At 66.9% G+C, this 84,197-nt stretch carries 87 protein-coding genes and 1 other RNA gene (1 of these 88 only partly in view); 44 read left to right on the top strand and 44 right to left on the bottom strand.

Annotated elements, in window-relative coordinates:
• Positions 1–313: hypothetical protein (locus AC1DVA_RS06690; RefSeq protein ID WP_476805439.1), on the top strand; the 313-nt coding region annotated here is incomplete at its 5' end.
• Positions 314–773: 460 nt separating this feature from the next.
• On the opposite strand, the gene terL is transcribed toward AC1DVA_RS06690, so the two are convergent.
• The 4 genes from terL to AC1DVA_RS06670 all read right to left on the bottom strand — a co-directional run bounded on the left by terL (position 774) and on the right by AC1DVA_RS06670 (position 6,137).
• A complete protein-coding gene (terL, locus tag AC1DVA_RS06685) occupies positions 774–2,204 on the bottom strand; it encodes a phage terminase large subunit (RefSeq protein WP_476805438.1) in 1,431 nt (476 codons plus the stop codon).
• Positions 2,197–2,592 carry a DUF5681 domain-containing protein gene (locus AC1DVA_RS06680; RefSeq protein WP_476805437.1) on the bottom strand — a complete coding sequence of 132 codons (396 nt, stop codon included), beginning with the start codon at positions 2,590–2,592 and terminating at the stop codon, positions 2,197–2,199. Before AC1DVA_RS06680 ends, terL begins: the two co-directional genes overlap by 8 nt.
• A complete protein-coding gene (locus tag AC1DVA_RS06675) occupies positions 2,582–4,030 on the bottom strand; it encodes a site-specific DNA-methyltransferase (RefSeq protein ID WP_476805436.1) in 1,449 nt (482 codons plus the stop codon). Before AC1DVA_RS06675 ends, AC1DVA_RS06680 begins: the two co-directional genes overlap by 11 nt.
• A gap of 760 nt (positions 4,031–4,790) precedes the next feature.
• A complete protein-coding gene (locus AC1DVA_RS06670) occupies positions 4,791–6,137 on the bottom strand; it encodes a nucleotide sugar dehydrogenase (RefSeq protein WP_476805435.1) in 1,347 nt (448 codons plus the stop codon).
• Positions 6,138–6,485: 348 nt separating this feature from the next.
• On the opposite strand from AC1DVA_RS06670, the gene rfbB reads away from it, so the two are divergent.
• The 8 genes from rfbB to AC1DVA_RS06630 all read left to right on the top strand — a co-directional run bounded on the left by rfbB (position 6,486) and on the right by AC1DVA_RS06630 (position 13,847).
• Positions 6,486–7,541: a dTDP-glucose 4,6-dehydratase gene (gene rfbB, locus AC1DVA_RS06665; RefSeq protein ID WP_476805434.1), complete on the top strand. Its 1,056-nt coding sequence runs from the start codon at positions 6,486–6,488 to the stop codon at positions 7,539–7,541.
• Positions 7,542–7,555: 14 nt separating this feature from the next.
• Positions 7,556–8,113 carry a dTDP-4-dehydrorhamnose 3,5-epimerase gene (gene rfbC / locus AC1DVA_RS06660; protein WP_476805433.1) on the top strand — a complete coding sequence of 186 codons (558 nt, stop codon included), beginning with the start codon at positions 7,556–7,558 and terminating at the stop codon, positions 8,111–8,113.
• The gene (gene rfbD, locus AC1DVA_RS06655) at positions 8,113–9,006 is read left to right on the top strand and encodes a dTDP-4-dehydrorhamnose reductase (protein WP_476805432.1); all 894 of its coding nucleotides are present in this window, start codon (positions 8,113–8,115) and stop codon (positions 9,004–9,006) included. Before rfbC ends, rfbD begins: the two co-directional genes overlap by 1 nt.
• 3 nt (positions 9,007–9,009) lie before the next feature.
• Positions 9,010–9,882 carry a glucose-1-phosphate thymidylyltransferase RfbA gene (rfbA, locus tag AC1DVA_RS06650; RefSeq protein WP_476805431.1) on the top strand — a complete coding sequence of 291 codons (873 nt, stop codon included), beginning with the start codon at positions 9,010–9,012 and terminating at the stop codon, positions 9,880–9,882.
• 84 nt (positions 9,883–9,966) lie between these two features.
• On the top strand, positions 9,967–11,007 hold the full coding sequence (locus AC1DVA_RS06645) for an NAD-dependent epimerase (RefSeq protein WP_476805430.1): 1,041 nt from the start codon (positions 9,967–9,969) through the stop codon (positions 11,005–11,007).
• A 347-nt stretch (positions 11,008–11,354) separates the two neighbouring features.
• On the top strand, positions 11,355–11,801 hold the full coding sequence (locus tag AC1DVA_RS06640; RefSeq protein ID WP_476805429.1) for a hypothetical protein: 447 nt from the start codon (positions 11,355–11,357) through the stop codon (positions 11,799–11,801).
• 86 nt (positions 11,802–11,887) lie between these two features.
• Positions 11,888–12,925, top strand: coding sequence for an MraY family glycosyltransferase (locus AC1DVA_RS06635; protein WP_476805428.1), 1,038 nt, complete (start codon positions 11,888–11,890; stop codon positions 12,923–12,925).
• The gene (locus AC1DVA_RS06630; RefSeq protein ID WP_476805427.1) at positions 12,918–13,847 is read left to right on the top strand and encodes an NAD-dependent epimerase/dehydratase family protein; all 930 of its coding nucleotides are present in this window, start codon (positions 12,918–12,920) and stop codon (positions 13,845–13,847) included. The genes AC1DVA_RS06635 and AC1DVA_RS06630 overlap by 8 nt, the downstream gene beginning before the upstream one ends.
• On the opposite strand, the gene AC1DVA_RS06625 is transcribed toward AC1DVA_RS06630, so the two are convergent.
• From AC1DVA_RS06625 to AC1DVA_RS06615, 3 genes are all read right to left on the bottom strand, one after another.
• Entirely contained in the window at positions 13,771–15,726 is a 1,956-nt protein-coding gene (locus AC1DVA_RS06625) for an SDR family NAD(P)-dependent oxidoreductase (protein WP_476805446.1), read from the bottom strand. The genes AC1DVA_RS06630 and AC1DVA_RS06625 overlap by 77 nt on opposite strands.
• A 64-nt stretch (positions 15,727–15,790) precedes the next feature.
• A complete protein-coding gene (locus tag AC1DVA_RS06620) occupies positions 15,791–16,387 on the bottom strand; it encodes a TetR/AcrR family transcriptional regulator (RefSeq protein ID WP_265051051.1) in 597 nt (198 codons plus the stop codon).
• Between the two features lie 193 nt (positions 16,388–16,580).
• Positions 16,581–18,062, bottom strand: coding sequence for a cobyric acid synthase (locus tag AC1DVA_RS06615; RefSeq protein WP_476805426.1), 1,482 nt, complete (start codon positions 18,060–18,062; stop codon positions 16,581–16,583).
• A 369-nt stretch (positions 18,063–18,431) separates the two neighbouring features.
• Here AC1DVA_RS06615 and AC1DVA_RS06610 point away from each other — a divergent pair, with 369 nt between their 5' ends.
• Positions 18,432–19,580, top strand: a complete 1,149-nt coding sequence (locus AC1DVA_RS06610; RefSeq protein WP_476805425.1) for an aminotransferase — start codon at positions 18,432–18,434, stop codon at positions 19,578–19,580.
• 19 nt (positions 19,581–19,599) lie between these two features.
• On the opposite strand, the gene AC1DVA_RS06605 is transcribed toward AC1DVA_RS06610, so the two are convergent.
• The 7 genes from AC1DVA_RS06605 to hisF form a co-directional block, all read right to left on the bottom strand.
• Positions 19,600–20,907 carry a hypothetical protein gene (locus AC1DVA_RS06605; RefSeq protein WP_476805424.1) on the bottom strand — a complete coding sequence of 436 codons (1,308 nt, stop codon included), beginning with the start codon at positions 20,905–20,907 and terminating at the stop codon, positions 19,600–19,602.
• 213 nt (positions 20,908–21,120) lie between these two features.
• Entirely contained in the window at positions 21,121–21,471 is a 351-nt protein-coding gene (locus tag AC1DVA_RS06600) for a RidA family protein (protein WP_476805423.1), read from the bottom strand.
• Positions 21,472–21,541: 70 nt separating this feature from the next.
• Positions 21,542–21,997: a YqaA family protein gene (locus AC1DVA_RS06595; RefSeq protein WP_476805422.1), complete on the bottom strand. Its 456-nt coding sequence runs from the start codon at positions 21,995–21,997 to the stop codon at positions 21,542–21,544.
• A 41-nt stretch (positions 21,998–22,038) separates the two neighbouring features.
• On the bottom strand, positions 22,039–22,566 hold the full coding sequence (locus tag AC1DVA_RS06590) for a DUF1697 domain-containing protein (protein WP_476805421.1): 528 nt from the start codon (positions 22,564–22,566) through the stop codon (positions 22,039–22,041).
• A gap of 16 nt (positions 22,567–22,582) precedes the next feature.
• The gene (coaA, locus tag AC1DVA_RS06585) at positions 22,583–23,557 is read right to left on the bottom strand and encodes a type I pantothenate kinase (protein WP_265054957.1); all 975 of its coding nucleotides are present in this window, start codon (positions 23,555–23,557) and stop codon (positions 22,583–22,585) included.
• An 85-nt stretch (positions 23,558–23,642) separates the two neighbouring features.
• A complete protein-coding gene (locus tag AC1DVA_RS06580; protein WP_476805420.1) occupies positions 23,643–23,963 on the bottom strand; it encodes a phosphoribosyl-ATP diphosphatase in 321 nt (106 codons plus the stop codon).
• A 1-nt stretch (position 23,964) separates the two neighbouring features.
• Positions 23,965–24,729 (bottom strand): imidazole glycerol phosphate synthase subunit HisF, encoded by a 765-nt coding sequence (gene hisF / locus AC1DVA_RS06575; RefSeq protein WP_265051057.1) that lies wholly within the window; start codon positions 24,727–24,729, stop codon positions 23,965–23,967.
• Positions 24,730–24,828: 99 nt separating this feature from the next.
• On the opposite strand from hisF, the gene AC1DVA_RS06570 reads away from it, so the two are divergent.
• Positions 24,829–25,617: a transporter substrate-binding domain-containing protein gene (locus tag AC1DVA_RS06570; protein ID WP_265051058.1), complete on the top strand. Its 789-nt coding sequence runs from the start codon at positions 24,829–24,831 to the stop codon at positions 25,615–25,617.
• A gap of 189 nt (positions 25,618–25,806) precedes the next feature.
• Here the strand turns inward: AC1DVA_RS06570 and hisA are convergent, their stop codons facing one another.
• From hisA to argB, 7 genes are all read right to left on the bottom strand, one after another.
• Positions 25,807–26,541, bottom strand: a complete 735-nt coding sequence (gene hisA / locus AC1DVA_RS06565) for a 1-(5-phosphoribosyl)-5-[(5-phosphoribosylamino)methylideneamino]imidazole-4-carboxamide isomerase (RefSeq protein ID WP_476805445.1) — start codon at positions 26,539–26,541, stop codon at positions 25,807–25,809.
• Positions 26,529–27,185, bottom strand: a complete 657-nt coding sequence (hisH, locus tag AC1DVA_RS06560) for an imidazole glycerol phosphate synthase subunit HisH (RefSeq protein ID WP_476805419.1) — start codon at positions 27,183–27,185, stop codon at positions 26,529–26,531. Before hisH ends, hisA begins: the two co-directional genes overlap by 13 nt.
• Entirely contained in the window at positions 27,182–27,670 is a 489-nt protein-coding gene (locus AC1DVA_RS06555; protein WP_476805418.1) for a DUF2628 domain-containing protein, read from the bottom strand. The genes hisH and AC1DVA_RS06555 overlap by 4 nt, the downstream gene beginning before the upstream one ends.
• A 9-nt stretch (positions 27,671–27,679) precedes the next feature.
• Complete coding sequence (gene hisB / locus AC1DVA_RS06550) at positions 27,680–28,267, bottom strand: imidazoleglycerol-phosphate dehydratase HisB (RefSeq protein WP_265051061.1); 588 nt, start codon at positions 28,265–28,267, stop codon at positions 27,680–27,682.
• Positions 28,268–28,472: 205 nt separating this feature from the next.
• Positions 28,473–29,669, bottom strand: coding sequence for an O-succinylhomoserine sulfhydrylase (locus AC1DVA_RS06545; RefSeq protein ID WP_265051062.1), 1,197 nt, complete (start codon positions 29,667–29,669; stop codon positions 28,473–28,475).
• Positions 29,670–29,788: 119 nt separating this feature from the next.
• Positions 29,789–30,529 (bottom strand): pyrimidine 5'-nucleotidase, encoded by a 741-nt coding sequence (locus AC1DVA_RS06540; RefSeq protein WP_476805417.1) that lies wholly within the window; start codon positions 30,527–30,529, stop codon positions 29,789–29,791.
• 263 nt (positions 30,530–30,792) lie between these two features.
• The gene (argB, locus tag AC1DVA_RS06535) at positions 30,793–31,689 is read right to left on the bottom strand and encodes an acetylglutamate kinase (protein ID WP_265051064.1); all 897 of its coding nucleotides are present in this window, start codon (positions 31,687–31,689) and stop codon (positions 30,793–30,795) included.
• A 180-nt stretch (positions 31,690–31,869) separates the two neighbouring features.
• Here argB and AC1DVA_RS06530 point away from each other — a divergent pair, with 180 nt between their 5' ends.
• Positions 31,870–32,052 (top strand): YegP family protein, encoded by a 183-nt coding sequence (locus AC1DVA_RS06530; RefSeq protein WP_476805416.1) that lies wholly within the window; start codon positions 31,870–31,872, stop codon positions 32,050–32,052.
• A gap of 8 nt (positions 32,053–32,060) precedes the next feature.
• On the opposite strand, the gene AC1DVA_RS06525 is transcribed toward AC1DVA_RS06530, so the two are convergent.
• From AC1DVA_RS06525 to rpmH, 6 genes are read right to left on the bottom strand one after another with little or no spacing between them, the layout of a single operon-like run.
• Positions 32,061–32,435, bottom strand: a complete 375-nt coding sequence (locus tag AC1DVA_RS06525) for a DUF423 domain-containing protein (protein WP_476805415.1) — start codon at positions 32,433–32,435, stop codon at positions 32,061–32,063.
• Positions 32,436–32,442: 7 nt separating this feature from the next.
• Positions 32,443–33,108 carry a ribosome biogenesis GTP-binding protein YihA/YsxC gene (yihA, locus tag AC1DVA_RS06520; RefSeq protein ID WP_476805414.1) on the bottom strand — a complete coding sequence of 222 codons (666 nt, stop codon included), beginning with the start codon at positions 33,106–33,108 and terminating at the stop codon, positions 32,443–32,445.
• Between the two features lie 9 nt (positions 33,109–33,117).
• Entirely contained in the window at positions 33,118–33,750 is a 633-nt protein-coding gene (locus AC1DVA_RS06515; RefSeq protein WP_476805413.1) for a CatB-related O-acetyltransferase, read from the bottom strand.
• 56 nt (positions 33,751–33,806) lie between these two features.
• Positions 33,807–35,684 carry a membrane protein insertase YidC gene (gene yidC / locus AC1DVA_RS06510; RefSeq protein ID WP_476805444.1) on the bottom strand — a complete coding sequence of 626 codons (1,878 nt, stop codon included), beginning with the start codon at positions 35,682–35,684 and terminating at the stop codon, positions 33,807–33,809.
• 51 nt (positions 35,685–35,735) lie between these two features.
• On the bottom strand, positions 35,736–36,164 hold the full coding sequence (gene rnpA / locus AC1DVA_RS06505; RefSeq protein ID WP_265051068.1) for a ribonuclease P protein component: 429 nt from the start codon (positions 36,162–36,164) through the stop codon (positions 35,736–35,738).
• A gap of 54 nt (positions 36,165–36,218) precedes the next feature.
• Positions 36,219–36,353 carry a 50S ribosomal protein L34 gene (gene rpmH, locus AC1DVA_RS06500; protein ID WP_038364779.1) on the bottom strand — a complete coding sequence of 45 codons (135 nt, stop codon included), beginning with the start codon at positions 36,351–36,353 and terminating at the stop codon, positions 36,219–36,221.
• Between the two features lie 230 nt (positions 36,354–36,583).
• On the opposite strand from rpmH, the gene ffs reads away from it, so the two are divergent.
• From ffs to recR, 4 genes are all read left to right on the top strand, one after another.
• Positions 36,584–36,680: signal recognition particle sRNA small type (gene ffs / locus AC1DVA_RS06495), an RNA gene on the top strand.
• A gap of 89 nt (positions 36,681–36,769) precedes the next feature.
• Positions 36,770–38,635: a DNA polymerase III subunit gamma/tau gene (locus tag AC1DVA_RS06490; protein WP_476805412.1), complete on the top strand. Its 1,866-nt coding sequence runs from the start codon at positions 36,770–36,772 to the stop codon at positions 38,633–38,635.
• Positions 38,636–38,656: 21 nt separating this feature from the next.
• Positions 38,657–38,977 carry a YbaB/EbfC family nucleoid-associated protein gene (locus AC1DVA_RS06485; protein WP_265051070.1) on the top strand — a complete coding sequence of 107 codons (321 nt, stop codon included), beginning with the start codon at positions 38,657–38,659 and terminating at the stop codon, positions 38,975–38,977.
• A 107-nt stretch (positions 38,978–39,084) separates the two neighbouring features.
• Positions 39,085–39,690, top strand: coding sequence for a recombination mediator RecR (gene recR, locus AC1DVA_RS06480; protein ID WP_476805411.1), 606 nt, complete (start codon positions 39,085–39,087; stop codon positions 39,688–39,690).
• A gap of 3 nt (positions 39,691–39,693) precedes the next feature.
• Here the strand turns inward: recR and AC1DVA_RS06475 are convergent, their stop codons facing one another.
• The gene (locus AC1DVA_RS06475; protein WP_476805410.1) at positions 39,694–40,392 is read right to left on the bottom strand and encodes an outer membrane protein; all 699 of its coding nucleotides are present in this window, start codon (positions 40,390–40,392) and stop codon (positions 39,694–39,696) included.
• 179 nt (positions 40,393–40,571) lie between these two features.
• On the opposite strand from AC1DVA_RS06475, the gene AC1DVA_RS06470 reads away from it, so the two are divergent.
• From AC1DVA_RS06470 to AC1DVA_RS06460, 3 genes are all read left to right on the top strand, one after another.
• Positions 40,572–41,621: a YihY/virulence factor BrkB family protein gene (locus AC1DVA_RS06470; protein WP_265051073.1), complete on the top strand. Its 1,050-nt coding sequence runs from the start codon at positions 40,572–40,574 to the stop codon at positions 41,619–41,621.
• Entirely contained in the window at positions 41,621–42,853 is a 1,233-nt protein-coding gene (locus AC1DVA_RS06465) for an NAD(P)/FAD-dependent oxidoreductase (RefSeq protein WP_476805409.1), read from the top strand. Before AC1DVA_RS06470 ends, AC1DVA_RS06465 begins: the two co-directional genes overlap by 1 nt.
• 118 nt (positions 42,854–42,971) lie before the next feature.
• Positions 42,972–43,841, top strand: a complete 870-nt coding sequence (locus tag AC1DVA_RS06460) for a VOC family protein (protein WP_476805408.1) — start codon at positions 42,972–42,974, stop codon at positions 43,839–43,841.
• A 6-nt stretch (positions 43,842–43,847) separates the two neighbouring features.
• On the opposite strand, the gene AC1DVA_RS06455 is transcribed toward AC1DVA_RS06460, so the two are convergent.
• The 6 genes from AC1DVA_RS06455 to AC1DVA_RS06430 form a co-directional block, all read right to left on the bottom strand.
• The gene (locus AC1DVA_RS06455) at positions 43,848–44,300 is read right to left on the bottom strand and encodes a GNAT family N-acetyltransferase (RefSeq protein WP_265051076.1); all 453 of its coding nucleotides are present in this window, start codon (positions 44,298–44,300) and stop codon (positions 43,848–43,850) included.
• Complete coding sequence (gene cysK, locus AC1DVA_RS06450) at positions 44,297–45,268, bottom strand: cysteine synthase A (RefSeq protein WP_265051077.1); 972 nt, start codon at positions 45,266–45,268, stop codon at positions 44,297–44,299. Before cysK ends, AC1DVA_RS06455 begins: the two co-directional genes overlap by 4 nt.
• Before the next feature lie 81 nt (positions 45,269–45,349).
• Positions 45,350–45,802: an RrF2 family transcriptional regulator gene (locus AC1DVA_RS06445; RefSeq protein ID WP_476805407.1), complete on the bottom strand. Its 453-nt coding sequence runs from the start codon at positions 45,800–45,802 to the stop codon at positions 45,350–45,352.
• Complete coding sequence (dut, locus tag AC1DVA_RS06440) at positions 45,799–46,272, bottom strand: dUTP diphosphatase (protein ID WP_476805406.1); 474 nt, start codon at positions 46,270–46,272, stop codon at positions 45,799–45,801. The genes AC1DVA_RS06445 and dut overlap by 4 nt, the downstream gene beginning before the upstream one ends.
• Positions 46,273–46,276: 4 nt before the next feature.
• Positions 46,277–47,554, bottom strand: a complete 1,278-nt coding sequence (locus AC1DVA_RS06435) for a phosphopantothenoylcysteine decarboxylase domain-containing protein (protein WP_476805405.1) — start codon at positions 47,552–47,554, stop codon at positions 46,277–46,279.
• Positions 47,555–47,647: 93 nt separating this feature from the next.
• The gene (locus AC1DVA_RS06430) at positions 47,648–48,115 is read right to left on the bottom strand and encodes an Lrp/AsnC family transcriptional regulator (protein WP_265051081.1); all 468 of its coding nucleotides are present in this window, start codon (positions 48,113–48,115) and stop codon (positions 47,648–47,650) included.
• Positions 48,116–48,275: 160 nt separating this feature from the next.
• On the opposite strand from AC1DVA_RS06430, the gene AC1DVA_RS06425 reads away from it, so the two are divergent.
• The 3 genes from AC1DVA_RS06425 to AC1DVA_RS06415 all read left to right on the top strand — a co-directional run bounded on the left by AC1DVA_RS06425 (position 48,276) and on the right by AC1DVA_RS06415 (position 50,810).
• Positions 48,276–49,301, top strand: a complete 1,026-nt coding sequence (locus tag AC1DVA_RS06425) for an ABC transporter substrate-binding protein (RefSeq protein WP_265051082.1) — start codon at positions 48,276–48,278, stop codon at positions 49,299–49,301.
• 73 nt (positions 49,302–49,374) lie between these two features.
• Positions 49,375–50,058 (top strand): ABC transporter permease, encoded by a 684-nt coding sequence (locus AC1DVA_RS06420; RefSeq protein WP_476805443.1) that lies wholly within the window; start codon positions 49,375–49,377, stop codon positions 50,056–50,058.
• Positions 50,034–50,810, top strand: a complete 777-nt coding sequence (locus tag AC1DVA_RS06415; protein ID WP_476805404.1) for an ABC transporter ATP-binding protein — start codon at positions 50,034–50,036, stop codon at positions 50,808–50,810. The genes AC1DVA_RS06420 and AC1DVA_RS06415 overlap by 25 nt, the downstream gene beginning before the upstream one ends.
• A 131-nt stretch (positions 50,811–50,941) precedes the next feature.
• Here the strand turns inward: AC1DVA_RS06415 and AC1DVA_RS06410 are convergent, their stop codons facing one another.
• Complete coding sequence (locus AC1DVA_RS06410) at positions 50,942–51,790, bottom strand: SDR family NAD(P)-dependent oxidoreductase (protein ID WP_476805403.1); 849 nt, start codon at positions 51,788–51,790, stop codon at positions 50,942–50,944.
• Positions 51,791–51,978: 188 nt separating this feature from the next.
• Between AC1DVA_RS06410 and AC1DVA_RS06405 the strand changes: the two genes are divergently transcribed.
• Together AC1DVA_RS06405 and AC1DVA_RS06400 are read left to right on the top strand one after the other, a co-directional pair.
• The gene (locus AC1DVA_RS06405) at positions 51,979–54,147 is read left to right on the top strand and encodes a protein-disulfide reductase DsbD family protein (protein WP_476805402.1); all 2,169 of its coding nucleotides are present in this window, start codon (positions 51,979–51,981) and stop codon (positions 54,145–54,147) included.
• A 29-nt stretch (positions 54,148–54,176) separates the two neighbouring features.
• On the top strand, positions 54,177–54,812 hold the full coding sequence (locus AC1DVA_RS06400) for a thioredoxin family protein (RefSeq protein WP_476805401.1): 636 nt from the start codon (positions 54,177–54,179) through the stop codon (positions 54,810–54,812).
• 205 nt (positions 54,813–55,017) lie between these two features.
• Here the strand turns inward: AC1DVA_RS06400 and AC1DVA_RS06395 are convergent, their stop codons facing one another.
• Positions 55,018–56,223: a penicillin-binding protein activator gene (locus tag AC1DVA_RS06395; RefSeq protein ID WP_265051088.1), complete on the bottom strand. Its 1,206-nt coding sequence runs from the start codon at positions 56,221–56,223 to the stop codon at positions 55,018–55,020.
• Between the two features lie 184 nt (positions 56,224–56,407).
• On the opposite strand from AC1DVA_RS06395, the gene rsmI reads away from it, so the two are divergent.
• The 3 genes from rsmI to gshB all read left to right on the top strand — a co-directional run bounded on the left by rsmI (position 56,408) and on the right by gshB (position 58,717).
• Positions 56,408–57,316 (top strand): 16S rRNA (cytidine(1402)-2'-O)-methyltransferase, encoded by a 909-nt coding sequence (rsmI, locus tag AC1DVA_RS06390; protein ID WP_476805400.1) that lies wholly within the window; start codon positions 56,408–56,410, stop codon positions 57,314–57,316.
• Positions 57,313–57,708, top strand: a complete 396-nt coding sequence (locus AC1DVA_RS06385; protein WP_476805399.1) for a YraN family protein — start codon at positions 57,313–57,315, stop codon at positions 57,706–57,708. The genes rsmI and AC1DVA_RS06385 overlap by 4 nt, the downstream gene beginning before the upstream one ends.
• A 70-nt stretch (positions 57,709–57,778) precedes the next feature.
• Positions 57,779–58,717 carry a glutathione synthase gene (gene gshB, locus AC1DVA_RS06380; protein WP_476805398.1) on the top strand — a complete coding sequence of 313 codons (939 nt, stop codon included), beginning with the start codon at positions 57,779–57,781 and terminating at the stop codon, positions 58,715–58,717.
• A gap of 139 nt (positions 58,718–58,856) precedes the next feature.
• Here the strand turns inward: gshB and AC1DVA_RS06375 are convergent, their stop codons facing one another.
• A complete protein-coding gene (locus AC1DVA_RS06375) occupies positions 58,857–59,639 on the bottom strand; it encodes a HesA/MoeB/ThiF family protein (RefSeq protein ID WP_265051092.1) in 783 nt (260 codons plus the stop codon).
• A gap of 167 nt (positions 59,640–59,806) precedes the next feature.
• Here AC1DVA_RS06375 and AC1DVA_RS06370 point away from each other — a divergent pair, with 167 nt between their 5' ends.
• From AC1DVA_RS06370 to AC1DVA_RS06325, 10 genes are all read left to right on the top strand, one after another.
• Positions 59,807–60,808 (top strand): BMP family lipoprotein, encoded by a 1,002-nt coding sequence (locus AC1DVA_RS06370; protein WP_265051093.1) that lies wholly within the window; start codon positions 59,807–59,809, stop codon positions 60,806–60,808.
• A gap of 31 nt (positions 60,809–60,839) precedes the next feature.
• Entirely contained in the window at positions 60,840–62,363 is a 1,524-nt protein-coding gene (locus AC1DVA_RS06365; RefSeq protein ID WP_476805442.1) for an ABC transporter ATP-binding protein, read from the top strand.
• Complete coding sequence (locus AC1DVA_RS06360; protein ID WP_476805397.1) at positions 62,360–63,460, top strand: ABC transporter permease; 1,101 nt, start codon at positions 62,360–62,362, stop codon at positions 63,458–63,460. Before AC1DVA_RS06365 ends, AC1DVA_RS06360 begins: the two co-directional genes overlap by 4 nt.
• A 208-nt stretch (positions 63,461–63,668) precedes the next feature.
• Entirely contained in the window at positions 63,669–64,643 is a 975-nt protein-coding gene (locus AC1DVA_RS06355; RefSeq protein ID WP_476805396.1) for an ABC transporter permease, read from the top strand.
• Between the two features lies 1 nt (position 64,644).
• Positions 64,645–65,055, top strand: coding sequence for a cytidine deaminase (locus AC1DVA_RS06350; protein WP_476805395.1), 411 nt, complete (start codon positions 64,645–64,647; stop codon positions 65,053–65,055).
• Positions 65,056–65,094: 39 nt separating this feature from the next.
• Positions 65,095–65,907 (top strand): purine-nucleoside phosphorylase, encoded by an 813-nt coding sequence (locus AC1DVA_RS06345; protein ID WP_476805394.1) that lies wholly within the window; start codon positions 65,095–65,097, stop codon positions 65,905–65,907.
• A 3-nt stretch (positions 65,908–65,910) separates the two neighbouring features.
• On the top strand, positions 65,911–66,669 hold the full coding sequence (deoC, locus tag AC1DVA_RS06340) for a deoxyribose-phosphate aldolase (protein WP_476805393.1): 759 nt from the start codon (positions 65,911–65,913) through the stop codon (positions 66,667–66,669).
• Positions 66,670–67,995: a thymidine phosphorylase gene (gene deoA / locus AC1DVA_RS06335; RefSeq protein WP_476805392.1), complete on the top strand. Its 1,326-nt coding sequence runs from the start codon at positions 66,670–66,672 to the stop codon at positions 67,993–67,995. It begins immediately after the preceding gene.
• Positions 67,992–68,936 (top strand): 2-hydroxyacid dehydrogenase, encoded by a 945-nt coding sequence (locus AC1DVA_RS06330; protein WP_476805391.1) that lies wholly within the window; start codon positions 67,992–67,994, stop codon positions 68,934–68,936. The genes deoA and AC1DVA_RS06330 overlap by 4 nt, the downstream gene beginning before the upstream one ends.
• A gap of 99 nt (positions 68,937–69,035) precedes the next feature.
• On the top strand, positions 69,036–70,400 hold the full coding sequence (locus AC1DVA_RS06325; RefSeq protein ID WP_476805390.1) for an esterase-like activity of phytase family protein: 1,365 nt from the start codon (positions 69,036–69,038) through the stop codon (positions 70,398–70,400).
• Between the two features lie 164 nt (positions 70,401–70,564).
• Here AC1DVA_RS06325 and AC1DVA_RS06320 read toward each other — a convergent pair whose 3' ends face one another.
• The 4 genes from AC1DVA_RS06320 to nth form a co-directional block, all read right to left on the bottom strand.
• Positions 70,565–71,383, bottom strand: coding sequence for an ATP-binding cassette domain-containing protein (locus AC1DVA_RS06320; protein ID WP_476805389.1), 819 nt, complete (start codon positions 71,381–71,383; stop codon positions 70,565–70,567).
• Positions 71,384–71,393: 10 nt separating this feature from the next.
• Positions 71,394–72,698 (bottom strand): sugar ABC transporter permease, encoded by a 1,305-nt coding sequence (locus AC1DVA_RS06315; RefSeq protein WP_476805388.1) that lies wholly within the window; start codon positions 72,696–72,698, stop codon positions 71,394–71,396.
• Positions 72,691–73,737: a D-xylose ABC transporter substrate-binding protein gene (gene xylF, locus AC1DVA_RS06310; protein ID WP_476805387.1), complete on the bottom strand. Its 1,047-nt coding sequence runs from the start codon at positions 73,735–73,737 to the stop codon at positions 72,691–72,693. Before xylF ends, AC1DVA_RS06315 begins: the two co-directional genes overlap by 8 nt.
• Before the next feature lie 141 nt (positions 73,738–73,878).
• Positions 73,879–74,580 (bottom strand): endonuclease III, encoded by a 702-nt coding sequence (gene nth, locus AC1DVA_RS06305; RefSeq protein ID WP_476805386.1) that lies wholly within the window; start codon positions 74,578–74,580, stop codon positions 73,879–73,881.
• 20 nt (positions 74,581–74,600) lie between these two features.
• Between nth and AC1DVA_RS06300 the strand changes: the two genes are divergently transcribed.
• The gene (locus AC1DVA_RS06300; RefSeq protein WP_476805385.1) at positions 74,601–75,128 is read left to right on the top strand and encodes a DUF2244 domain-containing protein; all 528 of its coding nucleotides are present in this window, start codon (positions 74,601–74,603) and stop codon (positions 75,126–75,128) included.
• 6 nt (positions 75,129–75,134) lie between these two features.
• Here AC1DVA_RS06300 and AC1DVA_RS06295 read toward each other — a convergent pair whose 3' ends face one another.
• Positions 75,135–75,737, bottom strand: coding sequence for a class I SAM-dependent DNA methyltransferase (locus tag AC1DVA_RS06295; RefSeq protein WP_476805384.1), 603 nt, complete (start codon positions 75,735–75,737; stop codon positions 75,135–75,137).
• Positions 75,738–75,948: 211 nt separating this feature from the next.
• Here AC1DVA_RS06295 and AC1DVA_RS06290 point away from each other — a divergent pair, with 211 nt between their 5' ends.
• Positions 75,949–76,848: a methylated-DNA--[protein]-cysteine S-methyltransferase gene (locus AC1DVA_RS06290; RefSeq protein ID WP_476805441.1), complete on the top strand. Its 900-nt coding sequence runs from the start codon at positions 75,949–75,951 to the stop codon at positions 76,846–76,848.
• A 2-nt stretch (positions 76,849–76,850) separates the two neighbouring features.
• Here the strand turns inward: AC1DVA_RS06290 and AC1DVA_RS06285 are convergent, their stop codons facing one another.
• Both AC1DVA_RS06285 and AC1DVA_RS06280 read right to left on the bottom strand, forming a co-directional pair.
• Positions 76,851–78,488: a hypothetical protein gene (locus AC1DVA_RS06285; protein ID WP_476805383.1), complete on the bottom strand. Its 1,638-nt coding sequence runs from the start codon at positions 78,486–78,488 to the stop codon at positions 76,851–76,853.
• A 155-nt stretch (positions 78,489–78,643) separates the two neighbouring features.
• On the bottom strand, positions 78,644–79,822 hold the full coding sequence (locus AC1DVA_RS06280; protein ID WP_476805382.1) for a fumarylacetoacetate hydrolase family protein: 1,179 nt from the start codon (positions 79,820–79,822) through the stop codon (positions 78,644–78,646).
• A 198-nt stretch (positions 79,823–80,020) separates the two neighbouring features.
• On the opposite strand from AC1DVA_RS06280, the gene ugpB reads away from it, so the two are divergent.
• From ugpB to AC1DVA_RS06255, 5 genes are all read left to right on the top strand, one after another.
• Entirely contained in the window at positions 80,021–81,346 is a 1,326-nt protein-coding gene (gene ugpB / locus AC1DVA_RS06275; protein ID WP_265051110.1) for a sn-glycerol-3-phosphate ABC transporter substrate-binding protein UgpB, read from the top strand.
• A gap of 75 nt (positions 81,347–81,421) precedes the next feature.
• On the top strand, positions 81,422–82,303 hold the full coding sequence (ugpA, locus tag AC1DVA_RS06270) for a sn-glycerol-3-phosphate ABC transporter permease UgpA (protein WP_476805381.1): 882 nt from the start codon (positions 81,422–81,424) through the stop codon (positions 82,301–82,303).
• Positions 82,303–83,052 (top strand): creatininase family protein, encoded by a 750-nt coding sequence (locus AC1DVA_RS06265; RefSeq protein ID WP_476805380.1) that lies wholly within the window; start codon positions 82,303–82,305, stop codon positions 83,050–83,052. The genes ugpA and AC1DVA_RS06265 overlap by 1 nt, the downstream gene beginning before the upstream one ends.
• A complete protein-coding gene (gene ugpE / locus AC1DVA_RS06260; RefSeq protein ID WP_265051113.1) occupies positions 83,052–83,900 on the top strand; it encodes a sn-glycerol-3-phosphate ABC transporter permease UgpE in 849 nt (282 codons plus the stop codon). Before AC1DVA_RS06265 ends, ugpE begins: the two co-directional genes overlap by 1 nt.
• Positions 83,901–83,907: 7 nt before the next feature.
• Positions 83,908–84,197, top strand: the 5' end (the start) of a protein-coding gene (locus AC1DVA_RS06255) for a sn-glycerol-3-phosphate import ATP-binding protein UgpC (protein WP_476805379.1). It continues 790 nt past the right edge of the window; only the first 290 of its 1,080 coding nucleotides appear in the window; its start codon is at positions 83,908–83,910; the stop codon falls past the right edge of the window.

The raw sequence follows: 84,197 nt of genomic DNA, 5'->3' as shown, positions 1-84,197 counted from the left end.
ATTCGAGCGCTTGCCGAAGGGCGCTTGGGTGATCCGCGGGTATGCCATCGATCTCGCCGCGCCGGATCTTGCCGCGCATTTCGCGATCCGCCAGAACGGCAAGATACTCGGGATCGTCGGCACCCGCCGCRTACGGCCGGACGTCGCGACGATGTTCGAAAGAGCTGATCTGAAAGGCAAGCGGTTCGGCTTCATGCTGCTGCTCGACGGCATCGACTGCGCGAAAGGGCCACTGCAAGGCTTCATTGCCATCGAGGACGGGCGCGCTATCGAGCTCCCGGCCGATCGCCTGTCGGCGCTCTGCTCGCAATAGAACGTCACCGCCCCCCAAAACCGCGAGCAAGGTCGAGCGCTGATACCAGACGCTAGAGCCGCATGCTGCTGGAAAACTACTCACCGGAACTGTTCTGCGCCCATCAGCGCGTCGGCGGCGGCGCCGATCGTATTGGTGTCGTTGACGAAATGTCGCCCTTCGGCAATCGCACGACGCCGCTCCACCGCCCTGCAGTGTTGGGGGCGGTCACGGGCGCACCAGATCGTGCGAGCGAGGCAAAAGGCGGTTTTCAGTGTGCTCGCTGGTCCTCGCTGCCGTTCCGACTTCGGCCGAAACCCAAGGCAGCGAGGCCAACGCTTTGGCGAGGTTCACGCTGATTATTCGTTAACAACACTCCGATGGTCTGCTGAGCCAATATTCCGCTGTTGGCCCTCACGACTGAATGGGCCAAATTCCCGGTGGCGCTGGAAAATCCTGATAGGACAAACCCGTGCCCGCTTCAGGGGCGAGCACGCTGCTGCGGCCGCACGATGCTCTGCGGTCGCTGACGGATGATCGGCGTGCGGGCCGTCAGATGCTTGAGCGCCTGGCTGGTCGCATCGACTTGGTCATCGTGCCGGGCCAGCGGGAAGGCCAGGAGTTCACTCAGATAGCCTGCCAGCCAATCGGCCTGTTGCGGCAGGAAAACCTGCCCGGCCTCGAAGCGGGCGGCCTGCGCCATCAGGCGGGCTGTCTTCTCGACCCGCGATTGCTGGAGGAGCGGATAGAGCGCCCGGCTGCGCCGCAGATCCTGCGATAGCGCACGCCCAAGCTCGGTATCCTCGATCAACGTCGCGTCAACCGCATGCCTTTGGGCGAGCTCGATCATCTTGCGTCGCAGCTGTGGTGCCTCCCAGCGACCGCGGACAAGATCGATCAGATAGTAGGTCTGTCCGACCGCCCCCCAGACTGTGCCGACCGACCAGTCGGAGTGCTCGGCCTGAGTGGAAGCCGTGTCCCAGGAGGCGATGACGAAATCGAAACGGCTGGGGCGCTCATCACAATAGCGCAACCAATCGCGCTTGATGATCTGGCCCTCCGAAGGCAGCGGGTTCTGCTGGTACTGGGCCGAGAAGTGAAGCGTGCCGAGATTCCGCTTTGCGGCGGCGAGCCACTCATGGGTGTCGCGGCCGGGATGGAGCACTTCGCCCACCTTGCGGTGATAAAGCGCTTCCGCTCCCTCCCCAATCCGGTAGCTCTGGTCAATCTCGGCAATCGCCGGGATCGAGAGCACCTCCCAGTCCTCCTTTTCCAGCACATGGCCGACGAGATCATCCTCATGCAGGCGCTGCATTACGATGATGATCGCGCCATTCAGCCGATCATTGAGCCGGGAGTAGAGCGTAGTGTCATAAAACTCCTGGACCCGGCGCCGGGCCGCAGCCGAGGTCGCCGCCTCCAGCCCGTTGATCGGATCGTCGATCACAATCAGGTCGGCGCCGCGACCCAGCACGGATCCGCCCACCGAGCCGGCGAAGCGATAGCCCTGCTGGCTCGTCCTGATCTCCTGGCCGCGATTGGCGCTGATCGAAAAGCCCGGGAACAGCTCCCGGTACCAGTCGGAGGTAACCACGCTGCGGAATCCCGCAGCGTGGGTGAGCGACAGCTCATTGGCATAGCTGATCGCCATGATCCGCTTGCGCGGATCCTGTCCCATCACCCAGGCGGTGAATGCGATGGTAACGCAGATCGACTTGGCCGAGCGCGGCGGCACCGTGATGATCAGGCGCTTGCAGTCGCCCCGCCGGACTCGCTGCAGTTGCCAGGCGATCGCGTGGATGTGCCAGTTGGGCCGATAGGCTGTGCCCGGCTCGAGCGTCGCAAAGCACTGGGCGATGAAGGTTGCCAGGTCGCGCCGCAGGATCGCGTTGAACAAGGCCGGCTCAGCCATCCCCGCCTCCCGCCTTGCTCCTACGCGTCACATAGTCTGCGATCAGCGCCTCCTCCTGGTCATTGGTCAGGATCGCCGTCCCCGAACCTATTGACTGCTCGTACTGGGCTAGGAGCGCAAACATGGTCTGCCGCGCCTTAGCATCCCCTTTTAAGGCCGCTTCGGCGGTCTTGTTCAGCAGGGCGGCGACGAATGAGATCGATTCCTGCCGGCCATTGCGGGCGACCTTGATCGGTTCGCCGAGGAGCTTGTCGAGCTCCTCGATCAGGCCCAGACGTGGCCTGCCCTTGCGGCGTCCCGACGGATTACCGCTCTGGCCCTTGCGGAAGCGGCTGTGCAGGGGCGGGCGCTTGTAGCCCACCCCGTCGAAATCATCGTCACGCGGCATCGCGGTCGCCCTCCGTCTCGAGGGAGGGCACCTCGCCACGCATCCCCGCCATCTCGGCGAAGGTCAGCCCCGTCCCGGCGTGGCGCGCCTCGGCCTTGAACAACTTCTCCCAGCGCCGGATCGCGAGATCGACATAGAGCGGGTCGAGCTCCATGACATAACCGCGGCGCTTCGCCTTGGCAGCCGCGATCAGAGTCGTGCCCGAGCCGCCGAACGGGTCCAGGATGACGCCTTTCGGCTTCGAGCCATCCTTGATCGCATCCATCACCATCGCGCAGGGCTTCACCGTCGGGTGGCTGGCCAACTCCGCCATCCGGCCCTTGCGGAAGCCGTTCACCCCGGCATAGCTCCAAAGCGTCGTGCGATAGCGTCCGTGGCGACCGAGCTCGATGTTGTTGATGTGCGGCGCCTTGCCCTTCTTCCACAGCGTGATCAGCTCGGTCTGGGAGCGGTAGAGCGATCCCATCCCGGCATTCGATTTGGCCCAGGTGATCACGCTCTTCAGTGCGTCGAAGACCGCAAAGCCGGCATCGAGCGTCTCGTGCAGGTGCGGCCCGTCAATGCAGCTGAAGATCAAAGCGCCATCCTGCGAGGCCTCCGCGATCTCCCCGAACACTTCTTTCAGGAAGGCGGTGAACTCAGCCTTGCTCATCTCGCCCGAGGCCATCGCGAACGGCCGGTGTTTGATCTTGCCGAGGCCGCCGACGTGCCCATCGATCTTCACATTGTAGGGCGGGTCGGTGAACACCATCTGGGCACGTTCGCCACCCATCAGCGTCTCATAGGCCTCCTGCTTGCGCGCATCCCCGCACAGGATGCGGTGCTCGCCGAGCAGCCACAGATCGCCGAGCCGCGTCACCGCGACCGCCTCCGGCTCGGGCAACGTATCAGCCGGATCCGCCTTGGCCGGCGCCGGCCCGGTGTCGCTGAGCAGGTTATCGATCTGCGCGGTCTCGTAACCGGTGAGCTCGACGGCGAAGTCGATCTCGACCAAGTGGCCGAGCTCCAGCTTCAGGATCGCCTCGTCCCAGCCCGCATGTTCCGCCAGCCGGTTATCCGCGATCCGCAGCGCCCGGATCTGATCCTGGCTCAGATGGTCGAGGCGGATCGTCGGTACCGTCTCCCTGCCGAGCAGCTTGGCCGCCTCGTAGCGGCCGTGGCCCGCCACGATCTCGCCCTCGCCGTCGATCAGGACCGGCGTCACAAAGCCGAACGCCTTGATGCTGTCCGCGACCAGGTGGATCTGCTTCTGCGAATGCGTCCGCGCGTTGCGCGCCGACGGCTTCAGCTGCGACAACGGACGCTCGACGATCTGCGGAGCGAAGCTCGCAACCGCCTGGCGGAGGACCGGATCCTCTGCAGCCGCCCCGCCACGCTGGCGAAGACGGACCGAGGGTTTGGGGGTGGGGGTGTTTTCGGGGATATTCTTCGAAGACATTGCGATCGTGTCCTTTTGCAAGGAGACGACCAGGCCTGGTGAGCACCCGTGGCAAAGCAGACCCAGAACGCATCGCTGCGCCGGGGATCTACTCCGCCTAACGAGGGCTGCTCACCTCAGGGGTAAAATGCCTCAATTAGGTAGGATGCCGGACTGATCGGTCTCGGCTGAACGCCCTGCGATTTTGCGGGACGCGCTGATAAACTAGTGGCGATCGTTCGCCTTCGCAAGAGAGTGGGATCGACAAAACGTCAACGATTCTAGCGGCATAGAGTGTCTTTGTCAGCTCCCGGCTACGAGCGCGAGGGGCGCAACTCCGTCGTACCCCTCGCGACGGCGCCGCGGCTGGCATCTCAGCCATCGCCAGGTCTGCTCCGTCCGCGGAGTGTCCCCTGCTCTAAGAGGAAGCGTTCCCTGCTCCTAGAGCCGGAATATCCTGCTCACCTGAAAGGCTAAGCACCGTCAACGCCTTGGTGAACAAGCGCAAAGGTCGCCAAGCGTCATAGAAATTGGGAGAGAGATTGGCGGGAAAGTCCCTGCTTTTCCCTGCTACCAGGGAATCTAAGATCGCCACGAGGTGGGCATCGACTTCATGCAGCCTGAAGGCCCGAAACTGGCGAGATACCGGTCGTGCGAGCCCGTTCGACAGCATCTTCGCCGCCCCTGCTGTAAAGATGGGTCACCGGCGGCTGGACCTTGCCGGGACGCGATTGGGCAAGCCGGCCTTCCCCAGATCAGACCTCTGAGCGGATTTTCTCGCTCACGCCTTCACCACATGCTCCGCGAACGCGCCATTCCGTTCGCAGGCGTTTCGCGTATCGACCACGAGCCGCGCCTCGGCGACGAGGGCTTTGTAGTCGACATCGTCGTGATCCGTGGCGATGAGCACCGCCTGGTAGGTGCCGATGACCCCATCGCGGAGGCTGATCGACCGCCGGCCTGCCAGGGCGGCATGCTCGCGCGTCGGCGGTATCACCGGTACGAACGGATCATGGTAGTCGGCGATGGCTCCACGCTGTTCGATCAGCTCGATCAGCCGCAGCGCCGGGCTTTCGCGCATGTCGTCGACATTCTTCTTGTAGGCGGCGCCTATGACGAGGATCTTCGCGCCGTTCAGTCCGCGACCGAAGCGTCGATCCAGAGCCTCCGCCAGTTTTTCGACGACGAGGCGCGGCATAGCCGTGTTGATCTCGCCCGCAAGCTCGATGAAACGCGCCGTGATGTCGTATTCGCGGGCTTTCCATGACAGGTAGAAGGGATCGATCGGGATGCAGTGACCGCCGAGGCCCGGCCCGGGATAGAACGGCATGAAGCCGAAAGGCTTGGTCTTCGCGGCCTCGATCACCTCCCAGACGTCAATGCCCATTTTGTCGTAGATCACCTTGAGCTCGTTCACGAGCGCGATGTTGACGGCGCGGAAGATGTTCTCGGTGAGCTTGACGGCCTCGGCCGTCGCCGAGGTCGAAACCGGCACGGTCTTAACGACCAGCGCGCTGTAGACGGCGTTGGCCAGTTCGAGTGCCTCGGCCCCGTCGCCGCCGACCACCTTCGGAATCGTGGAAGTGCCGAAATCGGGATTGCCGGGATCCTCGCGCTCGGGCGAGAAGGCCAGGTAGAAGTCGACGCCGCTCTTGAGGCCCGTCGCCTCGAAGATCGGCCGCATCACCTCATCGGTCGTGCCGGGCCACGTCGTTGATTCGAGCACGACGAGATGTCCCTTGCGCAAGCGCGGCGCGATCGCGCGGGCAGTCGCCTCGACATAGCTCAGATCCGGCTCGCGATGCTTGGTCAGCGGAGTCGGTACGGCGATGATGATGGCGTCGACCTCGCGCAACTCGTCGAAATCGGTCGTCGCGCGGAAACGTTCTTCCTTGATCGCGGCGGCAATCGCCTCGAGCGGGATATGCTTGATGAAGTTTTCGCCGCGGTTGAGCTGAGCGACGCGCTTGGCGTCGATGTCGAAACCGACCACCGGGAAGCCCGACTTGCACGCGGTAAGAGCCAGCGGAATGCCGACATAGCCGAGTCCGATGATGCCGACCTTGAAGCTACGATCGCGCACGCGCTGCACGAGCGCGCTTACGGTCTGATCGTCGATCTTACTCATGAAGCCTGTTTTGGGGATGATGAGATTTGCTCAAGGACGTCGCCCAGTCACACAGYGTTAAGCGCCGGCCTGTCAAGCTGTATCGCTGATGTTCATATCGCGTTTCGGGTCTGAACCTCGCCCGAACTGCTGCGTACGGGCTGTCGATTTGTCATGGGCCACACCGTGCAACGAGATTGAGACATGCAAGGCCTGGTTGAGGTCCGAACGGTGATGACGTCATGTTGCAGCGTCAGGACCGCCTGGTCACAGCGAGCGCTTGCAGGATACTTGACACTGCCTCCCCGCGCTGGTCCTTGCCCTGAGTTTCGCGGCTGAAGACACAAGCTTGCCCGGAGTTTTGCAAGAATGCCCTTGAAGTTCCTCGTGACTGGTGGCGCCGGATTCATCGGCTCGGCGGTCGCGCGCAAGCTGATCGGCGAGACCGAGCATCAGGTCTGCGTGGTCGACAAGCTGACCTATGCCGGCAATCTTGCTTCGCTCGAGCCCGTCTCGGGGAGCAATCGCTATYGCTTCGARCAGGCCGATATCGGCGACGGTGAGCGGATGCAGGCGATCTTCGCCGATTTCGCTCCCGATGTGGTAATGCATCTCGCCGCAGAGAGTCATGTCGACCGCTCGATCGACGGGCCGGCGGCCTTCATCGAGACCAATGTGGTCGGGACCTTCGCGCTGCTACAGGAGGCACTGCGCCACTACCGGGCGCTGCCCGAGGATCGCAAGCGAGCTTTCCGCTTCCATCACATCTCGACCGACGAGGTCTTCGGCTCGCTCGGTGCAGAGGGCTTCTTCCGCGAGGACACGGCCTATCAGCCGAACTCGCCCTATTCGGCCTCCAAGGCGGCCTCGGACCATCTGGTGCGGGCCTGGCATCATACCTACGGTCTGCCGGTGGTGATGACCAACTGCTCGAACAATTACGGGCCCTACCATTTCCCGGAAAAGCTGATCCCGCTGATGATCATCAATGCGCTGGAGGGCAAGCCGCTGCCGGTCTACGGCAATGGGCTCAACGTGCGCGACTGGCTTTATGTCGACGACCATGCCGATGCACTGCTGACCGTCGCCACCGCTGGCAAGCTAGGCGAGAGCTACAATATCGGCGGGCACAACGAGAAGACCAATATCGAGGTGGTCCAGGCGATCTGCGCCATCCTCGATGAGCTGAAGCCCGACCGACAAGGCTCGCGCGAGCGCCTCATCACCTATGTCGGCGACCGTCCGGGCCATGATGCACGCTATGCGATCGACGCGGGCAAGATTGGCCGCGAACTCGGCTGGACGCCGAAGGAGACCTTCGAGACGGGGCTTCGCCGCACCGTCGAATGGTATCTCGCCAATCCAAAATGGTGGGGCGACATCCGTTCCGGCGTCTATCGCGGCGAGCGCCTCGGCGCGGCCTGAGCGGAGGGGAAAATATGCTGAGCGTCGAAGATACGGCGATCCCCGCCGTCAAGATAATCACACCGAAGAAGCATGGCGACCACCGCGGCTTCTTCTCCGAGGTCTACAAGCGGTCCGACATGGCGGCGGCCGGGATCGACCTCGTCTTTGTGCAGGACAATCATTCGCGCTCCGCCACGGTCGGCACGCTGCGCGGGCTGCATTTCCAGTCGGCGCCCTTCGTGCAGGACAAGCTGGTGCGCGTCACCAAGGGACGCATCCTCGATATTGCCGTCGATATCCGGGCTTCTTCGCCGACATTCGGCCAGCATGTCGCGGTGGAGTTGTCCGAGGAGAATTGGCGCCAGCTTCTGGTGCCCGTCGGCTTCGCCCATGGCTTCGTCACGCTCGAGCCCGATACCGAAGTGCTCTACAAAGTGACCGCGCCCTATGCGCCGGAGAATGACCACGGCCTCGCTTTCGACGACCCGGCGCTGGGCATCGATTGGCGCCTGCCGCTCGCGAGCCTCACCCTCTCCGACAAAGACCGCACGCATCCTCGGCTTGCCGAGATGCTGCGTTATTTCGACTGATGACGCTTCGCATTGCCGTCACCGGTTGGACCGGTCAAGTCGTCTGCGCCATGCTGGAGCGCGTGCCGGTGGGGGTCGAGGTCGTCGCGCTCCGCCGCCCCGAACTCGATCTCGCCATTCCCAGGACGGTCGCGCCGGTGCTGCGCGCGGCCAGACCCGACGTCATCGTCAATGCGGCCGCCTATACGGCCGTGGATCAGGCCGAGAGCGAGCCCGATCTCGCCATGCGCATCAACGGCCAGGCCGCCGGCGAAGCGGCGCGCGCGGCAGCCAGCCTCGGCATTCCCGTCATCCAGCTCTCAACCGACTACGTCTTCGACGGAACGCTCGACCGGCCCTATCGCGAAGACGATCCGACCGGCCCGATCTCGGCCTATGGCGCGAGCAAGCTCGCCGGGGAACAGGCGGTCGCCGCGGCCACCGCCAACCATGCGATCCTGCGCACCGCCTGGATCTACAGCCCCTTCGGCAAGAACTTCGTCAGGACGATGCTGCGTCTTGCCGAAACACGCGATGAGGTCGCCGTCGTCGCCGACCAACTGGGGTGCCCGACCAGCGCGCTCGATATCGCCGACGCGATCTTCGCCGTGGCTTGCAATCTGACCGGGCGAACCGACGAGGCATCCCTGCGCGGGGTTTTCCATATGAGCGCGGCGGGCGAAGCGGTCTGGGCCGATGTCGCGGAAGCGATCTTCGCGGAGCGGGAGCGGCTGGGCGGCAAGCCCGTCCGGGTCAAGCCCATCGCGACCGTCGATTATCCGACGCCGGCACGCCGGCCGGCGAATTCCAGGCTCGATTGCAACAAGCTCGGGCTTGCCCATGGAGTCAGGTTGCCGGATTGGCGAGGCTCGCTCCGGGCTTGCGTCGAGCGGCTTCTCAAGGAGCAGGGATAGGCGATGAAGGGTATCATCCTGGCTGGTGGCTCCGGCACGCGRCTGCATCCGATGACGCTGGCGATGTCGAAGCAGCTTCTGCCGGTCTACGACAAGCCGATGATCTACTACCCGCTCTCGACGCTGATGCTCGCAGGCATCCGCGAGGTGCTGATCATCTCGACACCGCACGACCTGCCGAACTTCCGGCGCCTGCTCGGCGACGGTTCCGATTGGGGCATGAACCTGACCTATGCGGAACAGCCCCATCCGGGCGGACTGGCGCAGGCCTATCTGATCGGCGCCGACTTCGTGGCGGGCGAGCCCTCGGTCCTGATCCTCGGCGACAACCTCTATTACGGCCACACCCTGCCCGAGATGATGGCGAGCGCGAAAGCGCGGATAACGGGCGCGACCGTCTTCGCCTATCATGTGCGCGATCCGGAGCGTTACGGCGTGGTCGAGTTCGACGCGAACGGCAAGGCGATCTCGATAGAAGAGAAGCCGAAGGCGCCGAAATCCAACTGGGCCGTGACCGGGCTGTATTTCTACGATGCCCAGGTCGTCGAGATCGCGAAGAACCTGAAGCCGTCCCCGCGTGGCGAGCTCGAGATCACCGACATCAATCGCGTTTATCTCGAACGTGGCGAGCTTTCCGTCGAATCCATGGGTCGCGGCTTCGCCTGGCTCGACACCGGCACGCCCGACAGCTTGCTCGAAGCGAGCGAGTTCGTCCGCACGCTCGAGGCCCGCCAGGGTTTGCGCATCGCCTGCCCGGAAGAGATCGCCTATCGTCAGGGATGGATTTCGGTCGCCCAGCTCAAGATGCTCGGTGAACGCCTCGCAAAATCCGAATATGGCCGCTACGTCTTGCAGATCGCGGACGCAGGAGCGTAGTCGAGCGGATTTGGACGCTCGGCTACGCTTGCGGGCACTTTGAGAAGCGCGTCGTTGCGACTAGGACTGCCGGAACGCCGTTCCATGGATGCACAATTGGACCAGAGCCTATCCTACAAGCGTGTCGTCGTGACCGGAGCTGCCGGCTTCATCGGGCTCCATGTGGCCGAGGCGCTGCTGGCACGCGGCATCGAGGTGCTCGGCGTCGACGCCCTCGTGCCCTATTACGATCCGRCATTGAAGCAGGCGCGGCTCGATCGGTTGCGGGGCCACAATGGCTTTTCCTTCGAGCAGATCGACCTCGCGAACTACGATGCGCTCGACGGTGCGGTGTCAGGCTTTCGGCCGGATGCCATCATCCACCTCGCCGCTCAGGCCGGTGTCCGCTACTCGATCGACAATCCACGTGCCTATGCCAGCGCCAATCTCGACGGCTTTCTGTCCGTGCTGGAGGCCTGCCGCCGTCACGCCGTCGGCCATCTCGTCTATGCCTCGTCGAGTTCCGTCTATGGCGCCAATGCGAAGGTGCCGTTCAGCGAGCATGACGGGGCCGATCATCCCGTCTCGCTCTATGCGGCGACCAAGCGTGCCAACGAGCTGATGGCGCATTCCTATGCCCATCTCTACGGAATCCCGACGACGGGCCTGCGCTTCTTCACGGTTTATGGACCCTGGGGGCGGCCCGACATGGCCTATTTCAAGTTCACCAAGGCGATCCTCGAGGGCAGTGCGATCGACGTTTACGCCGAAGCGCAGATGAGCCGCGACTTCACCTATGTCGATGACATCTGCGAAGCGATCGTTCGCCTGATCGGGCGGCCTCCGGCGGCTGATCCAAGCTTCGATCCGGCGCGGCCAGACCCGGCGACGTCCTCCGCACCCTGGCGCATCTACAACATCGGCAACCACACGCCGGTGTCGCTTTCACGCTTCATCGACGTGGTCGAGCAAGCCTGCGGTCGCAAGGCGGTGCGGCGTCATCTGCCCGCGCAGCCGGGGGATGTCCCCGTGACCTATGCCGATGTCGCGGATTTGACGGCCAGGGTCGATTTCCGGCCGGATACGCCGATCGAAACCGGCATCGCCCGCTTCGTCGCCTGGTATCGCGATTTCTATCGGATCTGAGGGCCCGTTCGCTTACACGGTGGCCGACTGTGCCGCTGAGAAGAAGAAGACGGCGAGCGCCAGCAGGAAGGCGAAACTCACGAAGCGGACGGGAGACATGGGCACCTGCGGCGGATGGGTCGTTGCGCGGGACCATGCCGGACGAGCCCTGAAATCGGGTCAATTCGGCAGATAAAATTGTGTCGAATTGCGCGATTCCCAGCCGCGGCCCTGCTTTTAAGCGGGTTTTTCGCGCGTTCGGCAGGTATCTTGGCGTCGACGCCCGTTGCGGCAGACCGCTCGGGATCGAAATCGCTCTTCGCGGGTTATTTACCGCGCCGCAAGTTGCGCGCGAGGAGTAGGACATGATGACGATCAGGCAGACAGCCGTTTCCTTCGCAGCTTTTGTGATGCTGGCTTCGCCGGCGATGGCGCAGACGCGCTCGCTCGGCCCTTCCACCGGCACCGTTCGAATCGAGCAGCTCCAGGCCGGCTTCGTGGCCTCGGGCGAGGCGGGCGGAGGAACCCTGCGGTTTCGCGGCCGCTCCTATCCGATCACCGTCGGCGGTCTCGGCATCGGCTCGATCGGCGCCTCCCGCACCGTCGCGTCGGGGACGGTCTATGGCTTGCGCAACGTCTCCGATTTCGCCGGGGCCTATGTCCAGCTGAAGGAAGGCTGGGCCGTCGGCGATCAGGGGCGCGGCAATGTCTACCTGCGCAACGACAAGGGCGTGACACTGCGGCTGACCACCCGCCGCCAGGGACTTCAGCTCTCGTTCGGTGCCGACGGCGTGCTGATCGGCTTCAAGCAGTAGCCCGAGCCCGGAATCCTCGGGAGCGGGTAATGGCCGACAGGTCGGGCCGCGCACGATAGCCACTAGGCTTTTGCGCCACCTCGACTATGGTGCGGCCCGCTTTGACCAACCTGCTTGTCCCACTTGCCGTCTTTGCCGCCGCCGCCTTGTTGGCGGCGGTGCTTTGCGTCGGGCTGCGTCCCCTTCTGGTGCGCTATGCGCTTGCTCGGCCGAATGCGCGCTCCAGCCACAAGATACCGACGCCGCAAGGCGGAGGCATCGCCGTGCTCGTCGGCGCGTTTCTGGCCCTGGCGCTGTCTATTTGGCTGAGCCCGATCGAAGACGAGGCACGCCGCACCGTGCTGATCGTCGGCGTTGCCGCGGCAGCCTTGGCCATGGTCGGCGCCTGGGACGATATCCGGCCCTTGCCGGCGAGCCTGAGGCTTGTCCTGCAAGCCGCTTGCGTCGGCATCGTGCTGTTCGGCGCCGCGCCTGAGCTGCGCTTGTTTCCCGAAATGATGCCTCTGGCGGTCGAGCGCGCCCTCGCCCTGCTGGCGGGAATCTGGTTCGTCAACCTCGTCAACTTCATGGACGGGCTCGACTGGATGACGGTCGCCGGCATCGTGCCGCTCGCGGCTGCTCTCGCCCTGGCCGGAACCTGCGGGGTGATCGATCCGGTGACGGGATGGCTGGCGGCGGCGCTCTGCGGCGGTCTCGTCGGTTTCGCCCCCTTCAACCGGCCGGTGGCCAGGCTGTTTCTCGGCGATGTCGGCTCGCTGCCGATCGGCCTCCTCACCGCCTATCTGCTCTATCGGCTGGCCGGGACCGGCGCCTTCGCCGCGGCGGTGATCTTGCCGCTCTATCACATCGCCGACGCCACCATCACGCTGCTTCGCCGCCTGGCGCGCGGCCAGAAGGTCTGGGAAGCCCATCGCTCGCACTTCTATCAGCAGGCGACCACCAACGGCTTCGGCGTGCTCGCTGTGGTCGGTCGGGTCGCGCTCCTGAACCTTGCCCTGGCCGTGCTGGCGGCCTTTTCGATCGCCTTGCCGCAACTCGGGGTCCAACTGGCCTGCCTTGCCGCTGCCGCCCTATTGACGGGCCTGCTGCTGCACCGTTTCGCGACGGGGCCGAGTCGTGGCTAGCGAACGCATCCTTCTCACTGGAGCAAGCGGTTTCGTCGGCCCGCATGTCGTCGCCGCGCTCGGTCAGGCGGGGTATCGCCTGCGCCTCGCCCAGCGCCGCCCGCAACCGGCACCGGACGGCGTCGAAACCGTCCTGGTCGGCGATCTCCGCGGACCGGTCGATTGGCGCCCCGCCCTCGATGGCGTCGATCATGTCGTGCACATGGCTGGCCTCGCCCATGCTGGCCCCGGCCTCGACGAAACGCTCTATACCCGTATCAACACCGACGCGACGCTGGATCTGGCACGCTCTGCCGCTGCTGCCGGCGTGCGGCGCTTCGTCTTTCTGTCCTCGATCAAGGCCCTCTCAGGCGCCTTCGATGGCCCGCCACTGTCCGAGACGGCAGAGCCGGCGCCGGGTGACGCCTATGGCCGCTCCAAGCTCGCGGCCGAACGCGGCCTGGGAGAACTCGACCTCGATTGGGTCGCACTGCGCCCGGTTCTGATCTACGGGCCCGGCGTCAAGGCCAACATGGCGGCACTGCTCCGGCTCGCGCGGCTGCCCATACCCTTGCCGCTGGGGGGCCTGAGGGCACCGCGCTCGCTGCTGGCCGTCGAGAACATGGCCGATGCCATCCGTTTCGCGCTGACGCCGGATTGTCCGGCGCGGCAGGTCTGCACGGTCTCGGACCCCGAGCCGGTCAGCGTTGCCGATATGCTCACCGCGATGCGCTCCGGCCTCGGCCGCGCTCCGGGGCTGCTGCCTGTGCCGGAGCCATGGCTGAGGATGCTGGCACGCCTTGCCGGGCGCGAGGAGACCTTCCTCAAGCTGGCGGGCAGCCTCGTCGCGCGGCCAGATCGCCTGCTCAGGGCCGGCTGGCGGCCACCGGCAGAGACGAAAGCGGCTCTGGCGCGTCTGGCTGTGACTGCTCGCGCCGGCTGAAATCCGGAATCGCCTCGTCGAGGACCGCATTGGCTGCGGCGCGGTCGTCGGCCTTCAGGGCGCTCTCCAGCCGCGACAGCCAACCCTGGATGCGCGCCCGCCCGGCAAAGATCGGCTTCGCCGCCATGACGCCGTCGAGCCCCGTCTCGGCCATCGGCTCGTCGTGGGCGAACAGGATCTCGTTCAGCCGCTCGCCCGGCCTGACGCCGGAGACGATGATCTCGATGTCCTCGCCCGGCTCGAAGCCGGCGAGGCGGATCATCCGCTCGGCCAGATCCATGATCCGCATCGGCTGGCCCATCTTGAGCACGTAGACCGCCGCCCGCTCGGCATCCGGCCCGCCTGCGGGCGCATGCGACGCTGCGGTCAAGACGAGATCGCAGGCTTCGCGGATCGTCATGAAGTAGCGGATCATCTCCGGGCTGGTGACGGTCAGGGGCCCGCCCCGGGCGATCTGGGCCTTGAATTTCGGCACGACGGAGCCGACCGATCCCAGCACATTGCCGAAGCGCACGGCGACGAGCCGCACGCCTGAGGCGGCGGCCACGAACTCGGCATCGCGCGATTGCGCGTACATCTCGGCGAAGCGCTTGGTCGCGCCGAGCATCGAGACCGGCTCGATCGCCTTGTCGGTCGAGATCAGCACGAAGGTCTTGGCGCCTGAGGCGACGGCGGCATCCGTGACGTTCACCGAGCCGAAGATGTTCGTCTTGATGCCTTCGCTCCAGTCCGCCTCCAGATAGGGGACATGCTTCAGCGCGGCGGCGTGGATGACGATGTCGGGCCGGAAGGCGGTGAAGAGCGGCATGATGCGCTCGCGGTCGCGCACATCGGCGAGCACGCCGGCGACGGCTGTCTCCGGCGCCTGGAACGAGAGCTGTTCGGTGATCTGGAACAGGGCGGGTTCGGAGCTTTCGACGACGAGCAGCTCGGCCGCGCCGAAGGCGGCGCAGCGCAGGCAGATCTCCGAGCCGATCGAACCGCCGCCGCCGGTGACGATGACCCGCTTGTCCTTGAGGAACGCCCCCAGCCGCTCGCGGTCGATGGAAACCGTCGAGCGCACCAGCAGGTCCTCGATTTCCAGCGGAGCGACCTCGGTGTCGCGCACGCCTTCGCCTAGCGCCTCGATACGGGAGATCGGGAGGGCGAGCTTGCGGGTACGGGCGAGCCATTTCTCGGGCTGCGCCTCGGGCAGCAGTGCCGAGGGCGTGGCGACGATGCGGCGGAAGCCTTCGCCGCGCTCTACGGCGTCGGCGGCGATCGTTTCGATATCCGAGAGCAGGCCGAGCACCGGAACGCCGCGGATCGACTGGCCAAGATCGTCCGTCCGAGGCGTCAGGATGCCAGCCGGCCGCAGCCGGCGCATCGTGCCGGCTTCCATCGCGCGGATCACCATCTCGACCTCGACACCGCGTCCCAGGATCAGCGTCGGCAGGGTCGCTTCGCGTTCCGCGCTGGAACGCGAGCGGGCGAACTTGAAGTAGCGATAGGCGAGGCGCGGCCCGCCGAGCAGCGAGTTCTGCACGAGCCAGTAGAGTGCGATCGTGATCTTGCCGAAATAGAAGCCGCCGTAGAAGTTCGGCGCGACCAGCACATAGTCGACCGCCAGCAGGGTCAAGGTCAGGACCGTGACGGCCTTGACGATATTCGACAGGTCCGGCAGCGAGGCGAAGCGCCATTTCGAGCGGTAGAGCGAGAAGAACCAGTAGACCAGCCCGGCATAGGCCACGAAGAAGGGCAGGAAGCGCGGCAGGTAGCGCAGATGCTCGTCGAGCTGCCAGCCCTCGAAGCGAACGACGAAGACGAGCCAGATCGCCAGCCCCGTCATCACGAGATCGTGGACGACGACGGCTGTTTTCTTGAGATTCTGTTTGGGCAGGATGGCCATCACGCGGGGTATCCCGCTCCCTCGATGGCTTGTCAACGCAGCGTCGCGCGGTTGCTCAGTTCGGCTGCGGCCTCGCCTCCAGCGCGCTGAGCACGAAGGTGATCATTTCGTCGGGCGAGGGGCCGGGAATGCACTCGCACTGCGTGATCAGCAGCGGGTGCATGAAGCGGATCATCGCGGTGCGGATGCATCCGGTGGCATGGGCCGGCTCCATCGGCCGGAATTCGCCGCGGGCGATGCCGTCGGCGACGACCTGGCGCAGGACGACGTCGAAGCGCTCGATATGGGCGAGGATCGCGTCCCAGCTTTCCTCCATGGCCGCACAGACCATTTCCTGCATCCGGGCATGCCCGGCGAAACGGGCGGCGTTGAGACGGAAGGAGGTGGCGAGGATGTCGCGCAGCCGCTCGGTGGCGGGGCGATCCTCGACGGCGATGGTGGCGATCGCTTCTTCCTGCTCGCGCTTGTAACGCTCGAGCACGGCTTCGTTGATCGACTTCTTGGAGTCGAAGAAGCGATAGACATTCGCGGGGCTCATCCGCAGAGACTTCGCTATGTCCGCGACGGTCGTCTTCTGATACCCGATATCGCGAAAGAAGCGTTCGGCGGTGTCGACGATGATTTGCTTGGTATCGCGTTCGGAATGACTCACGGCGGCGCCGGCTTGTTTATATTTCAACGAATGCGGTGAAGAATTGATCCTTATGACGAATTTCGTCATTCGTCAACATAATGGCGAATAAAGACTTTTGCCTTGATGCATATCAATTCCGATCCGAAACACGTCCTGACAAGCACTGCCAGTCCCGTCAACCAATGATCCGCGGCGCCGGAAGTTCCCCGGCTCATGATGCCGTTGGCCGCGATTTGGCGATATCCATCAGTTTATCGATGTCGAGATGGCGCTCCAAATGGCCAGCGAGCGCATCCAGCGTCTTTTCGACGGCATCGTCGTAGTTCAGGGACGACGGCAGATCGCGGCCGGCAACGCGAGCGAGCCAGGCGTTACGCACTGCGTCGGAAGCAAAGACGCCATGCAGATAGCTGCCGGCGATGCGGCCATCCGGGCTGGCCGCGCCCTCCGTCCGTCCATCGACGATGAACGGCGCGCGTGAGGTGTCGCCGCCCACGGTGCGGCCGAGATGGATTTCGTAAGCCTTTCCCTGCGCACCGCTGGCGGCGTCGCCGAACTCGACCTCGCGGACGGTCTTCTCGGCGTCGAGGCTGGTTTCGACGTCGAGCAGGCCCAGGCCTTGCGCCTCTCCGGCCGGACCTTCCAGCCCCAGCGGGTCGCGCACCACGCGCCCGAGCATCTGGTAGCCGCCGCACAGCCCCAGCACATGCCCGCCGCGCCGGCGATGGGCGAGGATGTCGATATCCCAGCCCTCGCGCCGCAGCGCCGCGAGGTCGCGCAGGGTCGTCTTGGAGCCCGGCAGGATGACGAGGTCGGCATCCCCCGGCAGGGCCTGGCCGGGCCCGATCATCGCGAGGTCGACCTCGCTTTCCAGCTTCAGCGGGTCGAGATCGTCGAAATTGGCGATGCCCGGCAGCACGGGCACGGCGATCTTCAATCGGGCTCCCGTCTTGCGCCCCGAACGGATGTCGAGCCCGTCCTCGGCAGGCAATCGTGTGGCCTCCGCGAACCAGGGGATCACACCCAGCGAGGGCCAGCCCGTGGCCTTCGCGATCGTCTCGATTCCCGGGCCGAACAGCCCGACATCGCCCCGGAAGCGGTTGATCGCGAAGCCGCGAATCATCGCCCGGTCGGCCGGGTCGAGCACGGCATGGGTGCCGATGAGGCTCGCGATCACGCCGCCGCGGTCGATGTCGCCGATCAGCACGGCCGGCACGTTCGCCGCGCGCGCGAAGCCGAGATTGGCGATGTCGCGGGCGCGCAGATTGGTTTCTGCCGGGGAGCCCGCGCCTTCGACGATGACGAGGTCGGCCTGCTCGCCGAGGCGCTCGAAACTCTCGAGGACGCGCGGCAGGAAATCGCCGCGCCGCGCGAAATCGCGGGAGCTCAGCCGGCCGGCGACGCGGCCCTGAAAGATGATCTGGCTGCCCTGCTCGCCCTCGGGCTTCAGGAGGACGGGGTTCATGTCCGGATGCGGCGCGACACGCGCAGCCCGCGCTTGCAGCGCCTGCGCGCGGCCGATCTCGCCATCGGCGGTGGCGGCGGCATTGTTCGACATGTTCTGCGGCTTGAACGGGCGCACGCGGAGCCCGCGATCGGCGAAGAGCCGGCAGAGCCCTGCGACGATCAGCGACTTGCCGACATTGGAGCCGGTGCCGAGGATCATGATGGCCGGGGTGGGCGAGCGGGACATCGCCCTGCTTAGCGCGGTTATCCCTCGCGCGAAAAGCCGTCGAGCCGGACAACCCGCATGCAATGGAAGCGCTGAAATGTGGTGCTGTCTGTCGGAACGGCGCGGGAGCTGGCGGCGCCTCCGAAGGGCACCACGATCCTGACAAGGTTCGCCGGTCCACTGCGGCATCCTGCTGCGCCAAAGGGGCGAAGTCGCAACAGGGTTCCGCCGAGGACCGGCTGACAATCAATAGACACTGACCGATGACGAATGTCAACATTCATCAGTCGGCATTTTTCGAGAACCTTTCCCGCCGGGGCGCGCCCGGATGCGCTCGGGCAAACGGCATGGTAAAGCCGGCTTCCCTCTCTGCTCTCGCCGGCCTTTGCGATGAATCCGATCTTCTCCGCTCTTCCGACCACCGTCTTCGAGGCGATGTCGCAGCTCGCGCGCGAAACCGGCGCGGTCAATCTCGGGCAGGGCTTCCCCGATGATCCCGGCCCGGAGGATGTGCGGCGCAAGGCCGCGGACGCGGTCATGGATGGCTGGAACCAGTATCCGCCGATGATGGGCCTGCCCGAGCTGCGTCAGGCGGCGGCTACGCATTACAAGCGCTGGCAGGGCCTCGATCTCGACCCGAACAGCGAGATCATGGTGACCTCGGGCGCGACCGAGGCGATCGCCGGCGCGCTGATGGCCTTGGTGACGCCCGGCGACGAAGTCGTGCTGTTTGAGCCGATGTACGATGCCTATCTGCCGCTGGTGCGGCGCGCTGGCGGCATCCCGAGATTCGTGACGCTGACGCCGCCGCATTTTGGGCTGACGGAGGAGGCGCTGGCCAAGGCCTTCTCGCCGAAGACGAAGGTGGTGCTGTTCAACAACCCGCTCAATCCGACGGCCACGATCTTCAGCGAGGCCGATCTCGATCTTCTCGCCGATTTCTGCGTCCGGCACGATGTGATCGCGATCTGCGACGAGGTCTGGGAGCATGTCGTGTTCGACGGGCACCGCCACGCCTCGTTGCTCGGCCGGCCGGACATGCGCGAGCGCACCGTCAAGATCTCGTCGGCGGGCAAGATCTTCTCGCTGACCGGCTGGAAGGTCGGGCTCGTCATGGCCGCGCCGGCGGTCATGCGCGTCCTCGCCAAGGCCCATCAGTACATCACCTTCACCACCCCGCCGAACCTGCAGGCGGCGGTGGCTTACGGGTTGGGCAAGGCGGACGGCTACTTCGAAGGCATGCGCGCCGATTTCCAGCGCTCGCGCGACCGTTTCGCCACGGGCCTGCGCGATCTCGGCTTCGCGGTGCTGCCGAGCGCGGGGACCTATTTCCTCAATGTCGACATCGCCCCGCTCGGCGAGAGCGATGATGCCGATTTCTGCCGGCGCCTCGTCACCGAAAGCGGCGTCGCGGCGATCCCTGTGAGCGCGTTCTATGCCGAGGGGGCCGTGAAGAACGTCGTGCGCTTCTGCTTCGCCAAGCGCGATGCGACGCTCGATGCGGCGCTGGAGAGGCTGGCGGGTCGTCGCCCGCGCTGAAGCGGGCCGTCGCCGGCCTTCAGGCGCCGAGCAGCCTGGTTGCGACCGCACCGGCGGCGACGAGTCGCTTTTGCAGGTCGGCGGCGACCGAATCGCCACCGGCCGACTGGCGCGCCGTCTCCGCCGCCGTCATCAGCTGGGCCAGCGCCTTCTGGGCGAGCTCCTTGTCCTTGTTGCGTCGCGCCAGCTGCAGCATGGCCTCGGCCTGATTGGCGAGACTGCGCGCCCAGAGCAGGGGCGCGTACTCCTGCCGGCGCTCTTCCAGCGCGGCGGCAAAGGCCGCGATTGCCTCCTCGATCACCACCGGTTCGCTGTAGCGCTCGCCCATGGCGGCCAGCACGCTGCCCATCTGGTCCTGAAGCTCGGCCCAGCGCAGCGGCTCGCGGCTGCGTTCGGTCGCCATGGAAACCCGGTTGAGGCCGTTGAAGGCGCGTTCCAGCAAGGAAAGATCGTTCCGGCGCCGCCCGAGCGTCGCCCGGGCCCGCGAGATCATGTGCTCCGCTTCGAGCCAGCGCGTCTCGTCGTCGGCGCGGCTCCAGGTGGTCAGCACGCTGGCATAGGTGGCGATCGCCTCTTCGAGAAGCTCGTCGTCCTTCTGCGCGACCCCAAGTGTCACCGCGAGGCGGCCCAGCCGCAGCTTCAGCGCGCGCCAGAGCGGCGGCGCCTCGTCCCGGCCGAGATATTCGATGCCGGCGCGGCAATGGCCGAGCGCGACGGCGAGCAGTTTCGCTTCGCCGGTGAGAGCGGCGAGGCCTTCCAGTGCCGCGGCCAGCGATTCCTCGGCACCGGCGAAGGCGACGGTATCCGCAAGGTTGTCCAGCCCGTCGAGCAGGCGGCGCAAGGCGTCGATGGCAGCATCGTAGCCGTCGCGGCCGCCGAAATCCTCGCTGATGCGGGCCAGCGCCTTTGCCTGAGCCAGCGCCGCGGCCCGGCTGTGGTCGACATCGGCGAGACCGATCAGGGCGGAGGCTTCGCCATAGCGGGCGGCGGCCTCGCGATAGCCGTCCGAGGTGGTGCGCAGGAAGCTGAGCGCCGCCCGGTCGGCGCGGTTCTCGCCGATCAGCAGCCGGCGCTCGAGCGGCAATGTCGAGAGGTCGGTCGAGCCGCCGATGGCATGAAGCTCGGCCTGCGCCAACGCCTTGTCGGCGTCGGCGAGGCGGCCAGCAGCGATGGCGCCGCCTGCCCCAGCACGCAGGCGCTGGATCTCTTCGTCACCGACCGGCAGCGCCAGTCGTTCGGCCAAGGCGAGGAAGTCGGCCGATTTGCGATCGAGCAAGGCCTCGGTGGGCGAGGTCGAGCCGGGGCGGCGCAGCCAATCCGCGATCATCGCCGCCAGCGCCACCGGCGGGAGGCCTTGGCGTCCGGCGACGCGCGCCAGAAGCGGGGCGATCTCGTCGGACTGGCTGATGGGTGCCTCCCGCTCCGGCTCGGCTTAAAGCATTTTCGAGCGAAGAGGATACAGGTTCGCGTTAAGAAAATGCGATAAAACAGGGAGATGGAGCATTCCGCGCTTCGAAGGCGCGCGGAATGCTCTCAATGCTTACTTCGCGGCGATGACCGCGATCTCGACCGTGAACTGCGGCGCGGCCAGCTTGGCCTCGACCGTGGCGCGACCCGGGGTCTGGCCGGCGACGATCCACTTGTCCCAGACGGCGTTCATCTCGGCGAAGGTCGACATGTCCGAGAGCCAGATATTGACCATCAGCAGCTTCGTCTTGTCGGTGCCGGCCTCAGCCAGGAGCCCGTCGATGATGCCGAGGATGTCGGCGGTCTGCTCGCCCACGCTCTTGCCGGCAGCCTTGTCCGCGACCTGGCCGGCCAGATAGACGGTGTCGCCATGCACCACGGCCTTGGACATGCGCGGGCCGACGCTGATACGCTGAATGCTCATAATATAATCTCCTTGGACGAACGCCTTCGCTGGTAGCCCGGCCCGGCCGGTTTCGCAAATGATAAGGCGACTAGATTAGGCTCGCCCAGCCGGCCCAGAGCGCCGCGTAGCGGCCGGTCTTGCCGATCAGGACGAGGACCAGGAAGCGTGCGAACGGATAGTTCAGCGTGCCGGCGACGAAGGTCAGCGGATCGCCGACGACCGGCAGCCACGAGAACAGCAGCGACGGCCAGCCGAAGCGGGCGAAGAAGTTTTGAGCCTGCGCGAAGCGGGCTGGATCCGGCCGCAGGCGAGCCGGCAGCTTCTCGACGCCATGGCGCGCGATCAGCCGCCCCAGCCACCAGTTGACGATCGAGCCGGCCGTGTTCGCCAGGCTTGCGGTCAGGAAGAGCGCGAAGGGGTCCACGCTCTTTGCCGCGAGCAGCCCGACGAAGACGGCTTCCGACTGTGCGGGCAGCAACGTCGCCGCGACGAAGGCCGCAGCGGCCATCAGGCCGAGCGAGGAAGGATCAAGGTTCTCCAGCACCGCCAGGGGTTCCTATCGCGCCGAGTGGGCTGGCCGGGGGATCAGTCCAGCATCGCGGCAAGCGCATTGACGGTGTTGGCGTTGCGCAGCGTGCCGATGCCGAGTTTCCTGGTCGTCAGATGCGAAAGCAGCTTCGCCTCGTTCGGTTCGCCGCCGAAATCGATCCAGAGATCGCCATTCGCGAGGGCGAGGCCGGTGCCGGGCGTGGCGAACCCGCCGAGCATGGATAAAGCCTCCGGACCGAGCGGCTTTCGCATGACGCGGATGCCGATCTCCGCGCCGGTCCTGTCCGGGAAGGGATTTTGGGCGGCAAGCTGCCGCCAGGCCTGCCCCGTGCGCAGGATGATATCGACATGCTTGCCGAAACGGGCGCGGAAGCCGTCTTCCATTCGGCTTTCGATCTCCGCCAAAGGCGCATCGTCGCCCTCGAAGATCAGATTGCCGGTGGCGACCCAGCTGCGCGGGTCGCCAAAGCCGAGCGCCGCCGTCATGGCCTTCAGTTCCGCCATCGCCACTCGCTTGCCCGGGCCGAGCACGATCGAGTGCAGGAGGGCGACATAGGTCGTCATGCCCGCTTCTGCCGCGTTACAAGCGCCGCAGGGCGACCTGCTGGATGCGGTGGCTGGCGCCCTTGGTCAGGATCAGGCTGGCGCGCTGGCGCGTCGGCAGGATGTTCTCCTGCAGGTTCGGCAGGTTGATGCCGGTCCAGAGCTTCTCGGCGATGGAGAGCGCCTCTTCCTCGCCGATCTCCGCATATTTGCGGAAGAAGGAGCGGGGATCGCGGAACGCGGTCTGGCGCAGCGTCATGAAGCGGTTGACGTACCAGCGATGCAGGTCGTGCTCGTCGGCATCGAGATAGACCGAGAAGTCGAAATAGTCGGAAACGAAGGGGATGGCCGTGCCGTCCTTCGGCATCCGGCTCGGCTGCAGCACGTTCAGCCCTTCGAGGATCAGGATGTCCGGCCGCTCGACCGTCACCGTCTCGCCGGGCATGACGTCGTAGACGAGGTGCGAATAGACCGGCGCCTTCACCTGCGGCTTGCCGGCCTTGACGTCGGAGAGGAAGCGCAGGATCGCCGAGCCGTCATAGCTCTCCGGGAAGCCCTTTCGCTGCATCAGCCCGCGCCGTTCGAGCTCGGCATTCGGCAGCAGGAAGCCGTCGGTGGTGACCAGCTCGACCTTCGGCGTGTTCGGCCAGCGCGAGAGCAGCGCCTTCAGCACGCGCGCCGTGGTCGACTTGCCGACCGCGACCGAGCCGGCGACCCCGATGACATAGGGCACCTTGACCTCGGATTCGGCGATCAGGAAGCGCTGCGTCGCCTTGAACAGCCCCTGCGTCGCTGCGACATAGAGCGAGAGCAGGCGCGACAGCGGCAGGTAGATCGCCACGATCTCGTCGAGGGAGATCGGGTCGTTGATCGATTGCAGCTTGGTCAGGTCGTCGACCGAGAGCGTCAGCGGCGCGTCGGCGCGCAGATGCGCCCATTCATCCCGCGAGAACAGGCGATAGGGCGAGACCAGATCGCGTTCGGGCGTGGTCGAGATGAGGCGCTGGTCCATGACGCGACCCGCAATCCAGGCTTCGAGATTCAAGGGAGGGTCATCCTGGCGGGTCCATCCTCGCGATAGTCGATCAACGGGCAAATTACCCGCGTCTGGCCGCCTTTTCCGCCAGTCCGGAGCGGGCCGTGCGGGCTTCAAGCTGGCTCAAGACGTCTTGCAATGCAACATCGCGCGCCTTGAGCACGACCAAAAGATGATAAAGCACGTCCGCGCTCTCGGCGATCAGCTCGGCGCGATCCCCCTTCACGGCGGCGATCACGGCCTCGACCGCCTCCTCGCCGAACTTCTTGGCGGCGCGTTCGGGGCCGGCCGCCAGCAGTTTCGCCGTCCAGGATTCCTCGGGCGAGGCGGCGGCGCGCTCGGCGATGCGGGCTTCGAGATCGGAGAGGGTGAAGCCGCTCATCTCAGACGAGCCTCATCCTGAGCCCGGCATCCGCCATATGCGCCTTGGCCTGCTGAATCGTGTAGGTGCCGAAATGGAAGATCGATGCCGCGAGCACGGCCGAGGCATGGCCCTCGCTGACGCCGGCGACGAGATCGTCGAGATCGCCGACGCCGCCCGAGGCGATGACGGGCACCGGGACCGCGTCCGCAATCGAGCAGGTGAGGCCGAGATCGTAACCGGATTTCGTGCCGTCCCGATCCATCGAGGTGACCAGAAGCTCGCCCGCTCCCAGCGATACGACCTCGCGGGCGAAGGCGACGGCCTCGATGCCGGTGGCGTTGCGCCCGCCATGGGTGAAGATCTCCCAGCGGCCCGGCGAGACCTGCTTGGCGTCGATGGCGACGACGATGCACTGGCCGCCGAACTTCTCGGCCGCGTCCTTGACGAATTGCCGGTTGGTGACGGCGGCGGTGTTGATCGAGACCTTGTCGGCGCCCGCGAGCAGCAGCGCGCGGATGTCCTCGACCTTGCGCACGCCGCCGCCGACGGTAAGCGGCATGAAGCAGGCTTCCGCTGTCCGCGTCACGACGTCGAAGAGGATGCCGCGGTCCTCATGGCTCGCGGTGATGTCGAGGAAGCAGAGTTCGTCGGCCCCGGCCGCGTCATAGGCCTTGGCGGCCTCGACCGGATCGCCGGCATCGACGAGATCGAGGAACTTCACGCCCTTGACGACGCGGCCGTCCTTGACGTCGAGGCAGGGGATGATGCGGGTCTTCAGGGTCATCGGCGGCAACGCTGTCCTGCGGGCGCAGGACCGATTGATCGCAACCGGCAAGCCTGCTCTGCTGGCGGGGACTGATAGCAGTCCAAAGAGGGGAGTTCCATGGCTATTGCATCGATGATTCGGCAGGCCGGCGTCGCGCTCGGCTTGGTTTTCGCGGCCACGGTCGCGACGGGCGCGCAGGCTCAGACGAGCCTGCTCGACGCCGTCCAGAGCCGCGGCGCGCTGCAGATCTGCACCACCGGCGACTACAAGCCCTTCACCCTGGCGAAGGACGGCTCCTTCGAGGGCATCGACATCGAGCTGGCGAAATCGCTCGCCAAGGCGCTCGGTGTCGAGGCGAAGTTCGTCCAGACCAAATGGGCCGATCTGCTGACCGATATGGGCTCGGGCAAATGCGACGTCGCCATGGGCGGCATCTCGGTGACGCTCGACCGGCAGAAGAAGGTGTTCTTCTCGGCGCCCTATCTCGTCAACGGCAAGGCGCCGATCGTGCGCTGCGCCGACAAGGGCAAGTTCCAGACGGTCGCCGACATCGACAAGCCGGAGACGCGCGTCATCGTCAATCCGGGCGGCACCAACGAGCGCTTCGTGCGCGCCAACTTCAAGCAGGCCAAGATCGAGGTCTATCCCGACAACGTCACGATCTTCGACCAGATCCTCGCCGGCAAGGCCGATTTGATGATCGCCGAGTCGATCGAGGTGAAGGTCCAGGAGAAGGCCAAGCCCGGCCTCTGCGCCGTCAATCCCGACGAACCGCTGCAATATGGCGAGATGGGCTACATGCTCCCGCGCGGCGACGCGACCTTCAAGGCCTTCGTAGACCAATGGCTCCACCTCGCCAGGGCGACGGGCGAATTCGCTGGGATATACAACCAGTTCGTGCGGTAATTTGTAACCATCCACCGTCATTCCGGGGCGGCCCGAAGGGCCGAGCCCGGAATCCATGAACACGACGGTTCAGGGCAAAGCGAAAAGCGATACCGACAGCCTTCATCGGTAGCGACGGTGTTCATGGGTTCCGGGCTCAAGCGCTGCGCGCTTGCCCCGGAATGACGATGAGGTTCCAGAGAAGGACGATCAGGCCGCGAGCCGCTTCAGCGCCGCCCCCGGATCGATGCGGCCGTCATAGAGCGCGCGTCCCGTGATCGCGCCCTCGAGGATCGCGGCGTCGGGAGCACAGAGCCGCTCGATATCGGCCATCGAGGCCAGGCCGCCCGAGGCGATGACCGGGATGGACACGGCCTTCGCCAGCGCGATCGTGCCGTCCCAGTTGATGCCCTGGAGCATGCCGTCGCGGGCGATGTCGGTGTAGATGATCGCGGCGACGCCGGCATCCTCGAAGCGCTTGCCGAGATCGGCCGCAGCCAATGTCGAGGTTTCAGCCCAGCCTTCCACAGCCACGAAGCCGTCGCGCGCATCGATGCCGACCGCGACCTGCCCCGGAAATTCCTTCGCCGCTTCGCGCACGAAGCCGGGATCGCGCACCGCCGCCGTGCCGATGATGACGCGGCGGATGCCCTTCTCCAGCCAGCCCGCGACCGTCTTCATGTCGCGGATGCCGCCGCCGAGCTGCACCGGGAAGGCGACGCTGGCGAGGATCGCCTCGACCGCCGTCGCATTCATCGGCTTGCCGGCGAAGGCGCCGTCGAGATCGACGACATGCAGCCACTGGAAGCCTTGCGCCTCGAAGGCGGCGGCCTGCGCGGCGGGATCGTCGTTGAAGATCGTGGCCTGCGCCATGTCGCCCTGCTTCAGCCGGACGCAGCGGCCTTCCTTCAGGTCGATCGCGGGAAAGAGGATCATGGGGTCCAGCTCAGGAAATTGGCGATGAGCTTCAGCCCCAGCGTCTGGCTCTTTTCGGGGTGGAACTGCGTGCCGGCGACGTTGCCATGCGCCACCATCGCCGTCACCGGCCCGCCATGTTCAGTCAAGGCCAGTACGTCCTGCGCGCGCTCGGGAACCAGCGCATAGGAGTGCACGAAATACGCGTGCAACCCCTGCGGGCCGGTCTCGATGCCGTCGAGCAGCGGGTGCTCGTCCTGCTTGTGCAGGGTGTTCCAGCCCATATGCGGAATCTTCAGGCTGTCGTCGTCGATCTCGATCAGCGCGACATCGCCCGGAATCCAGCCGAGGCCCGGCGTGATCGTATATTCCAGCCCGCGCGAGGCGAGGAGTTGCATCCCGACGCAGATGCCGAGGAAGGGCCGGCCCTTGGCCCGCACCACCTCTTCCAGCGTCTCGACCATGCCGGGCACGGCATCGAGCCCGCGCCGGCAATCGGCGAAGGCGCCGACGCCCGGCAGTACGATCCGGTCGGCCGCGCGCACGATGGTGGTATCGCTGGTGACGTGGATGGTCGAGGCGATGCCGCTCTCCTGCGCCGCCCGTTCGAAGGCCTTGGCAGCGGAATGCAGATTGCCCGAGCCGTAGTCGATGATCGCGACGCTTTGGCTCATCGTCCCCTTGCCTCCGGGAACAGGCCGATGATCGGCAGCGGCCCGCTCGGGCGTGACACCATCGCGGGAGGCGCGGTCTCGGCGCGGGGCGGCGCGGCCTCGCCGGCCAGCGCCCGCTCGAAATAGCGACGCTCGGCTTCCGGCAGGCTGCGCGCCTCGACGACATCGGCCAGCCGCCAGCCGTTCCGCGTGAGCTTGCGCACGACGAGGTTGTTGCCCTCGATGCCGAGGAACAGCGCGGTCGACCAGTAGATCAGCGAGAGCGCGCTGGGATGCAGGCCAAGGCGGCTGCGCAGGTAGAACAGCGCGCCCCAGATCAGCGCGAAGAGCAGGGTCACCAGCCACAGCCGCTTGCCGAGGAGCCAGAGGCCCGTCAGCAGGAAGGCCGCCCAGGAGAAGCTCTCGGGGATGAGCCTGGCCTGCTCGATCTCCTCGCGCCGGCCGCCCGCGACGGGCGGCGGTGTCATGACGGTATAGAACGCCACGGCCGCCTCCTACAAAGCGCCCTTGGTGGAGGGAATGCGGTCGCCCTCGCGCGGATCGACCTCGAGCGCCTGCCTCAGCGCCCGTGCGAGCCCCTTGAAGCAGCTCTCGGCGATGTGGTGGGCGTTGTCGCCGTAGAGTGTCTCGACATGCAGCGTGATGCCGGCGTTGATCGCGAAGGCCTGGAAGAACTCACGCACCAATTCGGTGTCGAACGAGCCGATCTTCTGCACCTTGAACTCGGTCCTGAACACGAGGAAGGGCCGGCCGGAAACGTCGATCGCGACGCGCGTCAGCGTCTCGTCCATCGGCAGATGCACGTCGGCATAGCGGCGAATGCCCTTCTTCGAGCCGAGCGCCTGCTTCAGCGCCTCACCCATGGCGATGCCGGCATCCTCGACCGAGTGGTGGTCGTCGATATGGGTGTCGCCCTTCACCGCGACCTTGAGGTCAACAAGGGAATGGCGGGCGAACAGGTCGAGCATATGGTCGAAGAAGCCGACGCCGGTGGCGATCTCGGCCTTGCCGGTGCCGTCGATCGTGAGCGAGACCGCGATATCGGTCTCGTTGGTGCGGCGCTTCACTTCGCCCGAACGCATGCTGGCCTCTCAGGGCTGGCTGGAAAACGGCTTCGCTTTAGCAGGGGCGGACGGGGATGGCCACTGGTACGGGCGCCACGGCTGCGACAAGCGTCATGCTCGGGCTTGACCCGAGCATCTCTTGCCGCATGAGGCTCCGGAGCCTCTTCTTGCCGGAGATTCTCGGGTCTGCGCTTCGCTCCGCCCGAGAATGACACCGACGGCCTCAGACCTTCGACAGCGCCTGCTCCAGATCGGCGATCAGGTCGTCCGCATGCTCCAGCCCGATCGAAAGGCGGATCATCCCGTCGGTCACGCCCATATCTGCGCGCACCTCCGGGGTGAAGCGCTGATGCGTCGTCGTCGCCGGGTGGACGATCAGACTCTTGGCATCGCCGAGATTGTTCGAGATGCGGATCAGCTTGCAGGCATTGAGCAGGCGGAAGGCGGCGTCCTTGCCGCCCGGCACCTCGAAGGCGATCAGCGTCGACGGGCCGCTCATCTGGCGCGCGATGATCTCGGCCTGGGGATGGCTCTTGTGGCCGCAGAAGATGACCTTGGACGGCTTGGCGTGGGCGGCGAGCCAGTCCGCGACCTTGACGGCGTTCTCCGCCTGCCTGGCGACGCGCAGCGGCAGCGTCTCCAGCGCCTTCAGCATCACCCAGGCGTTGAAGGGAGAGATCGCCGGGCCGGTCTGGCGCAGGAAGGTCTGGATATCGCCCTCGATCAGCTCCTTCGAGCCGACGATCAGGCCGCCGAGGCAGCGTCCCTGCCCATCGATATGCTTGGTCGCGGAATAGACGACGAGATCGGCGCCGAGCTCGAACGGGCGCTGGAAAAGCGGCGTGGCGAAGACGTTGTCGACGACCAGCCGGGCGCCGGCGGCCTTGGCGATCTTCGCCACGGCGGCGATATCGATTACCTCGAGCGTCGGGTTCGACGGGGTCTCGAGGAAGAAGATCTTGGTGTTCGGCCTGACAGCCTTGCGCCAGGCCTCGATGTCGCTGCCGTCGACCAGCGTCGACTCGACGCCGTAGCGCGGCAGATGATCCTCGACGATGTAGCGACAGGAGCCGAACAGCGCGCGGGCCGCCACGACATGGTCGCCGGCACGCAGGGGGGCCATCACCGCGGCGGTGACGGCGGCCATGCCGGTCGCGGTCGCGCGGCAGGCCTCGGCGCCCTCGAAGGCGGCCATGCGCTGTTCCAGCATGGCGACGGTCGGGTTCGAGAAGCGGGCATACTGGAAGCCCGGATCCTTGTTCAGGAAGCGGGCCTCGCATTGCTCGGCGCTGTCGTAGACATGGCCCTGCGTCAGGAACAGCGCTTCCGAGGTCTCGCCGAACTGCGAACGCATCGTGCCGGCATGGACGAGGCGGGTTTCAGGGTGCAGCTTGGCTGCGGGATTGTCCGATGCCGACATGGGGAACCTCAGTCCGTTCTTTTTAACGGACAAGGCAACTAGCATTTCCCCTTCTGTTCGTAAAGAAGAACAGAATTTCCTTTTCGGAAAACGCCCTGAGCGCCAAACCTTCTGCGCGCTCAGGCCAGGCGTTCGGCCGGCCGTCCAAGCGGCTGCAGGAAGCCGGTCAGGTCGGCCGTGACGTGATGCACATGTCCGGCCTCGACGGCGGCCTGCTCCCAGGCTTCGCGGAAGGGATCGGGCGTCTTCGGTACGATCAGCACGGTCTTCATGCCGAGCGCGCTCGGGACCAGCAGGTTCTTCTCGATGTCCTCGAACATCGCGGCACGTCCTGGGTCGACCGAATGCTTGGCCAGGAAGTTCTCGTAGGTTGCGCGCTCGGGCTTGGGCGTGAAGCCGGCCTGCACGATGTCGAAGATGTCCTCGAAGTGGTGGAGGATGCCGAGCTTGCCGGCGACGTTCTCGGCATGGCCGCGCGAGCCATTGGTCAGGATCAGCTTGCGGCCGGGCAGTGCTGCGATCGCCGCGCCGAGATCGGGGTTCGGATCGAGCAGGGTCAGGTCGATCTGGTGGGCGAAATCGAGGAAGTCGTCGGGATCGATGCCATGCTCCTCCATCAGCCCCTTCAGCGTCGTGCCGTAGTGCTGGTAATAGTATTTCTGCAGCGCGCGCGAGGAGAGCCCGTCGAGCCCGAACAGCTCGGAGAGGAACAGCGTGATGCGCTCGTCGACCTGCGGCCAGACCCTGGCCTCATGCGAATAGAGCGTGTTGTCGAGATCGAAGATCCAGTGGTCGACATGCGCGAAGGCCTGCGCCGTCAGGGGCGGGGTCGCGGCCGGTGTGTCAGCGAGTATTTTCATTGGACTCCGTGATGTGGCGAGCCGGAGTCTGCGCTGCAAGTCCTTGGCCAAGGCTTAATAGACGTGGCAGCCGCGGCGAGCCCCTCTCCCCCTGCGGGAGAGGGTTGGGGTGAGGGGTCATGCCGCCCTGACTCGTTGGCGAACCAGAACGCTTCGGCACGGGTCGCGCGACCCCTCATCCGTCTCGGCTTCGCCGAGCCAGCTTCTCCCGCAGGGGGAGAAGGGGAGGCCCCGCTCCGCCCGAGAATGACGCCGCTTGCTTCTCAGCGCCGGATGATCGTGCCGGCGCCGGTGTCGGTGAAGAGCTCGATCAGCGCGGCGTGGGGCACCTTGCCGTCGAGGATGACGACCGCCTCGACGCCCTTTTCCAGCGCGTAGATGCAGGTCTCGATCTTCGGGATCATGCCGCCCGAGATCGTACCATCAGCGATCAGCCGGCGGCATTCCTCGACCGTGAGCTCGGGGATGAGCTGCTTGTCCTTGGTCAGCACGCCCGGCACGTCGGTCAGCAGCAGCAGGCGCTTGGCATTGAGCGCGCCCGCGATCGCACCCGCGAAGGTGTCGGCATTGACGTTGTAGGTCTGGCCGTCGGCGGCGGCGCAGACAGGCGCGAGCACCGGGATAAGCTCGGCCTTCAGCACCGCGTCGAGCACGCCGGTATTGACCGTCTCCGGCTCGCCGACGAAGCCCAGGTCCAGCACCTCCTCGATCTTGGAATCGGGGTCGACGATGGTGCGCGTCACCTTGCGGGCGGTGACCATGTTGCCGTCCTTGCCGCAAAGGCCGATGGCGCGCCCGCCCTCGCGGGTGATGTAGCCGACGATCTCCTTGTTGACCGAGCCGGCGAGAACCATCTCGACGACTTCGACCGTCGCTTCGTCGGTGACGCGCAGGCCCTGCTTGAACTCGGACTGGATGCCGAGCTTCTTCAGCATCGCCGCGATCTGCGGCCCGCCGCCATGGCAGACAACCGGCTTGAGGCCGGACTGCTCGAGCAGCACGATATCCTCGGCGAAGTCCTCGGCGGTTGCGGCGTCGCCCATGGCGTTGCCGCCATATTTGATGACGATGATTTCCTGGTCGTAGCGCTGCATATGCGGCAGCGCCTGCACGAGCAGCTCGGCCGATTGCGACGGCGTCAGAAGGGGATGGTCGGTCATACGGGCAGGCTCCGCGCGGCCGCAGGAAGGGTCCGGCGGCGCTTCTAGCCGAAGTTTGCCAAGCGCGGAAGGACTAGCGGCAGGCGGGAACTGCCAGTGATGCAACTATAGATTGAAAATATCGAAACATGCGCTTTACTCGACAGGGCGAGATCGATTCGCTGGCTGGGGAGAAGCTCAATGAGCAGTTGCACCGATCGAAACGGAGACAAATGGGAAATCTATTCCTCGGGTAGCGAGTGGCGTTGGCGCCGGGTCGCTTCGAATGGGCGCATCGTTGGCGCTTCCACGGAAGGCTATGCAAGCAAGGCGAACTGCATCGCCAACGCTCAGCGCAACGGCATGACCTGCGTACCGCAATAGCGCGCAGATCAGCGGCCGGCAGGCTTCGCCAGAACGGCCGCGACTGCAAGGCCGAGCCAGCCGCCCAGCATGAACCAGCCGCCGATGGGGGCTGCGCGCGGGAACAGCGCCTCGTTGGCGAAACCGCGCCGCGCCAGATCGGCCGCGAACAGCGTGGCGCCGAAGATGATGGCCGAGAGCGCGAACCGCGCCACGACGTCCTGAAGATGCCCGCCTTTGCGGGCCGCCGTGGCGCCGATGACGACGGAAGCGTGGAACAGCAGCATCTGCCCGGCCGTCTGGACATTGGCCGTGCCGGTGATGTGAGCCGCCGCCGCCAGCAGCGCGACGCCGAAGAGCCCCATCAGAGCGGCGAGGACGAGGTGGGTCTTCGTCGCGGTCATGCAGCCCTCACTCCCGCTCCGCCAGCACCCGGCCGATCGCAGCGCGGAGTTCGGGAATGCCCATTCCCTTCTCGCTGGAGGTCAGCAGCACCTCCGGGAAGGCGGCCGGCCGGCGCTTGATCTCGTCATAGGTCGCCTCGGTCATGAACTGCTGATCGGCGGGTTTGAGCGCGTCACCCTTGGTCAGCACGACCTGATAGGAGACTGCGGCCTTGTCGAGCGTCTCCAGCACGGCGCCGTCGACATCCTTGATGCCGTGGCGGGCGTCGATCAGGACATAGACGCGCATCAGGTTCGAACGGCCGCGCAGATAGTCGTGGATCAGCCGGGTCCAGGCCGCGACCTTCTCCTTGCCGACGGCGGCATAGCCATAGCCGGGCATGTCGACGATGGTCAGCCGCTCGTCATGGTCGACCTGGCGGAAGAAGTTGAGCTGCTGCGTGCGGCCCGGCGTATGCGAGGTCCGCGCCAGCGCATTGCGACGCGTCAGCGCGTTGATCAGGCTGGACTTGCCGACATTGGAGCGGCCGGCGAAGGCGATCTCCTGCCCCACCATCGGCGGCAGGTCGTCGATCTTGGTCGAGGCCCAGACGAAGTCCCACGGCCCCTCGAAGAGCTTGCGGGCGGCCTCGATCTCCTCGGCGTCATAGGGCTTGGTCAGGGATGTGGTCATGCGCCCTGCCTACACGGCTGCGCGGAGCGCGTCGATATCGGCGCCCTGGATCGCGTCGACGTGCCGCGCGATCTTGTCCGCATCCCAGTCCCACCAGCGGATCGCCAGCAGCTCCGCGATGATATCGGACGGGAAGCGCATCTTGACGAACCGGCCGGGATTGCCGGCGACGACGGCATAGGGCGGCACGTCGCGCGTCACCTGTGCCCGCGTGCCGATGATCGCGCCGTCGCCGATCGTCACGCCCGGCATGATCACGGCTTCGCGCCCGATCCAGACATCGTTGCCGATCACCATGTCGCCGCGATTGTTCGGGCCGGGCCGCTTCAGCGCCTCGGGATCGCCGAGGCCGAACATCTGGAAGGGAAAGGTCGAGAAGCCACCAATCGGATGGTTGGCACCGTTCATGATGAACTGCGCGGCCTGCGCGATCGCGACGAATTTCCCGATGATCAGCCGGTCGCCGATGAAGTCGAAATGATAGCGCACGCAGCGGGCGACGAAATGCTCCGGCCCGCGCGAGTCGTCATAGTAGCTGTAGTCGCCGACCTCGATCAGCGGGTGGTCGACCACGGCCTTGAGGAAGGCGGTGCCCTTCCAGCCGGGGATGGGATGGCGCGTCTGCGGATCGGGTAGCGGCATCGCGGAAAGGCCTTGGCCGAAAATGCGAAGGGCGGGAAACCCCGCCCTTCGAACTCTCATTTCTTGTTGGTGTTGGCTGGCTTGGGCGGCGCGGCAACGGCGCCTGCCGTCGCGGGTTTCTTGCCGAACAGGCCCTTGAGGTTGTCGAAGAGTTCGATCTTCACCCCGTTCTTGCGCATGATGTAGCCCTGCTGGAGCACCGAGAGCAGGTTGTTCCAGCTCCAGTAGATCACCAGGCCGGCCGGGAACGAGCCGAGCAGGAAGGTGAAGAACACCGGCATCCAGGTGAACATCATCTTCTGCACCGGGTCCGGCGGCTCCGGGTTCATCTTCATCTGGACGAACATTGTGAAGCCCATGATGATCGGCCAGGCGCCGAGATGCAGGAAGGCCGGCGGCGTGAACGGGATCAGCCCGAACAGGTTGAACAGGTTGGTCGGGTCCGGCGCCGCCAGATCGTGGATCCAGCCGAAGAACGGCGCGTGCCGCATCTCGATGGTGATGAACAGGATCTTGTAGAGCGCGAAGAACACCGGGATCTGCAGCAGCACCGGCCAGCAGCCGGCGACCGGGTTGATCTTCTGCGTCTTGTAAAGCTCCATCAGTGCTTGCTGCTGCTTCATCTTGTCGTCGGCATAGCGCTCGCGGATCGCCGTCATTTCCGRCTGCAGCGCCTTCATCTTCGCCATCGAGGCGTAGGACTTGTTGGCGAGCGGGAAGAACAGCGCCTTGAGCAGCACCGTGACGAGCAGGATCGCCACGCCGAAATTGCCGACGTGCTTGTAGATCCAGTCGAGCAGGAAGAAGAGCGGCTTGGTGATGAAATAGAACCAGCCCCAGTCGATCAGCAGCTCGAAGCGCTTGATGCCGAGGTTCTTCTCGTAGCCGTCGACCGCCGCGACCTCCTTGGCGCCGGCGAAGAGCCGGGCATTGGCGGAGACGGTGGCGCCCGGCGCGATCGCGATGGCCTCGCCGAGGAAGTCGGCCTGATAGGTGTGGCCCGTGCCGGTCTGGACCGAGGAGTAGCGGCCCTCGTATTTGCGCTGCTGGTCCGGGATGACGGCGGCAGCCCAGTACTTGTCGGTGATGCCGACGAAGCCGCCGACGGCGTCCTTCCAGCTCTTGCCGGTGGTGCCAGGCGAGAGCAGCGGCTCCTTGTCGATCTTGTCGTAGGTGTATTCCTGCAGGCCCTGCTCGCCGAGATTGCCGACGAGGCCCTCATGCAGCACGTAGTAGCCAAGCGTCGTCGGCTTGCCCTGGCGCACGACCTGGCCATAGGGGAACAGCGTCACGGCGCTGCCGCCCTTGTTATCGACCTCGTCGCGGATCGTGAACATGGCGTTGTCGTCGACGCTGACGACGCGCCGGAAGGTCAGGCCCTGGCCGTTGTCCCAGCTCAGGGTCAGCGGCTTGGCCGGGGTCAGGACCTGGCTGTCGGGCGTCCAGACCGTCGTCGCGTTCGGCAGGACGACATTGCTGCCCGGCGCCGCGACCCAGCCGAAATCGGAATAATAGGCGTTCGGCCCGCCCAGCGGCGAGAGCAGGATGATGTTGGCGCTGTGGGGATCGACCGTCTCGCGATAGGCCTTGAGCGAGACGTCGTCGATGCGCGCGCCGGTCAGCGAGATCGAGCCGGAGATCTTGGGCGTGTCGATGCGGACGCGCGGGCTCGCCGCCAGCGCCTGCTCACGCGTGCCGGCGGCCTGCGTCAGGGCAGCGCCGGGCGCGGCCGAGCCTGCCGGCTGTCCGGGCGTGGCCGGTGCAGGGGTCGAGCCGGAAGCCGCGGGAGCCTGCTGGCTCTGGGCCTGCTGGTTCTGCCGCGCCGCCTCCTGCTGCTTCTCCATCTGCGGCTTGGCATAGAAGAACTGCCAGCCGAGCAGGATGACCACGGACATGACGATCGCGAGAAGCAGATTGCGGTTGTCTTCTTTCATCATGATCGGAAACGAATCTCGCTGGGTCCGGCAGGTTATGGGCGCGTCGGGTCAGGTTTGCGGCGCTGACTCGCGCTTGGGGAGCGGGCGGCGGCGGTCGCCGGAGGACTTCTCACGCGGCTTTTGAGGCTTCGCCCGGTCGATGGCAATGGAAAGATCGGCCACGAGTGCGTGAAAATCCGCGCCCAACACCTCGGAGCGGGCAATGACGACGATGTCGCAGCGCTTGTCGGTCTGATCGTGCAGGGCCTGGGCGGCGGCGGCGCGCAGCCGGCGGCGGATGCGGTTGCGCTTGACGGCGTTGCCGGTCTTGCGCGAGGCCGTGAGCCCGAGCCGCAGAGTCACGGGTTCGCCGCCCCGGCGCTGTTCGTCGGGCGCGGCGTCGCGCACCTGAGCCATGAAGGCAGGCGAACGAAAACGGCGGCCGTGCTCGGCCGCCGCCAGGAATTCTTTGCGTTGCGTCAGACGGGCGAGGCGCATGGCGATTGGCCAGTCTTCCGTAACCGGCGCGCCATGGTCACGCGCCAGGGCTCGTCAGGCCGACAGGCGCTTGCGGCCGTGGGCGCGGCGAGCGGCGATGACCTTGCGGCCACCCTTGGTCGCCATGCGGGCGCGATAGCCGTGGCGGCGCTTGCGAACCAGCTTGCTGGGTTGATAGGTTCTCTTCACGGTCCGTCTCCGGGGCCTTTATGAGCACGACGGCCGCGGCTTTCCGGGGAAAGCATGGCCAACCGAGCCTGTCATGCGATAAGGGTCGGCGCGGCCTTTCGGCTGCGCAGGTGGCGGGCTTATGACGGATGGATGATACCGAGTCAATGCCGAAGCACGGGCTGCGACGAAGCTTCGCGGCTTTTATCGAGTGGCTTGCGATTCGGCACGACATCCCCGATATAGCGGGCGGGAGGTTGGCGAGGGACGTCTCACTCGCCAACCGGGTCAGGTCCGGAAGGAAGCAGCCCTAACGAGACCGAACGGGTCTTCGTCCAGCCTCCCACCTCATGCGCCCACGGGAAAGCCAAGGGCAAAACGCATGGGCCGGCACCGCGCCATTGACCCTCGCCTCCCGATTGGCGAAACCAGCTTTCATGACCGACCCAATCGACGCCGCCTCTGCTGACGAACCCGGTTTCGCCGGTTTCGATCCGGCGCCCGCGCCGGCTGCAGCCGCCGCGCCGACGCCCTATCGCGTCCTCGCGCGCAAGTACCGGCCGGCGCATTTCGGCGACCTGATCGGCCAGGACGCGATGGTGCGCACCCTGACCAATGCCTTCGCGGCCGGCCGCATTCCGCAGGCCTGGATGCTGACCGGCGTGCGCGGCGTCGGCAAGACCACCACCGCGCGCATCCTGGCGCGCGCCCTGAATTATCAGACGCCCGAAGGTGGCGGCGCGCCGACCACCGATCTGCGGGAATTCGGCGTGCATTGCCGCGAGATCATCGAGGGCCGCCATATCGACGTGATGGAAATCGACGCCGCCTCGAACAACGGCGTCGAGAACGTCCGCCAGATCAACGATGCCGTGCGCTACGCCCCGGTGTCGGCGCGCTACAAGGTCTACATCATCGACGAAGTCCACATGCTCTCGACAGGGGCGTTCAACGCCTTCCTGAAGACGCTGGAAGAGCCACCGCCGCATGCGCGCTTCATCTTCGCGACGACCGAGATCCGCAAGGTGCCGGTCACGGTGCTCTCGCGCTGCCAGCGCTTCGATCTGCGCCGCGTCGAGGCCGATGTGCTGGTCGATCACCTCGCGGGCATCTGCAAGGCCGAGAGCGTCGATGCCGAGCAGGAGGCGCTCGCCGCCGTCGCCCGCGCCGCGGAAGGCTCGGTACGCGATTCCCTCTCGATCCTCGACCAGGCGATCGCCCATGCTGCCGGCCGGATCACGCTCGACGACATCCGCTCCATGCTCGGCCTTGCCGACCGGGCGCGCGTCATCGACCTTTTCGAGGCCGTGATGAAGGGCGATATCGCCGCGGCGCTTGGCGAGCTGCGCGCGCAGTACGATGCCGGCGCCGATCCGGTGGTCGTGCTCAACGACCTCGCCGAGTTCACCCATCTGGTGACGCGCCTCAAGCTCGTGCCGGAGGCGGTGAAGGACAACAGCCTTGCCCAGGCCGAGCGTGTGCGCGGCGGCGATTTCGCCCAGCGCCTGTCGCTCCGCGTGCTCGCGCGCACCTGGCAGATGCTGCTCAAGGGCATCTCCGAGGTGAAGCAGGCCGACCGGCCGGTAATGGCTGCCGAGATGGTGCTGGTGCGCCTCGCCCATGCCGCGGACCTGCCGACGCCGGACGAGGCGCTGAAGCTGCTGCGCGACGGCTCCGGCGCGATCCCGCCCGGAAACGGCAACGGCCATGGCGGCGGCGCTCCGCGCCCGCCCTCCGGCGGCGGCAACACCGCGCTCGCCGCCCGGCCGATCCTCGCCAGCGCCAATCCGGCGCCGGCCCCGGTCGCGCGCCCCGTCGCGGCACCGGCCGCGATCGTCGCCAGTCTGGAGGACGTCATCGCGCTGGCCTCCCAGCACCGCGACATCACGCTGAAGCTCGCGCTCGAACGCGACATCCGCCCCGTCCGCTTCGAGGCCGGCCGCATCGAGTTCTCGCTCGCCGAGGGCGCCTCGCGCACATTGGCGCAGGATCTGTCGCGCCGCCTCAAGGAATGGACCGGCCAGACCTGGATGGTCGCGGTCGTCAATGAGGAGGGCGGCGCCACGCTGCGCGAGCAGGCGGCGGCGGCGAAGGGCCGGCGCGAGAGCGACGCGGCCGCCCACCCCTCGGTCAAGGCCGTGCTGGAGCGCTTCCCGGGCGCACGCATCATCGATGTCCGCGACCCCCGCGCGATCGCGGCGGCCGAGACGGGCGCTGCCGCGCCGTCCGATGACGACTATCTGCCCGATGCCGAACCGCTGTTCGACGATTCCGAGCCGGATTTCGACGGCATCGATTTCTGACCCTTCCGAGGAGGATTTTCCATGCGCGACATGATGGGCCTGATGAAGCAGGCGCAGCAGATGCAGCAGAAGATGGCCGATGTTCAGGCTGAACTCGACACGATCGAGGTCGAAGGCGCAGCCGGCGGTGGCATGGTCACGGTGACGATGACCGCCAAGGGCGCGCTGAAGGCCGTGAAGATCGACCCCAGCCTGATGGTGCCGGACGAGCGCGAGATCCTCGAGGACCTGATCGTGGCCGCCGCGAGCGATGCCCGCAGCCGCGCCGAGCGCGTCATGCAGGAGCGCATGGCCGAGATCACCAAGGGCCTGCCGATCCCGCCCGGCATGAAGCTGTTCTGAGACAGGCCGTCATGCCCGGGCTTGACCCGGGCATCTCGTGCCGAAAGGGTCCCGTCCGGAGATGGTCGGGTCAAGCCCGACCATGACGCTTCCATCGACGAGTTGATATGTCCCGCGCCATCGCCGGCCCCGAGATCGAAAGGCTAATCCAGCTCCTGGCCAAGCTGCCGGGGCTCGGGCCGCGCTCGGCCAGGCGCGCGGCGCTGCATCTCGTCAAGAAGCGCGAGCAGCTGCTCGGCCCGCTCTCCGAGGCGATGGCGGTGGCGCGCGAGCGCATCGTCGTCTGCTCGCGCTGCGGCAATGTCGATACCGGCGACCCCTGTGGCCTCTGCGCCGACCCGCGCCGTGACGATGGGCTCATCGTCGTCGTCGCCGATATCTCGGATCTATGGGCGCTGGAACGGTCCGGCGCGGTTTCCGGCCGTTATCACGTCCTCGGCGGCGTTCTCTCGGCGCTCGACGGCGTGCGCCCTGAGCATCTCTCGCTCGATGCTCTGGTCGCGCGCGCTTCCGAGCCGGCGGTGAAGGAGGTCATCCTCGCGCTCAATGCCACCGTCGATGGCCAGACCACGGCGCATTTCATCACCGACCTGCTGGTTCATCTGCCGGTCAAGGTGACGAAGCTCGCCCATGGCGTGCCGGTGGGTGGCGAGCTCGACTATCTCGACGACGGCACGCTGGCCGCCGCGATCCGCCAGCGCACCGGCTTCTAGCTTTCAGAACTTGTAGGCGATGCTCGCGCGGGCGCTGTGCGTCGACAGGTCCTGGTCGCCGCTCAGGCCCGGGAAGGCGCCCGAGGTCGCGAAGCGGTTGCGGCCGAAATCGGTGTAGCGGTATTCGGCGCCGAGGATCAGGTTGTCGGTGAAGGCGAAGTTGAGGCCGGCGCCGACGTTCCAGCCGGTCCGGGCGCTGGTCAGCCGCTCGCCGAGCCCGGCGGCATCGAAGACGCGCCGCTCGTATTCCGTGAAGGAGGCACCACCGGCGGCATAGACCATCAGCCGGTCGAAGGCATAGCCGATGCGGGCCCGCGCTGCGCCCTGCCAATCCTGGCTGACGCGCCCGTTGAGGCCGGCGCCGGCGAAGCGGCTGCGGCTGTTGACGGCCTCGATATCGCCCTCGATGCCGAGGACGATGCTGCCGAACTGGTAGTTGAGGCCGGCATGGGCGCCGCCGAAGGCGGAATCGTCGTCGATGCGGAAGCTCATCGGCGCGAAGGGGCCGACCGGCGCGCCGATCCGCACGCGGTTGCTGCCCCAGGAGTAGCCGCCCTGCACGCCGACATAGGCGCCGGTCCAGGAATAGAAGGCGGGCAGCTCCGGCGCGGGCGGCAGGGCGACGCTGCGCAGGTCGGCGGCCGCGGCCGTTCCGGCGATCAGGGCCGCACATCCCGCCAGGGCAAATCTGAGCTTCGACATCGGGCTTTCCGAGGAACGTGATGCGCCCGGAATGGCCGGACGCGCCCGCTCATAACGAAGCATTAAGGTTAACAATCGGCTAAGCCGGCTTCGGGGCCGCCCGGCACGGGAACGATTGCGGCCGAGCGCGGTTGCTCGCAAGCTGCATCCGCAACCCGCAGCGGAGACCACATCCCGACATGGCTTTCCTCAAACGGATCACGGGCGCCGCCGGGGTGGGGGTCGCGCTGGGCTATCTGTCAGGGGCGCTTTCAAACCATCTCGGCCGGCGGCGGCAGGAGGCTGCGCGTGGGCGGCTGGCGCGGACGCCGCTGCAGATGACCTGGCTCGGCTGGAAGGACGTGCTGCTGCGCTTTACCGGTAACGTGATCGATAACCGGTTGACCTCGCTTGCCGGGGCCGTCGCTTTCTTCACCCTGCTTTCGCTCGTGCCGGCGCTCTCGCTGCTGGTGACAATCTATCGCTACTTCACCGATCCGGCCACGATCGCCGAGCAGCTCGACGCGGTGACGACGATGTTGCCCCAGGCGGCGCGCGAACTCATTCACGAACAGGCGATGCGCCTGTCGGGCCAATCCGGCTTCGGCCTGTCGCTGACCTTCTATGTCAGCTTTCTCGTCGCCACATGGTCGGCCAACGCGGCGGTGAAGGCCCTGTTCGACGCGCTGAACATCATCTATCGCGAGGCCGAGAAACGCAGCTTCCTCAAGCTCAACGCGATCTCGCTGTTCACGACCGTGAGTGGCGTCGTCCTGCTCACCGCGGCGCTGATCGCCATCGCCAGCCTGCCGCTCGTGACGGCGCTGTTTCCCTTCCATTCGGAGCTGGAGCGGCTGATCCGGCTGGTGCGCTGGCCCTCCTTCTTCGTCATGGCGACGCTCTCGATCGCCTGTCTCTACTGGCTCGGCCCCAGCCGCGAGCGGATGCGTTTCATCTGGGTGATGCCCGGCGCCATCGCCGCCGCGCTGCTCTGGGGCGCGGCTTCCTATGCCTTTTCCTGGTATGTCAGCACGCTCGGCAACTACACGGCGGCCTATGGGTCTCTCGCCACCGTCGTGGTGTTCATGACCTGGCTCTGGCTTTCGGCGACGATCGTGCTCGCCGGCGCCGAACTCAATGCCGAGCTCGAGCACCAGACCGCCCACGACACCACCACCGGCCGGCCGAAACCCCTCGGCGAGCGCGGCGCGACCATGGCCGACAGGGTCGGCAAGGCGAAGGCAGATTGATGCTCGATCCCGAAACCACGCGCCATGACGATTTGCGCAGCGGCTCTGGCCCTTGGCATGCCGGCGCAAGACCGGCCGGGCGACGCCTGGAGCAGGATACCCGCTGCGACGTCGCCATCGTCGGCGGCGGCATCACCGGCGCGCTGCTCGCCGAGCACCTGACGGCAATGGAGCTCGACGTCGTCCTGATCGATCGCGAGCGCGAGGGCTTCGGCAGCACGGCCGCCTCGACGGCGATGCTGCAATGGGAGATCGACCTGCCGCTGCGCGAGCTGGCGGCGCTCTACGGCTTCGAGGGCGCGGCCGAGGTCTACCGCCTGAGCTTCGAGGCGGTCGACGGCCTCGGCCGGCTCGTTCAGGAACTCGCACTGCCCTGTCGATTCAGCCACCGGCAGACGGTCTATCTCGCCGCCGGCGAAACCGGCCCGCGCGAAATGCTCGACGAGTCCCAACTGCGCGGCCGCGCCGGCTTGCCGGGCGCGTTCGTCGAGCATGCGGCGCTGCTCGGCGCCTTCGGCTTCGACCGCAAGGCGGCCATCGTCTCGCCCGGCTCGGCCGAGGCCGATCCCTTGAGCCTGTGCCATGCCCTGATCGCCACGGCGGCGCAGCGCGGCGCGCGCCTGATCCGGGACGAGGCGGTCGGCTTCGACGGCGCCGGCCGCTCGGCTGCCGTCAGCCTGGCGAGCGGGCATGTCGTCGAGGCGGATCATGTCGTGCTCGCGACCGGCTACGTCATGCCCGACCTCGTCCGCGACGATCTGCACAGCGTTGCCTCCAGCTGGGCGATCGTGACCGTTCCGCAGCCGCTCCACACATTGTGGCCGGGGCCGGCCCTCGTCTGGGAAGCCTCCGAGGATTATTGCTATTGCCGGACCACCACGGACGGTCGCATCGTCTTCGGCGGCGAGGACGAGGACTTCGCCGACCCCGACAAGCGCGAGGCGCTCGGACCGCAGAAGACGAAAGCCCTGCTCGCCCGGCTGCACGCGCTGATCCCGCAAGCGCGTCTCGAGCTTGGACACAGCTGGTCCGGCGCCTTCGGCCAGACCGAGGACGGACTGCCGCTGATCGGACGCGTGCCGGGCAGTCCGCGCCTGCTGTCGGCCTATGGCTATGGCGGCAACGGCATCACCTTCAGCTTTCTCGCCTCGCGACTGATCGGTTCGCTGATCCGGGGCCGGGAGGAAAGCTGGTTCGGCCATTTCGCCATCGACCGACCAAGGCCGGGCTGAAGCCGGCTCATTGCAGGCCTGCAATCCCGGTCTTGCCGGCGAGACAGGCGACAAGCGACGGCGGAATCGCCATTTTGACTGGCCGCGGCCGGCTCGGCGGCCGTGAGAGGAACCTGCCATGTCCGCGACTGCAGAGAAGACGGCGACACCCGCAAGGCTCGAAGCCCATGACGCGCCCTATCACATCGGGGCGGTGACTCTGCGCGTGCGCGATCTTGCCAAGCTCGTCGCCTATTATCGCGACGCGATCGGCTTGCGGCTCATCCGGGAAGACAAGGACAGCGCGGAACTCGGTATCGGCGGGCAGGTGCTCATCCGGCTTCTCGCCGGCGCCAAGGAGCAAACCTCTGCGGCTGGCCTCTTTCATATCGCCATTCTGTTGCCGTCGCGGCGCGATCTCGCCAACTGGCTGAGGCACGCGGCGGAGGCGCGCATCCCGCTCGAGGGCGCTTCCGACCATCTCGTCAGCGAGGCACTCTACCTGTCCGATCCCGAGGGCAATGGCATCGAGATCTATCGCGACCGCAAGCGTGCCGAATGGCCGCGCAAGCCGGACGGCGCCATCGCCATGGCGACCGAGCGGCTCGATCTCGACAAGCTGCTGGGCGAGGCCGAAAGGGGCGCCTATGCGGGCATGCCGGAGGGGACGGGCATGGGCCACATCCATCTCCGCGTCGGCGATACGGCCGCGGCCGAGGCCTTCTATCAAGGCCTGCTCGGTTTCGACCTGATGGTGCACTATCCCGGCGCCAGCTTCCTCGCCAGCGGCGGCTATCACCACCACATCGCCGGCAATATCTGGGGCAGCCGCGCTGCCGGGCCGCGCCAGCCGGGCGAGGCCGGTCTCGATCGCTTCGAGGTTGTGGCGTGGGACGAGGCCGACTTCGCCGCCATGCGCCAACGCATCCTCGCGGCGGGTGGCACGGAATCGGATGCGGCTCCGACGATCGCCGATCCCTGGGGCAACAGGCTGGTCCTGGTCCGCTGAGGCGGCTCAGCGCGTCAGCAGATGGGAACGGCGGGTTCCGCCCGTATCGGGCCTGAAGCCTTTCGTTTCCCAGAAGGCGGCCGCGCGCGGATCGGCGGCCCGCAGCGAAAGGCGCGGCGCCAGCGCCAGCCCCTGCTGGATCAGCGCGGCTGCGAGGATGCGGCCGATGCCGGCGCCTCGGTGCAGCGGCCGGACATAGACATGCCTCACCCGGAGCAGGTCGGGCTCGGCATCGTAAGGATCGGGCGTGACGGCACCGATGCCGGCGAGCTCACCTTCGTGAAAAGCGGCGAAGACGGCGAAACGATCGTCGCCGCCATCATATCGGCCAGCCAGCCATTCCTCGCGCAGCCCTTCGACGAAGCGATAGCTTTCCGCGCCGGCCTCGTGGCGCAGCGCTTCGAAATCGTCCGGCAGCTCTTCAGTCAGCCGGACGATCTGGACTGCCGTCGGATTCACAGACCTTCGAACAGGGCGCTGGAGATGTAGCGCTCGGCGAAGGAGGGAATGATCACGACGATGGTCTTGCCGGCATTCTCGGGCCGCGCGCCGACTTCGATCGCTGCGGCGACGGCAGCGCCCGACGAGATGCCGGCGGGAATGCCTTCGTTCTTGGCGAGCGCACGTGCCGTCTCGAAGGCGGTCTGGTTGCCGACGGTGACGACCTCGTCGATCACGCTGCGATCGAGCACGCCCGGGACGAAGCCGGCGCCGATGCCCTGAATCTTGTGCGGGCCGGCCTGGCCGCCGGAGAGGACGGGTGAATCCTCCGGCTCGACCGCGACCATCTTCACGCCCGGCTTCTTCGCCTTGAGCACCTGGCCGACGCCGGTGATGGTGCCGCCGGTGCCGACGCCGGAGATGACGATGTCGACCTGCCCGTCGGTGTCGTTCCAGATCTCTTCGGCCGTCGTCTTGCGGTGGATCTCCGGGTTGTGCGGGTTCTCGAACTGCTGCGGGATGATCGAGCCTGGGATCTCGTTCTTGAGTTCCTCGGCCTTGGCGACGGCGCCGCGCATGCCGCCGGGGCCGGGCGTCAGGACGAGTTCCGCGCCGAGCAAGGCGAGCATCTTGCGCCGCTCAAGCGACATCGTCTCGGGCATGACGAGGATCAGGCGGTAGCCGCGCGCCGCCGCGACGAAGGCGAGTGCGATGCCGGTATTGCCCGAGGTCGGCTCGATCAGCGTTCCACCGGCTTTGAGCGCGCCGGAAGCCTCCAGCGCATCGATCATGTTGACGCCGATGCGGTCCTTCACGCTGGAGATCGGGTTGAAGAATTCGAGCTTGGCCAGGATCGTCGCCTTGACGCCGCGCTCGGCCGGCAGCCGGTTCAGCTTGACGAGCGGGGTGTCGCCGATGGTGTCGGTGATCGAGTTGTAGATGCGGCCGCGCCCGGGCGCCTTCGTCGACTTCTGTGCTTCAGCCATGATGAATCCTCCTCGAGGGAATGTTGGGGGTGAAGCTAGGTCAATTCACAGAGAGTGTCGATTAAAGAAATAAATTACATTCTATATTGTGAAATCAGCACCCGGACCGGCTTTTCCGAAGACGACTTTCGCCTGTGCTCGCCGGCACAGCTCCTCGACAGTGACATTGTCCAGCATCGTCAGAAAGGCGGTCGATGCGGCCTCGACCTCGGGTCCGACGACCTCGTCGACCAGTCTCGACTGGGGCAACGGGCCAAGCCCGTCCTCGCCCGCCTCCTGCATCGCGGCGCGGGCAATGTCCCCCGCGGTGATCTTGCGGCGCTCGCGGGCCAGCTCGTAGCCGCCGCGCGGGCCGCGCACGCCCTTCAGGATGCCGACGCGGACCAGTGTCTGCAAGAGCGTTTCGAGATGGCGCGGCGGCAGCGCGTGCCGGGCCGCCAGCAGCTTGGCCGCGACGGGCTGGGGCCGGGCATGCAGCGCGATGTCGACCACGGCGGCGATGGCGAGCAGACTGCGGCGGGACAGGAGCATCATGGCCGCTTCTCCATCCGAGCGTTGCCGGCAACCCCGGTCGAGCCGAAGCCGCCCGTGCCGCGCTCGGTCTGATCGAGCGCGGAAACCTCGACCAGCGTTGCGTGGGTGACCGGCGCGATCACCATCTGGGCGATCCGGTCGCCGCGCGCGATCGCGAACGGTACGTGCCCGAGATTGATCAGCGGCACCTTGACCTCGCCGCGATAGTCGCTGTCGATGGTGCCGGGCGCGTTCAGCACGGTGACGCCGTGGTTGATCGCGAGACCTGAGCGCGGCCGCACCTGCGCCTCGAAGCCCTCGGGCAACTGCATGGCGAGGCCGGTCGGCACCAAGGCCCTCGCGCCGGGCGCGAGGGTGAGGGACTCGCCGATGGCGGCGCGCAGGTCGAGGCCGGCCGCGCCGGCGGTTTCATAGGCGGGCAGGGGCAGATCGGTGCCATGCGGAAGCCGTTGCAACGCGACCGTGACCATCGGCTCAGCCCGTCCGTCCGGCCGAGGCCAGCCCGGCGATATGGGCGATCAACCGGCTCGCGACCTCGTCCTTCGGCAGGGTCGGCCATGTCTCGACGCCCGTCACCGTCACGAGATGGACGGTATTGGCGTCGCCGCCCATCACCCCCGTGCCGCCGACATCATTGGCGACGATCAGGTCGCAGCCCTTCTTCTTCAGCTTGGCCGTGGCGTAGTCGATGACGTTCTGCGTCTCGGCGGCGAAGCCGACGACCAGCGGCGGGCGCCCGCTGCTGCGATGCGCGACGGTGGCGAGAATATCGGGATTCTCGACGAGGGCGAGCGGCGGAAGGGCCAGGCCGTCCTTCTTCATCTTCTCCGGCGCCTCGTCGGCCACGCGCCAGTCGGCGACGGCGGCGGCGAAGATCGCGATATCCGCCGGCAGCGCCGCCTCGACGGCAGCCAGCATCTGCCGCGCCGATTCGACATGGACGGTCTCGACGCCCGGGGGATCGGGCAGGTTCACCGGCCCACTGACCAGCGTCACCCGCGCCCCGGCTGCTGCCGCGGCGGCGGCAATGGCGTGGCCCTGCTTCCCCGACGAGCGGTTGGCGATATAGCGGACAGGATCGATCGCCTCATGCGTCGGCCCCGAGGTGATCAGCACATGCCGGCCGGCCAGCCCGCCCGCCGCCGTGGCCTCGCCGCCCGGCAGCCGGCCGAGAAAGCCGATGGCGCGCTGTGCAGCCGGCTTCTCGCCGGCCAGCGCCGCCTCGATCGCGGCCAGAAGTTCGGGCGGCTCGGCCATGCGGCCGGGCCCGCTCTCGCCACGTTCCGCCATCGCACCGCTATTGGGGCCGATGACGAGGACGCCGTCCTTTTCGAGCTGCGCCATGTTCCGCCGCGTCGCCGGGTGCTGCCACATGCGCGGGTTCATCGCGGGCGCGATCAGGATGCGCTTGTCGGTGGCGAGCAGGGCGGTCGAGGCGAGATCGTCGGCAAGGCCGTTCGCCATCTTGGCGATGAGATCGGCGGTGGCCGGCGCTACCACGATGAGATCGGTCGAGCGCGACAGCGCGATATGGCCGATATCGGCCTCGTCGGTCAGCGAGAACAGATCGGTGAAGCAGCGTTCGCCTGCCAGCGACGAGACGGTGAGCGGCGTGACGAACTGTTCGCCCGCCCTGGTCAGGATGCAGCGCGACGCGATGCCGCGATCCTTCAGCCGGCGGATGACTTCGAGCACCTTGTAGGCGGCGATGCCGCCGCCGATGATCAGGAGAACGGAGCGGGAAGCGGACAAGGCGGCTCCTCGGACGAGGTCAGGCGTCGGACTGACCGCTTCCTAGCATCGACGGCGCGGCGCTGTCATGCGCCACGCAATCGTCCGTCGTCCTCAATCGCGCGGCAGGTCGGGTACCTTGTAGGCCGTCGTCGCCTTGATCCGCTCCATGGCGAAGCGCGAGGTGACGTTCTTGAGCGGGATCGTCTCGATCAGCTTCTTGTAGAACGAGTCGTAGGCGGCCATGTCGGCGACGACGACGCGCAGCATGTAGTCGACATCCCCGGCCATCCGGTAGAACTCCATCACCTCCGGCATCGCCGCGACCATCTGCGCGAACTTCTCCAGCCAGGGGCCGGAATGATCGGCCGTCTCGATCTGGACGAAGACGGTGAGCCCGAGCCCGATCTTCTCCGGCGCCACCAGCGCGACCCGCTTCAGGATCACGCCGGCCTGCTCGAGCTTCTGGATCCGCTTCCAGCACGGTGTCTGCGAGAGCCCGACACGGTCGGCCAGCTCGGCGATGGAAATATTCGCATCGGCCTGCAGGACAGTGAGAATCTTTCGGTCGATGGCGTCCATTCTCTCAAGCTCGCTTTCGGAAGAAATTCATGCTCTGAAATCGGATCAAAATAGATGAATTATCTTTTTGATGCCGATCTATTGCATTCAGATAGAAAATCCTTTTCTCAATCTGTCAATGGGGGCTTCGTCGGCCCTGTCTGCGACAAGGATTTGAACGATGGATCGCCGCCAGTTTCTCCTCGCCGGTGCTAGCTTCGCGGCAGCCGCGTCCCTTGCCGGTCCGGCCCATGCGCAGAGCGCCACCGCCCGCGTCGGCTACATCCCGATCGTCGGCACGGCGCCGTTCTTCGTCGCCAATGGCGAGGGCTGGCTGAAGCAGGGCGGCCTCGACGTGGCGCTGACCGTCTTCGAATCCGGCCCGAACATGATCCAGGCGCTGGCTTCCGGCACGATCGACGTCTATGTCGCCGGCGTCGCCCCGCTTGCGGTCGCCCGCTCGCGCGGCGTCGACATCCGCGTCGTCGCCTCGACCGCGGTCGGCGAGAACGTCGTCGTCAGCGCGCCGTCGCTGACGAAATTCTTCACGGCAGGCACCAGCGCCGCTGCCGCCTTCAAGGCCTTCCGCGCCGCCAACGGCAAGGCCGCCCGCCTCGCGACCCAGCCGGCCGGCTCGGTGCCGAACACGACGCTGCAGTATTGGCTGTGGGAGGTCGCCAAGGTCGACAAGGCCGATGTCGAGATCGTGCCGATGGGCATCGACGCGACGCAGCAGGCGATCCTGGCCAACGCCGTCGACGGCGGCAGCGTGCGCGAGCCGGCCCTGACGATCATCCAGACCCGCAATCCGCAGATCAAGCTGGTCGCCGGTGGCGAGGAGGTCTTCCCCGGCCAGCCCGGCACGGTCGTCGCCGTCTCCGGCGCCTTCGCCACCAAGAATCCGCAGGCCGTGCAGAACCTCGTCAATGGCCTGGTCAAGGCGGCCGCGCTGATCAAGGCGGACCCGTCCAAGGCGGCGCCCCATGTCGCGGCGGCGCTAGGCAAGGGCATCGTCGAGCCCGAGTTGATCCAGAAGGCGCTGGTCTCGCCTGCCAGCCAGTTCGAGATCGACCCCCGCAAGATCATCGAGCCGTCGCGCGCCATGCAGGCCTACCAGGTCAAGCTCGGCTCGCTGGAGAAGGAACTACCGTTCGACGGGCTGTTCGAGACGCAGTATTACGAGCGCGCGATCAAATCGGGCGGCTGACATTGTGAGTAGTCTACGGGCTCCGGCCCTTGCCCTTCTGGGCCTCGTCGCCTTCCTGCTGTTCTGGGAGGCGATGCCTTACTTCGGGCTGGTGAACCCGGCCTTCCTGCCGCCGCCGAGCGCGCTGCCGAAGGCCTTCATGCGCGAGGTTTCCTCCGGCGCCTGGCTCTCGGCCATACTGGGTTCGCTCTGGCACTATTTCGTCGGCCTCTTCGTCGGGGCAGGGCTGGGCACCGCACTCGGCGTGCTCATCGGCATGTCCCGCATCGCCGAGGAGGCGACGGCCTGGGTCGTGCGGGTGCTCAGGCCGATTCCCGGCCTCGCCTGGGTGCCCTTCGCCATCATCTGGTTCGGCGTCACGCCGGGCGCGGCGGTCTTCATCATCGCCATCGGCGTGTTCTGGATCGTCTTCTTCGCCGCGCAGGGCGCGATCCGCGGCGTCGATCGCGATCTCGTCGAGGTCGCCGACGCCTTCGGCTTCCGCTCCCCCTGGCAGCGCCTGTTCAAGATCCTGCTGCCGGCGGCGATGCCCGGCATCCTCGTCGGCTTCCGCACCGCGCTCGGCCAGGCCTGGATGGCGGTGGTCGCGGCCGAGATCTTCGGCGTCGCCGGTGTCGGCCAGCGCATGATGCAGGCCTCGAGCCTGCTCGCGACCGATATCGTCGTCGTCTACATGCTGACGATGGCGGCGCTCTACGGCCTGCTCGACACCGGCTTCGTCGCCTTCCAGAAATGGGTGCTGCGTTGGAAAGCGTGATCGAGATCAAGGGCCTGTCCCTGACCTTCACCCGCGACGGCGAACAGACCGAGGTGCTTCGCAAGCTCGATCTCTCGGTCGGGCGCGGCGAGTTCCTCGCCATCGTCGGCCCCTCCGGCGTCGGCAAGTCGACGCTGCTGCGCGTCATCGCCGGCCTGGCGAAGCCGAGCGGCGGCGAGGTCGTCATCAACGCGAAGGACGAGACGCGCCGCCCGGTCGCGCTGGTCTTCCAGGATTCGCGCCTGCTGCCCTGGCGCAAGGTCGTCTCCAATGTCGGCTTCGGTCTGGAGGGGCGCACCTCGCGCGGGGAGCGCCTCGCGAAGGCGGGTGAGATGCTCGATCTCGTCGGCCTGAGCCCGCTCGCCCAGCGTTGGCCGCATCAGCTTTCGGGCGGGCAGCGCCAGCGCGTCTCGCTCGCCCGCGCACTCGCGGTCGAGCCGGAGATCCTGCTGATGGACGAGCCGTTCTCGGCGCTGGACGCGCTGACCCGGGAGAACCTGCAGGACGAGCTCATCCGCGTCTGGCAGCGCACCGGCAAGACCGTGCTCTTCGTCACCCATGACATCGACGAGGCCGCCTATCTCGCCGACCGGGTCGTGATCCTCTCGGGCGCGCCCGGCCAGATCATCGCCGAGCACCGCATCGATGCGGCCCGCCCCCGCAAGCGCGGCGCAGCGGCGGAAGCGGAGATCGTCCGGGCCGTCCGCCAGGGCCTCGGCGCCGACATCGTCGCGGACGGTGCCGCGATCTGAGACGTGCCGCAGCCGTCATTCTCGGGCGGAGCGGAGCGTAGACCCGAGAATCTCTTGCAGGAAGGGGCGCCCTTCTGTCCTGATATGCTCGGGTCGAGCCCGAGCATGACGGCCAATGCGGGCTGCTGCCGTCAGCCCTCCGCCAGAAACACCTTGAACGCCTCGCCGTAATCCTTGTGCCAGCGCGAAAGCGGCGGGCGGTTCTCGATGATGTCGCCCATCGCCCAGGCCATCCGCTTCTCGTCGAGGGTGCGGTTTGTCTCGCCATCCGGGCAGAGGATGTAGAAGTCCCCGGCCTCGATCCGCTCCAGCATGAAGTCGACCGTCTGTTCGGGCGTCCAGGCGCCGTCGGGCTTCTCGACGCGTCCGCGCGCCGTGAGCGGGGTGAAGACGAAGCCGGGGATCAACAGATGGGCACCGACCTTGCAGCCCTCCGTGCTGCGCAGCTCGTGCTGCAACGCCTCGGTGAAGGCCTTCACTCCCGCTTTCGAGACGTTATAGGCGGGATTGCCGGGCGGGGTGGTGATGCCCTGCTTCGAACTGGTGTTGATGATCACAGCCGGTTCGCCATGGGCGATCATGCCGGGGCCGAAGATCTGCGTGCCAGCGACGATGCCGCCGAGATTGATGGCGAGCGTACGCTCCCAGTTCTCCAGCGGCCCGAAGATCGTGCTGCTCACCTGCATGCCGGCATTGTTCATCAGCACATGCACCTTGCCGAAGCGGGCGATGACCTCGTCGTGCAGATGCGCGATCTCGTCCCGGCGGGAGACATCCGTCTGCAGGGCGAGGACGTTGTCGTCGCCGATCAGCGTCGCCAGCACCTGCCCGGCCGCCTTCAGTGCATCGGCGTCCCTGTCGGCGATCGCGACCTTCAGGCCCCGCTCGGCGAAGGCGCGGGCAGCGGCGAAGCCGATCCCGGAGGCGCCGCCGGTGATGACGGCGACATGCGAGGCGGCGAGAGCGGGATGGCTGGTCATGGGCTTCACGTTTCGCGATTCGGACAAGGGAGCGCGGAGCTAAGGCACAGGGCGCGGCGACATCATGGCGCGCTGACGCAGGCTCGCGGTGCGGGCAGGGTCCCGAAGCTGCCTCACTGCCTTGTCATTGGCATGACGCCGCCGTTTGCGGCAGGGATACGGATATTTTGAAGGATCGCCACAGGATCATGCCGCGCCATTCGATGAACCGGTTTCTGCGCGACGCGCTGCTCGGTCTCGCTCTGCTGGTTCCCGCCATGGGCCATGCGGCGGAATCGAGCCCGGTCACATCGCCGCGCGTGACCGCGACCTTGCTGTCGAGCCGCGACACGGTCGCGCCGGGCGAGCGCTTCCAGGTGGCGCTGGTGCAGAAGCTCGCGCCGCACTGGCACACCTATTGGCTCAACCCCGGCGATTCCGGCGAGCCGACCCGGATCGAATGGGAATTGCCCGCCGGTGCCAAGGCGGGCGACATCCAGTGGCCGGCTCCGAGCGCGATCCGGGTCGAACCGCTGGTCAATTTCGGCTTCGAAGGCACCGTGCTGCTGCCGGTGGAGGTCACCGTGCCGGCAGATGCGAAGCCCGGCGACAATTTCACGCTGAAAGCCGAGGCAACCTGGCTGGTCTGCGAGAAGATCTGCATCCCCGAGGAAGGGTCCTTCACGCTCGATCTACCCATCGGCCCGGCGAGCGTGGTCGATGAGCCGGCGCAGGCCCGGATCGACGCCGCACGGTCAGCCCTGCCGAAGCCGGCTTCGTTCCGCGGCAAGCTCCGCGGCGAGGCCGAGAAGCTCACGTTGGAACTGCCGGGCCTGCCGGCGGGCATGAGCGATCTGCGCTTCTTCCCCATTTCCGATACCTTGATCGAGCATGCGGCCGATCAGCCTCTCGCCACGGGTGAGAAACCCGCACTGACGCTGGTCCGCTCCGGCGCCTTCAAGCTGCAGCAGCCGGAGGTGACTGGCGTGCTGACCTTCCGCGAGAACGGCGAGGCCAAGGCGGTCACGCTCGCCGCGGATGCCGACCCGGCGCTGGTCACGGCGGCTGGAGCCGGCACGGCAGAGGTGCGCCCGGCCGTGGTGCGCATACCACCGCCTGCCGAGGGCGCGGACCTGACCCTTCTCGCGGCGCTCGCCTTCGCCTTTGCCGGCGGCCTGATCCTGAACCTGATGCCTTGCGTGCTGCCGGTGCTGTTCATCAAGGCGCTCGGCTTCGCCCAGCTCGCCCATGCCAGCCGCAGCGCCGTGCGCGAACAGGGGCTGCTCTTCCTCTGCGGCGTGCTGCTGACCTTCATGGCGCTCGCCGGCACCGTGATCGCTCTCGGTGCGCTCGGCAGCAGCATCGGCTGGGGCTTCCAGCTCCAGTCTCCGCCGCTCGTCATCGCGCTCGCCGTGGTGATGGTGCTGATCGGCCTCAACCTGCTCGGCGCCTTCGAGATCGGTGGCTCGGTCGCGGGCCTCGGCGATGGCCTCGCCAGCCGCGGCGGCCGCTTCGGCGCCTTCATGACCGGGGTTCTGGCGGTCGTCGTCGCGACGCCCTGCACGGCGCCCTTCATGGGCGCGGCGATGGGCTATGCGGTGACGCAACCGCCGGCGGTCGCGCTCTCCGTCTTCATGGCGCTGGCGTTCGGCTTCGCCCTGCCGGTGCTGGCGCTCTCCTTTGCGCCCGGGCTGCTCAGGTTGTTGCCGAAGCCGGGGCGCTGGATGCTCGTCCTGAAGCAGGCCTTCGCCTTCCCGATGTTCGCGACCGCGATCTGGCTGATCTGGGTGGCCTCGGTGCAGACCGGCCCGCAGGGCGTGCTGGCGGCGCTGGTCGCTGTACTGGCGGCTGGCTTCGTCGTCTGGCTCATCGGCGTCACCCGCGGCGGCTTGCCCCGCCGCGTCTTCGGCTCAGTGCTCGCGGCTCTGGTCGTGCTCGGCGCCGGCTGGTTCACGCTGCAGAACGCCGTGCCGGCCGCCACGACGGAAGCCCGCGCCGGCGATATCGAGGCCTGGTCGCCGGAGCGTGTCGCGGCGTTGCAGGCGCAGGGCAAGCCCGTCTTCGTCAACTTCACGGCGGCCTGGTGCATCACCTGCCTCGCGAACGAACGCGTTGCGCTCTCGCGCCAGGAGGTGAAGGATACCTTCGCCAAGTTCGGCGTCGTCTATCTGAAGGCGGACTGGACCAATCGCGATGCGCGGATCGCCAAGGCGCTCGCCGAGCAGGGCCGGGCCGGCGTGCCGCTCTATCTGTTCTATCCGGCCCGCAAGGACGCGCAGGCGGAGGTTCTGCCGCAGCTCCTGACGTCGGACACCGTGATCGCGGCCGCCCAGCGCGCGGCGGGCCGGGATGCGAAGACCGCCGCGGCGACGCCGTGACCTTTTATCGTTCAACCAGGGAGACAGACATGAAAAGCCTGACCAGACAGACTTTCATCGCCGGCCTCGCCCTTGCCGGCCTGGCCATGCCGGCCGTCGCCTTCGCGCAGGGCGCAGCCAAGGTCGGCGCGCCCGCCCCCGCCTTCCAGGCGGTGGATGCCGAGGGCAAGACCCGCAACCTCTCGGAGTTCGCGGGCAAGACCGTGATCCTCGAATGGACCAACCATGACTGCCCCTATGTCCGGAAGCACTACAACAGCGCGACGATGCAGACGCTGCAGAAGGACATGGCGAAGGACGGCATCGTCTGGCTCTCCGTCATCTCCTCGCCTGTCGGCGAGCAGGGTTATGTCGAAGCCGCCAAGGCCAGGGAGCTGACGGCCCAGCGTAACGCCGCTCCCGCCAGCGTCCTGCTCGATCCGAAGAGCCAGGTGGCGCGCGCCTATGGCGCCCAGACCACACCGCACATGTACATCATCGATCCCAAGGGCACGCTCGCCTATATGGGCGCGATCGACGACAAGCCTTCTTCCTCCGCTTCGAGCCTCACCGGCGCGAAGAGCTATGTCCGCCAGGCCGTCGCCGAGCTGAAGGCCGGCAAGCCGGTCTCGGAGGCCAGCACCAAGGCCTATGGCTGCGTGGTGAAATACGCGCCGCTGAGCTGAGTCGTTTTTCCGCAGAAACGCACCGTCATTCCGGGGCGGGCCGTCAGGCCCGAGCCCGGAACCCATGAACACAAGACTCGAAGAATGGGGATGCAGCGATGCAACCCTTCTTGCCGTAAGCAGTGTTCATGGGTTCCGGGCTCATTGCTGCGCAATGCCCCGGAATGACGGCGTGATTCCTGAGCGCGGCGAGCTTCGGGGCCGCCTACTGCGAGCGGGGTCCGAGATCGCGCGGCGCGGCGTTGATCGTGACGATCTGTCCGTTGCGCAGTTCGAGTACCGCGAGCCCGCGCTCGACCTGCCCGTCCGGGCGGAAGCGGAAGACGCCATCGGCGCCAGCGAAACCGGAGGCATTGGTCAGCACGGCTTCCGAGAAGCGCTGCGAGCCCTGCGTGCGCGCCAGCGCCGCCGCCAGCGAGACCGCATCATAGGCCAGCGTCGCGGTGCGGGTCGGCGCGCTGTTGAAGCGCTGCTGGTAGCGGCCGGCGAAGGCATTGAAGCCGGCGGTGTCGGGCGAGGCGAACCAGCCGCCCTGGATCGCCGGGACGCGCGCGATGCCGGCATCGTTCCAGACACCGGTGCCGAGCGGCTTGACCTTGGCCGGGTTGTATCCGGCCTCCTGTAGGGCCTGGCCGAGCGCCGGCATCGTGTCGGCGGCGGCCGGGACGAACAGCGCATCCGCCTGCTGCAGCGACGGCATCAGGCGCTGGACCACGGCGCGCATCGAGGCTGGATCGGAGCCGAAGCGCTCGATTGCGGCGACGCGGGCGCCGCGGCTGGCGACGGCCTGCTGGAAGGCGGCCTCGACCACCTTGCCGTAGGCGGTATCGGGAACGAGCGCCGCGAACGACTTCCGGCCCTGCTGGCTGGCATAGCCGATGACACGGTTGACGTCGTTCTCCGGCGGGAAGGAGAGCAGGTAAATGCCGCGCGAGGCGACGTTGGAATCGCTGGAGAAGGCGATCACCGGCCGGTTGGCGCCGCGCGCGACCTGCCCGGCGGCCTGCACCGAAGGCGCGAAGAGCGGGCCGATGATCAGTTCGGCCCCTTCCGACACGGCCTCCTGCGCGGCGGCGCGGGCGCCTTCCGGCGTGCCGCGATCGTCCTTGACCAGCAGCGTGAGGTCCGCGTTCGGGAATTCCGCCAGCGACATCTCGGCGGCGTTCTTCAGCGAGTTGCCGACGACGGCACCCTGCCCCTCCGCCGTCAGCGGCAGGATGAGCCCCACCTTGACCTTGCCGTTGCCGATGGTCTGCCCGGTCGGTGCCGCGCCTGGGGCGGGCGTCCCCGAATCGAAGCCGGGCAGGCCGGAGGTGCCACCGCTGCAGGCGGCCAGCGCGAGCGGCAGGAAAACCGCAAGCGCCCGCGCCTTGAACCGCAGGACCGGTGCGAAGTGCCGATGGTGCAACACGGGCGATCTCCAGTCGTGGCCGGGTCGGCAAACGCGCGCCCGTCGATGAGTTCCAGCGGAAACTTTGCCCCCGATGGACTCGTGCCAGTGCGGAATCCTATTTTCAAGTTGTTAACTATGGGTTGCACACGCAGCGTGACGCTGTGCCATGGCGCGGCTGCCGCCGCTGTGGCAGCGTGGCGCCATGTCTAACGATGCCGCCGCCCGCCCTCCCAGCTATACCGCTTTCGGCCTGAGAGCCGAGGCCGAGCCGCTGGCGCCGGGCCTGCACATCGTCGCGACCCCGATCGGCAACCTCCGCGACATCTCGTTCCGGGCTCTCGCGACGCTCGCCGCCGCCGATGCGATCCTGGCCGAGGACACTCGCACCTCGAAGACGCTGCTGGCGCATTACGGCATCTCGACGCCGCTGCTGCCCTATCACGAGCACAATGCCGCGCAGATGCGTCCGAAGGTGCTGGCGAAGCTGCGCGAGGGCGGCAAGCTCGCCTTGATCTCGGATGCCGGCACGCCGCTCGTCTCGGACCCCGGCTACAAGCTCGTCGCCGAACTCGTCACCGAGGGGCTGCCGGTCACCGGCATCCCCGGTCCGTCCGCCGTGCTGGCGGCGCTGGTGCTGGCCGGGCTGCCGACCGATCGCTTCTTCTTCGAAGGGTTCCTGCCGCCGAAATCGGGAGGACGTCGTACGCGGCTGACCGAACTCGCCGCCATTCCCGGCACGCTGGTCTTCTTCGAATCGCCCCGCCGCCTCGCCGAGATGCTGACTGACGCTGCCGCCGTGCTGGGCGCGCGGCCGGGCGCCGTCGCGCGCGAACTCACCAAGTTCTACGAGACGGTCAGGCGCGGCACCCTTCCCGAGCTCGCCGCCCATTACGATGGCGAGGAGGAGGCGCGTGGCGAGATCGTCGTGATCATCGGCCCGCCCGGCGCCACCGAACTCGTCCCGACCGACGATCTAATCGATGAGCGGCTGCGGGTGGCACTGACCAAGGTCTCGCTGAAGGAGGCCGTCGCGCAGGTCGCCGCGGAAACCGGCCAGCCGCGCCGCAAGGTCTATGCCCGCGCCCTCGAACTCACCCGCAGCGATCCGTGAGCGGGGCGGCGGCCGATCCGGGCAGGCGCAGCCGCAAGGCAAGACGCTCTGGTCTCGCCGGCCACCGCGCCGAATGGCTCGCCATCCTCTGGTTGACGCTGAAGGGCTATCGCCTGCTGGAGCGCCGTTTCGGCGGCAAGGGCGGCGAGATCGACCTCGTGATGAAACGCGGTCGCACCGTCGCCTTCGTCGAGGTCAAGGCGCGCCGCGATCTCGACATGGCGATGCTCGCGATCACGCCGGAGAAGCAACGTCTCGTCGAGCGCCGGATCCGGCACTGGCTCTCACGGAATGCCTGGGCGAACGGGCATCATCTGCGCGCCGATGCGGTCTTTCTGGCGCCCTGGCGCCGGCCGCGCCATGTGCCCGCCGCTTTCGCGCTTGTCCTGTGACGCAAGGCCACCCACTTGCGGGAACCCCGCCCGCGGCCCGATAAGAGCCGGCTGCAACAGGAAGCCTGTCATGAGCCTGAACGTCGCCATCCAGATGGACCCGATCGAACGCCTCCGGGTCGCCGGTGACACCGGCTTCGCCCTCATGCTGGAAGCGCAGGTGCGCGGCCACACGCTCTACACCTACACGCCCGACAAGCTCTCGATGCGCGACGGCAAGGTCACCGCGCCGATGCGCCCGGTCACGGTGCGCGACGTCGAGGGCGATCATTTCACGGCCGGAGCCGAGGAGAAGGTCGACCTCTCGACGCTCGATGTCGTGCTGCTGCGGCAGGACCCGCCCTTCGACATGGCCTATGTCACCACGACGCATATGCTGGAGCGCATCCACCCCAAGACGCTGGTGGTCAACGATCCGACCTCGGTGCGCAATGCGCCTGAGAAGATCCTCGTCACCCATTTCCCGGAATTGATGCCGCCGACGCTGATCACGCGCGACAAGGCCGAGATCGAGGCCTTCCGCGACGAGCATGGCGATATCGTGATGAAGCCGCTCTACGGCCATGGCGGCGCGACCGTCTTCAAGACCGGCAAGGGCGATCCGAATTTCGGCTCGCTCTTCGATCTGTTCAGCAATCTCTTCCGCGAGCCCTGGGTGGTGCAGGGCTTCATCAAGGAGGTCTCGGAAGGCGACAAGCGCATCATCCTGATCGACGGCAAGGCGGCAGGAGCGGTCAACCGCGTGCCGGCCGTCGGCGATCTCCGCGCCAACATGGTGCGCGGCGGCGCGGCGCGGCCGACCGATCTGTCGAAGCAGGAGCTCGCGATCTGCGAGGCGATCGGCCCGACACTGCGCGAGCGCGGCCTGCTCCTCGTCGGCATCGACGTGATCCACGGCAAGCTGACCGAGATCAACGTCACCGCGCCGACCGGTGTGCGCGCGATCAAGAAGCTCGGCGGTCCGGATCTGGCGGCGCAGCTCTTCGATGTCATCGAGAGTAAGCGCTGAGCGTTCCACCACCGCGCCGTCATCCCGGACAAGCCGCGTAGCGGCGTCGATCCGGGATCCATCCTGGAGCGCCTCGCCCTACGATGGATCCCGGGTCTCCTTTCGGTCGCCCGGGATGACGGGGAGGGTTTCCGAAGAATCAGGCCGCCTTGCCGCTGCCGTTCAGCGGGTTCGCCTCGTCCCAGCCATAGCGCAGCGTCTCGAAGCGCATCGTCAGCGAATCGAGCAGGAGCAGCTTGCCGACGAGCGGCTCGCCGAAGCCGGTGACGGCGCGCACGACCTCGAGCGCCATCAGCGAGCCGATCACGCCCGGCAGCGCGCCGAGCACCCCGGCCTCGGCGCAGGTCGGGATCGCGCCGGGCGGCGGCGCTTCCGGGAAAAGACAGCGCCAGGTCGGGTTCGGGCGCCCGTCCGGTCCGGTTTCATGGGCGCGCACCGTGGTCAGCGAGCCGTCGAAGCGCCCGAGCGCCCCCATGACGAGCGGCTTGTGCTCATGGAAGCAGGCATCGGAAACGGCATAGCGCGTCTCGAAATTGTCGGAACCCTCAGCCACCACGTCGTAGAAGGCGATCAGCGCGCGGGCATTGTGCGGATCGAGCCGCGTGACGTGCTCCTCGACCACGACATGCGGGTTGAGGTTGCGCACGAAGCGGGCGGCGACCACCGCCTTATGGGCGCCGACGTCTTCCGTGGTGAAGATCGTCTGGCGCTGCAGGTTCGAGAGCGAGACGATATCGTCGTCGACGATGCCGATCTTCCCGACGCCGGCCGCCGCCAGATACTGGATCAGCGGCGCGCCGAGCCCGCCGGCACCGACGACGAGCACGCGGGCATTCTTCAGCCGCTGCTGGCCCGGCCCGCCGATCTCCGGCAGGACGATATGGCGGGCATAGCGCTCGATCTCGTCATCGTTCAGCATCATGGCGGGAGCGTAAGGCCGATGGCGGCTCCTCGGCAATCGCCATGGTGGATGAGGTGTGTGGCAAAGCGCATGACCTTCCGGGAGCTTGGCCACGCCGCCGAGCCATGCCATCGTATCCTCATCGAGGGCCGGATAACGGCACCCGGCTATGACAGGGGATCGGTTCGATGCGTGTTGGTTCTTTCGCGGCGGCGCTGGCCGGCGTTGCGCTTTCGGCTGTGGCGGCGCTGGCACAGCAGCCGATCAAGCCTGCCGTCGTCTATGACAAGGGCGGCAAGTTCGACAAATCCTTCAACGAAGGCGTCTTTATCGGCGCCGACAAGTTCAAGAAGGAGACCGGCGTCGAGTTCCGCGATTTCGAGCCGACCAACGACGCCCAGATCGAGCAGGCGCTGCGCCGCTTCGCGCGCGATGGCCATTCGCCGATCATCGCCGTCGGTTTCTCGCAGGCGACCGCCCTGCAGAAGGTCGCGGCCGAGTTCCCGGACCTGAAGTTTACCATCATCGACATGGTGGTCGATCTGCCGAACGTGCAGTCGGTCGTCTTCAAGGAGCATGAGGGCTCCTATCTCGTCGGGCTGCTCGCGGCGATGGCGTCGAAGACCGGCAAGGTCGGCTTCGTCGGCGGCATGGACATCCCGCTCATCCGCAAATTCGCCTGCGGCTATGTCCAGGGCGTCAAGGCGGGCAAGGCCGATGCCGAGATCTTCCAGAACATGACCGGCTCGACGCCGGCGGCCTGGAACGACCCGGTCAAGGGCGGCGAGCTCGCCAAGTCGCAGATCGATCGCGGCGCGGATGTCGTCTATCACGCCGCCGGTGGCACCGGCATCGGCGTGCTCCGGGCCGTCGCGGATGCCGGCAAGCTCGGTATCGGCGTCGACTCCAACCAGAATGCGCTCCATCCCGGCAAGGTGCTGACCTCGATGCTGAAGCGCGTCGACGTCGCCGCCTACAATTCCTTCAAGGCCGCTCGCGATGGCTCCTGGAAGCCGGGCCTCTCGGTGCTCGGGCTCAAGGAGGAGGGCATCGACTGGGCGCTGGACGACAGCAACAAGAGCCTGATCTCGCCGGAGATGAAGGCGACGGCCGACAAGGCCAAGGCCGACATCATCGCCGGCACCGTGAAGGTCCACGACTACATGTCCGACCAGAAATGCACGATGTGAGGCGCGGGCTTCCGCATTGAACCCGGCGCCCCTGCCGCCCGCGATCGAACTGGTCGGCATTTCCAAGCACTTCGGCTCCGTCGCGGCGAACAAGGATGTGTCGCTTTCGGTCGCCGCTGGCTCGATCCACGGCATCGTCGGCGAGAACGGCGCCGGCAAGTCGACGCTGATGTCGATCCTCTACGGCTTCTACGAGGCCGATGCCGGCGAGATCAGGATCGCCGGCGAACCCCGTCGCATCCGTTCCTCGGCCRACGCGATCGCGGCCGGCATCGGCATGGTCCATCAGCATTTCATGCTGGTGGAGACGCTGAGCGTGGTCGAGAACATCGTCCTCGGGGCCGAGGGCGGCGCCTTCCTCAACGGCGGTCTCGGGAAGGCCCGCACCGCTCTCGCCAAACTCTCGCAGGATTACGGCCTCGCTATCGATCCCAACGCCATCGTCGGCGAACTCTCGGTCGGGCTGCAGCAGCGCGTCGAAATCCTGAAGGCGCTTTATCGTGGCGCCGACATCCTGATCCTCGACGAGCCGACGGCGGTTCTGACCCCGCCCGAGGCTGACCAGCTCTTCGCCCTGCTGCGCGCGCTCAAGGCGCAGGGCAAGACCGTGATCCTGATCACCCACAAGCTGCGCGAGATCATGGACGTCACCGACACCGTCTCGGTGATGCGACGCGGCGAGATGGTCGCACATGTCCGCACGGACGAGACCTCGCCGCCGGCACTGGCCGAGGCGATGGTCGGCCGGCGCGTGCTGCTGCGCGTCGAGAAGCCGCCGCGCCAACGCGGTGCTCCGGTGCTGGAGGCCGCCGGCCTCTCCTGCCAGGATGCGCGCGGCACCGAAACCCTGCGCGATGTCAGCCTGACCCTGCATGAAGGCGAGATAGTCGGCATCGCCGGTGTCGCCGGCAATGGCCAGAGCGAATTGCTGGAGGTGCTCGCCGGCCTGGTCCAGCCGAGCCGTGGGGTCGTCCGGTTCGATGGCCGGATTCTGGCTGCCGCCGACCGCCAGCCCGCGAAGCTGCGTGAACTCGGCCTGATGCACATCCCCGAGGATCGGCATCGCAGCGGGCTCGTCACTGCCTTCTCGGCGGCCGAGAACGCGATCCTCGGCTATCAGCACGATCCTGCCTTCGGGGCAGGCCCGCTGCTGTCGCCGGACAGGATCGAGGCCCATGCGCGCGAGGCCTTTGCCGCTTACGACGTGCGCCCGCCCGAACCCGCCTTGAAGACCGCGAAATTCTCCGGCGGCAACCAGCAGAAGATCGTGCTCGCCCGCGAGATCGAGCGGCGCCCGAAGGTGCTTCTGGTTGGCCAGCCGACGCGCGGCGTCGACATCGGCGCGATCGAGTTCATCCACCGCCGGCTGATCGAATTGCGCGATGCCGGCGTCGCCATCCTGCTCGTCTCCGTCGAGCTGGAAGAGGTGATGGCGCTCTCCGACCGGATCATCGCGATGTGCGGCGGCCGGATTACCGGCGAGCGCGCCGCCGAAGCCGCCGACGAGCGCGATCTCGGCCTGCTGATGGCCGGCGTGACGGACGAGGCCGCATGAGCGCCGCCCCGGTCGAATTGCCGCGTTGGGCCGATGTCGCGCTGGTGCCGCTGGTTTCGGTTGCGGCCGCATTGCTCGTCGCCGGGCTCGTCGTCGTCGGCATCGGCGAGAATCCGCTGGAAGCCACGGCGCTCCTGCTGCGCGGCGCGCTCGGCAGCGCCGAGGGCATCGGCTTCACGCTCTACTACGCGACGAATTTCATCTTCACGGGCCTGGCCGTCGCCGTCGCCTTCCATGCCGGCCTGTTCAACATCGGCGGCGAGGGGCAGGCGACGGCGGCGGGCATCGCCATGGCCATCACCTGCCTCGGCCTGTCCTGGGCGCCGGGCTTCCTCGCCGTTCCGCTGGCGATCCTGGGCGCGGCGGCGGGCGGGGCGTTCTGGGCTTTCATCCCCGGTTGGCTCCAGGCCAGACGCGGCAGCCATGTCGTCATCACCACGATCATGCTGAACTTCGTCGCCGCGACGCTGATCGTCTACCTGCTGCGCGAAATCATCGGCAAACCCGGCTCGATGCAGCCGGAGACGGTGGATTTTCCTGCCCAGGCCGTGCTGACGCCGATGCATCAGCTTCTCGCGCCGTTCGGCCTGAAGCTACCGGCGACCCCGCTCAACAGCGCCTTCCTGCTGGCGCTGATGTCGCTCTTCGCCGTCTGGCTGCTGATCTGGCGCACCCGGCTCGGCTATGCCATCCGCACGGTCGGTGCCAATCCGCGCGCCGCCGCCTATGCCGGAATCTCGCCGGCCGCCGTGACGATGATCGCGATGGCGATCTCGGGCGCGCTCGCCGGGGGCCTTGCCGTCAACGAGGCGCTCGGGGTGCAGCACCGGCTCGTGCTCGACTTCACCGCCGGCTACGGCTTCGTCGGCATCGCCGTCGCCTTGATGGGCCGCGGTCATCCGGTCGGCGTGGGTCTCGCCGCGCTGCTCTTCGGCGTGCTCTACCAGGGCGGCGCCGAGCTCTCCTTCGACAAGCCGACGATTACCCGCGACATGGTGGTGGTGATCGGCGGCGTGCTCATCCTCTTCGCCGGTGCGCTCGACGGGCTTTTTCGCCGGCTGGTCGCGGGTGTGCTCGGGATGGGGCGGGAAGGCTGATGATCGGGTTCGGATCCTCCGCGTCATTCCGGGGCTTCGCGCAGCGAAGAGCCCGGAACCCATATCCGCCGAAATTCCCCGAAAGGAGCTTCGGAGACGCCGCTTCGCCTCGGCGATCCAATCCTGTGGTCATGGGTTCCGGGCTAGACCCTGCGGGTCGCCCCGGAATGACGGGAGAGGTTCCTCGCGTCACGTTGGGAGCCGCCTGATGGACCCAATCCAGACGCTCGCCGTCATCATCGATTCGACGATCCGCCTGTCGATTCCGTTGATCTGCGCGGCGATGGCGGGGCTGTGGTCGGAGCGCGCAGGCGTCGTCGATATCGGCCTCGAGGGCAAGATGCTGGTCGCCGCCTTCGCCTCGGCGGTCGCTGCCTTCGTCACCGGCTCGGCCTGGATCGGGCTGGGCGCCGGCATTCTCGCGGCGCTGGCGCTCGCGCTGGTCCATGGCTTCGCCGCCATCACCTGGCGCGGCAACCAGATCGTTTCCGGCGTCGCCATCAACATGCTGGCGGCGGGCCTCACCGTGGTCCTCGGCAACGCCTGGTTCGGGCAGGGCGGGCGCACGCCCTCGCTCGAAGGCCCGGCCCGCTTCGGCGAGTTGACCTTGCCCTTCGCCGGCTGGGCACGCGAGCACATACCTGTCCTCGGCCTGTTCTATGACGAATTCATCTCCGGCCATGCCGCGCCGGCCTATCTCGCTTTCCTCTGCGTGCTCGTCACGGCCCTTGTTCTGAAGCGCACGCGCTTCGGCCTGCGCATTCGCGCCGTCGGCGAGAATCCGGCGGCGGTCGATACGGCAGGCATCTCTGTTGCGCGGCTGCGCTATGGCGCCGTCGCGATCTGCGGCCTGCTCTGCGGCATCGGCGGCACCTATCTCGCCGCTGCGCAATCGGCCGGCTTCCTGCCGCATATGACGGCCGGGCGCGGCTTCATCGCGCTCGCCGCCGTGATCTTCGCGAATTGGCGGCCTTGGCCGGCGCTCGGCGCCTGCCTGCTCTTCGGCCTGCTCGATGCCATCGCGATCCGTCTCCAGGGCGTGACCTTGCCGGGCATCGGGCTGGTTCCGGTGGAAGCGATCCAGGCCTTGCCCTATGTCATGACCATCGTCCTGCTCGCCGGCTTCATCGGCAAGTCGACGCCGCCCAAGGCCTCGGGCCTGCCTTATGTCAAGGAACGCTGAGTTGCCGGCCGAACCCGATTTCGATGTCCTCTTCGCCGCCGCGGCCGCCGTGCAGCCGCGTGCTTACGCGCCCTATTCCCGCTTCAAGGTCGGCGCTGCGCTCCTGGCCGATGACGGTTCGGTCCATGCCGGCTGCAATGTCGAGAATGCCGCCTATCCCGTGGGCACCTGCGCCGAGGCCGGGGCCATCGCCGCGATGATCGCGGCCGGCGGCCGGACGATCCGCGCCATCGTCATATTCGGGGAGGGCCCGGAGCTCGTCACGCCCTGCGGCGCCTGCCGCCAGCGCATCCGCGAATTCGCCATGCCCGAAACGCCCGTGGCGATCGCCGGACCCGAGGGCATCCGCGCGCGTTTCACCCTGGCGGAGCTGTTGCCAGCCTCCTTCGGACCGGCCAATTTGCCGCGGTGATTTGCGACGGCCGCTCTGGCGGCCAGGGGAGACGATCTGATGGCGGCCGATCCGGCTTTCGACGCGGCGGCGTCAGCATTGATCGACAAGGGCGTCGATGGGCCGATCGAATGTGCGCTGGTGCTCGGCACCGGGCTCGGCTCTGTCGTCGAGGACGTGCAGGACGCGGTCTGCATTCCCTATGCCGACATTCCCGGCTTTCCGCAGGGCGCGGTGTCCGGCCATGCCCGCCAGCTCTGCTACGGTACGCTCTTCGGCCGCAAGGTACTGATCTATCAGGGCCGTGCGCATTATTACGAGGGCGGCGATCCCGCCGTGATGCGCGTGCCGCTTGGCCTGCTCGCCGCCTTCGGCTCGCCGCCGCTGATCCTGACCAATGCCGCGGGCTCGCTCTCGCCCGAGATGCGTCCCGGCAGTCTCGCGCTCATCACCGATCATATCAACCTCAACGGCCCCAATCCGCTGGTGGGCGACAGGGGCGATGGCCGCTTCGTGCCGATGGTCGATGCCTATGACCCGCTGCTGCGCGGGCGCCTGAAGCGGGCGGCGGCGAATGCGGCCGTGCCGCTCGGCGAGGGCATCTATATGTGGTTCTCAGGCCCCAGCTTCGAGACGCCGGCCGAGATCCGCATGGCCAAGACCCTGGGCGCGGACCTCGTCGGCATGTCGACCGTGCCGGAGGTGATCCTGGCGCGGCGTCACGATATCCGGGTCGCGGCCCTTTCCATCGTCACCAATATGGGCGCGGGCCTTCACGGCGGCGCTCCGCATCACACTGAGACGCGCGATGTCGCCGCCATGGCCTCGCGCTCGCTGCGGCGCCTGCTGCGCGCCTTTCTTTCGGAGCTCTAGGCCATGTCGGAAGCCGCTCTCGCCAGGCGTGCGCTTGCGCTGCTCGATCTGACTGATCTCGCCGACGATGCCACCAAGGAGGGCGCCCGCGATCTCTGTCGTCGCGCCGTCTCGGGCCCGGTGCCGGTGGCGGCGGTCTGCCTCTGGCCGCGCTTCGTGGCGACGGCGCGTGAAGCGCTGGGCAGCAGCACCGTCCGTATCGCGACCGTGGTGAATTTCCCCGATGGCGACACGCCGATCGCACCCGTGATCCGCGAGACCGAAGCGGCGCTGGAAGCCGGTGCCGACGAAATCGATCTGGTCCTGCCCTGGCGCGCCGTATTGGCCGGGCAGGCCACGGCGGCCGGCGCCATGATCCGCAACATCAGCATGCGCTGCGAGGGCAAGCTGCTGAAGGTCATCCTCGAAACCGGGGAATACCCCGATCTCGACAAGGTGAGGGAGGCGTCCGAGCTCGCCATCGCCGCAGGTGCCGATTTCATCAAGACCTCGACCGGCAAGACGCCGCGCTCGGCCAGCATCCCCGCCGCGCGGGTGATGCTCGGCGTCATCGCCGCGGCAGGGCGCCCAATCGGGCTCAAGCCGTCCGGCGGCATCCGCACGCTGGCCGATGCGAAGAGCTATCTCGACCTCGCCGATGCGATGATGGGTCCTGATTGGGTGACGCCCGGGACGTTCCGCTTCGGCGCCAGCGGTCTTTACACCGCGCTCCTCGATGCGATCGGTGGCACGGCGTCCGACACGCCGCGAGGGAGCTACTGAATGCGCCTGACCCAGGAAATCATCGCCGCCAAGCGCGACGGCGAGGAGCTGCCCGATGCCGATATCCGCCAGATCATCGCCGGGCTGACCGACGGCTCGGTCAGCGAAGGGCAGGCTGCCGCCTTCGCCATGGCGGTCTATTTCAACGGAATGAATGAGAAGGAGCGCGTCGCGCTCACACTCTCCATGCGCGATTCCGGCACGGTGCTGCGCTGGGACGACCTGCCCGGCCCGGCGCTCGACAAGCACTCGACCGGTGGGGTCGGCGACACCGTGAGCCTGCCGCTCGCTGCGGCGGTGGCTGCCTGCGGGGGCTATGTGCCGATGATCTCGGGGCGCGGGCTCGGCCATACCGGCGGCACGCTCGACAAGCTCGATGCCGTGCCGGGTTATGTGACGCAGCCGGGCGTGGCGCTGTTCCGCAAGGTGGTGCGCGAGGCGGGCTGCGCCATCATCGGCCAGACCGCCGATCTCGCCCCCGCCGACAAGCGGCTCTATGCCATCCGCGACGTGACCGCGACGGTGGAAACCATTCCGCTGCTGGTGTCCTCGATCCTGTCGAAGAAGCTCGCCGCTGGCCTCCACGGCCTCGCCATGGATGTGAAATTCGGCTCCGGCGCCTTCCTGCCGGACTACGCCAAGGCGCAGGCCCTGGCCCAGGCCCTGGTCAGCGTCGCCAACGATTCCGGCCTGCCGACGAACGCGCTTCTGACCGATATGGACGAGCCGCTCGCCTCGGCCGCGGGCAACGCGCTCGAGGTGGCCTACGCGCTCGATCACCTCACCGGGCGCAGGCGCGAGCCGCGTTTCCACGAGGTCACGGTCGCGCTCGGCGCCGAGATGCTGCTGCTCGGCGGCCTTGCCGCTGATCTCGACGCCGCCTGCGCGCGGATCGAGGGCGCTTTCGCCTCGGGTGCTGCCGCCGAACGCTTCGCCCGGATGATCGTGGCGCTCGGCGGGCCGGCCGATCTGCTGGAGGCGCCGGAGAAGCATCTGGCAGCCGCGCCGATCGCAAAGCCGGTCTTCGCCGAGAGCGCGGGCAGGGTTGCGTCCATCGACACCCGCGCAGTCGGGCTTGCGGTCGTCGCGCTCGGCGGCGGCCGCGTTCGCCCGCAGGACCCGATCGACCATGCCGTCGGCATCGTCGAGCTGGCCGGCATCGGCGACAATACGGGCCCGGACCGTCCGCTCGGCATTGTCCACGCCCGCGACGAGGCAGGCTTCGCCGCGGCAAGCGCGCGCTTGCGCAAGGCCTATCGGATCGGAGAGGGTGCGGCGCGCGGCGCTCTGATCGCGGAACGGATCACGGAGAGGTTTTCGGCATGAGTTTGCTTCTGGCCATGACGAGCTGGCATGTCGAGGACTGGCGTGCGCGGTTCCAGGCGCTTCTGCCTGACATGCCGGTCGTGGTCCTCGGCGAGCCCTTCGACCGCCGCGCCGTGCATTATGTCGCGAGCTGGAAGCACCCGGCCGGCAGCCTGACCGGCCTGCCCAATCTCGCCGCGATCTTCTCGCTCGGCGCCGGCGTGGATTTCCTCTTCGCCGACGACAAACTGCCGCCGGTGCCGATCGCCCGCGTCGTCGATCCCGACCTGACCACGCGGATGAGCGAATATGTCGTGCTGCATTGCCTGATGTATCTGCGCCAGCAGCATCGCTACATCAGCCAGCAGCAGCGGAAGCTCTGGGAGGACGACCGTAATCAGCCGGCCGCCCGCTCGGTGCGCGTCGGCATCATGGGTCTGGGCGAACTCGGACAGGACGCCGCCCGCAAGTTGCAGGCTGTCGGCTTCGACGTCGCCGGCTGGAGCCGCTCGCCCAAGACGATCGATGGCCTGCCGACCTTTTCCGGCGAGGACGGCATGAAGGCCTTCCTCGCGCGCACCGATATCCTCGTCTGCCTCGTGCCGCTCACGCCCGACACGCGTGGGATCATCAATGCCGAGCTGATCGCCGGGCTCGCGCGGGATGGCCGCCTCGGCGGCCCGTTCGTGATCAATGCCGGTCGCGGTGGCCTGCAAGTGGAAGCCGATATCCTCGCCGCGCTCGAAACCGGGGCATTGAAGGGCGCGACGCTCGACGTCTTCGAGACCGAGCCCTTGCCGGTCGAATCCCCGCTCTGGGCCCAGCCGAACGTGACGATCACGCCGCATAACGCGGCGATGTCGGAGCCGGAAGCGATCGCTTCGCTGATCGCGGCGCAGATCAGGCGGCTGGAAGCAGGTGAGCCGCTCCAGCACGTGGTCGATCCGGCGCGCGGCTACTGAGGGAGCCGGCGCGACCGTCACGGAACGGTCGCAGGGCTGTCGTCGTGTCGCAATCCGGGCGGGCGAAGCGAAATGCTTCGTCCTTCCCCGGAGCTGTCCATGCGCCTGTCACTCATCGCCGCCCTGCTGCTGTCCTCGACCATGCTCGCCGGGGCCCAGGAAACCCAGAAGGAGTTCCCGGCGAAGCTCGTCGGCCACGCCCTGCTGCCGGCGAACACCATCATCCCGGCTCCGGCCGATGCCCCGGCCGATCTCAAGGTCTCCGGCAAGTTCGTCACGCCGGGCAAGCGCGTCGAGGCGCTCAGCACCGTGGTGGGAACCTCGGGCGGGCGTCCGACCGGCCTTTCCACCCCCTTCGCCGGCCAGCCCGTACAGGGCTCCTCCGGCATCCGCTCGCTCGGCAATGGCGAGTTCCTCGTGCTGACCGACAACGGCTTCGGCACCAAGGCGAACTCCCCCGATGCCGCGTTGTTCTTCCATCGGCTGAAGGCCGATTTCGCCGGCGGCAAGATCGAGCGCCTCGCGACGACCTTCCTGCACGATCCCGACAAGAAGGTGCCGTTCCGCATCGTCCATGAGGGCACGGATAAGCGCTACCTGACCGGCGCCGATTTCGATCCGGAATCGATCCAGCCGATCGGCGGCAAGTACTGGATCGGCGAGGAGTTCGGCCCCTACCTCATCCGCGTCGACGCCAACGGCAAGGTCGAGGCCGTGTTCGAGACGTTTGCCGACGGCAAGCCGGTGCGCTCGCCCGATCATTACGCCGTGACGACGCCGGGCGCCCCCGATGCTCCGCTGCCCGTCGCCTTCAATGCCCGCCGCTCGAAGGGCTTCGAGGGCATGGCGCAGTCGCCGGATGGCCGCTTCCTCTACCCGCTGCTGGAAGGCCCGCTCTGGAACGCCGAGACCAAGGCCAATGAGCAGGTCGACGGCAAGGACGCGCTGCGCATCCTGGAATTCGACGTCGCCAACGAGAAGTGGACCGGCCGCTCCTGGTTCTTCCCGCTCGAGGACAAGGTCAACGCCATCGGCGACTTCAACATGATCGATGGAACCACAGCGCTGATCATCGAAAGGGATAACGGCGAAGGCACCACCGACAAGGCTTGTGCCGCCGGTCAGAAGGGCCCGGACTGCTTCCACGACCTCGCCAAGTTCAAGCGCATCGTGAAGATCGAGATGACCGACGCCAATGTCGGCAAGTCCGTGCGCAAGGTCGGCTATATCGACCTGATGAAGATCGCCGATCCCGACAAGAAGGCGAAGCAGGGCGCCATCGACGGCGTGCTGCCCTTCCCCTTCTTCACCATCGAGAACGTCGACGTCGTCGATCGCGCGGGCGGCATCATCGTCGTCGGCAACGACAACAACCTGCCCTTCTCCTCCTCGCGCGATCCGAAGAAGGCTGATGACAACGAACTCGTGCTGCTGTCGGTGAAGGAGCTGCTCGACGCGAAGTGAGCAGCTCTCCCTTCTCCCCTTGCGGGAGAAGGTGGCCGCGTAGCGGCCGGATGAGGGGTCGCGCTGCCGTTCCGGTCGCGCATCATAAGCGCAAGAAATAGCAGCGTTGCGCAACCCCTCAATCCCAACCCTCTCCCGCAAGGGGAGAGGGGGGCTGTGCCGCGCTACCCCCGTAAAGCCCCCGGCCCTTTCACCGCGGCCGGCGGGCATTTGCCCGAGATGATCATGCCCAGCACCTCGTCCTGGGTGACGTCGGCGGTGCGCGCGGTGCCGACCACCTTGCCGTTCTTCATCACCGTGACGCGGTCGGCGAGGTCGAAGACATCGTGCAGGTCGTGGCTGATCAGGAAGATGCCGATGCCCTGCTTCTTGAGCTGCAGGATCAGCTCGGCAACCTGCTTCGTCTCGGCTGGACCCAGTGCGGCCGTGGGCTCGTCCATGATCAGCACGCGGGCATTGAAATAGATCGCCCGCGCGATCGCGACCGACTGGCGCTGCCCGCCGGAGAGCGCCTTCACCGGCTCCTTGAAGCGCCGGAAATGCGGGTTGAGCCGGCCCATCACCTTGCGGGTCTCCGACTCCATCGTCGCGTCGTCGAGCGTGCCCCAGCCGGTCAGAAGCTCGCGGCCGAGGAAGATGTTGGCGGCGGCATCGACATTGTCGGCGAGCGCGAGCGTCTGGTAGATCGTCTCGATGCCGTGGCGCTTGGCGTCGCGCGGGCTCGACAGCGAGACCTCCTCGCCATCGACCCGGATCGTGCCGGAATCGGCCCGGTAGGCGCCGGACAGGATCTTGATCAGCGTCGACTTGCCGGCGCCGTTATGGCCGAGCAGGCCGACGACCTCGCCCGGCATCAGGTCGACGCTGGCGCCGTCGACCGCCTTGATGCCGCCGAAGGCGATCGAGATGTCGTGCATCTCGATCAGTGGCGTGCCCTGGCCGGGATGGGTCTCGGCGAGATCGGTCGGTTCCGCGATGCTCATCGGAGCCTCCTCAGCTCAGCCGCTGGCGGTAGACCCCGTCGAGCCAGACCGCGAGGACGAGAACAATGCCGACGACGATGTTCTGCAAGGGCGCATCGACGCCGATCAGCACCATGCCGGATTGCAGCGACTGCATCACCAGCGCGCCCAGCATCGCGCCGGCGATGGTGCCGACGCCGCCGGCGAGCGAGGTGCCGCCGATGACCGCCGCCGCGATCACATAGAGCTCGTCGAGCGTGCCGGCCGCGTTCGTCGAAGCATTGAGCCGCGCCGTCGAGATGCAGGCGGAGATGCCGACGAGTACGCCCATCAGCCCGAACACCAGCATCAGCACCTTGCGGGTGTTCACCCCGGAAAGCTGCGCCGCCTCGGGGTTGCCGCCGATGGCAAAGACATAGCGCCCGAAGCGCAGGCGATTGGCGAGGAAGGTCATGGCGACGCCGACCGCGAGCGCGATCAGCACGGGAACGGCGAGCCCGTGGCCGATGGTCAGACCGCCCTCCGGCCAGGTGCCGCCCTTGGCTTCGGTGAGACGGCGGGCGATGCCGGCCGGCAGCGCATAGGCGTTCGCCACCATCACCGTCGCCAGCACCGCCGCGCAGCCGAGCCCGGTGATCGCGATCTCCGCCCAGAGCGGACGCAGCGCGAAGCCGAAGCGCTTGCGCCGCCGGCGGATCAGCGCAGCCGCCACGCAGATCGCCACGCACAGGCCGATGCCGATAGCCCAGGAGGCGCTCGTGCCGATCGCGCCCTCGACGCCGCCGCCGAAGGGGCGGAAGCGCGAATCCATCGGCGCGATGGTCTGGCCCTGCGTCACCCACCAGGCCGCGCCGCGCCAGACCAGGAGCCCGCCGAGCGTGACGATGAAGGAGGGGATGGCGAGATAGGCGATCAATGCGCCCTGCATCAGCCCGACGAAGCCGCCGAGCGTCATCGCGAGCAGCAGGCTGACCACCCAGGTCAGCGGGTGCTCGAAGCCCCACAGCTCGGGCAGCAGCCGGACCTGTACGAGCCCGACCACCATGCCGACGAAGCCGAGCATCGAGCCGACCGAGAGGTCGATGTTGCGGGTGACGATGACCAGCACCATGCCGCAGGCCATGATCGAGATCGACGCGGTCTGGACCAGCAGGTTCCAGAGGTTGCGCGGCGTCAGGAAGGCGCCGTCCGACAGCCAGTTGAAGCCGAGCCAGATGACCGCGAGCGCGGCGACCATCCCGATCATGCGCGGATCGAATTCGATCTCGCGCAGATGGTCGCTGAAGCGTTTGCGCTCCTGCGCCGGATGAGCCGGCGCCGGGGTCGTGTTAGTCACAGGCCTTGACCTTGCCGGCTGCGACGCCCTGGCAGACCGCCGATTTCGCCGCCCAGCCGGCCTCGATCACCACGCCGAGATTGTCCTTCGTCACCGGCACCGGCTTCAGGAACAGCGCCGTCATCTTCTGCTTGGACGGGCCCTGGTCCCAGGCGGCCGAGCCCGGGACATCGGCGAGCTTGGCGCCACCCGCGAGCTTGAGCGCGATCTCGGCTGCGTTGCGACCCAGTTCGCGCGCATCCTTCCAGATCGTCACGGTCTGCGTGCCCAGCGCGACGCGGTTGAGCGCCGCGCGGTCGGCGTCCTGGCCGGAGACCGGCACCGAGCCGGAAAGCCCCTGCGCATCCATCGCCGCGATGGCGCCGCCGGCCGTGCCGTCATTGGCGGCGATCACCGCATCGACCTTGTTCTGGTTGCGGGTCAGGATCTGCTCCATGTTCCGCTGGGCGTTGGCCGGCAACCAGCCATCGGTGAAGGCTTCGCCGACATTCTTGATCTTGCCGCCATCGATCGCGGGCTTCAGCACCTCGATCGAGCCCTGGTAGAGGAAATTGGCGTTCGGGTCGGAGCTCGAGCCCTTGATGAAGACGTAATTGCCCTCCGGCTTCGCCTTCTGGATCTCGCGCGCCATCATCCGGCCGACCTCGACATTGTCGAAGGTCAGGTAGAAGGCCTGCGGGATTTCGATCAGGCGGTCGTAGCCGACGACGCCGATGCCCTCGTTCACCGCTTTCTCCACGGCGGGCCGGATCGCCTGGGCATCCTGCGCCAGCACGATGATCGCCTTGGCGCCGCGCGCGATCAGGCTCTCGACATCGGTGAGCTGCTTGGCCGGCGAGGATTGCGCATCGGCGGAGAGATAGGTGCCGCCGGCCTTCTCGACAGCCGCCTTGATCGCGGCTTCGTCGGTTTTCCAGCGCTCTTCCTGGAAATTCGACCAGCTGACCCCGATGACCGGGCCTTTCGATTGCGCGATGGCGCTGGAATGAACGGACATGGCGGCAACGGCGATGCTCGCCGCGAGGACGAAACGCTTCATCACACTGACCTCCTGAGCTTCCTCTGCCGCTGACTCTCAGGCTTTCCGAGCCCGTATGGCGTCCGGCGGGTGGAGCACAACCCAGAGGGGAGAAGCTGTCAAGCAGACTAACGGAGGGCTGGCGGCAACCTGGCCGGCAGGTCAGGCGACGCGCTTGTCGGGTGAATCGCAAAGGTCGTTCTGGATGCAGCGGCCGCATTCGGGCCTGAGCGCCTTGCAGGTGTAGCGCCCGTGCAGGATCAGCCAGTGATGGGCGTGCCGGCCGAACTCCTCCGGCACTGCCTTTTCCAGCCCCATCTCGACCTGCAGCACGTTCTTTCCGGGCGCGATCCGCAGCCGGTTGGCGACGCGGAAGACATGGGTGTCGACCGCATGGGTGATTTCGCCGAAGGCGATGTTGAGCACGACATTCGCGGTCTTGCGGCCGACGCCGGGCAGGCTTTCGAGCTCCTCGCGCGTGGTCGGCACCGCGCTGCCGAACTGCGCGATCAGCTTCTCGCTGAGCGCGATCACGTTCTTCGCCTTGTTGCGATAGAGCCCAATCGTCTTGACGTGCTCGCGCACCGTCTCCTCGCCCAGCGCCAGCATCTTCTCCGGCGTGTCGGCGATGGCGAAGAGCTTGCGCGTCGCCTTGTTGACGCCGGCATCGGTCGCCTGTGCCGATAGCACGACGGCGACCAGCATCGTGAAAGCGTTCACGGATTCCAGCTCGCCCTTCGGCTCCGGATTGGCGGCGCGGAACCGCTCGAAGATCTCGCGGATCTCGGCCGGCTTGCGGGCGCGCGCCAACGTGATGCGTTTCGCCGGAGCACGGGCGCGCGCGGGCCTGTTCTGCTGATCCATGTCGGCGTTATAATACCGCAATGGAACCCGGCAAGAGCCCAGCAAGCGAAGGCGAGGACGCTGCGAAGCGGCCTGTCTTCGACGCGACGATCACGCCGCATCGCTCGCTCGGCCAGAGCGGCTTCCGCATCGTGATGACGCTGGTCTGCCTGGCGAGCGTGGTCTCCTCGATTCCCTTCATCGTGCTCGGCGCGTGGCCGGTCGCCGGTTTCTTCGGCATCGACGTCGTCGCGCTGTTCATTGCCTTCCACGTCAATTTCCGCCACGCCCGCGCCTTCGAGCGCATCGTGGTGACGCCGCTGGAAGTCCTGCTGCGCAAGGTCTCGCATCACGGCCGCGAGGCGGTCTGGCGCTTCAATCCGGCCTGGACCCGGCTCGAACGCCAGAACGACGAGGATTATGGCCTGCTGGCGCTGAAACTGGTCTCGCGTGGGCAGAGCGTCGCGGTCGCCGGCGCGCTTTCGCCGCAGGAGCGAGCCGGCTTCGCCGATGCGCTCGGCTCGGCCCTGGCGAGCGCCCGCCGCGGCCCCGACTACGGCGCCTCCTGAGCGGATTCAGCTCCGGCGGGCGAGCCAGATGGTGTGCCCGCCGCAGCTCTGGTCCTCGACAGCATGCGCGACGACGGCAAAGCCGTTCTCGGCCAGCAGCGAACGGTATTCTTCGGGATCGAGGCTGCCATGATAGAGCGGCTCGCCTTCGAAGGTCCCGATCGCCTCGCCATGCGACGGACCGCTGGTGAACATCAGCGCGGCGCCCGGCACGGCATGCTCCGCGAAGACCGGAAACATTCCGCGCTGGTCCTGCGGCGTCAGGTGGAAGAAGCTGTCCCAGGCGATCAGCCCGTCGAAGCGGCGGCCGAGCGCGAGACGGCGCATATCCGCGACCTGCCAGCGATGCGCCGGGAAACGCGCTTCGCACAATGCGATCATCGCGGGAGCCGAATCGACACCGGTGATGGCATGGCCCTCCGCGATCAGATGCCGTGCAATCGGCTCGCCCGAACCGCAGCCGATGTCCAGGATCGAACCGCCGGGCTTCAGGAGCGCGCGGAAACGGTCGAGCCAGGGCCGCTCGAACAGCGCCTTGCCGCGCAGCCCGTCATAAGTCGCTGCATGACGCTCGTAGAGCTCGACGATGGCGGCAGGGGCGGAGGTCATGAAGGGTCTCTTGGCAAGCGAATTTGAGAGAGCTGCGCAAACTAGGCTGGGCGAGCCCGGTCTTGCCAGCTTTCGGGTGGGAACGGCATGGTGCATGCCCTAGATTCGCATCATGACGAACGGTGCGAGGCTCACGATGAATGCTTCCATGAAAACGGCGATGACCCCGACACGCTTCTCCAATGCGGTGTTGGCGCGTGCTGCCGAGGCGATGCCGAGCGAGGCCGATTTCCCCACGACGGCGCCGGGCTCGGACTATGACACGGTCCGGCGCATCCTCTCCTTCATCACCCATAACTGGCGCGAGCAGCCGACGATCGAGGCGATCGCGGATGCGGCCGGCGCGACCCCGACCGATGTCCACCATCTCTTCCGGCGCTGGTGCGGGCTGACGCCGAAGGCTTTCCTGCAGGCGATCACGCTCGACCATGCCAAGGGGCTGCTCGCCTCCTCGGCCAGCGTGCTCGACACCGCGCTCGAAGTCGGCCTGTCCGGCCCCGGCCGGCTGCACGATCTCTTCGTCACGCATGAGGCGATGTCGCCGGGCGAGTGGAAGGCCGGCGGCGGCGGCTTGAAGCTATCCTACGGCTTCCATGTCTCGCCCTTCGGCGAGGCGCTGATCGTGGTCACGGATCGCGGGCTGGCCGGGCTCGGCTGGGTCTCGAACAGCGCCGATGGCGGCAAGGTCGTCGGCGGGCGTGCCGAGGCGCTGGCCGACATGATGCGGCGCTGGCCCCATGCCGATTACCACTATGATCCTGTCCTGACCGCACCTTATGCCGGCCGCATCTTCGAGCCCAAGGCCTGGTCGGCGGAGACGCCGCTGCGCGTGGTCCTGATAGGCACGGATTTCGAGGTACGGGTCTGGGAGACGCTGCTGAGGATTCCGGTCGGCTGCGCCACGACCTATGGCGAGGTCGCCAACCAGATCGGCCGGCCGAGCGCGGCGCGCGCCGTCGGCATGGCGGTCGGTAAGAACCCGATCTCCTTCGTGGTGCCCTGCCACCGCGTCATCGGCAAGTCAGGCGCGCTGACCGGTTATCATTGGGGCCTGACACGCAAGCGCGCCATCCTCGGCTGGGAAGCCGGACAGGCGGCCGCCGCCGGCTGAATTCAGCGCCGCAGATACATGTCCCAGCAGGGCGCGAGCGCGATCCGTTCGCGCCCTTCGAGCGCGTCGGCGAAGAGCTTGCGGATGGCCTCGCGCGCGGTGGTCGGCGGACATTTCGGTGCCAGGATCGCGTCGATCCGTCCCAGCTCCGTCAGCATGTCCGGTTTGAGCGGCGGCGTGCTGCGGCCGGGATCGAGGCCGAGCGGCACGGCGCGGGCGGACACGCGCCGGAGCAGGCGGTTCATCGGATCGACGAAATCGAGCGTGAAGACGCCATTGAGCTGGCGCTTGTTCGCAGCCTCCCAATTGCGGATCGCCGTGATGCCCTGCTGGATCTCCAGCATCCAGGTCGCCTGAGCGTCGATTTCCGCATAGAGGATGTAGGAGGGCAGCAGATCGCGCCGGACGAGATCGCGATAGCTCTCCTGTTGGCTGGCATAGTGCTCCAGCATCCCGGCCGCGCGCGCGGCGATATCCGGTTTCACGCTGACCCGCCCGAGCGGCCCGAGATCGGGCACGTCGAGGCCGGCATAGGTCGGGGCGCTCATGGCGGCACGCATGCCCCGTTCCACGCAGATCACGGCCGAGGGCAAGGCGACCGCGAGCACCAGCACGAGCATCACCGGCCGCAGCCGATCATCGCGACGCTGCCACCATTCGGCGAGGACCGGCAGCAGGATCGGCCATAAGCCGATGAATTCGAGCGAGCCCGTGTTCTGCGTCTCGAAGAAGGCGAGCGCCACAAGACCCACGGCGAGCCAGCCGAGAGGCGAATCCGCGAGGGTCCGCCAGCCCGCAAGGGTGCGCGGCAGCCCGTCCCGCCATGCCGAGAAGGCCAGCGCCGCGAGCAGCAGCAGGGCCGGGCCGATGACGTTGAACTTCACCGAGGCCACGGTCAGGAAGCGCGGCAGCAGCGTGCCGGTGTTGAGCCCGAGCAGCGTCAGGACATTCGCGAGATAGGCCGAGGTCAGCCCGGTCGTGATTTCAAGCAGCGCGAGCGCGGCGATGACGGCGGCTGCGGCCGTGATCGCATCCCGAAGGCGCATGCGCCCGCTCAGCATCGCATAGCCGACAAGCAGCGTGCCCGTGACGGCGCCCGTGATCTTCGCCAGGAAGAGCGCCAGCATCAGCACCGCGACGAGCGCGACCTGAAGGCGGCGCTGCGCGAAGAGCAGCGTCGCGATCAGCAGGTAGAGGAGCATGGCGGCATGCCGGTTGTAGAAGCCGAAGCCGTCGAAACCCGGCATCGGATACAATGAATGCAGGTTGATCGGCAGCGCCGCGAACAGCAGGAAGGGCAGCACGAGCGCCAGCGCCTGCGCGCGCGATCGCCGGGCAACGTCGTTCGCCAGCAAGGCGAGCACCGGCAGCGTCACCGGCAGCAGCGCCCAGTTGATCAGCAGCATCGGCTGCGCATTCGGGAAGAGGGCGTCGAGGCCGGCGGTCAGATAGAAGCCGAGCGGCCCGACAGGCACGAAGAAATCGAGGCTCGGCACTTGGCCCAGCCCGATGCGCCAGGCCGCGTCGAGATAGACAACCGTATCCCAGGCATTCGCACCGATCGGCAGGCGCAGCGGCAGGATCAACCCTGCGACGGCCAGCGCCGCGAAAGCGGCGATCCATAGGCCGGGAGAAAGCATCAGCCGTGCCGCCATACGGCTGCCCCGCGTTTGGGAGTGTCGCCCCCCGATCTCGCTCATCGCCACGCCGAACTCTCCTGGTCCAGCCGGCGCTATGGCAGACAATCCTTACCAGCAGCCTGCTGCGATTGCAGAAACCCCAGCCGGGGCTGCAACTAGAGCAGCCCGCGCTTGGCCAGATGGCGCATCAGATGCGAGGCGCCGAAGGTCCAGGGCTCGCAGGCGTCGGTGCGCTTCATCCGGTTGACGAGGCTGCCCAGCTCCGGCGCGGCGATGGTGACGATGTCCCCGTATTTATGGGTGAAGCCGCCGCCCGGCGCATCGCGGTCCTTGATCGGCGCGAACATGGTGCCGAGATAGAGCGCCGCTCCGTCCGGATACTGATGGTGCGGGCCGATCATCTGCGCGGCGAGGTCGGCCGGGTCGCGGCTGATCTTGGCGATCGAGGAGGAGCCTTCCAGCGTGAAGCCGTCCTCGCCCGCTACCGTCAGCGTCACGGTCGTGCGGCGGACATGATCGAGCGTGAAGCCCGCGTCGAAGAAGCGGATGAAGGGGCCGACGGCGGCGGCCGCGTTGTTGTCCTTCGCCTTGCCGAGCAGCAGGGCCGAGCGGCCTTCGACATCGCGCAGGTTGACGTCGTTGCCGAGCGTGGCGCCGACGATGCGCCCGTCGGACGCGACGACCAGCACGATCTCCGGCTCGGGGTTGTTCCAGCTCGATGCGGGGTGGAGGCCGGCATCGGCCCCCGTGCCGACCGTCGACATCGCCGGGGCCTTGGTGAAGATCTCTGCGTCCGGGCCGATGCCGACCTCGAGATACTGGCTCCAGGCCCCCTGCTTGATCAGCACCTCCTTGAGATGCATCGCCTCGGGCGAGCCGGGCTTGAGCTTGGAGAGGTCGTCTCCGATGAGTTTTCCGATCTCGGCCCGGATCGTCGCGGCAGCCGCCGGGTTGCCGCGTGCCTTCTCCTCGATCACCCGCTCCAGCATCGAGACCGCGAAGGTGACGCCCGCCGCCTTCACCGCCTGCAGGTCGAGCGGGGACAAGAGCCAGGGCCGCTTCGGATCGCGGCTGTCCACAGGGGTGTTGGCGAGGATGTCGGCCAGGGACCCGAGCGTCTCGCCCTGGGCCGCCCGCAGCGCCGCGGCCGGATCGGCGCTCTCGCAGAGGTCGCGGCTGGTCGGGAAAGCGGCGGTGATGTCGACGACCTGCCCGTCTCGCAGCGCCACCACGGCGGGGCCGCCGAGATCGGGGCGCCAGACCCGGCCGACGAGCGCGGCCGCAGCGGAATCCGTCGGCAGGGTTGCGGTCACGGCAAGGTCGAGCTTCGGCATGATGCGGTCCGGAAACGAGTTCGAGTCGGGAGCGCAGATCAGCCGGTTATGCGCGAATGCGCAAGCCGTACCGCGACCATAGGCGCATTGCGGTAGGCGTCATCGATTTGTCATTGAAATGTCGCCTGCGCTTCATGCTAGCTTGCGCACCAACGACAAGAACCGCGGCGGGGTCCGCCCGCGGAAGGGAGATCGTCCATGACCATCAAATCGCGCATCCTGATGTCGGTAGCGGCCTTCGCGCTCGCCGGCGCCTCGCCTGCCCTGGCACAGACCGAAATCCAGTGGTGGCACGCGCTGACCGGCGCCAACAATGACGTCGTCGTCAAGCTTGCCGAGGACTTCAACGCCTCGCAGAAGGACTACAAGGTCGTTCCGGTCTACAAGGGCTCCTACCCCGACACGCTGAACGCCGGCATCGCCGCCTTCCGCGCCGGCCAGGCGCCGCATATCCTGCAGGTCTTCGAGGTCGGCACGGGCACGATGATGTCGGCCAAGGGCGCGGTCAAGCCGGTCCACGAGATGATGAAGGAAGCCGGCGAGAAGTTCGATCCGAACGCCTATCTGCCTGCCATCACCGGCTATTACTCGACGGCCAAGGGCGAGATGCTCTCCATGCCGTTCAATTCCTCGTCGATGGTGATGTGGTACAACAAGGACGCCTTCAAGAAGGCGGGCCTCGACCCCGAGAAGCCTCCGAAGACCTGGCCCGAGACCTTCGAGGCCGCCAAGAAACTGAAGGCCGCCGGCTTCGACAAATGCGCCGTCTCGAACGCCTGGGCGCCCTGGGCCAATATCGAGCAGTTCGGCGCCTGGCATAACGTGCCGCTCTCGACCAAGGTCAACGGCATGGCCGGCTTCGACGCCGTCATGAACTTCAACCAGAGCCCGCTCTTCCTGAAGCACTGGACCAATCTGGTCGAGCTGCAGAAGGACAAGACCTACGACTATTCCGGCCGCACCAACAACGGCGAAGGCCGCTTCACCTCGGGCGAATGCCCGATCTTCCTGACCTCCTCGGGCTTCTTCGGCAACGTCAAGGCGAACGCCAAGTTCGACTGGGGCAATGCGGCGATGCCGTATTATCCGGAAGCCGCGGGCGCTCCGCAGAACTCGATCATCGGCGGCGCCTCGCTGTGGGTGATGGGTGGCAAGAAGCCTGCCGAGTACAAGGGCGTCGCCAAGTTCTTCACCTTCCTGTCGGATGTCGACCGCCAGGTGAAGCTGCACACCGAGTCGGGCTACCTGCCGATCACCAAGGCAGCCTATGAGAAGGTCAAGGCGTCGGGCTTCTACAAGGACAAGCCCTATCTCGAGACCCCGCTCCTCGAGCTGACCAACAAGGCCCCGACCGACAACTCGAAGGGCCTGCGCTACGGCAGCCTCGTCCAGATCCGCGACATCTGGTCGGAGGAGCTGGAGGCGGCGCTGAACGGCCAGAAGACGCCCAAGGCGGCGCTGGACGCAGCGGTCGAGCGCGGCAACCAGATGCTGCGCCAGTTCGAGCGCACCGCGGCGCGCTGATCCGACTGCCCTCTTGCATCCATTGGCCATCCCGGACAAACCCGTCCGGGATGGCCGTCTCGTCCAAGGAAGCCGATGCAGAAGAACGCCTACTTCAAGGGGCTGACCATCCCCTTCCTGCTGCTGGCGCCGCAGCTCGCGATCACCATCGTGTTCTTCTACTGGCCGGCGAGCCAGGCGGTCTGGCAGAGCTTCCTGCTTGAGGACGCCTTCGGCACCTCGACCGAGTTCGTCTGGTTCGAGAACTACCAGACGCTCTTCGCCGACCCCGGCTATCTCAAGGCCTTCATCAATACGGCGATCTTTTCGACCTTCGTCTGCGTGCTGTCGCTGTCGATCGCGCTGCTCTTCGCGGTGATGGCGGATCGGCAGCTCAAGGGCGGCGAGGTCTACAAGACCCTGCTGATCTGGCCCTATGCTGTCGCGCCCGCCATTGCCGGCGTGCTCTGGATCTTCATGTTCGATCCTTCGCTCGGCATGCTGGCGCGCGGGTTGCAGTCGCTCGGCATCGCCTGGAACCCCCGGCTCAACGGCAATGACGCCATGCTGCTCGTCATCCTCGCCGCGACCTGGAAGCAGATCAGCTACAATTTCCTGTTCTTCCTCGCCGGCCTGCAATCGATCCCGAAAAGCGTGATCGAGGCGGCGGTGATCGACGGCGCCCGGCCTATGCGCCGCTTCTGGACCATCGTCTTCCCGCTGCTCTCGCCGACGACCTTCTTCCTGCTCGTCGTCAACATCGTCTACGTCTTCTTCGACACCTTCGGCATCATCGACACCGTGACCGGCGGCGGCCCCGCTGGCGCGACCGAGACGCTGGTCTACAAGGTCTTCGCAGACGGCAAGGGCGGCTCCAACCTCGGCGGCTCGGCGGCGCAGTCCGTGATGCTGCTCATCATGGTCATCGGGCTGACCGCGGTCCAGTTCCGCTTCATCGAGCGCAAGGTGAGCTACTGATGGCGTCCGTGCTCTGGCTAGAACTGACCGCCGAGGAGCTGCGCGCCAAGGCCGCGGGCGATGCCATCGTCGTCCTGCCCGTCGCCTCGGTCGAGCAGCACGGGCCGCATCTGCCCGTCGGTGTCGACACCATCCTGTGCAGCGGCGTCTGCAAGGCGGCGGCCGAGCGCGCCGGCGATGTCGACGTCGTGGTCACGCCGACCCTGTGGTGCGGCATGGCCGAGCATCACATGGCCTTCGGCGGCACCTTCACCTTCGACATCCCGACCTATCGCGCCGTGCTGCTCTCCCTCCTCAAGAGCATCGAGCGCCATGGCTTCCATCGCGTGCTGATCGTCAACGGACATGGCGGCAACATCGCCGCGCTGACGGCCTTCCTGCCCGATTTCGCGCGTGAGACGCGGCTGCATATCGAGGCGACCACCTATTTCCTGCTGGCCGAGGCGGCGCTCCCGCCGTTGCTGGAGGATCAGCAGGCCGTGCAGCATGCCTGCGAGGTCGAGACCTCGATGATGATGGTGCTGGCGCCGGGATCGGTCCGCGATGCCCGTCTCGGCGAGGCTTTCGGCGCGCTCGACGGCCTGCCCGGGCGCCCGACCGTCTCACGCCACCGTTCCTTCCGGGACATGACCGAGACCGGGGTGATCGGCGACGCCCGCCGTGCCACGACGCAGAAGGGCCAGGCCTGCCTGGATGCCTGCGCCGAGGCTCTGGCCGGGCTCCTGCGCGAGATGGGGAAGGGGATCTGATGGTCGAGGACCGCCGCCTGGGCGACGCGATCGCCTATGTCATCCTGACGATCGGCGTGCTGATCGTCGCCTTCCCGGTCTGGCTGACCTTCGTCGCCTCGACCTGGGACGCCGCGACCGTGATCAACGGCCAGATGCCACTCTATCCCGGCCCGTATTTCCTCGAGAACTACAACCGCATCCTCTTCATCGGCACCTCCGGCACGACGCGCGAGCCGGTGATCGGCATGATGTTCAACTCCTTCGTCATGGCGATGACGATCGCGCTGGGCAAGATCTTCATCTCCGTGCTCTCGGCCTATGCGGTGGTGTACTATCGCTTCCCGTTCCGCATGGCGGCGTTCTGGACCATCTTCATCACGCTGATGCTCCCGGTCGAGGTCCGCATCTTCCCGACCTTCAAAATCGTCTCCGATCTGAACATGCTCGACACCTATCAGGGCCTCGCCGTCCCGCTCATCGCCTCGGCGACGGGAACGCTGCTGTTCCGGCAGTTCTTCATGACGATCCCGGACGAGTTGCTGGAAGCGTCGAAGATCGACGGCGCCGGTCCGTTCAAGTTCTTCAAGGATACGCTGCTGCCGCTCTCGATCACCACGATCGCGGCGCTCTTCGTGATCCAGTTCATCTATGGCTGGAACCAGTATCTCTGGCCGCTGCTGGTGACGACGAAGGACTCGATGCAGACCATCGTCATCGCCATCAAGAAGATGATCGTCACCACCGACGCCCTGACCGAATGGCAGCTCGCCATGGCCACCGCCATGCTGGCGATGCTGCCGCCCGTCTTCGTCGTCATCGCCATGCAGAGGCTCTTCGTAAAGGGCCTGGTCGAAACCGAGAAGTAATCCGCGAATGGCCCAGGTCACCCTGAACCACGTCAAGAAGGTCTATGCCGGCGGCGTCGAGGCCGTGAAGGGCGTCTCCTTCGACATCCCCGATGGCGGCTTCTGCGTGCTCGTCGGCCCCTCCGGCTGCGGCAAGTCCACGCTGCTGCGCATGGTCGCCGGGCTGGAGACGATCTCCTCGGGCGAGGTCGCGATCGGCGACCGCGTCGTCAACCAGATCGAGCCGGCCGACCGCGACATCGCGATGGTGTTCCAGAACTATGCGCTCTACCCGCATATGAACATCTACGACAACAT

It is taken from the genome of Allobosea sp. P4_C6, assembly GCF_056402015.1.
The sequence above is the reverse complement of the archived record's forward strand: the minus strand, read 5'-3'. Positions and strand labels throughout refer to the sequence as shown.

Excerpts from the sequence above, each read along its gene's own strand:
- terL (WP_476805438.1), bottom strand. The coding sequence starts at position 2,204 with ATGGCTGAGCCGGCCTTGTTCAACGCGATCCTGCGGCGCGACCTGGCA.
- AC1DVA_RS06680 (WP_476805437.1), bottom strand. The coding sequence starts at position 2,592 with ATGCCGCGTGACGATGATTTCGACGGGGTGGGCTACAAGCGCCCGCCC.
- AC1DVA_RS06675 (WP_476805436.1), bottom strand. The coding sequence starts at position 4,030 with ATGTCTTCGAAGAATATCCCCGAAAACACCCCCACCCCCAAACCCTCG.
- AC1DVA_RS06670 (WP_476805435.1), bottom strand. The coding sequence starts at position 6,137 with ATGAGTAAGATCGACGATCAGACCGTAAGCGCGCTCGTGCAGCGCGTG.
- rfbC (WP_476805433.1), top strand. The coding sequence starts at position 7,556 with ATGCTGAGCGTCGAAGATACGGCGATCCCCGCCGTCAAGATAATCACA.
- rfbD (WP_476805432.1), top strand. The coding sequence starts at position 8,113 with ATGACGCTTCGCATTGCCGTCACCGGTTGGACCGGTCAAGTCGTCTGC.
- AC1DVA_RS06640 (WP_476805429.1), top strand. The coding sequence starts at position 11,355 with ATGACGATCAGGCAGACAGCCGTTTCCTTCGCAGCTTTTGTGATGCTG.
- AC1DVA_RS06635 (WP_476805428.1), top strand. The coding sequence starts at position 11,888 with ATGGTGCGGCCCGCTTTGACCAACCTGCTTGTCCCACTTGCCGTCTTT.
- AC1DVA_RS06615 (WP_476805426.1), bottom strand. The coding sequence starts at position 18,062 with ATGTCCCGCTCGCCCACCCCGGCCATCATGATCCTCGGCACCGGCTCC.
- AC1DVA_RS06610 (WP_476805425.1), top strand. The coding sequence starts at position 18,432 with ATGAATCCGATCTTCTCCGCTCTTCCGACCACCGTCTTCGAGGCGATG.
- AC1DVA_RS06605 (WP_476805424.1), bottom strand. The coding sequence starts at position 20,907 with ATGATCGCGGATTGGCTGCGCCGCCCCGGCTCGACCTCGCCCACCGAG.
- AC1DVA_RS06600 (WP_476805423.1), bottom strand. The coding sequence starts at position 21,471 with ATGAGCATTCAGCGTATCAGCGTCGGCCCGCGCATGTCCAAGGCCGTG.
- AC1DVA_RS06590 (WP_476805421.1), bottom strand. The coding sequence starts at position 22,566 with ATGACGACCTATGTCGCCCTCCTGCACTCGATCGTGCTCGGCCCGGGC.
- coaA (WP_265054957.1), bottom strand. The coding sequence starts at position 23,557 with ATGGACCAGCGCCTCATCTCGACCACGCCCGAACGCGATCTGGTCTCG.
- AC1DVA_RS06580 (WP_476805420.1), bottom strand. The coding sequence starts at position 23,963 with ATGAGCGGCTTCACCCTCTCCGATCTCGAAGCCCGCATCGCCGAGCGC.
- hisF (WP_265051057.1), bottom strand. The coding sequence starts at position 24,729 with ATGACCCTGAAGACCCGCATCATCCCCTGCCTCGACGTCAAGGACGGC.
- AC1DVA_RS06570 (WP_265051058.1), top strand. The coding sequence starts at position 24,829 with ATGGCTATTGCATCGATGATTCGGCAGGCCGGCGTCGCGCTCGGCTTG.
- hisH (WP_476805419.1), bottom strand. The coding sequence starts at position 27,185 with ATGAGCCAAAGCGTCGCGATCATCGACTACGGCTCGGGCAATCTGCAT.
- hisB (WP_265051061.1), bottom strand. The coding sequence starts at position 28,267 with ATGCGTTCGGGCGAAGTGAAGCGCCGCACCAACGAGACCGATATCGCG.
- AC1DVA_RS06545 (WP_265051062.1), bottom strand. The coding sequence starts at position 29,669 with ATGTCGGCATCGGACAATCCCGCAGCCAAGCTGCACCCTGAAACCCGC.
- AC1DVA_RS06540 (WP_476805417.1), bottom strand. The coding sequence starts at position 30,529 with ATGAAAATACTCGCTGACACACCGGCCGCGACCCCGCCCCTGACGGCG.
- argB (WP_265051064.1), bottom strand. The coding sequence starts at position 31,689 with ATGACCGACCATCCCCTTCTGACGCCGTCGCAATCGGCCGAGCTGCTC.
- AC1DVA_RS06530 (WP_476805416.1), top strand. The coding sequence starts at position 31,870 with ATGAGCAGTTGCACCGATCGAAACGGAGACAAATGGGAAATCTATTCC.
- AC1DVA_RS06525 (WP_476805415.1), bottom strand. The coding sequence starts at position 32,435 with ATGACCGCGACGAAGACCCACCTCGTCCTCGCCGCTCTGATGGGGCTC.
- yihA (WP_476805414.1), bottom strand. The coding sequence starts at position 33,108 with ATGACCACATCCCTGACCAAGCCCTATGACGCCGAGGAGATCGAGGCC.
- AC1DVA_RS06515 (WP_476805413.1), bottom strand. The coding sequence starts at position 33,750 with ATGCCGCTACCCGATCCGCAGACGCGCCATCCCATCCCCGGCTGGAAG.
- rnpA (WP_265051068.1), bottom strand. The coding sequence starts at position 36,164 with ATGCGCCTCGCCCGTCTGACGCAACGCAAAGAATTCCTGGCGGCGGCC.
- AC1DVA_RS06490 (WP_476805412.1), top strand. The coding sequence starts at position 36,770 with ATGACCGACCCAATCGACGCCGCCTCTGCTGACGAACCCGGTTTCGCC.
- AC1DVA_RS06485 (WP_265051070.1), top strand. The coding sequence starts at position 38,657 with ATGCGCGACATGATGGGCCTGATGAAGCAGGCGCAGCAGATGCAGCAG.
- recR (WP_476805411.1), top strand. The coding sequence starts at position 39,085 with ATGTCCCGCGCCATCGCCGGCCCCGAGATCGAAAGGCTAATCCAGCTC.
- AC1DVA_RS06475 (WP_476805410.1), bottom strand. The coding sequence starts at position 40,392 with ATGTCGAAGCTCAGATTTGCCCTGGCGGGATGTGCGGCCCTGATCGCC.
- AC1DVA_RS06470 (WP_265051073.1), top strand. The coding sequence starts at position 40,572 with ATGGCTTTCCTCAAACGGATCACGGGCGCCGCCGGGGTGGGGGTCGCG.
- AC1DVA_RS06465 (WP_476805409.1), top strand. The coding sequence starts at position 41,621 with ATGCTCGATCCCGAAACCACGCGCCATGACGATTTGCGCAGCGGCTCT.
- AC1DVA_RS06460 (WP_476805408.1), top strand. The coding sequence starts at position 42,972 with ATGTCCGCGACTGCAGAGAAGACGGCGACACCCGCAAGGCTCGAAGCC.
- cysK (WP_265051077.1), bottom strand. The coding sequence starts at position 45,268 with ATGGCTGAAGCACAGAAGTCGACGAAGGCGCCCGGGCGCGGCCGCATC.
- AC1DVA_RS06445 (WP_476805407.1), bottom strand. The coding sequence starts at position 45,802 with ATGATGCTCCTGTCCCGCCGCAGTCTGCTCGCCATCGCCGCCGTGGTC.
- dut (WP_476805406.1), bottom strand. The coding sequence starts at position 46,272 with ATGGTCACGGTCGCGTTGCAACGGCTTCCGCATGGCACCGATCTGCCC.
- AC1DVA_RS06430 (WP_265051081.1), bottom strand. The coding sequence starts at position 48,115 with ATGGACGCCATCGACCGAAAGATTCTCACTGTCCTGCAGGCCGATGCG.
- AC1DVA_RS06425 (WP_265051082.1), top strand. The coding sequence starts at position 48,276 with ATGGATCGCCGCCAGTTTCTCCTCGCCGGTGCTAGCTTCGCGGCAGCC.
- AC1DVA_RS06420 (WP_476805443.1), top strand. The coding sequence starts at position 49,375 with ATGCCTTACTTCGGGCTGGTGAACCCGGCCTTCCTGCCGCCGCCGAGC.
- AC1DVA_RS06415 (WP_476805404.1), top strand. The coding sequence starts at position 50,034 with ATGGGTGCTGCGTTGGAAAGCGTGATCGAGATCAAGGGCCTGTCCCTG.
- AC1DVA_RS06410 (WP_476805403.1), bottom strand. The coding sequence starts at position 51,790 with ATGACCAGCCATCCCGCTCTCGCCGCCTCGCATGTCGCCGTCATCACC.
- AC1DVA_RS06405 (WP_476805402.1), top strand. The coding sequence starts at position 51,979 with ATGCCGCGCCATTCGATGAACCGGTTTCTGCGCGACGCGCTGCTCGGT.
- AC1DVA_RS06400 (WP_476805401.1), top strand. The coding sequence starts at position 54,177 with ATGAAAAGCCTGACCAGACAGACTTTCATCGCCGGCCTCGCCCTTGCC.
- rsmI (WP_476805400.1), top strand. The coding sequence starts at position 56,408 with ATGTCTAACGATGCCGCCGCCCGCCCTCCCAGCTATACCGCTTTCGGC.
- gshB (WP_476805398.1), top strand. The coding sequence starts at position 57,779 with ATGAGCCTGAACGTCGCCATCCAGATGGACCCGATCGAACGCCTCCGG.
- AC1DVA_RS06375 (WP_265051092.1), bottom strand. The coding sequence starts at position 59,639 with ATGATGCTGAACGATGACGAGATCGAGCGCTATGCCCGCCATATCGTC.
- AC1DVA_RS06370 (WP_265051093.1), top strand. The coding sequence starts at position 59,807 with ATGCGTGTTGGTTCTTTCGCGGCGGCGCTGGCCGGCGTTGCGCTTTCG.
- AC1DVA_RS06360 (WP_476805397.1), top strand. The coding sequence starts at position 62,360 with ATGAGCGCCGCCCCGGTCGAATTGCCGCGTTGGGCCGATGTCGCGCTG.
- AC1DVA_RS06355 (WP_476805396.1), top strand. The coding sequence starts at position 63,669 with ATGGACCCAATCCAGACGCTCGCCGTCATCATCGATTCGACGATCCGC.
- AC1DVA_RS06345 (WP_476805394.1), top strand. The coding sequence starts at position 65,095 with ATGGCGGCCGATCCGGCTTTCGACGCGGCGGCGTCAGCATTGATCGAC.
- deoC (WP_476805393.1), top strand. The coding sequence starts at position 65,911 with ATGTCGGAAGCCGCTCTCGCCAGGCGTGCGCTTGCGCTGCTCGATCTG.
- deoA (WP_476805392.1), top strand. The coding sequence starts at position 66,670 with ATGCGCCTGACCCAGGAAATCATCGCCGCCAAGCGCGACGGCGAGGAG.
- AC1DVA_RS06330 (WP_476805391.1), top strand. The coding sequence starts at position 67,992 with ATGAGTTTGCTTCTGGCCATGACGAGCTGGCATGTCGAGGACTGGCGT.
- AC1DVA_RS06325 (WP_476805390.1), top strand. The coding sequence starts at position 69,036 with ATGCGCCTGTCACTCATCGCCGCCCTGCTGCTGTCCTCGACCATGCTC.
- AC1DVA_RS06320 (WP_476805389.1), bottom strand. The coding sequence starts at position 71,383 with ATGAGCATCGCGGAACCGACCGATCTCGCCGAGACCCATCCCGGCCAG.
- xylF (WP_476805387.1), bottom strand. The coding sequence starts at position 73,737 with ATGAAGCGTTTCGTCCTCGCGGCGAGCATCGCCGTTGCCGCCATGTCC.
- nth (WP_476805386.1), bottom strand. The coding sequence starts at position 74,580 with ATGGATCAGCAGAACAGGCCCGCGCGCGCCCGTGCTCCGGCGAAACGC.
- AC1DVA_RS06300 (WP_476805385.1), top strand. The coding sequence starts at position 74,601 with ATGGAACCCGGCAAGAGCCCAGCAAGCGAAGGCGAGGACGCTGCGAAG.
- AC1DVA_RS06295 (WP_476805384.1), bottom strand. The coding sequence starts at position 75,737 with ATGACCTCCGCCCCTGCCGCCATCGTCGAGCTCTACGAGCGTCATGCA.
- AC1DVA_RS06290 (WP_476805441.1), top strand. The coding sequence starts at position 75,949 with ATGCCGAGCGAGGCCGATTTCCCCACGACGGCGCCGGGCTCGGACTAT.
- AC1DVA_RS06285 (WP_476805383.1), bottom strand. The coding sequence starts at position 78,488 with ATGCTTTCTCCCGGCCTATGGATCGCCGCTTTCGCGGCGCTGGCCGTC.
- AC1DVA_RS06280 (WP_476805382.1), bottom strand. The coding sequence starts at position 79,822 with ATGCCGAAGCTCGACCTTGCCGTGACCGCAACCCTGCCGACGGATTCC.
- ugpB (WP_265051110.1), top strand. The coding sequence starts at position 80,021 with ATGACCATCAAATCGCGCATCCTGATGTCGGTAGCGGCCTTCGCGCTC.
- ugpA (WP_476805381.1), top strand. The coding sequence starts at position 81,422 with ATGCAGAAGAACGCCTACTTCAAGGGGCTGACCATCCCCTTCCTGCTG.
- AC1DVA_RS06265 (WP_476805380.1), top strand. The coding sequence starts at position 82,303 with ATGGCGTCCGTGCTCTGGCTAGAACTGACCGCCGAGGAGCTGCGCGCC.
- ugpE (WP_265051113.1), top strand. The coding sequence starts at position 83,052 with ATGGTCGAGGACCGCCGCCTGGGCGACGCGATCGCCTATGTCATCCTG.